Genomic DNA, 114972 nt, shown 5'->3' with positions numbered 1-114972 from the left:
GCGCATCGCGTTTCAGGGGCTGCCGGCGCGGATCTGCTGGGTCGGGGTCAAGGATCGGGTGCGGCTCGGTCTGGCCTTCAACGAGATGGTGAAAAACGGTGAGCTGAAAGCCCCCATCGTCATCGGCCGCGACCATCTGGATTCCGGCTCGGTGGCGAGCCCGAACCGCGAGACCGAGTCGATGATGGATGGCTCCGATGCCGTCTCCGACTGGCCGCTGCTCAACGCCCTGCTCAACACCGCCGGTGGCGCGACCTGGGTTTCGCTGCATCACGGCGGCGGGGTCGGCATGGGCTTCTCCCAGCACTCCGGCGTGGTGATCGTCTGTGACGGCTCCGATGACGCGGCCCGCCGCGTCGGTCGGGTGCTGCGCAACGATCCGGCCACCGGCGTGATGCGCCATGCCGATGCCGGCTACGAGATTGCCATCAACTGTGCCCATGAGGCGAAGCTGGATCTGCCGATGATTGACGGCGCCAACGGTGTCAAAGGAAAGGTGTAACACCATGTTTGAATTGACTATTACTCCGGGCGAGCTGGATCTTGCCACCCTGCGCCGCGTCAGCCGCGAGCCGGTACATGTTTCACTGGATCCGGCCGCGCTGCCGGGGATCCACGCCTCAGCTGCCTTAGTTACCAAGGTGATCGAGCAGAACCGGGTGGTGTATGGCATCAATACCGGCTTTGGCCTGCTGGCCAACACCCGCATTCCGGTGGAGCAGCTGGACGAGCTGCAGCGTTCCATCGTGCTCTCCCATGCCGCTGGCATCGGCGAATACATGGATGACGCCACTGTACGGTTGATGATGGTGCTCAAGCTCAACTCGCTGGCGCGGGGCTTCTCCGGCATCCGGCTGACGGTGCTTGAGGCCCTGATGACCCTTATCAACGCCGAAGTCTATCCGGTGGTACCGAAGAAGGGCTCCGTCGGTGCCTCCGGCGATCTGGCGCCGCTGGCCCATATGAGCTGCTTGCTGATCGGTGAAGGCAAGGCTCGCCACAAGGGCGAGCTGATCGACGCCGCCACTGCGCTGAAAATTGCCGGGCTGGAGCCCATCGCGCTGGCGCCGAAAGAGGGGCTGGCCCTGCTCAACGGCACCCAGGCGAGCACCGCCTTTGCGCTGGAAGGGCTGTTCCATGCCGAGGATCTGTTCGCTGGTGCCATCACCATCGGCGCCATGAGCGTGGAGGCTGCGCTCGGCAGTCGCCGGCCGTTCGATGCCCGCATCCACGAGGTGCGTGGTCAGCGTGGCCAGATCGATGCAGCTGCCTGCTATCGCCATCTGCTGGGGGATCTCAGCGAGATCGGCATGTCCCACCACAACTGCGAGAAGGTGCAGGATCCCTACTCATTGCGCTGCCAGCCGCAGGTGATGGGAGCCTGCCTGACCCAGATCCGTCAGGCGGCCGAGGTGTTGGTGTGCGAAGCCAACTCGGTCTCCGACAACCCGCTGGTGTTTGCCGATGACGATGAGATCATCTCCGGCGGTAACTTCCACGCCGAGCCGGTGGCCTTTGCGGCCGATAATCTGGCGCTGGCCATCGCTGAAATCGGCTCGCTCTCCGAGCGGCGCATGGCACTGCTGATCGACTCGCGGATGTCCGGTCTGCCGGCGTTTCTGGTCAACAACGGCGGAGTGAATTCGGGCTTTATGATCGCTCAGGTCACCTCGGCGGCGCTGGCCTCCGAGAACAAGACCCTGGCCCATCCCGCCTCGGTGGACAGCCTGCCTACGTCGGCCAATCAGGAGGATCACGTCTCCATGGCCACCTTCGCCGGTCGTCGGCTGGCGGACATGGCCGAGAACACCCGTGGCATTCTGGCGGTCGAACTGCTGGCGGCGGCACAGGGGCTCGATTTTCGCGCGCCGCTGCGCAGTACCGAGCTGATCGAGCAGGCCAAGGGACGACTGCGGGCAGAGGTGAGCTTCTACGACAAGGACAGGTACTTCGCGCCGGATATCGAGGCGGCCGCCGCCCTGTTGGGACGTGCCAGCTACAACGATCTGATTCCGGTCGGGGTGCTGCCCAGCCTGTAAGCCTTGATCCTCATTCTCTCCTGGCGGGAGAAGGGTGGGGGATGAGGGGGAAGCCGCTTCACAGACGCCGGTGACAGCCGGGAGCAGATGACAAAAGACCGCCCAATCGGGCGGTCTTGGCGTTTCTGACGTTGGTTGAACGCGGTTATTCGTGCTCGAACATCAGGAACAGATAGACCACAAACAACACCAGATGGGTCGCACCATGGAGCACATTGGTGCGGCCGCTGCTGAAGGTTACTTTACAGACCATCAAGGTCGTGACCAGCAGCACCATATCGGCGGGGGAGAGGCCGAGGCGCACCTCCTGATCCAGCATGGAGCCGATAAAGAGCACGGCAGGCACGGTGAGGGCGATGGTGGCCAGCACCGAGCCGAAGTAGAGGTTCATTGCTCGCTGCAACTGGTTGTTGAAGGCGGCCTTGATGGCGCCGACTGCTTCGGGGGCCAGCACGATGCAGGCCACGATAAAGCCGCCCAGTGCGGCGGGTGCTTCCATCACATGCACCCCGTAGTTGATGGGGATGGCTAGGGTCTTGGCCAGCAGGATCACTACCAGCAGGTAGGCGAGCAGCAGGATGGTGTGATAGACGTTGCTCTGCAGCGGGCCGTGGTGCTCCTCATAATCCTCGTGATCGCTGTCGACGAAGAAGTGGCTGTGGCTGCGGGTCTGGATCAGCAGAAAGACCCCGTAGAGCAGGATTGAGATGATGATCAGCATCCACGACATGGCGCGCGACATACTGCCGATTGCACCACCCTCGGTGAAGTTGGGCAGCACCAGACAGAGCAGGGCCAGAGGGATGATGGCCACCAGATAGGATTTCACTCCGTCCAGATTGAAGCTCTGGGTGTGGTAGCGCCAGCCGCCAAACAGCAGGGTGAAGCCCACCAGACCGGTACTCACCAGCATCACTACCGCAAACATGGTATCGCGGGCCATGGTGGGGTTGGGCTCGCCGGTCAGCATCACCGAGGAGATCATCACCACCTCCAGCGAGATGACCGAGAGGGTGAGGATCAGGGTGCCGAAGGGCTCGCCCAGCTTGATGGCGAGGGCATCGGAGTGGCGCACCACCGAGAAGATGGCCCAGGTGACGATGGCCAGTAGTGCCGCTGAAACCGGAAGATAGATCCCGAGCGGAGTTGTCTCTGTCAGCAGGTCACTGCCCAGGGTCTTGAAAAAGAGCAGGGTCAGCAGGCCAACGGGCAGGGCAATCTCTTGCCGGATAACTGTCTTCATAGGCAATGGTTCTCTATTGGGGGTCTTGACGACCGGATGACATAAACAGGCTGCTCGGTTATCGGTTGCGCAATAACCGGCTCCTTATGATAAAGGTTGTTATCCCCGTCAGGGCAGATCATTTTGTTGCTGAATGTAAATAAGGGGTGGCAGGAGACGGTTTGATTTCACCATGGAGCCGGGCCCGGGTCTGCTGGGGGATTTACCCGCCTGATGGCCGGGCTGGGTTACGGCGCTACCGCCAGCATCAACCTGATGATGTCGAGCCGCTGGCCAAACCGTTTCACGGCCAAATCCTGCCATCTCTGTGTTAGCTGGCCTTCTGGTGTTGCAACTGCCACTCCCGTTGCCAGTGGGTCAGTATCTTCAGCGGCATGGGCTTGCCGAAGAAGTAGCCCTGGATCAGATAGACGCCGTGCTGGCTCAGATAGTCGACCTGCAGCTGGCTCTCGACCCCTTCGGCGATCATCTCCATGCCCGATTCCCGACCGAAGACGATGATGGCATCCAGCACGCTGCGCTTGAGGTCGTTGGTGCCTATGGTATCGACGAACATCTTGTCGATCTTGATCTGGCGGATCCCCAGGCTCTGCAGGTAGGCAAAGCCGCCGTAGCCGGTACCGAAATCATCCAGCTTGAAGTGATACCCCATCTGTTGCAGCAGGGTGATCTCCTCGGTGGCCGCCTTGATGTCGAGGATCGGCTTGCGCTCCGTCAGCTCGAAGGTGAGCCGTGCGGGTGAGGGGTTTTGGCTGTGAGCGAGCAGGGTGCGCAGCAGGGGCTGCTCGATATGGGCCGCCACCAGATTGACGCTGACCCACTGCTCTGGCGCCAGCTGCGGCAGGTCGGTGATCACCTGCTCCAGCAACTGTTCGGTCATCGGCAGGATCAGCCCCTGCTCCTCTGCATATTCGATAAAGGTGCCCGGAGGGATCAGTTCGTTTCCACGCTGCCAGCGCAGCAGCGCCTCGAATCCCACCACTTGGTGGGTACGGGCATCCACTATCGGCTGGTAGAGGGGAATAAATTCCTTGCGGATCAACCCTGTTTGCAGCAGTCCCTTGAGGGAGCGCCGATAGCTGCGCAGCAGCCAGTATGTGACGCTTAACAGGGCGCCGAGCACGATACCGAACCAGAGACCGTAGTGATTGAGTTGGTCATGGGCATATTGCTCCAGCGCTTTTCCCGCCCAGACCGTCTGTTTGGTGAGTTCATTGGGATCGAAGAAACTCAGGCTGATATTGCTCTCTTCCTGTTTGATCTCCTTGTCACCACGGGGAAAGTGGACTGTGCTTGCATCGGTATCCTGTCGGCTGAATTCCAGATAGAAGCAGTGGCTGCAGGGGTGTTGCAGCAGGTCGTGGCTCCAGCTGTTATCCAGCACCCAGTAGGCGAGGTTGTCGCCGGATCGGTAAAAGGCCACCAGCTCCTGCTCGGTATTGTATTTGGCCACGGTGGCGGTGATCCCCAACTTGCCAAACTTCTGCCCGCTGTTCTGGAGCTCTTTGAGCAGCGGGATCTCCACCCCCAGGCTGGAGCAGCTGCTGCCGGAGGCGAGCTCCAACCCTTGCAGGCGGATATGAGCGCTGTAGAAGCGCGGATCGCGCAGCAGCTCCATGTCTTTGGCGCCGCAGTTGAACTCAAATTGTGCCAGTTGTTTGTTGATGGCTGCATCCAGCTCCCGGTGGCGTACGGCCATGGCTCCCTTGAGCTCGGCAACCTTCTCTTCCAGCAGATGAAAGGCCATCGGCTTGGCAAACCACAGGCCGAGAAACTGGCTGCCCACGACAGGCAGGACGAACAGCAACAGAGCGATCCAGACGGGTGATTTACGCAAAGGAAGTACCTGCCAGTTTCATGAGACACAAATGGACTTTGCCATCATAGAGCATTAGTGCAATCAATTTGAGTCCGACTTGTCACACTTGTTGATTGATTTTTTAACTGCATGATTTTAAATGTGTTTATTATTAACTTTGGCTAGATTCAATCGCTGACCTGTCATAAATGACAATTGCTCAGCTTATCCGAACTGCATTAGAGTAGCCCTGCGGTTTGACTCACCGTGTGTTCAATACTCCTGTATCTGTTTTTTGTCAGTAGCACAGAGTGTTAGTTTTGATATGAGTGTTCCTTTTGGTCCCCTTTGAGGGACCATTTTTCTGTCTGTCATCCCGCCCTTTCCCGCGTCTGTAGCCCGTCATCCTTGGTATTCTCCCTCTGCTTTGGGTTATGCTTGCCCGCTTAAATTGCAGAAGCGGGATCTTCATCCATAGCTGTGGCCCGATCGCCGCTGCTACCATGAGGCGACATGGATGATGCTGGGCATACGGAAAGGCGCATGAAACTCACTACACAGCTTGTCTCATTTATCACCCTTTGCGTGATCGCAGCCATGGCGACCGTGCTGATTGGCGGGGTGTTCAGCTTTCGCGAGCTGGGCATGGAGTTGCAGCAAAAGAAGGTCGATGCACTGGTCGAGGTGATCGACAAGCAGCTCGATGTTGCTCACGACATGGAAGATATGAGCCACTGGCTGCCTACCCTGCTGCGGGCTGCCCATGTGGTAGAGCTGGAGGTGCGCCAGAATAACCAGCGGGTCTACTGGTTCCGCGATGTGCGCAATCCGGTCGACGAGCAGCTGCTGGTGCCATACAGCCACCCGCTGCCCCATCAGGCCGGCATGCAGGCCAACTTCAAACTGGAGCGCCCCTTCAAGGAGGCGGAATACTCCATCAAGGCGATGTCCGGCATCTCGCTGGGCATTTTTATCGTGGTGTTCGGTCTCTGGTACTCCATCCGCTGGCTACGCCAGCAGCTGCGCGGGGCCGAGCTGCTGGGCATTCGCGCCCAGCTGATCCTCGATGACAAACTCTCCAAACTGAGTCATGACCCCGCCGAAGAGTGGCCGGTGGCCGCCAGTCAGGCCCTCGATCATCTGCTCGCCGAGCTGGCTGATGCCCGCAAGGAGCGCAGCCGCTTCGACAACTTCATTCGCAGCAACGCCTTCGTCGACAAGATGACCGGCATCGGCAACCGGCTGTTTTTCGACAACCGGCTGGAGAGCGCCATCATGGAGGCGAGCGTGATGAGCGGCGGTGTGCTGCTGATCGATCTCGCCTGTCTGGAGGAGCTGGAGGCCGATCAGTTCGAGTTGCTGGGGCACGATTTGATGATGGAGGCGAGCGCCACCATCGGTGCCTTCGTGCGCAAACACAACGGTGCCCTGCAGGCCCGTTATGCCGGTCAGGTTTTTGCGGTGTTGCTGCCCAACATGTCCGAGAGCGAGATGGTGGATAGCGCCAGCCAGCTGCTCAAGAGCCTGCAACGGCTGCACTGGCCGCAGGAGGTCAATCCGGAGACGGCGGTCTATCTCGGCGCAGTCTGTTATCAGGCACAAGACAGCCTGCTCAAGGTGCAGGAGGAGGCGGAGCTGGCCCTCAAGAGCGCTCGTCTGCAGGGGCACAACGGCTGGTTCCTCTACGAGAAGCAGCTGGATGAGGAACAAAGCAGCAAGGGCACGGTACGCTGGCGCACCCTGATCAGCCGCCGTCTCGAAGAGCACGGCATCGAATTTTACACCCAGCCGATCCAGCAGGATCGGGGGCAGGTGGTGTTGCAGCAGGAGTTGCTCACCTATCTGCACGACGAGCAGGGGCGGGCTTTGCAGGCGGGGATCTTCATGCCGATGGCGGAGAAGGTGGGCTTGTTGCTGCAACTGGATCGGCTGGTGGCGGAGCAGACCCTAGCCCTGCTGCGCCAGCGCTCCGAGCAGAGCTGCCCCATCAGCCTGACCCTCAGTGCCCAGAGCCTGCTCAACCGCGAGTTCCAACGCTGGCTCTTCTTCGCCCTGTTCCAGCTGCCGCGCAGCACCAACGAGCGGTTGATCCTGCAACTCTCGGAATCCCAGGTGACCCGCCACTTCGAGGCGCTCAAGCGGCCGCTGCGCTCTTTGCGGATGCTGGGTTGCCAGCTGGCCATTGATCATGCCGGTCAGGATGTGGTGAGCACCCAGTACATCAAGGAGTTCGAGATCAACTTCCTCAAGCTACACCCCAGCCTGGTACGGGAAATCCATGCCCGTCAGGTCAACCAGATGGCGGTACGCAGTCTGGTGGGGGGCTGCGCCAATACCCGCACCCGGGTGCTGGCAGTGGGGGTGGAGAGTGGCGACGAGTGGAAGATGCTGCGCCACCTCGGGGTGCATGCCGGGCAGGGGCCCTGGTTTGCCGAGCCCCAGCGTCTGGTGCTGGAATCGGCTGGTGATTGAGATAAACGAGAGAGGGTCGCCTTGGGGCGACCCTCTGTTGTTTGCGATGCTGTTTGCGGTTGCCGTAAGGCAGGGATCACAGTCGCCCCTGCTCCCGCAGCCCGGCGAGCCCTTGCATGCCGCCAGTGTGGATAAAGACGATTTTGCTGCCGGGGGCGATACGGCCTGCCGCCAGCTCGCGAAACAGTCCCCACATTGCCTTGCCGCTATAGATAGGCTCAAGGGGCAGATCGGTCGTGGCGCTGAAATCCTGTACCCACTGCCAGAGGGCCGGGCTGAATTTGGCATAGCCACCATCGTGGTGATCGAGCGCGATGCGCCAGCCGGGGATATTGGCAGCCGCAGGATGGAGGCGACACACCTCGTCAGCGATAAAGCTGCCTCCTTTCAGTACCGCAATGGCGAGGATCTGCTCCCGATCCCGTTTGCCAGCGATCAGGCCCGCCAGAGTGCCGCCGCTGGCGCAGGGCAGTACCCAGAGATCCGGCGAGAAGGGCACTTCGCCGACCAGTTCCGCCACGCCGGGGATGGCCAGCGGGCTGCTACCCCCTTCCGGCACGATCAGGGTATCGGGGGCATCGAATTGGGCCAGCCAGTCGGGATCCTGCCGTCGCCGGTAACTCTGGCGGTCGACAAAAACGAGATCCATGCCCCAGCGCTGGGCATCCCGCAGGGTAGAGTTACTGACGGCGTCATATTCGCCCCGTATGATACCGGTAGTACGAAGACCAGATTGGCACCCCGCTGCCGCTAGCGCGTGGATATGATTGGAGTAGGCGCCGCCAAACGAGAGCAGATGCCGTTTGCCATGCTCTTTGGCATGCAGCAGGTGGTACTTGAGCTTGCGCCACTTGTTGCCGGAGATGGCCGGATGGATCAGATCATCCCGCTTGCACCACAGCTCGACGCCATAGCGGGTCAGCAACGGATGGTGGAGGCGTTGCAGGGGGGAAGGGAGGATGGCTTGACCCTCTGATTCGGCGGAAAGGCTGGCTTGCAATGGTGAGTCCGTCTTTTAATCTGGAGGCTAATCTGCTGTTTATGTTAATATTTCATACATTTAATCACTATTGATGGGCGGGCTTACATGAAACAACTGTTCAGACGGTCGACGCCAAGCCGCCAGGTCGGGCTCTTGCTGGCCAATGACAGGATCATGCTGGCTGCGGTGGGCAATCCCCCCGTCTTCGCGACGCGCACCATCAACGGCCCACAGGAGTGGGCAGTGGCCATGAACGAGCTGTTCAGCCGTCATGGGCTGGCCAAGTCTACGGTGCGGGTGGCCCTCGCCGCCAGCCTTTATCAACAGATCCAGATCGACAAGCCTGCCGTGCCTGACGCCGAGATGGCGGGGGCGCTCCCCTGGGCCATCAAGGATTATGTCAGCGAACCCGTGCTGCAACTGGCGATGGATTATGTGGACTTGCCCACCCCGCCTGCCGGTCGCCCGCGCATCAATGTGATCTGCCTGCCCAAGAGCCGGGTGCAACAGCTGGCCGATGCCATCAATGGCATAGCCACCCTGCAATCCATCATCAGCGACGAATTGGCGCTCACCTCTCTCTATGACGCGGATGACACGGTGCGCATGCTGCTGTGGCAGCCCAAGGGGCAGGATCTGCAACTGCTGGTCTTCCATCAAGGCGGGCTCTGCTTCTCCCGCCAGCTGCGCGGTTTCACCAGCCTGACTGGCGAACATGAACCGGACAGCATGCTGCTCGATTCACTGGCGCTGGAGATCCAGCGCTCCCTCGACTATCTGGCGGGCCAGCTGAAATTGCCCGAGCTGGGGCAGATGCAGTTTGCCGTCGCCTCGCCCTTTATCGGTACCCTGGTGCGCCACATGGAGCAGACCTTCGGCTTTGCCGTCTCCGCCATGGCCAACAAGGCAGTCCTGGCCGGCGTCGAATACCTCTCGGCCTACGCCGCCGCCATCGGGGAGGATGCGTGATGAGACGTCAGATAAACCTCTATGGCGCCGAGTTTCGCCCCAAGCGACAGTGGGCCAGCCTCAATCAGATGGCGCTGGTATGGGGCTTTGCGCTGTTGCTGATCCTGTTGATGGGCGTCGGTTACAGCTGGCAGCAGCAGCAGGTCAGCTGGGCGCTGGCGCAGCGCTCTGCCGAGCTGGAACTCAAGCGCAGCGAGGCGCAGCGGCTCGATGCCGAGCTGGCGCGCCATCAGGCAGATCCCAGGCTGCAACAGCAACTGGTCAACAAGCAGGATGAGCTGACGGCCAAGCAGGGGCTGATGCGCCAATTGGGCAGCCTGACCCTGCAAAAATCCCAGGGCTATGCCAGCGTAATGGCGGATCTTTCCCGCATTCGCAACAGCAACCTCTCGTTGCAGCGCATCGAGATCAACGAAGGGCGGATCAACCTCTCCGGCTTTGCCGGACGCAGTCAGGATGTGCCGGCCTGGGTCAACCGCTTCAAGCAGACCCCGAGTCTGGTAGGCAAGGAGTTTGGTGAACTGACCCTCGGCCGTGACAAGGAGGGTCGCCTGACCTTCCAGTTGAGCGGCATTGCGCGGGAGAAACCCTGATGAACCTGAAAACACAATGGCAGGCATGGGGCCAGCGTATCGCCGTGTTGAGCCAGCGGGAGCGGGTGTTGATCCTGCTGACCGGTCTGGTGCTGCTGGGCGCGGCCGGACTCTACGGCTGGCTCGATGGCGCTGATACTCGCCTGCAGCAGGATCGCATGGCCCTGAGCGCCGCCGAGCGCGACCTCGAGATCATGGAGTTGGAAAACCTCGGCAAACAGGCACGGCTCAAGCGGGATCCCAATCAGGGAGTTCGCGACCAGCTGGCGCAAGTCGAGGCGGATCTGGCCCGGATCGACGATGAGCTGAAGGCCCAGACCGTCGATCTGATCCCGGCGCACGAGATGCCGCTGGTGCTGGAGGCGCTGCTCTCCCGCTCCGCCAACCTTCACATGCTGGCGCTCAGTTCGCTGGAGCCGACCCCGCTGATGGCGGGAGAGCAGAAGGTCAATCTCTACAAGCATGGTATCCGGCTTCAGCTTGAAGGCGGCTATTTTGATGTCTATCAATATCTTAAAGCGCTGGAAGCCTTGCCGCGTCACTTCTACTGGAAGCAGTTCGACTATCAGGTCAAAGCCTATCCCGGCGCGGTGGTGGAGATGGAGATTTACACCCTGAGTACCAGCAAGGAGTTTATCCGTGGCTAGAGTGTTTGCGTTGTGCTGTTGCCTGTTCAGCTTGCTGGTACAGGCGGAGCAGGTCGAGGTATTGCAGGATCCCACTGCGCCGCTGGCGGACGTGGCGGTTGGCGCCCGTGCGACCGGCGAGAGCAGTGCCGGTTTGCCGAAGCTGCAGAGTGTGGTGCTGGGCAATGGCCCGGCACTGGCGGTACTCAATGGCAAGAGTTATCGGGTCGGGCAACAGGTGGACGGCTATACGCTGGTGGCCATCAATGCCGATGCCGTGGTGCTGGAAAAGGCGGGAAAACGCCATGCGGTAACACTGTTTGCCAGCAAGATCCGGGTTTGAGTCGTGCTTGCCTCTCGAGAGGTGAATCGGCTTTATCGAGTTTAATTGCAAGTCAGGGTGCCCTAATTACATGAAAAAAAACCGTCTCTGTCTGATCACCGTGGCCATGATGGCTGCAGGCTGTACCACGTATCAGCACCCCGAGCCGACCCAGGCGAAGGATGCCCTCAAACAGGCCATGAACGAACAGCAGAAACAGGCTGCCCCTCTGACCGCGTTGCCCAAATCGGTGCAAAGTGAATTGCTGCAGCTGAACCGGCCGCAGATGCCGGTCGGCATGCCGGAGAAGCGGCTGCGTATCGCGGCTCACGATGTGGAGGCGGTGGAGTTTTTCGGTTCCCTGTTCAAGGGCTCCCGCTACAGCGTGGCGGTTCACCCCGGGGTGGCCGGGCTGGTCTCCGTCGAACTCAAGGATGTGACTCTGCCGGAGGTGCTGGCGGTGGTGGGCGACATGTACGGCTTCGACGTGCAGCGCAAGGGCAATGTCTTCCATATCTATCCGGCGGGTCTGCGTACCGAAACCATCCCGGTCAATTACCTGATGATGTCCCGTCGTGGCCTCTCCCGCACCTCGGTCAGCACCGGCGGGGTGACGGCCAATGACAGCAATAACAGCAGCGACAGCAGTTTTGACAGTGCATCGAACAACAACAGCACCAATAACTCCTCCGGCAACAACTCGAACGGCAACAGCAGCAATGGCACCCGTATCGAGACCGATACCAACAGCGACTACTGGACCGATCTGCGCGACTCTCTGCAGACCCTGATTGGCACGGGTGATGGTCGCGCGGTGATCACCAGCCCGCAGGCGGGTCTGGTCACCATTCGCGCCTACCCGAAAGAGCTCAAGGCAGTGCGTGAATTCCTGAATCAATCCGATAGTCACCTCAAGCGGCAGGTGGTGCTGGAGGCGCGGATCATCGAAGTTGCCCTCAACGAAGGGTATGAGCAGGGGGTGGACTGGAGCGGTCTCTCCGCCAGCTGGGATGGCAACAAGGGGATTACCGGTGGCGGTTCACTGGCCAATACCCAGTTACCCACCACCCCTAATCAGATCTTCACTGCACTGGGTGGCGGCGCCGGTTTCAAGGTCTCTGACGGCAACTTCAATGTGGCGGTCAACCTGCTCAAGACCCAGGGCGATGTGAATACCCTCTCCAGCCCCCGTGTCACCGCGACCAACAACCAGAAGGCGGTGATCAAGGTGGGGACGGACGAATATTTCGTCACCAATGCATCGACAACAACCGTGAGCACGACGAGCGGTGACCGAACAACTCCCAATGTAGAGTTGACCCCTTTCTTCTCAGGTATCTCTTTGGATGTAACACCACAGATCGATGAAGAGGGCAAGGTGCTGCTGCATATCCATCCCTCCGTTATCGATACTGAAGAGCAAACCAAGACCATAAAGGTGACAGACAGCGATACGCTGGTGTTGCCGTTGGCGAAAAGCTCCATTCGAGAGTCCGATACCGTAGTGCAGGCCAATAACGGTGACATCATCGTTATCGGCGGCCTGATGAAGACCGACAAGCAGGAGATCGTCAGCAAGGTGCCGCTGCTGGGGGATATTCCCTGGGTGGGTGAAGCCTTTACCAACCGCCGCGAGAGCACCAAGAAGGTGGAGCTGGTGATCATGCTCAAACCGACCGTGGTGGAGAAAGATACCTGGCAAAACGAGCTGCAACGCTCCTCCGAGCTGCTCGACAAATGGTATCCGGCCAAGGGCTGACCCATGACACCAGATACGGTCACCCTTATCCCGAACGGCCTGTGCTGCCTTGCCAGCACAGGCTGCTTGCTCGCTGTGGCAGGTGAGGTCTCATGTACCTGACCCACTTCGGCCTACAGGAGGCGCCGTTCAGCCTCACTCCCAATACCGGCTTCTACTACGGCCTGCCGCCTCACGAAGAGGCGCTGCAGGTGCTCAACTGGGCGCTGGCGCAGGGGGAGGGCTTTATCAAGGTGACCGGCGAGGTGGGCACCGGCAAAACACTGCTCTGCCGCAAGTTGCTCAGCGAGCTGGGTTCGGAAGCGCGTCCGGTGCGGCTTGCCTGGTTGCCCAATCCCCACCTCACTCCGGCCGAACTGCGCATCGCGCTGGCGCTGGAGCTGGGGTTGGCGGTACGGGATCAGAGCGAGCTGGATCTGACCGATCGTATCCATCGTCACCTGATCAGCCTGCACCAGCAGGGCAGTCGGGTGGTGGTGCTGATCGACGAGGCGCAAGCGCTGCCGGACGAGACGTTGGAGGCGATCCGCCTGTTCGGCAATCTCGAGACCGAATCGAGCAAGCTGCTGCAGATCGTGCTGTTCGGCCAGCCGGAGCTGGATGCCAGGCTGGCCAAGCCGCATCTGCGCCAATTGCGTCAGCGGATTGGCTTCTCCTACTGCCTGCGGCCGCTGCGTTTTGACGAGACCCGCGCCTATCTGGAGCACAGATTGCAGGTCTCCGGTTACCGCGGGGCACCGCTGTTTGCAGGTCGCGCCATGCGTCTGTTGTGGCGGGCATCGCGAGGGATCCCGAGACTGATCAATATCCTGGCGCAGAAGTGTCTGATGCTGGCCTATGGTCAGGGTGTGCGCCAGATCGACAGTCGTCTGGTCCGGCTTGCCATTCGCGATACCGACGATGCCCGCCGCTTTGCGCCACGGCGCTGGTGGCCCCTGTTACTGTTGTTGGGGTGCGCCCTGACTTATGGAGTCTGGCTATGAGTGTCATCAACCAGATGCTGAAAGATCTGGATCGGCGCCAGCAAGGATCCGAAGGGGCTGCCGTCTATATTGCCCCTGCGCGCCAGCAGGGATGGTGGATGTTGCTGTTGACCCTGATCTGCGGTCTGGCACTGGGGATCCTTGGTTGGCGAACCTGGATCTACTGGCAGCAGACCCATATCGTCTCGGCTGCCAGCGAAGTGCTAGCTCCCGATGCGGTGACTCTCGATGTGGTGGCAAGGGCCGCCGCGCCGGTCAGCCAGCCCGAGCCGGTCGAGGTGGCGGCCGCGCTGCCTCTGCCAAGTCAGGACGAGGTGAATGATGAGGTCGGGGAATATGACTCTGGCGACACGGCCGACGGTGCACCCTTTGATGCCTCCAGCGATGTTGACGAGTCCGAGCCGACCGATGAAGAGCTGCAGCCCGAGCTTTACGCCGAACTGGCGGCAGAGCAGCAGGCCGTCGCCAGCGCGCCGCGCAAGCCGAGCGTATTGAAGATAGAGACGGTCGAGCTGTCGGCCAAGGAGCTGGCGGCACTGGCGGAGCGCAAGGCGACTACCGCCATGGCCAAGGGAAGCCTGCGGGATGCGCAGGACAACTACTATCAGGTGCTGGCCCACGATCCCTACAACCAGGGGGCGCGCGAGCAGCTGGCGGGGCTGCTCTACGGCGAGGGCCGCCTGACTGAGGCGCGTCAGCTGCTGGAAGAGGGGATCCGGCTCGAGCCCCAGCAGGCCGATTTTCGTCTGCTGCTGGCCCGCCTTGCCATCAGCGAGGGGCAGCAGCAGCAAGCGCTTGGCTGGCTGTCCGGCTATCAGCCGGATCTTGCCAGCAACATGGACTACTACGCCACTTGGGCAGGACTGACTCAGGAGCTGGGCCAGAATGCCGATGCGGCGGCGCTCTATGTGAAGCTGCTGCGTCAGCAGCCGGATCAGGGCCGTTGGTGGCTTGGTCTCGGCGTGGCCGAGGATGGTCAGGGCCACAGCCAGCGGGCGCTCGATGCCTATCGCAACGCCCTGCTGCACGGCAACCTCGGCGAGGCGTCGACCAACTGGCTGGAACAACGAATTGGCCAACTAACCCCTTGATAAACCGCAAGTTCGATTAGCGAAGCCTAATCGAATGTGGCAACGGGTGTGAAGTAACAGACATCGGAGCAAACATGGCACAACCCAGACTGAAAATGCGCCTCGGCGACCTGCTGGTACAAGAGCAGATCATCTCTGATGATCAGCTGCAGCTTGCCCTGCAGCAGCAGCGTCAGACCGGCCGCAAGCTGGGCACCACTCTCATCGACCTCGGCTTTATCAGCGAGGTGCAGCTGTTGCAGTTCCTCGCCCGCCAGCTGGATGTGCCCTTCTTCGATCTCAACAACCTCACCATCGACGCCGCCGCGGTGCCGCTGCTGCCCGAAGTGCAGGCGCGCCGTTATCGGGCGCTGGCGGTCAACCTCACCGACGACAAGGTGACGGTGGCCATGTCGGATCCGGCTGATCTGAGCGCACTGGATGCCATCGCCGCCCTGCTCAGCCCGCGCATCATGGTGCTGGCGGTGGCGCGGGAAGGGCAGCTGCTGGAGTATTTCGACCGCCTCTATCGCCGGACCCGCGAGATTGAGAGTTTCGCCGAACAGCTGCAGGAGGAGTATCAGGACTCCGGCTTCGAGCTGGGTTCCAGTAACCTAGGGGCCAACGACGAGGGGGAGGCGACGGTGGCCAAGCTGCTGCGCTCCCTGTTCGAGGATGCGGTGCAGGTGGGGGCGTCGGATATCCACATCGAGCCGGACGAGAAGGTGCTGCGCATTCGCCAGCGGATCGACGGTATCCTCCACGAGAACATCCTCAACGAGGTGCGCATCGCCCAGGCGCTGGTGCTGCGCCTCAAGCTGGTGGCGGGGCTCGATATTTCCGAGAAGCGCTTGCCGCAGGATGGTCGCTTCAACATGAAGGTACGCGGCCGCGATGTGGATGTGCGGATGTCCACCATGCCGGTGCAGTATGGCGAGTCTGTGGTGATGCGTCTGCTGGATCAATCCTCCGGCATCCTGTCGTTGACCGAGACCGGCATGCCGCCGGAGATCCTGACCCGTTTCCGTCGCCAGCTCAAACGCCCGCACGGCATGATCCTGGTGACCGGCCCGACCGGTAGCGGCAAGACCACCACCCTCTATGGCGCCCTCTCCGAGCTCAACCAGTCCAGCAACAAGATCATCACGGTTGAAGACCCGGTGGAGTATCGTCTCTCCCGCGTCAATCAGGTGCAGGTCAACCCCAAGATCGGCCTCACCTTCTCCAACGTACTGCGCTCCACCCTGCGTCAGGATCCGGACATCCTGCTGGTGGGTGAGATGCGGGACAACGAGACGGTAGAGATCGGTTTGCGTGGCGCCATCACTGGTCACTTGGTGCTGACCACCTTGCACACCAACGATGCGGTGACCAGTGCCTTGCGCCTTATCGACATGGGGGCGCCCGGCTATCTGGTGGCGAGCGCCCTGCGGGCGGTGGTCGCCCAGCGGCTGGTGCGGCGGGTATGTGAGCACTGCGTCGAGGAGAAGGCGCCCGACGAAGGGCAGGCCACCTGGCTCACCGTGCTCTCCGGCGAGGTGCCCGGCCAGCACACCTATCACAAGGGGCGGGGTTGCCAGAGTTGCAACTTTACCGGTTATTCCGGCCGGATCGGGGTCTACGAGCTGCTGGAGCTGGATCAGCCGATGATGGATGCCCTGCGCCGCAACGATGCGGAAGGGTTCGCCAAGGCGGCCCGTCAACACGAACACTACCGGCCGCTGGCCCTCACTGCCCTCGATTATGCCCGTCAGGGGATCACCTCGGTGGATGAGGTGCTGCGACTGGCCGAGGATCTGGGGTAAGCGATGGCTAACTTTGCCTACAAGGGGCGTGACAGCCAGGGCAACGCCACCAGTGGCGTGGTCGAAGCGGCCAACGAGATGGCGGCCGCCGAGCAGCTGATGCGCCGCGGCGTGATGCCGACCGAGCTCAAACCGGGCAAGGCCAAATCCGCCGCCATCGACTGGTCGCTGTTGCTGGAAGGGGGAGTCAAGCTGGACGAGCTGGTGATCTTCAGCCGCCAGATGTATGCCCTGACTCGGGCCGGGATCCCGATCCTGCGCGCCATCGCCGGGTTGGAGGAGAGCACCCACAGCAAGCCGCTCAAGCGGGCGCTTCACTCGCTGGGGGAAGATCTTGGCAACGGTCGCCCGCTCTCCAGCTCGATGCAGGCGCACCCCAAGGTGTTCAGCAGCCTGTTTGTCGCCATCATCCATGTGGGTGAGAACACCGGTCAGCTGGAAGAGTCCTTTTTGCAGCTCGCCAACTATTTCGAGCTGGAGCTGGAGACCCGCAAGCGGATCAAGACCGCCATGCGCTACCCCAGCTTCGTGATGATCGCTATCGGTATCGCCATGGTGATCCTCAATATCATGGTGATCCCGGTGTTTGCTGGCATGTTCGCCAAATTCGGGGTGGAGTTGCCGCTGGCGACCCGCATTCTACTCGCCACCTCGCACTTTTTTGTCAACTACTGGTGGCTGCTGCTCGCCATTCTGGCTGGGATGGTGTTCGGTTGGCGCCGCTGGGTCGCCACCACCAAGGGCAAGCTGACCTGGCACCGCTGGCAGCTCAAGTTGCCGATCGTCGGCACCATCATAGAGCGCTCCCTGCTGGCCCGTTTTGCCCGCAGTTTTTCCATGATGCTCAAGGCAGGGGTGCCGCTGAACACCGCGCTGACCCTGGTGGCCGATGCGGTGGATAACGCCTATATGGCGGGGCGAGTGCGGGATATGCGCGCCGGTATCGAGCGGGGCGAGAGCCTGCTGCGCACCGCCAGCAGCAGCGGCCTGTTCACCCCGCTGGTGATGCAGATGATCGCCGTAGGTGAGGAGACAGGTCAGGTCGATGACCTGCTGCACGAAGCGGCCGAGTATTACGAGCGGGAGGTGGATTATGACCTCAAGAGTCTCACCGCCCGCATCGAGCCGATCCTGATCGGGATCGTGGCGGTGATGGTGCTGATCCTGGCGCTGGGTATCTTCACACCCATGTGGGACATGATGCGCGCAGTTCGCGGCAAGTAACTCAGCATATTCACGCTTGAATGGTGGGACATGATACAAGCCGTAAGAGGCAAGTGAGCGGTGGAGTCGAGGGCTGGATGAGCAGACAGACGCAGCAGGATGATCGCTGGCTGACCGGATATCGGCGGATCGCCGTGATCATCCTGCTGATGGTGATTGTGGCGACCCTGGTGCGCAGCTATCAGGGCCACCGGGAAGAGGCGCAGCAGCTCACCCTCACCCTGCTGGGGGAGCAATTTGCCGAGCGGGCACAGCGTTTGCACGGCATTTGGCTCGATGAGCGGCGCCCGCAGACACTGCATGTTGCCGGCAAGGGGTGGCAGTTTGATGCCCGAGGGTGGCCCCTGGGGCTGGTGCCGCTGCAATCCCCTTCGGAAAATTGCCGTCAGTTGTGGCTGGCACTGATGGGTGAGACGAAGGGGGGCATGCCTCCCCTGCAGGTTCTGGCCCGCCCCGATGGCAGTGGTTGCGAGATGGGGTGGGATGGTTATTGGCTGGTTTATCAGTTTTCTGACGGGCGGGTGATGAAAAAGCCTTGAATGAAGCTAATCATATGACCCAACTACATGATTTTTTTGGGCCTGCATGAAATAATGCGGGGCATTACGGAGGGAGCATGACAATGAAACCTATGGCACCATCAATGCCGAAAAACGGGATGCGAAGACGGTCTGCCGGCTTTTCCCTCATTGAGCTGGTGATCGTTATCGTGATCCTGGGGATCCTGGCGGTGACTGCACTGCCGCGCTTTCTCGATGTGACTGACGAAGCGAAGAAGGCCAGTGTCGAGGGGGTCTCCGGCGGTTTTGCTACCGGGGTATCTCTGGTGCGGGCCCAGTGGGAGGCTGAGGGGCGAGCCAAACAGGATAGCCTCAACACAGTGCTCTATGACGGCAGCCGCTTCTATCTGACCACTCCGACCGATACCCAGATCAGTAACGGCGAGCTGTCGCCCGGCTATCCCATGGATACCGTTGCCAGCAATAATCCCGATGTGGATCCGGCCAATCTGACAGCCGAACGTTGTCTCAATATTTGGGAGGGGTTACTGCAAAACCCGCCCAAGGCTACGGCCAGCTTCAATGAAGTGCGCGGTAGCGGCAATGACCTGAAATACTATGCCACAGTGAGCAGTAATGGACTGGATTCGGTCTGCCGTTACTATCTGGTCAATAGTTTGAGTAAGGGCAGTGATGGCAAGTATCAGGATCCGCAAGGCAAGACTGATGCATTTATGAGTTTCAGTTACCGCCCGGCATCCGGTCAGGTGACCACAAATATTAATTAACAGAGGAAAGTGAAATGAAAAAACAGGCGGGTTTTACCCTGATCGAACTGGTTATCGTGATCATCATTCTGGGTATTCTGGCGGTCACCGCTGCACCCAAGTTCCTGAATCTGCAGGATGATGCTCGTAAGTCTGCTGCGCAGGGTGTTCAATCTGCACTGCAGAGTGCAGCCAATTTGGTTTATAGCAAGGCTGCTTTGGAAGGCCAGGAAAAAGCATCTGCTGCGGGTGGAACCGCTCTGACCGGCATGACGGGTGTTAAAGTAATTTACGGCTATCCAACTGCTGATACCGTTTCTGCGGCTGTCACTTTGGATGGTTGGAAAGTATCTGGCGCTTCAGCTACTTCCTCGGATTTCTATCCAGATAATACCAAGGGTAACGAGTGCTATGTGACTTATACAGCAGCTACTTCGGAAACTGTACCGTTTAAGGTCGAGCTGAAGAACTGTAAGTAATAATATCTGGACAAGCGAGGCTTCGGCCTCGCTTTCTCTTTTCCCTGATGAGAAGTCCCATGCCTGCAACCAAGGGCTTTACCCTGATTGAACTGGTACTGGTGATCCTGTTACTCGGGATTCTGGCCGCCTTTGCCGTGCCCAAATGGCTGGGCAAAGGCGGCTTTGAAACTCAAACCGTGCGTGACGAGCTGCTTACCCGGCTGCGGTTGGTACAGACCGTCAATATGCATGAGCCTGCCAACCGCTGTACCCAGCTGGTGGTTGCCTCTCCCCGTTTTGCCCACCGTACTTATGCTGCGTGTCCCGCCAGCGATAATTTGGATACCAATAGTGGCTGGACTCCACAGTTGGAGACTCGTGGTCGACTGGTTACGCCCTCTGCCGGTATCTCCATCTCCCTAGATAACAACAACCGCTTCGTGCTGCGCTTCGATCAGATGGGGAGACCGCTAGGCAACTGTGCTACCGGTTGTACCTTGCTGGTGAGTGATGGCCGCGAAATCAGCCGTATCAAGATTGAATCCGAGGGGTTTATTCATGAGATCCCTTAAGCGTGGTTTTACCCTGATCGAGCTGATCGTCGGCATAGTGCTGCTGGCGGTGGCGCTGACCGGCATTCTCGGTTTACTCATCAATCAGGCGCCGCAGGCGGTGGATCCGGTGCAGCAGGTACGCGCCGCCCAGCTTGCCCAGCGCCTCTCCGGCGAGATCTTGCAAAAGTCGTTTGATGAACATTCGGATCATAATGGTGGCCGTTATCGTTGTGGCGAGCAGGTGGCGGGGGTGAACATAGCTCCCTGCTCCGGCAGTTATGGCCCCGATGGTGAGCCGGCTCCCTACGCCTATAACGATGTGGATGACTTCGATACTGCGGGAAACTGGCGGGATGCCAGCTGGTTTACCCAGACGGCGGCGGGGATCAGCGGCGAGGAGTATCGCAACTATCAGGTCAGGATTGCGGTCAGCGCCGTCGATTTTAGCGATGGCACCTTCAAGAGTTGTACCGCGCCCTGTTCTGTGGGCAAGCGGATTGATCTGCAGATCAAGCTGCCGGATGAGAGCGTACTCGACTTCTCCTTCTACCGGGGGAACTACTGATGAATCGTTCCGCTGTCGGGTGTTGCCTGCCTGTCCGAAAGTCCGCTCCTGTAACCACTTCCGGCCTCCGATTATGTCTGGCGGCTAGTCGAACTTACCGTAAACCTGGGGGTAACAGTGGCTTTACCTTGGTCGAGCTGGTGATGGTGATTCTGCTGCTGGGCATCATGGCGACATTTACCAGCCAGTTTATCGGCATCGGCAGCCAGATCTATGGTGATGCCAGCAGTCGTGAGCAGTTGATGAGCGATGCCCGCTTCGCCATGGAACGGCTTAATCGCGAACTGCGCGATGCGGTGCCGGGATCGGAGCGGATCGAGACGCTTGATGGTACCTGGGTTGACTCGGGGGCTTGCCTGCGGTTCTGGCCTATCAGCACCTCCAGCCGCTATCTGGCGCTTAACCGTGCCATGTCGGGGAGCACGGCCACCCTTGAGCTGGTGATGGCGACCCCGGCTTCTGCTGCCAGCCCGTCGAGTGCAGATCAGTTAGCCGTCGGCAAAGGTGACTGGATGATCGTTTTCCCGGTACCTGACCCAAGTGCAGGGTCGCTGCTGAGCAATTGTGAATATGGCCGCTGTGTGGCCAGGGTTGCTGATGTGCTGGCGCCCGTCTCCGGCGCACAAACGATCCGCTATACCAATAGCGAGAGTCTGGCTGGCCTCTCTCCCGGTAGCCGTGTCTACTTTGCCAATCAACAGGTACGTTATTGCGTTGATGGGGGCACCCTCACTCGTGCCAGTGCCGCAATCGGTGCTCCTTTACCTGCGCAAGGCGTGCTGATGGCAGAGTCGCTCCGCGCTGGCGGTTTCTATCGGGAAACATCGGCATTCAACGCGGAAGGGGAGTTTGGCATGCGGTTCTTGTTCGAACGCAAGGGGGAGTCGGTCACCTTCAGCCACAAGATCGAGGTGTTCAATGTCCCGTGATGCACTCCCGGCAGGACGGATGCGTGGTAGCACCCTGATGATCGCCCTGTTTGTGATCGTGGTGATGGCGCTGCTGGCGGCCGCCATGGGCCGTTTTCTGGTCGACAGTAGCGAGAAAAATACCGTGGAGGTACGCAGCGTGCGGGCCCTGCTGGCCGCCCAGAGCGGGCTGGAAGTGGCGCTTTATCGGTTGTTCCCCAAGCGCACGCTTGCCCAACCGACCCCCCCAGCGGTCTGCCTGGCAAGCAGCCCACTGAGCTTTGCCAGCAATCCAGGGCTGACCAACTGTCAGGCTGTGGTTCGTTGCGCCACGGTGCCGGTGACCTACAACGGATCTGTGACCAATGGCTATCGTCTCGAGAGTGTCGGAACCTGTGGCAGCTCGGACCTTAACAGTGCCAACCCTGATTTTGCCGTGAGCCGAACCCTGATGGTCGAAGCTTATGATGGAGGCCAGATATGAGCCAAAAAATGAAGTGTTTTTTGCTATGGCTGCTGCTTTTGGTCTCTCAGTTGGCTCGAGCAGATATTGTTTTACCTGGACAGTTTTTGATTGGTGATAATACAAGTAATGCCCTTCGTCCAACTACCTTGGTTTCGACTCGATTTTCGGCTTACATACCTGTCAACCCTATCCATTTTTATATTAGTCACCCTGTGACCTTATCCGAGCTCCGGCTTGAGAGCGCTACTGGTTTGGATGCAGGAGCTAATTTTGTTATTTGGGACAGCCTAGGAAATGTAGTGCTGAATGAGAGGGCTAATGACTATTCACGGGATAGGGTATCTCGTTATGGCGGATGGTTGCTAAACCCCGGTGAGTACAAGATGGCTGTTTGGGGTGGTTGTTTTTCAAATGGGTACTATTGGGGGGCGTATGACCCTTATTGTAGAGACTGGGATGACTTTTCATTCAAAGATATAAGGTTGGTAACCAATGGTGCTACGACAGCGTTCCATTTTATTGAACGTTCCCATATAGGTGAGAATACTGATGCTACTCGCTGGTATCCCCCCGCGCCAAACGGTACTTATATATTGTATCAATTCACGCTTAATAAGCGGTCACAATTGAATGCACTCACGTTATATAACTTGCGTGATTGGGGCGTGAATAACGGTTCACGCATGTTCATCCGTCCAGTTGGTAGTGCATATACACCATTGGTTTATTACTTCAATAGCAATGGGGATGTCAATTGGAATATAAACTATGAGCTTGCTGCTGGTAATTACGAATTATGGATCGAAACAGTAAATGCCAGAGATAGGGATGATATAAGCTGGGATGATATGATCCTGCGTTACACGCCTAAAAATGATATTCCTGTACTTGATGATTTATGTACACAGGTTTTTCCTTATCCAGCCCAAGGTCGAGAAAGTAGCGACAGAATTGACTTCTCAGGGAGTACGAATTATACGGCAGGGCAGTTATTTGGTTCTCAAGGGGGTCGCCTTGGATACGGTCCTAATGGTCAGATAAAAGGTACATCTGGTCTAAACTGTGATAATAGCGCTTGTGTTGCTGCAGGTATGGTAAATGGCTGGTCTGGCGCTCCCTCTTCCCGGTTTCCATTAAGTGCAGGTAGTAACATTTCCGTTGGTTTTGCCGAAACGCGTTTTCTCACTGCCGTAGAGGGCAATCAGTTTGGGACAATTAGCACAGCTCATCAGTCACAAATAAATATCGAGAACTCGGGTATTAGCATTAAAGTTCTTGACTTGGGAAGTGGGCGTGGTGGTAGAGATTATACGGTGAAGTTGGCCGCTGGCGATTACTGGATCGAAACATTGAAGATGAATAATGATACATCGATCATTGTTGATGGCCCGGTTCGTATATTTGTTAAAAATCTCGATATGGGATCGGCTAGCTACATTAACAGTCCTGGCTCAAATATTTCCGGTGACATCAGTAAGTTACTGATGGTTGTTTATGATAGTGCATATTTAGCCAATGGTTCAACCCTATCCGGGATGGTCTATCAAGCAGATAGCTCAGCTAAAACTATTAACTTATCTTCTGCTTCATATTTAATGGGGCGCGTGAATGGTAAATCCGTGGTGTTAGGCAATAACTCGCGCATCGATAGCCAATCTTTCCAATGTACAGCTACGGCGGTTGTTGACCATTATGAGGTTTATTATCCTTCTTCCTCATTGACGTGTGAACCCGCACAGGTTCGGCTTGCCGCGTGTCTTGATAACAGTTGTAGCCAACTTTATAAAGGTAACGCCAGTGTCAGTATGACGCCGAGCAACGGATGGAGTAGTAACCCGGTCAGCTTGGGTAGTTCAGGAACAGCTGATATCACATTATCTTCTCTGGCTGCCAAGAGTGTTGTCATTGGGTTATCAAGCGCAAATCCCTCGGCGTTATTACGTTGTTATCGCGATGGTGTGCTTGATAGCAGTTGTTCTATGAATTTTTCCGATGCTGCTCTGCAGTTTGATTTCTCCACCTTTTATGCCGGTAGTTCAACAAACTCGACGATTCGAGCCATTAAATCCAGCGATGTTGGAGCAACCAAGGTATGCGTTCCATTATTGACAGGAAATCAGACCCTGCAATTCGGCTCTACCAAGGTCGTGTCTGATACTGCCAGCAATGCAGTGCCGACGATCAATGGCAGCACAATATCGCCAAGTGGGAACGTTAACGTATCGTTCGATAGCAATGGAGTTGGCCAGTTGACGTTGCAATATCCGGATGCCGGTGTGTTGCGACTGGATACTACTTTCCTTAAGAATGATGTCACAGGCGCCCTCAAGTTGACCGGTAGTGATACCGTTGCCGTGATTCCCAAAGCGATCGCACTCCAGGCTCAAGGACAGAGTGTGTGCTCGGGAAATAACGACAGTACTTATGCCACTTGTCCTATCTATCGCAAAGCGGGCGAGCCTTTTACTTTACAAGCCAGTGCAGTCAATACTCAGGATCAGTTAACCCCAGGGTTTACTACCAGTAATAAAACGCTCTCTTGGGCCCTGTTAGCGCCGACAACGGGCGTCAGCGGAGCATTTTCGCCAACCACGATCACGTTGGCGAGCGGGGTAGCAAACGTGACGGCGAATTGGTCTGAGGTCGGGGTGATCCGGTTAGGCGTCAGCAACTTTGTGCCTTATCCCGCTTATCAGGATGAATTACCCCAACTTGAGACTGTGTTGCGATGGAGCGTACCCATCGGTCGTTTTGTCCCTTGGGATTACAGTTTGAGTAATGGCTTTATCACGCCTGCCTGCAATGCCTTTACATACATGAGCCAGCCCTTTGCCAGCGGTTTTGTCCTCACTGCACGCAATCTGCAGAAAGGGACGACACAGAACTATAAGGGGGCGTTCGCTAAAGGTGTGGCTGAGATGGTGGCGGCTAATGCTTTGGATGGCATTGCGCGTGACAAGCGTATCACGCTGTCGCCCTCGCTCAGTTGGGCAAGTGGCGTCGCCAGTATAAATCAGCAGTCACCTTTGGGGCTGAATACCCGCTTTGATCGTGCAGCGAGTCCAGAAGCACCTTTCGCCACGTTGAGCTTTGGTCTCAAAGTCGATGATAAGGATGGCGGCAATACACTGTTGGCTAATCCAAATATGAATACTGCTGTCGCTGGGACATGTTCCGGATCGGGGTGTAATGCGGTGCTGCTGGGTACTCAAAAGCTGTTGTACGGCCGCCTGCAGGTTGGTACGGCGGCGGGTCTTGCCTCGGCGCCGCTGGCCATTCCACTGCAGATGCAATATTACGAAGGGGGCAACTGGCTGCAAAACAAGGAAGATCAATGTACCCAGCTCTCTTTGGCCAATCAGGGGTTCACTTTCCTCAATCCGAGTCACACCTTTGATGCGGCGACTCGCGAGCTGAATCTGGGGGCGGGTCGCAAGATCAAGCTGGGGTTGGGTAGTTCTGCACCGGGTGGGGATGCTGCACTGGCGAAAGAAGGGGAGATCCTGTTCCACTTTGCCAAGCCGGACATCTCGGTGCGCATCCCCTACAAGGTCGAATTGGCAAAACAGCCATCATCGCCACTCTGGTTGTCTGACCCAACGAGTGCCAATGACGGCAACCTGCAAGGTGAGGCCATTTTCGGCTCCAGCCGGGGTAATGACAGAATTATTTATCGGCGCGAAGTATTGCATTGAATGATGTGAAAGGGGGGCTGGCTCAACAGCATCCCCCTAAATCCTTGTTTATTAGTGTTTGCAAGCGTGTGCGAGTGAGTGATGACTCGCATTTTTGTCGCGCCTGATTGATTGGCGACAGTTTGAGCGCTTGCCCATTGGGGTGGGCATTGGTAAAGTTAGCCGGTTTTCTGCACCTCCAAATTCTTAGGATTTCCCGTAGCCATGTTCAAAAAGCTCAGAGGCGTCTTTTCCAACGATCTGTCGATCGATTTGGGAACTGCCAACACCCTGATCTATGTAAAAGATCAAGGGATCGTCCTTAACGAACCCTCAGTTGTCGCCATTCGCCAAGAGCGCGGGAACGCCAAATCGGTCGCTGCTGTCGGTCATGCCGCCAAGCAGATGCTGGGCCGTACCCCGGGCAACATTTCCGCAATCCGCCCGATGAAAGATGGCGTGATCGCCGATTTCTATGTGACCGAGAAGATGCTGCAGCACTTCATCAAGCAGGTTCACGACAACAACTATTTCCGCCCCAGCCCGCGCGTGCTGGTGTGTGTACCGTGCGGTTCAACCCAGGTTGAGCGTCGCGCCATCAAGGAGTCCGCACTGGGCGCCGGTGCCCGTGAGGTCTACCTGATCGACGAGCCTATGGCTGCTGCCATCGGTGCCGGCCTGCCGGTATCCGAAGCGACCGGCTCCATGGTGGTTGATATCGGTGGTGGTACCACTGAAGTGGCCATCATCTCCCTGAACGGTGTGGTCTACTCCCAGTCAGTCCGTATCGGTGGCGACAAGTTTGACGAAGCCATCATCAGCTACGTCCGTCGCAACTACGGCAGCCTGATCGGTGAAGCGACTGCCGAGCGCATCAAGCACGAGATCGGCTCCGCCTATCCGGGCGAAGAGGTGCGCGAGATTGAAGTCCGTGGCCGCAACCTGGCTGAAGGTGTACCGCGCAGCTTCACTCTCAACTCCAACGAAATCCTGGAAGCGCTGCAAGAGCCGCTGTCCGGTATCGTGGCTGCCGTGATGGTGGCGCTGGAGCAGTCTCCGCCGGAACTGGCTTCCGACATCTCCGAGCGCGGCATGGTGCTGACCGGTGGTGGCGCACTGCTGAAAGATATCGACCGTCTGCTGATGGAAGAGACCGGTATTCCTGTCGTCGTGGCCGAAGATCCCCTCACCTGTGTGGCCCGTGGCGGCGGCAAGGCGCTGGAGCTGATCGATATGCACGGTGGCGATCTGTTCCACTACGAATAAGACCCAAAGCCGGCCAGCGTGCCGGCTCTTTTTTGACGACCCATGAAACCCATTTTTGGTAGAGGCCCTTCGCTTCAGTTACGGTTGTTTCTCGCCGTCATCATCTCCATCGCTGCCATCGTCGCGGATTCCCGCTTCGGTGTGTTTACCCATGTCCGCGTCTACCTCAGTTCGTTAGTCAGTCCCCTGCAATACATGGCCAATGCGCCCGGTACCCTGCTCGACACCATGTCTACCCAGGTGCAGACCCGCGCCGATCTCATCGAGCAGACCAAACAGCAGGAGCAACAGCTGTTTACCCTGCGTGCCCGTCTGCTCAAAATGGATCAGCTGGAACACGAGAACCAGCGGCTGCGTGAGCTGCTGGGTTCGCCGGTGCACAAGGAGTCCCGCAAGATGGTGGCCGAGCTGCTGTCGGTGGATTCCGACCCCTTCAGCCATCAGGTGCTGATCAACAAGGGGGCGCTGGATGGCGTCTACAACGGTCAGGCGGTGATCAACGATCAGGGGGTGATTGGTCAGGTGCTCCACGTGGGCTCCACCACCAGTCGCGTGCTGCTGATCACCGACTCCAGCCATGGCATTCCGGTACGGGTGCTGCGCAACGACTTGCGCGCCATTGCCTCCGGCAGTGGCGAGCTCGACAAGCTTGAGCTGCGCAACCTGCCGCGCAACACCGATATTCAGGTGGGTGACCTGCTGGTCACCTCGGGTCTGGGTGGCCGTTTCCCGGAAGGTTATCCGGTGGCGACCGTGACCCGCTCCGAGTATGTGGAGGGCAAGCCCTTCGCCCAGGTCGAGGCCAAGCCGCTGGTGGAGCTGGACAGACTGCGCTATCTGCTGCTGCTGTGGACCGACAAGAAGCCTGAAGTACATGATGAGGATGGCGAACGGGCGGCTCCCGCCGCGTCCGCCGCAGGAGCCACCCGCTAATGCTAGAACCCGCCAGCGGCAGGATCTGGATCTGGATCTCGATCCTGCTGGCCTTGAGCCTGTCGATCCTGCCGCTTCCTTTTGAATTTGACCCCTTCCGCCCGGACTGGCTGGCCATGGTGCTCATCTACTGGGCACTGGCCTTGCCGCACCGGACCAACGTTGGCACCGCCTGGGTGGCGGGCCTGCTGCTGGATGTGCTGCTTGGCAGCACCCTCGGCGTGCGGGCGATGGCGATGGCCATCACCACCTATCTGGCAGCCTTCCAGTTCCAGAAGATCCGCAACTTCTCCCTCTGGCAGCAGGCGCTGATCATCGGTGGCCTCTCGCTGGTGGGTAAAATGACGGTATTCTGGGCCGAGCATCTGTTCAGCCAGGCCAGTCTCAACTTCTCCTACTTTTGGTCGACGTTGACGACGATGCTAATATGGCCCTGGGTGTTTCTGGTGCTGCGCAAGGTGCGGCGCCGCTTCAATATCAGGTAAATATGAACAAAAACAACGAACCACAACTCTATCTCGCCTCGGCTTCTCCCCGTCGCCGTGAACTGCTGACCCAGATTGGCTACCGCTTCGAGGTGCTGAAACTGGATGTGCCCGAGCAGCGGGAAGAGGGTGAAAAGGCGCAGGATTATGTCTGCCGTCTCGCCCGTGACAAGGCGATGGCGGGCGTGGCGTGTGCGCCGACGGCGTTGCCGGTGCTGGGTGCCGACACCATAGTGGTGCTGGGCGACCGGGTACTGGAGAAACCGTCCGATCTGCTGGATGCCAAAGATATGCTGGAGTCCCTCTCCGGCAAGGTGCATCAGGTGATGACGGCGGTAGCGCTGGCCAGCAAGGATCGTTGTGACGTGCGTCTGGTCACCACCAACGTGGCGTTTCGCAAGCTGGACGAGGCCGAGATCGAGGCCTACTGGCAGACCGGTGAGCCCTGTGACAAGGCCGGGGCTTATGGCATTCAGGGTATTGCCGGCAAGTTTGTCAGCCGCATCGAAGGGAGCTATAGCGCCGTGGTCGGCCTGCCCCTGCTGGAGACAGACCTGCTGATCAAGCATCATCTGGAACAGCTCAAATAATTTCCCGTCAGCTGTGCTCTGCTGCGTTTCTCCCTTGCGCGCGTTGTACCGGATTGGCTCTATAGAATTCAAAACTGGAACAGGCAAGGTTACTTATGTCGGTAGAACTGCTGGTTAACGTTACCCCCTCCGAAACCCGGGTCGCTCTGGTCGAAAACGGCCTGCTGCAGGAAGTGCATGTAGAACGTCAGGCCAAACGCGGCATTGTCGGCAATATCTACAAAGGCAAGATCAGTCGGGTGTTGCCCGGCATGCAGGCGGCATTCGTCGATATCGGCATGGACAAGGCAGCCTTTTTGCACGCCTCTGATATCGTCCCTCACACCGAGTGTGTGGCGGTGAAGGAGAAGGAGCAGTTCCAGGTCGGTAACATCGCCGAGCTGGTGCGTCAGGGGCAGGACATCATGGTGCAGGTGGTGAAAGATCCGCTGGGTACCAAGGGTGCCCGTCTCACTACCGATATCACCCTGCCATCCCGCTATCTGGTCTTTATGCCGGGCAGCGCCCACGTCGGCGTCTCCCAGCGTATCGAGTCCGAAGCAGAGCGGGAGCGCCTCAAGCGTACCGTAGCTGGCTATGTGGACGAGCTGGGTGGCTACATCATCCGCACCGCTGCCGAAGGGGTGGGGGAGCAGGAGCTGGAGCAGGATGCCGCCTTCCTGAAGCGGCTGTGGCGCAAGATCCTCGAGCGCAAGCAGAAGTATCCACCCTGCAAGATCCTCTACGAGGATCCCAGTCTGGCATTTCGGGTGGTGCGCGACTTTGTCGGCGCCGAGCTCGACAAGATCCGCGTTGACTCGCGCCAGAGCTTCGATCAGCTCAAACGCTTCACCGAAGAGTACGTGCCTGAGCTGGCCAGCAAGCTGGAGTACTACCCCGGCGAGTCACCGATCTTCGATCTCTACGACGTGGAGAACGAGATCCAGCGGGCGCTGGAGCGCAAGGTAGAGCTGAAATCCGGCGGCTACCTCATCATCGACCAGACCGAAGCCATGACCACGGTGGATATCAACACCGGCGCCTTTGTCGGCCATCGCAATCTGGAAGAGACCATCTTCAACACCAACGTCGAGGCGACGGCGGCCATCGCCCGTCACCTGCGCCTGCGCAACCTTGGCGGCATCATCATCATCGACTTCATCGATATGCAGTCCGAGGATCACCGCCGTCGGGTGCTGCACAGTCTGGAGCAGGCGCTGTCAAAGGATCGTGCCAAGACCAACGTCAACGGCTTCTCCCAGCTCGGTCTGGTGGAGATGACCCGCAAGCGCACCCGCGAGAGTCTGGAGCATGTGCTCTGCTCCGAGTGCCCCGAGTGTAAGGGGCGCGGCCGGGTCAAGACGGTGGAGTCGGTCTGCTTCGAGATCCTGCGGGAGATCATCCGGGTCAATCGTGCCTACGATGCGGATCAGTTCACCGTCTACGCGGCCCCGGCCGTGGCCGACTACCTCCATGGTGAGGAGTCCCACAGTCTGGCGGAGCTGGAAGTGTTCATCGGCAAGCAGGTGCGGGTAGTGAGCGAACCCCTCTGTGGTCAGGAGCAGTTCGACGTGGTGATGATGTAATTGGTCTATCGCTGGCTGAGTCGGGGCTGGTTGGCCCTGGGGGTCCTGTTCGTACTGATGGCCATGCTGGTCACCTTGGTACGGGTCGGGGGCCCTTTGCTGAATCAATACCGGGAGAGTCTGATCCACACTCTGCTGGGCGATTCACAACTCAAGGTCAGCGTGGAGCAAGTGGGGCTGGACTGGACACAGTCCGGGCCCGCCCTCGAACTGCAGCAACTCGCCATCGCCCCGGATTCGGGGCGTTTTGCCGTACAGCTCGGCAAAGCCTGGGTGCATCTCGACTTCTGGCGCACCATTAACGAGCTCAAGCCGGTGTTTGGCGAGCTGATCCTCAGCGATGGCGATATCACCATCGACTTGCGCCAACCGGCTGACGACAGCCCCTCCGGCGATCCCCAGCAGGGCGCCCTGCTGCGCTTTCTGTTGACCCAGCTATCTACCTTCGATGTGCACAACACCCGCCTCAGCGTCACCACCTCCCTCGGTGATCTGCGGGCGCTCGACATTGCCCAGTTGCGCTGGCAGAACCGTGGCAAGCGCCATCAGGGGGTCGGCAAGGCTTACCTCATCAACGGGGTGGGCGAGAGCACCCTCGATCTGATTCTGGATGTGGACGCCCCGACTGCCCGGCTCGATCGCCTCAAGGGTCAGCTTTATCTGGGGGCTCGCCAGCTCGATATCACCCCGACCCTGGCCAAGATCCATGCGGGCGAACCCAAGGTTGCCGGTCAGCTCGACTTTCAGCTCTGGAGCGAGTTTGACAGCGGCAAGCTGGGCAATACCCTGCTGGCATTCGGCTCCAACTACCTGATCTGGAAGGATCCCAAAAGAAAGGGGAGATGCACCGTTTCGGCCTCGATGGTGGCAAGATCCAGCTGCGCCGGGATGGCACCGACTGGCAACTGGCCAGCCACAACGTCAACTTCAAGCTGGACGGCAAACCCTGGTTGCAGAGCCGCTTGCAGCTGGAGCGGATCGGGGATCGGGTGCAGGGCTATCTGCCCAGTATTGAGTTCGACAAGATCACCCAGATCAGTCAGCTGGTCTCGGCGCTCTACCCCACACTCTGCGAGACCCTGCGCCAGACTAATCCGCAGGGGTCGGTGCAGGATCTGACGCTGCTGGCCAATGCCGACTGGCAGGATCTCTCCCTCAGTGGCCGCTTCAGCAAGGTGCGTCTCAAGGCCTGGCAGGATATACCCGGGATGCAGGATCTCAACGGCGAGTTCTGGCTTACCCCGACCGGCGGTAGCGCCAGATTGGCGCTGGCGAACGACAAGGTGGATCCCGCCCGTCACTTCAAGATGCCGATCCCGGTCGACAACTTCTCGGCCCGCCTCGACTGGTGGCGCGAGGAACAGGGCTGGGTGCTCTACGGGCAGGATATCGCGCTGGATAACCCGGATCTGACCCTGGCCAGCCGTTTCCGCCTCGATCTGTTCGAGCACCCTTTCCTCGCCCTGACCGGCCGCATCGATGTGAAGAATGCGGGCCATGCGGATCGCTACTTCCCGCTGCAGGCGATGGACAAGGGGCTGGTGGATTACCTGAGCGGCGCCATCAAGGGGGGCAAGGCCAAAGGGGCCGACCTGCTCTGGTATGGCGAGTTCAGGGACTTTCCCTACGACAACGGCAAGGGCATCTTCCAGGTGGCGGTGCCGCTGGAGCAGGCCACCTACGAGTTCTTCCCCGGTTGGCAACCACTCACCGACCTGCAGATCGATCTCTTGTTCCAGAATGCCGGTCTCGATATGCGCAGCCGATCCACCAAACTCGGCAAGGCGAGCTCCGACTCGGTGCATGCCTGGATCCCGGATCTCTCCCCCGGCGCCCACCTCTATGTGGATGCCAAGGTGCAGGGGGAGGGCAAGGCCATCAGCGACTACCTGCAGGACTCCCCGCTGGGCAGTTCGGTAGGTCAGGCGCTGCGAGAGATCGAGATCCGCGGCCCGATGGCCGGTTCGGTCAAGCTCGATATTCCTCTCGATGGCGAGAGCGAGGTCAAGGCGAGCGGCGATGCCACCTTCAGCAACAACAAGGTGCGGGTCGCCAGTCTGGATCTGCCGCTGGAGAAGGTGCAGGGGCGTCTCGAATATGACAACGAACAGACCCGCTTCAGTAACCTCAAGGCGAGTTTGTGGAACCAGCCGCTGACCCTCGACTATCAGGGGCGCCAGCATCCGGATCACTATCAGGTCGACCTCGATTTCAAGGGGCAGTGGGATAGCCGCCGCCAGCCCGCTGCCATCTCCTCGTACGGTATCCTCAACGGCCGCAGCAACTGGGGCGGCAAGCTCGGGTTGACCCTGCCCGACAGCAAGCCGTTCAGCTTTCAGCTGGCGCTCGACTCCAACTTGCAGGGGATGGGGCTGGATCTGCCGCAGCCGCTGGTCAAGAGCAGTGCCAGTCGACTGCCGCTCAAGGTGATCGCCCGTGGCCGGGATGGCAGCGCCGACATTCGCGCCGTGCTGGGGGCCGATGTGGATATGCAGACCCGACTGGTCTACGGCGAAGGGGTGCCTTATCTCAGCCGGGTGCGGGTCGATGTGGGTCAGCCGGGCGCCCGGGTGCTGCGCGATGCCCCCATGCTGCTTGCCATCAACCAGCAGGAGGCCGATGTCGGTGGCTGGCTGGCCCGACTCAAGCAGTGGCTACCCTCCGGCAATGCGCCGACCGGTACTGCCGTGGTTGGCCCCTCTTTCCTGCCGCAGGAGTGGTGGGTGGATGGACAGCTGGCTCGCGCCTATATCGGCAGTGCCACCCTCAAGGCGGCGCGTTTCACCGTGGGGCCGACCAATCAGGCGACCGAGGTGATGATCGACAGCCCCGATGTGATGGGGGTGATCCGCATTCCTGTGGTGGCCAATCGCCCGGTGGATGCCAAGTTTGCCCGTATCTACTGGTCCGGCAAGAGTTCGGATCTCAGCCCGGACCCCGATGCCAAACAGGACAACGCCATCATGGCATCCATCCCCTGGTTGAAGGTGAGTTGTGTCGATTGCCGCTTTGGCGAGCTACCTCTTGGTGAAGTGAAAGGGGAGCTGGTGCCCGGCGCCAACAAGGTGACACTCAAGGGGCTGGATGTGCGGCTGGCGGGGAGTCAGCTCACCGGCAGCGTCGACTGGCTGGCCGATGGCAACCGGATGCAGACCCGCGCTCGTGGCAAGCTGACCAGCAACAACAGCGAACTGCTGCTCAAGCGGCTGGGCTACACCTCGCCCATCGGCGATGCCCCTGGATCTCTCGCTTTTGATCTGAACTGGCAGGATGTGCCCTATCGCCCAAGCCTGCCGACCTTGGGGGGGCGTGCCAACTATCAGCTGGAGGGCGGCACCCTGCGGGAGGTCAACGACAAGGGGGCGCGACTGCTCTCCCTGCTCAGTCTCGACTCCCTGCTGCGCAAGCTGCGGCTCGATTTTCGCGATGTGTTCGACAAGGGCTTCTACTTCGAATCCATGTCCGCCTCTGCCACCATCAAGCAGGGGCAGGTCAGCAACGATGATTTCTATATGAAGGGGGCGGCAGGCAACCTGTGCGGCGAGGGGATCGCCGATCTGGTGCGCTGGCGGCTCGACTACGAGCTGAGCTTCTCCCCCAATCTGGGGGGCACCCTGCCAGTGGTGGCGGCCTTCTCCATCACGCCGGTCACGGGTCTCTATGTGCTGGCCCTCTCCAAACTGTTGGAGCCGGTAGTGGATGTGGTGACCCGCATCGATTTTCGCATCTCGGGCCCGCTCGACGCACCCAAGCTGATCGAGGCGGGGCGCGATCGCGCGCGCATCAAGCTCAACCAGCAGCAGAAAGAGGCGGTAGATGCCGTGGCCCCCAGCCTGCCGACCCAAGAGGTGACCCCTTTCCTGCTGAGCCCCAAACACGCGGGGCCCGCTCAGCGCTGAACGAGCTGCCCGGCACCATCACAAGGAGTGAGCCATGATCCGACATATCCTGCTGATCGCCTTAAAGCCGGACACCCAGCCTGCCCGGATAGACGCGGTGCGTAACGCTTTTCTCGCCATTCCCCATCAGGTCAGCGGTGTGACCGCCGTGGAGTGGGGGAAGAATGATAGCCCGGAGGGGAGGGATGATGGCTTTACCCACAGCGTGCTGATGACCTTCGCCGACGAAGCAGCCCGCCAGCGCTATCTGCCCCATCCTGATCACGATGCCCTCAAGGCCATCTTCCGCCCGGTGCTGGAGCGCATCATAGTGCTGGATTACACCCTGCAGCCCGGGGATGCTGTCACCGTCTGATGGCCCAAGCGACAAGGAGAACGTCATGTGGTTAGTCGCAATACAGCTGGTATCTGGCCGTCACTGGCAGGATAACCGGGAGCAGATCGCCGCCGAACTGGCGGCCTTGCCCAAGGATCGGCCGCTGCTGGTGCTGCTGCCGGAGAACTTTGCCCTGTTTGGCGAGCGGCAGGGTTATCTGGATGGGGCTGAGGCCATAGGTGAGGGCCCGATCCAGCAGCAACTGGCTGAATGGGCTCGCGATTACGGCATCTGGCTGGTGGCCGGGGCTATGCCGACAAGAATGCCGACCACCATCGCAGGTTCCGACCATATCCACACCAGCTCGCTGGTGTTTGACCCAAGCGGTGAGCTCAGGGGCCACTACCACAAGATCCACCTGTTCGACGTGGATGTGGCGGATAATCACGGTCGCTACCGTGAGTCGGAGACCTTCAGCCCGGGGGAAGCGCCTGTGTTGGTGGACTCTCCCTTTGGTCCCCTCGGCCTCTCGATCTGTTATGATTTGCGCTTTCCCGAGCTCTACCGTCAGTTGGCCCGTGCCGGTGCCCGCGTGCTGCTGGTGCCTGCCGCCTTTACCGCCGTGACCGGCGAGGCGCACTGGGAGCCGCTGCTGCGGGCTCGCGCTATCGAAAACCAGTGCTACGTAGTCGCTGCCAATCAGGGCGGCACTCACGAGACAGGGCGCCAGACCTGGGGCCACAGCATGGTGATCGACCCCTGGGGTCGGGTGCTGGCGAGCAAAGAGTCCGGGCGCGGCACTGTGCTGGCGCAGATGGAGCCTGGGCTTATCGACGAATTGAAACGCACCATGCCAATGCTGCAACACGCCCGTTTGCTCTGATGGTGTGGTGAAAAATTGAAACGCAGCCGTTTGCCCGTGCTGGAGCATGCCCGTTTGTTGTGATGGTGCGGCTTGTTGCCAACCCGTCGGCAAGACGATTTAAAACAGCTCGTTACGAGAGTGGAGAAAAAGATTGAGTCTATTGAGCCAGGTTAGTGCCTCCCTGTTGGCCCCGAACGACCTCGACGAAGGGCGCCTGCAGCAGTTGCTCGGCAGCCTGATGAGCCATCAGGTCGAGTTCGGCGATCTCTATTTCCAGCGCAGCTGGCACGAGTCCTGGATGCTGGAAGATGGCATCGTCAAGGATGGCAGCTACAACATCGATCAGGGTGTCGGTGTGCGCGCCGTCAGCGGCGAGAAGACCGGCTTCGCCTACTCGGACGAGCTGAGCCTGCTGGCGCTGCAACAGTCGGTGACTGCCGCTCGCGGCATCGCGGCTGCCGGTGCGCACGGCAAGGTGAAGGCGTGGGCCAGAACCTCCGCAAACCTGCTCTATCCGGCCATGGATCCGCTGCAGACCCTCGACAAGCATCAGAAGATCGCCCTGCTGGAGCAGATGGACAAGTTTGCCCGCAGCCTGGATCCTGCCATCAATCAGGTGATGGCCTCCATCAGCGGCGTCTACGAAGAGGTGCTGGTGGCCGCCACCGACGGCACCCTGGCCGCCGATGTGCGTCCGCTGGTGCGTCTGTCGGTGACCGTGATCGCCGAGAAGGGCGATCGCCGCGAGCGTGGCAGTGCCGGTGGCGGTGGGCGCTTTGGTTACGACTGGTTCCTCGAACTGGACGGGCTGGAGAGCCGCGCCTTTGGCTATGTGCGTGAAGCGGTGCGTCAGGCGCTGGTCAATCTGGAAGCCATCGACGCGCCAGCCGGCACCATGCCGGTGGTGTTGGGCTCCGGCTGGCCTGGCGTGCTGCTGCACGAGGCGGTAGGTCATGGTCTGGAGGGGGATTTCAACCGCAAGGGATCTTCCGCGTTTGCCGGCCGCATCGGCGAGCAGGTGGCCTCCAAGCACTGCACCATCGTCGATGATGGCACCCTGCCGGGTCGGCGCGGCTCCGTCTCCATTGATGACGAGGGGACACCGGGTGGCTACAACGTGCTGATCGAGAACGGCATCCTCAAGGGTTACCTGCAGGACAAGCAGAACGCCCGTCTGATGGGGGTGCCGCTCACCGGCAACGGGCGCCGTGAATCCTACGCCGCCATGCCGATGCCGCGCATGACCAACACCTACATGCTGGCGGGCCAGTATGATCCGGCGGAGATCATCGCCTCGGTGAAGAAGGGCATTTATGCCCCCAACTTCGGTGGCGGCCAGGTGGACATTACCTCCGGCAAGTTTGTCTTCTCCGCCTCCGAGGCTTACCTCATCGAGGATGGCAAGATCACCGCTCCCATCAAGGGCGCGACCCTGATCGGCAACGGCCCCGAAGCGATGAGCCAGGTCTCCATGGTGGGCAGCGATCTTGCGCTGGATCGTGGGGTTGGCATCTGCGGCAAGGAGGGGCAGAGCGTGCCGGTCGGTGTCGGCCAACCCACCCTTAAACTGGATCAGCTCACCGTGGGTGGCACTTCGTAGGTTTGGGTTAGCCGCGCAGCGGCGTAACCCGACGCATTCAAACCCCGGCTCTTGCCGGGGTTCTGCTATTCAGGGAACCTCTGGCAACAAAAAGCCCCGGTCGTTGGACCGGGGCTGGCGGGTGATTCGGTATCAGTTGACGGATATGGCGCGGGCGTCGATGAAATAGCGAGCGTTACCCTGTTTGTCGATCTGGATTTTGGCAACCAGTTGCTCCTGATCTTTATATTCCCAGCGTTGCTCAATCTTGGCGAGGGATGGGCTCGCAATCCCAACCACGTTCAGGTACTCGTGAAACAGGCTATGGCTCCCTATTTCGGTCAGCATCTTGTCCATCTGCATACTCTCCTGAAGTTGAGTGGGTATTCATCAACAAACCTATCAGCGTCCATCTGAATAAAGTCTGTATGAAAAACAAACTAACTCATTTGTGTGTCAATAACATGATCAGGAACAAGATCAGTGCAGATCGTCAGGGACTTTTTGATACCGTTTTCAATCAGAGCCGGTGGGCTTCTGCGGCAACTGATCAAACGTGCCGGAAGCCTTTGGTAGCGCCGGTGCGGTTTGCACGGTCTGGCCGCCGTGGAATACCGGATCCTGTGCCACTTCCTTGATGCCGTTGATGCAAAACTGCATACCCATGCAGACCAGCAGAAAACCCATGATGCGGGTCATGGCGTCGATGCCGGTGGCGCCCAGGATCTTGCAGACCGGATCCGCCAGCTTCAATACTCCCCAGCTGATCAGGCTCATCAGGGCAAACGCCGTTACCACACCGGCGTAGATGGTGATGCGGTTGTACTCATCAGGCAGCTCGGCAATCTGGGCTGCCCCGCTTATTACCAGCGCCATGGTACCTGGCCCGCACATGCTGGGCATGGTGAGCGGTACGAAGGCAATGCTCTGGTTGATATCGACCCCGCTCTGCTGGCTGGGGGCGGGGAACAGCATGCGAAAGCCGATAAAGCCGATGATGAGGCCACCGGCCAGGCGCAAGCCCGGAATGGAGATCCCGAACAGATCCAGGATCGAGGATCCGATAAAGAAGGTGGTGCAGAGGGTGCAGAACAGATAGATGGCGGCCAGATTGACCTGACGGCGCACGTGTTCGCGCGACATCCCCTTGCTCAGTCCCAGAAGCAGGGTGGCCGTGGTAGGCGGGTTGACCATGGGCAGCAGCGCCAGCAAGGTGAGTAATACGACCTGAAAGAACATCTTGAGCCTCGGATAAAGAGTTGGAAGCCATGGGGCGATGCGGGTGGCAGGCCCCAGAGGGAGGCTATCTTATGCTGGCGAAACTGAACATAAGCAGTACAAAAAAGCCCCGGCAGATGCCGAGGCTTGTTGTTCGGGTCAGGCCGCTTGCGGCGCTTGTTGCTGCCGGATGGCCCGTTGCTGGAACCAGAGCCAGAGACCGATAGCGAAACCCAGCACCGACAGGCTCACCACATAGTGGGAGGGGGCAAGCATGTCGCTCTTCATCCAGAGGGTCACCGCCATCGGGGTGAGGCCGCCGAAGATGGCGTAGGCCACGTTGTAGGAGAATGACAGACCGGAGAAGCGCACCACCGGCGGGAAGGCGTTGACCATCACGTAAGGCACGGCGCCGACAATCCCGACCGCAAAGCCTGCCAGCATGTAGAGCGGCACCAACTGACTCGTACCGGCCGCCAGACCGTGATAGAAGGCGTAGCTGGAGCCCGCCAGCAGCAGGGAGCCGAACATGAAGGTGAGACCGCTGCCCAGCAGGTCGATCAGTCGGCCATAGACGATGCAGCCGAGGGTCAGGGCAACGATGGCCAGCGAGTTGGCGGTCAGGGCGTCAGCCGGGCTGATGCCATAGACCTTCTGCAGATAGGTCGGGGTCATCAGGATTACCACCACGATACCGGCGGAGAGCAGCCAGGTGAGCAGCATGGAGACCACCACGCTGCTCTTGTGGTTGCGCAGCACCGACTTGAGGGGGAGCTCATCGGCCAGGGTCTTGTTGGCTTTCATCTCGGCGAAGACCGGGGTCTCGTGCAACCAGCGACGCAGGTACATGGCGACGATGCCGAAGATACCGCCCAGCAGGAAGGGCACTCGCCAGCCCCACTCGCTCACTTCGGCCGGGGTCAGGCTCTTGTTGACCGCAGTGGCGATGAGGGAGCCGAGCAGGATGCCGGCCGTCAATCCCGCCGTGAGCGTGCCGCAGGCGACCCCGACCCGACGGGCAGGGACGTGCTCGGCGACAAACACCCAGGCGCCCGGCACTTCACCGCCGATGGCGGCGCCTTGCAGGATCCGCAGGCCCAGCAGGGCGATGGGGGCGCCGATGCCGAGCACCGCATAGGTGGGCAGCAGACCGATCAACAGGGTCGGCAGCGCCATCATGATGATGCTGAGGGTGAACATCCGCTTGCGACCGATGAGATCGCCAAAGTGGGCCATGATGATGCCGCCGAGCGGGCGGGCCAGATAACCGGCGGCGAAGATGCCGAAGGTCTGGAACTGGCGCAGCCACTCGGGAATATCGGCCGGGAAGAACAGCTCGCCGATGACCACGGCGAAGAAGACGAAGATGATGAAGTCGTAAAACTCCAGCGCACCGCCGAGGGAAGCCAGACTCAGGGTTTTGTAATCCTGTCGATTGAGGGGGCGGGCGTGATCGTGTTGTTGTGTGGTCGTGGTCATATCCGTATGTTTCCCATCGGTTTTTTTAGTTATTGTCACCCCGTGCAAGGGGCATATACAGGTGATCGAGAGTATGCTGCCTGCCTCTTGTGTGTAAATCGCGCAATTCGCAACACTGTCTTGCATCTTTTTGGGGCAATCCGAATGCCCTGCTGGCGGAGGAATGATGGAAAAGAAACGGGTACTGCTCTCCTGGAGCAGCGGCAAGGATTGCGCATGGGCACTGCATCAGTTGCGGCAAGATCCCGCCATCGAGGTGGTGGGGCTGTTTACCACCCTCAATCAGGCATTCGAGCGGGTGGCGATGCACGGGGTGCGCAAGCAGCTGTTGACCGAGCAGGCCGCCTGCGTCGGGCTGCCTCTCATCACCATCGATCTGCCCTGGCCCTGCAGCAACGAGGATTACGCCCGCATCATGACCGGCTTTATCGCCGATGTGGTGGCACAGGGGATCCGCCATATGGCCTTTGGCGACTTGTTCCTCGAGGATGTGCGCGCCTACCGTGAAAAGCAGCTGGCAGGTACCGGCATCGAACCACTGTTCCCGCTGTGGGGCAGCAATACCCGTGAACTGGCGCCGCAGATGGTGGCCGCTGGGTTGAAGGCGCGGATCAGTGCTCTCGACCCGAACAAGCTGGATGCCAGCCTGGGTGGCCATGACTTTGACGAGGTGCTGCTGGCGGCGCTGCCGGAGGGGGTCGATCCGTGCGGCGAGAACGGCGAGTTTCATACCCTGGCCTATGATGGCCCCATGTTCTCCCGCCCGCTTGGCATTCGGGTCGGCGAGACAGTGGTGCGCGACGGCTTTGTCTTTACCGATCTGCTGCCAATCGAGGATTAATTATCGGGCGTCAAATGCTCCCTTTTTGCAGGAGCATTCACAGATTTGAGAGGTAGGATGGGGGCACTATTGGCCCCCTCTTTTGATTCAAGATGACAACCTGCCTTATGAAACACATCTCTCGTCCGGTGCTGCTTGCCTCCTTGCTGGCTGCGGCCCTCTCTCTGCCTGCCGTCGCGGGTCAAGCCGCTACCGTTCAGCCAATCCCTGCCGGTGTCACCACCGTTACGTTGGCCCAGCAGGCGCCGATCCACTGGGTGTCAGTGGAGCAGATTGCCAAGAGCCTGGATGGCCTGCCCCCGATGGCGGTCGGGTTTGATATCGACGATACCCTGCTCTTCTCCAGCCCGGGTTTTTATCGCGGCAAGCAGGAGTTCTCGCCCAACGACGAGAGCTATCTGAAGAACCCCGCCTTCTGGGAGAAGATGAATAACGGCTGGGATGCGTTCAGCATGCCGAAAGAGGTGGGCAAGGAGCTCATCGCCATGCATCTCAAGCGCGGTGACCACATCTATTTCGTCACCGGTCGCTCGGCCACCAAGACCGAAACCGTGAGCCAGACCTTGCAGCAGACCATGAATATTCCGGCCGACCAGCTCAATCCGGTGATCTTCGCCGGTGATCAGCCGGGCCAGAACACCAAGGTGCAGTGGCTCAAGGATAAGCAGATGAAGCTCTTCTACGGCGACGCCGATGGAGATATCAAGGCGGCGCAGGAGGTTGGCATTCGCGGCATTCGTCTGCTGCGGGCCGCCAACTCCAGCTATCGGCCACTGCCGTTGGCAGGGGCGCTGGGGGAAGAGGTGATCATCAACTCCCAGTTCTGATCCGGAGCGGATCCATGCAAAAGGGCGGGGCCATTGGCACCCGCCCTTTTTGCATCCGTCATCCAGCTCGCGTCAGTCGTCTGCCCACGGCATCTCGGGCAGGCTGTCGAGGAACTCGCCGTAACGGGCCAGATTGAAGGGGCCCTGATCGGCCTCCATCGCCATCAGCTCGGCACCGAGGGCGCAGGCGATATATTGCAGTGCCTCTTCCCGCGGGGTGCCCTTCATCACCAGCCGCATCAGAGTCGCCTTCACATGGGGCGGGTGACCGTCGTTGAGCTGGTTCTCCACCATCTCCAGCAGCGCGTCTTCATCAAAAAATTCCTGAGTGTCGTTCATGGGATATCCGCAACAGTGAATGTGGCGGCCAGTATAGCCTGAATGTGACTAACACCTTGAATGACCAGCAAATAAACAATCCGATGGGGAGGCCATTTGTTACCCATAATTAGGAGGAGTTTGCCAAGGCAAACAGGTTGGAACACAGATAACATGGATGGACACGCCTATGCCCACGATAGATTCCCTGCTGGCCGAGCCCAAGCTACTGCCCCAGATCCCGGAAGTGATGCGCGATTTGATCCAGACCTTCAATGAAAAGGATCCGGATCTGCTCAAGATCAGCAAGTTGATCAACAAGGACCCTGTCATCTCCGCCAAGTTGCTGCGGCTGGCCAACTCGGCCAAGTTCGGCAGCAGTCGTCAGATCGGCACCGTCAATGAAGCCGCAGTGCGGCTGGGGTTGGCGATGGTGCGCAACATGGTGCTGGCCTGCGGGCTCACCGAATCGGTCACTGCGGTTCCCGGCATTGACCTCAAACATTTCTGGGGCTGCGTTTTCAACGTGGCGGAGCTGGCGCGTCGTCTGGCGGTGAAGAAGGGGATGAAGGGGGATGAGGTCTTTACCTGCGCCCTGCTCTACGATCTCGGCCGCTTGGTGATGCACGTAGGCTTGCCGGAAAACACCGTCCATCACATCCACGATCTGGAGTTGCACAAGGGACGGGCCAAGGCGGAAGAGCTGGTGGTCGGCTTCAACTATGCCCAGGTCGGGGCGGCTATGGCACGCTACTGGAAGTTCCCCGAGACCATCAGCAATGCGGTGGAGTATCACTACAACCCCATGCTGGCCAAGGAGTTCTCCGCCGAGGCCGGGTTGATCCATCTGGCGATCGTGCTGGCTGCGCAATCCGATGTGGGGGAAGAGGCGCCGCCCGAGTGGCCCCACAAGGTGGCAGATGCACTGGGGCTGAGTTGGGCCGATTGCGCCGCCCAGTTCACTGCTCTGCGCGAGCAGGGTAATGGCTACGCCGGGTTGCTGGCTGCCTGAGCCCGTTTATCCCATCTCATCAGGGGCCAACGCGGCTCCTTTTTCATGGCCGATGGTGCCACAGACTTGCCAGCCCGGGAGTGACGGGGCACTCTTTGCCCTTCACTTTCCGTTTGAGAGCCCTTGCCATGATTGCCTCCTCCCGCCTGATCCTGCGCGAAATGATCGCCACCGATGCCCCCTTCATCCTTGAGCTGCTCAATGACGGCGACTTTTATCGTTACATCGGTGATCGGGGCATTCGCACCCTGGAGCAGGCGCAGGAGTATATCCAGCAGGGGCCGGCGGTCAGCTATGCCCGTTATGGTCACGGGCTCTATCTGGTGGAGCGCAAGGAGGACGGTGCCAGCCTCGGTATCTGCGGCCTGATCAAGCGCGACACCCTGGAGCAGGTCGATATCGGTTACGCCTTCCTGCCGCAATATCGCGGTCAGGGCTACGCCATTGAAGCGGCGCAGGCCGCCCTTGCCGATGGCAAAAGCCGGTTGGGGATCGGGCAGGTAGTTGCCATCGTCACTCCGGGCAACGAGCGATCCATTGGCCTGTTGGCCAAGCTGGGGCTGGTGCGCAGTCGACTGGTCAAGTTGAGCGAAGATGCCGATGAGTGTCTGCTGCTGGAGCAGTGATCAAGGTCAGAGAGCGGGGAAGCGAATGGCGAGGTGGCTGTCAGGCTGAGTGACAAGCAAGAGCCCGGGTCTGGCTAAAGGCGTGAGAGAGAAGCAAAGAGGCCGCCGTGAGTTGCGGCCTGTCTGCATCGGGCGCTGCCGGAGGGCAGGCAGGATCAGTTGAGGTCTTCGATGGAGAACTCGCCAGCGATACCATCACAGGAGATGGCGAAACCGCCGCTGAAGCGGGTGCTGAACTGGATCAGGAACGCATCATTGTCGTGCTCTTGCACAGGCAGGTTGATGGGTTTGCTGCGACGCAGGGGCTTGTGTGTTTGTACTGCTTTCATCATGGTATTTCTCTATATAAATTAGGTGTTTGCTCCTTGTATTGGCAAATGTCAGGTCAATGGGCGCGGTCGATTGGGTGAACGACAAGCGCGCAGGAATACCCAGCCCGGTTAAGGGGCGTCTGCACTTTCAAGGAATATGCTGATGCATAAATCAAATTGGGTGGGCAGATCGGGTCTGCACCGTGAGAGCCGGGCAACGCAGGCAGACAGCCTGACGGTTCTCAAGGCGAGTAAATCAGAAGAAGGTTATGCGGGTACTGGCAGGATTCATCGTGAGGTGAAGCATTGCAGGATAAACATAAACAGGGCTGATTAACTAGCCGGCGCGCATTCTCTCCTCGAAATGAATAAAAAGCAAACAATAATTTGCCGATGTTGAAGTCAGTACGCTTTTCCTCTGTGTAATCAAGGGGCTATCAGCAGCAAATATTCGCATCTATCCGCCATAAAAAGAGGGCTCCCGACGGGAGCCCTCTCTCATTCTGCAATCAGCACAGTGGGCCGACTCAGTAGTCGCCACAGGCCTTCTTGGCAGCCGTGATCATCGGGGTGATGGTCATGCCTTGCACCACGATGGAGAACATCACCACCGAGTAGGTCATCACCAGGATGACCTGACGCAGGTCGACGCCATGTTCCGGGATCATCATGACGCCGGAGGGGAGTGCCAGTGCCATCGCCATTGCCAGACCACCGCGCAGGCCACCCCAGGTTAGGATCCGCACCGAGAAGGTGTTGTAATTGCGGAATCGGCGGAAAGCCACATAGGGCAGCGACACGCTGATAAAGCGGGCGCCCAGGCAGAGGGGCACAGCAATGACCAGCAGGATCCAGTCACGCCAGGCGAGATCCAGCAGTACCAGCGCCAGACCGATCAGCAGGAACAGCAGGGCGTTGAGGAACTGGTCCATCAACTCCCAGAAGTGATCCAGGTGATGGCTGCTCTGCTCGGAGAAGCCGGAGTGACGGGTCCAGTTGCCGATCATGATGCCGGTGACCACCATGGCCAGTGCGCCGGAGACGCCGATCATGTTGGCAAAGGCGAAGCCGGCGGTCGGGATGCAGAGGGTCAGCAGCAGCTCCAATGAACCGTCGTCGGTGGCGCTGATCATCACGTGGGCGATGAGGCCCAGCACGGCACCGAACAGGATGCCGCCGAGGGCTTCGTGCAGGAACAGACCGGCCACGCTACCGAAGGTGGGCTCGACACCGCCAAAGGCGACGGCAAACACGGTAGCGAAGATGACGAGGCCAACACCGTCGTTGAACAGGGATTCCCCTTCGATCTGGATGGCGATCTGGGGTGGCGCTTTCATCTTCTTGACGATGGCCAGTACGGCAATCGGGTCAGTGGGGGAGATCAGCGCGCCGAACAGCATGCAGTAGACCAGCGGCAACTCCCAGCCCAGCAGCTTGGCGATAAACCAGAAGCCGTAGCCGATGAGGAAGGTGGAGAGCAGGGTGGCAATGATGGCCAGAATGGTGATCTCCCACTTCTGGCTACGCAGCGCCTTGAGGTTGATGCCAAGGCCACCGGCGAACAGCAGGAAGCCCAGAATCCCCTTCAGCAGGAAGTTCTGGAAGTCGATGCTCTCCATGGTCTTGACGGCAAGAGGTTCCAGATTGAACCAACCCAGTTTGCCAAACAGCACCAGTAGTGCGGAGATCAGCATGGAGCCCGCAGTAATGGCGATGGTGGTCTGGATCTTCACAACATACTGGTTGGCAAAGGCGATAAAAATCGCCAACGCTGCCAGAAAACAGAGTGTGTAGTAGACGCTCATAGTTATTTTTTTCTCGTTGGTAGACAGCAAGCACGTATCCCTATGCAGGACGGGCATAGGTTACTCTCGGGCCCTATGTTACTCATTACCCATAAATGAGTATATGGTGGCGTATTTGGACTGATAGACGGCTAGATTTCCATTTTATTTGTTTGCTGTTAGGATGCTGTTTACGCAGTTGCATGGATGTAAGAGGAACACGCGGTGTCGAACGTAATGTCGAGCAGAGAGCCGAGCAAGCAGTCGGACGTAACAAAGAAGCTGGAAGCCTGCCTCAGTGAGCGGATCCTGATCATCGACGGGGCCATGGGCACCATGATCCAGGGCTACAAACTCGGGGAGGCGGATTATCGGGGTGAGCGGTTTGCCGACTGGCATACCGACATCAAGGGCAACAACGATCTGCTGGTGCTGACCCGTCCGGCGGTGATCCGCGAGATCCACGAGCAGTATTGCGCTGCCGGGGCCGACATTCTCGAGACCAACACCTTCAACGCCACTCGCATCGCCATGGCCGATTACGAGATGGAAGAGTTTTCCGCCGAGATCAACCGTGAAGCCGCCCGTCTGGCCCGCGCCGTGGCCGACGAGTGGACGGCAAAAGATCCCGCCAAGCCGCGTTTCGTGGCAGGGGTGTTGGGCCCCACCAACCGCACCGCCTCCATCTCGCCGGATGTGAACGATCCCGGCAAGCGCAACGTCACCTATGACCAGCTGGTGGCCGCCTATACCGAATCGACCCACGCGCTGATCGAGGGTGGCGCCGACATAATCCTGATTGAAACCATCTTCGATACTCTCAACGCCAAGGCCGCCGCCTTCGCGGTGGAAGGGGTGTTCGAGGCGCTGGGCTACAGCCTGCCGGTGATGATCTCCGGCACCATTACCGATGCCTCCGGCCGAACCCTCTCCGGCCAGACCACCGAAGCCTTCTACCACTCGCTGCGCCACGTAAAACCGGTGTCGTTCGGCCTCAACTGTGCGTTGGGGCCCGATGAGCTTCGCCAATATGTGGAGGAGTTGTCTCGCATCAGCGAGACCCATGTCAGTGCCCACCCCAACGCCGGTCTGCCCAATGCGTTCGGTGAGTACGACCTCGATGCGGGTGAGATGGCAGAGCATATCCGCGAGTGGGCCCAGAGCGGCTTCCTCAACATGGTCGGCGGCTGCTGCGGCACCACCCCGACCCATATCCGCGCCATGGCCGATGCCGTGGCGGGCATCAAGCCGCGCGTGCTGCCCGAGCTGCCGGTGGCCTGCCGCCTGTCGGGTCTCGAGCCGCTGATCATCACCCCCGAGTCCATGTTCGTGAACGTGGGGGAGCGCACCAACGTTACCGGTTCAGCCAAGTTCAAGCGGCTGATCAAAGAGGGGCTCTACGACGAGGCGCTCGACGTTGCCAAGCAGCAGGTAGAGAACGGTGCCCAGATCATCGACATCAACATGGACGAGGGGATGCTTGACGCCGAAGCGGCCATGGTGCGCTTCCTGAACCTCATCGCCGGTGAGCCGGATATCGCCCGGGTGCCGGTGATGATCGACTCCTCCAAATGGGAGGTGCTGGAAGCGGGCCTCAAGTGCGTGCAGGGCAAGCCGGTGGTCAACTCCATCTCCATGAAAGAGGGGGAGGAGAAGTTCATTCAGCAGGCGAAACTGCTGCGCCGCTACGGCGCCGCCGTCATCGTGATGGCGTTCGATGAAGCGGGGCAGGCCGATACCCGCGCCCGCAAGTTCGAGATCTGCCAGCGTGCCTACCGGATCCTGGTGGATCAGGTCGGTTTCCCGCCGGAAGACATCATCTTCGACCCCAATATCTTCGCGGTGGCGACCGGCATCGATGAGCACAACAACTACGCGGTGGACTTCATCGAGGCGGTGAAGGACATCAAAACGCACCTGCCCCACGCCATGATCTCCGGCGGCGTCTCCAACGTCTCGTTTTCGTTTCGCGGCAACGAGCCGGTGCGCGAAGCCATTCACGCCGTCTTCCTCTACCACGCCATCAAGAACGGCATGGACATGGGGATCGTCAATGCCGGTCAGCTCGCCATCTATGAAGACATTCCGGCGGAGCTGAAAGAGAAGGTCGAGGCGGTGGTGCTCAACCTCAATGACAACGCCACCGAGGAGTTGCTGGCCATCGCCGAGAAGTATCGCGGTGCCGGTGCCCAGGCTGAGGATCCGCGGGATCAGGAGTGGCGCAGCTGGCCGGTGGGCAAGCGGCTGGAGCACGCGCTGGTCAAGGGGATCACCGACTTTATCGAAGAGGATACCGAAGAGGCACGCGCTGGCGCCGAGAAGCCGCTGCACGTCATCGAAGGGCCGTTGATGGATGGCATGAACGTGGTCGGCGACCTGTTCGGCGCGGGCAAGATGTTCCTGCCGCAGGTGGTGAAATCGGCGCGGGTGATGAAGCGGGCGGTGGCCTATCTGCAGCCCTATATCGAGGCGGAAAAGTCGGGTGGCTCCAGCAATGGCAAAATCGTGCTGGCCACCGTGAAAGGGGATGTGCACGACATCGGCAAGAACATCGTCGGGGTGGTGCTGCAGTGCAACAACTTCGAGATTGTCGACCTCGGGGTCATGGTCTCCTGCGAGACGATTCTCAAGACGGCGCGGGAGGTCGGCGCCGATATCATTGGGCTGTCGGGTCTCATTACCCCGTCCCTGGACGAGATGGTGCACGTGGCCAAAGAGATGGAGCGTCAGGGCTTCAAGCTGCCGCTGCTGATCGGCGGCGCGACCACCTCCAAGGCCCACACTGCGGTGAAGATCGAGCAGAACTACTCGGAGCCTGTGGTCTATGTCTCCAACGCCTCCCGCGCGGTAGGGGTGGCCCAGAGCCTGCTCAGCCCGGATCTCAAGGAGGCGTTTGTCGCCCGCATCGACAAGGAGTACGAGATCGCCCGAGATCAGCATGCCCGCAAGCAGCCGCGGTCCCGTCCGGTCAGTCTGGCTCATGCCCGCGCCAACCGGCACCAGCTGGATTGGGTTGGCTATCAGCCACCCAAGCCTCGTGAGCCGGGTCTGCAGAAGTTCGAGAACGTGCCCATCTCGGTGCTGCGCCCCTACATCGACTGGACGCCTTTCTTTCTCAGCTGGGAGCTGGCAGGCAAGTATCCGCGCATCCTCGAGGACGAGATCATTGGCGAGGAGGCGACCAAGCTGTTTGCCGATGCCAACGCCATGCTGGACCTGCTGGAAAAGGATCAGAGCGTGCGCTGCGCCGGGGTGATCGGTCTGTTCCCCGCCAACGCGGTAGGGGACAGCATCGAGGTCTACAGCGACGAGTCCCGCACCGAGGTCATCAAGGTGCTGCACCACCTGCGCCAGCAGAGCGAGAAGCAGGGCTTCCCCAACTACTGTCTGGCGGACTATGTGGCGCCGAAAGAGAGTGGCAAGCCCGACTGGATCGGCGCCTTCGCGGTGACCGGCGGTATCGGTGAGGAGGCCATCGCCAAGGCCTACAAGGCGCAGCACGACGACTACAACGCCATCCTTATTCAGGCGGTGTGCGACCGTCTGGCCGAAGCCTTTGCCGAGTACCTGCACGAGCAGGTGCGCAAGGTGCACTGGGGTTATGCTCCCGACGAGGCCCTCAGCAACGAGGAGCTGATCCGCGAAAACTATCAGGGCATCCGCCCGGCCCCCGGTTATCCGGCCTGCCCGGAGCACACCGAGAAGGGGAGCATCTGGGAGCTGCTGCAGGTGGAGCAGGCTATCGGCATGCAGCTCACCGAATCCTACGCCATGTGGCCGGGGGCGGCGGTGTCGGGCTGGTACTTCTCCCATCCCGAGAGCAAATACTTCGCGGTGGCGCAGATCCAGCAAGATCAGGTGGAGGATTACGCCGCCCGCAAGGGGATGACGCTGGCAGAGGCCGAACGCTGGTTGGGGCCAAACCTGAACTGACTCCCGCGTGACACCGGTTGATCTTTAACGAGAAACGGCGGCATCCTTGCTTGGGTTGAACAACCTGCGCAGAGCCGCCGTTTAACCTGTTGGTCAAAGTGACAGGATCGCGTGCGGTTTGGCGTGGTTTGTCTTGTTGTCAGGATAAACAATTGGCGTTGTCTTGGCGCTGTGGCACCTTATACTCTCCCGCCCCATCCTGCCCAGGCACAGCCTTCTAGCGGAATTGTCATGAAGATCGCCATTTTATCCCGTGAGCCGAAAAACTACTCCACCCGCCGTCTGGTCGAGGTGGCACAGGCGCGCGGTCATCAGGTAGAGGTGCTCGACACCCTGCGCTGCTATATGAATATCGCTTCCCACAACCCCTCCATTCACTACGAGGGTGGGGAGCTGGGAAGCTATGACGCCGTGATCCCGCGGATCGGGGCCAGCATTACCGCCTACGGTACCGCTGTGCTGCGCCAGTTCGAGATGATGAACACCATGGCCCTAAACAGCTCGGTGGCCATCAGCCGTTCCCGCGACAAGCTGCGAGCGATGCAGCTGCTCTCCCGCCACGGTATCGGCCTGCCCATCACCGGCTATGCCCACAGCACCCACGACGTGCCCGACCTCATCACCATGGTGGGCGGGGCGCCGCTGGTGGTGAAACTGCTGGAGGGAACCCAGGGGATTGGCGTGGTGCTCTGCGAGACTCAGAAGGCCGCCGAAAGCGTGATCGAGGCCTTTATCCAGACTAACAACAACATTCTGGTGCAGGAGTATATCCGCGAGGCCAACGGCGCCGACATCCGCTGTCTGGTGGTCAATGGCAAGGTGGTTGCCGCCATGCGCCGCCAGGCCCAGCCGGGGGAGTTTCGCTCCAACCTGCACCGTGGCGGTACTGCCGAAGCGATCAAGATCACCCCGGAAGAGCGCGCCACCGCGGTGCAGGCCGCCAAGATCATGGGGCTGGATGTGGCGGGGGTGGATATCCTGCGTAGCGCCCGTGGCCCGCTGGTGCTGGAGGTCAACTCCTCCCCCGGATTGCAAGGTGTGGAAGCCGCCTCCGGCAAGGATGTGGCCGGCAAGATCATCGAGTTCCTCGAACTCAAGGCGAGCCGCAAGAACAAACCGGCGGAGTGAGCCTCAGGCTTGCATCTGTCAGATAGAAACAGGGCGCCCTCGGGCGCCTTGTTGCTATCTGGCTGGTGGGTTGGCGGTGCCACTGCGCCCTCACCCTAACCCTCTCCCAAAGGGAGAGGGAACTGTTCGGCAGTGATCATCGCCAGCCGGGCGCTGAAAATTCCGTCCTTCAGCCGGGTGTCGATCTGCCAGCCCAGCTTCTCGCAGATGCGTTGGATGATGGTGAGGCCACAGCCGTAGCCGAGGATCTGATCCGGCGCCGCCGCCGTCGGGTTGCTGATGGTGAGCACCGGGCCACACAGCTCGATGTCGATATGTCCCTCGGCATAGCTCAGGGCATTTTTCAGCAGGTTGCCGAGGGCAATGGCGAGCAGGGAGAGGGGGGCGTTTACTTCGCTGCTCTCGTCCAGATTAAGCCGGATATCGAGTGCCTCCCGCTGCAACAGCGGAGCGAGGCGGGCCAGCTCCTGACGGACCAGCGGGGTGACCTGCTGCAGCGGTCGCTCCACTGCCTCCTTGCGGCCCAGCAGCAGGAAGGTCTCGGTGAGCAGTGCCATCTCGTCGGCGGCGGCGCGGATGCGGGTGGTGGCGCGGGCGGCCGGTGCTGGCAGATCTGTCACCTTGCCAAGCAGCGCGGCCGAGCCCTGGATCACCATGTTGGGGGTGCGCAGCTCGTGGCTGGCGAAGCGACTGAACTCCTGCTCGCGAGCGAACACTGCGCTCACCTCCTGCTTGCCGGCCAGCAGCGCCAGCTCGATATCCCGCAGCTCCTGCCAGGGGGCGTCAGGCTCGAAATCCGCCTGATCCGGGGTGAGGTGGGCGACCCTCTGTTGCAGCCGTTGCAGCGGCCCCGTGATATGGCGCACCAGCCAGATGCCGAAGCCGAGGCAGCCCAGCAGCAGGGTCACCCCGATCAGTCGGGTCGCCAGATGCAGCTTGTCCTCGTAGGGGTCGAGGTAGTCATCGGCGTCGTCATTGAAGACCAGATAGAGCAGTCCCTCGCCGGAGGGGTGACGGGCCACCAGAAAGTGTTTGTCCTCCTTGCCCAGCTGATGTTCGAAAAAGCCGGGGGTCTGGTAGGGCTTCAGCCATTTCGGCAGGCGGCCCGCCTCGGTCCAGTAGCTGGAGAACTGTCTGGGGCTTGGAGCCGCCGCCGCCGGGCCGAGTCGCAGCCAGTCATCGCTGTAGCGGGTCACTTCGGCTTCCAGCCAGTGGCGCAGGCTCAACTCCTCCATCTTGTCCTCGGCCACCATCATCAGGCCGGAGAGCAGGATCAGCAGCACTACCCCGGCGCCGCCAAGCGCCATGATCAGGCGGCGGCGCAGGCTCGGCAGACTCATACGCTCACCAGTCGGTAGCCCTGGCCGTGCAGGGTCTCCAGCATGGGAGTGGGGAAGGGTTTGTCGAGCGCGTTGCGCAGGGCGTAGATATGGCTGCGCAGGGCATCGGAGTCGGGCTCCTCATCCCCCCAGACGGTGTCGAGCACCTCCTGACGGCTGACGATGGCCGGCGCGCGGCGGGCCAGCAGGGCGAGGATTTGGAACGGGATCTTGCCGAGCTTGAGGGGCTCACCGGCGCGGGTGGCGCGGCCGCTGGCGACATCGACCGTCAGATCGCCAAAGCTGATGGCCCCCACATCGCCGCGCGGGCCGCGCAGGCTCAGGGCTTGCAGTCGCACCTCCAGCTCCTCCATGGCGAACGGCTTGACCAGATAGTCATCCCCTCCCGCCTTGAAGCCCGCCAGCTTGTCCTCCAGGCTGTCGCGGGCGGTGAGAAACAGCACGGGAGTGGCAATCCCCTGCTCGCGCAGGCGCGCCACCGTGCTGAGGCCATCGAGGCGCGGCATCATCACATCCATGATGATGACGTCGAAACGCTGCTCCTCCAGCAGTTGCAGCGCCGCCTGACCGTGATAGGCACAATCGAGGCGGTGACCGGCCAGCTCCAGATAATCCATGATGGTTTCCGCCACCTGAGGATTGTCTTCCACTACCAAAATCTTCATGCTTTGCTCTCCTGGTTGGCGAGCGTTTCACGCTCTTTTCACACCGGATTCGGCATCCTGTTTGCCAGTGTAACCCCGAGGATCCCTGATGAAGAAGTCTCTCTGCGCCCTCCTGTTGCTGATCTTGTTTCCACTTGGCACCGCACAGGCGACCGAATTCAAACTGACCGGCCGCACCACCTGGCAGCTTGGCCAGTTGATGGTCAACGGCATGCCGTTCGTGATCGACGACCAGACCCGCTTCAAGGATTGGCTCAACGAGGATGATCTCGGCGGTACCTGGGTCGAGATGAAGGGGGTGGTGGAGAACGGCGTGCGCTATGTACGCAAGGTCGAAGCCCTCGACGAAGATGACAAGGACGAGATGGATCTGGAGGGGCCGGTCGAAGGGGGGCGGATCTGGGGCTACACCACCTCGGATAACAGTCTGGCGCCGTTTGAAGGGCGCTGGCTCGAGCTGGAGTGCAAGTTTGACGGCATGCGCCTGAGCCGCTGCCGCGAGGATGACTGATCCGATCTCTGCGTTCCGATTAGAAATGCTCCCGAATGAAGCCCATGCTTGTCCTGCATGGGCTTTTTGTTCAGGGACGAACGAAGATGGAACAATCGAGAAAGTGGTGTGCATGGATGCTGGGTGTGCCGCTCTGGGCGGCGCAGGCGGGAGCCGACGAATTGTGGCTGGTGGAGCTGGAGCACAGCGATGGCATCCGCCTGCAATTTCAGGGGGCCGAGGTGGAGCAGGGCAGTGCCGCCATCTGGCGGCAGGGGGAGATTTGGCCGCAGCCACTCAAACCCGGCGACCAGCTCGCCCTGCTGGTGGCAGATGGCGTTGCCACCCGGATTGAGCTGCTGGCCGCCAGAGCCCCGCTGGCCAATCAGCCCTGGCAGCGGGCGCAAGATCGCCTGCAATCTTTCGATGACCGGCAGCTCACGCTGGCAACCCTGGGCACTGTGCCACTCAATCCGCTGGTGCGCTGGGTTAACGGTTCGGCCGCCGATCTGCATGCCGGGAGCGAGCTGGTATTGATCCGTTCGGCGGATGGAATATTGCAGGGAATTGAAGTGATCAATCCGGAAGAGTAATTCAGCATCTTCTTATTTAATATGGTTTCACCATATTGTGGCAGCCATTAAATAATGGCTGCCACAATATTTATGATTTATTCCTCAATAAAGTCATCACTCTAATTATTTTCTTATACCACCATTATTTTGTTTGTCATGGATGTTTTTTGGTGGTTTATTTTATTTGTGTCAGGTTTTGTCGGAGTCCATACCTGTCAAATGAAAAAGGATATTTCTACACAATAACAATTATCGTATGTCTGAAAGAGGGATAAATGATGAATAGAATAATTACCGCCAATCTGGCGTTTTTGGCGTCTTCATTGATGCTCGCTCAGGTGCAGGCGGCTGAACCTGTCTACCCTGATCAGGTCAAGTGGGCGGGCCTTGGCACGGGCGTCTGTGCCAGTGGTTACCGTCCTCTGACCCGCGATGAAGCCATGAGTATCAAGGGTAATCTGGTCAGCCGCATGGGGCAGTGGCAGATAACCGGGCTGGCTGATCGCTGGGTGATTATGGGGCCGGGATATAATGGCGAAATCAAACAGGGCACTGCCGGAGAAACCTGGTGCTATCCCAATTCACCGGTTTCCGGAGAAATACCAACACTCTCTGACTGGAATATTCCGGCGGGTGATGAGGTCGATGTGCAATGGCGGCTTGTCCACGACAATGATTATTTTATCAAGCCAGTCAGTTATCTCGCTCATTATTTGGGATATGCCTGGGTGGGTGGAAATCATAGCCCCTATGTCGGGGAAGATATGGATGTTACCCGGGTTGGCGATGGCTGGTTGATAAAGGGAAATAATGACGGCGGCTGCTCCGGATATCGTTGCGGGGAGAAGAGCTCCATCAAGGTAAGCAACTTCTCATATACCCTAGAACCCGACTCCTTCAGCCATGGTCAGGTCACCGAGAGCGGCAAGCAGCTGGTCAAGACCATCACGGCCAATGCGACCAACTACACCGACCTGCCCCAGCAGGTGGTGGTGACCCTGAAGTACGACAAGGCCACCAACTGGTCGAAGACCGACACCTACAGCCTGAGCGAGAAGGTGACCACCAAGAACAAGTTTCAGTGGCCGTTGGTGGGGGAAACCGAACTGGCCATCGAGATCGCTGCGAGCCAGAGTTGGGCCTCCCAGAAAGGGGGCTCGACGACCGAGACCGTCTCGGTTGAAGCGCGCCCCACGGTGCCGCCTCACTCCAGCCTTCCGGTGCGGGTTGCCCTCTACAAGTCCAACATCTCCTACCCCTACGAGTTCAAGGCCGAGGTCAATTATGACCTGACCATGAAGGGCTTCCTGCGTTGGGGCGGCAATGCCTGGTATACCCATCCGGAGAATCGCCCCACCTGGGAGCACACCTTTGCCGTCGGCCGGTTCCGCGACAAGGCGAGCAGCATCCGCTACCAGTGGGACAAGCGTTATATCCCGGGTGAAGTGAAGTGGTGGGACTGGAACTGGACCATCAGCGAGTATGGTTTGTCGACCATGCAGAATAACCTGGGTCGTGTGCTGCGCCCGATCCGTTCGGCGGTGACCGGTGACTTCTATGCCGAGAGCCAGTTTGCCGGTGATATCGAAATCGGTCAGCCCCAGACCCGTTCCGCGAAGGCTGCCCAGCTGCGCAGTGCCTCTGCCGATGAGGTGGCGCTTACCGGTGTGGATCTGGACAGCGAGGCCCTTGCCAACGAAGGGTTTGGCAATGTATCCCTGACCATAGTGCCGGTTCAATAACCTCACTCGCAGGCCCCTTTCATAGGGGCCTGTTTCTGTTTGCCCTGCGCCCCTCGATTTTCCCTCTTTTTCTCCTCTTGTCCCTGAATGATCACAACAGGAAGCTATGGCGTGCCAAGGTGATGCCAACGCAGGTTTGACCTCTGTTTGGGGTGGCCCCGTGAGCGAGGCATTGTTCACTCATTTGTTGAAAGAGGCGTGTTGGCCAGATTGTTAACGGCTTGTGCTTTGGATTTTCCCCCTTATACTGGCGCCATCTTGTCGGAGTGCTGACCGTCGAACGACGCGAAGCTGAGACCGTTAATTCGGGATCCGTGGAACCTGATCAGGTTAAAACCTGCGAAGGGAACAAGGGTAACTTGCGGGTTACCGCGCCGGAGGAGGGACAAGCCTCTTCCGCTCATCGAAGGGATCATCCTTGATGGGTCAGGGCGCACAGGAGGGAGTCTGTCCCGTCCGGTTTTCCTGCACGTGGGGCGCCTTGCCCGCAGCGTGCAGAGAGCGGGAAGCGGCAGAACAGCAGCGCGGAGATCTATCCCGCGCGCACTCCCTCCCGAGATAAACACCCCGCCGCAAGTTCATCTTCTCCTCGAACTCCAGACAAGCAAACACCCATAACTTCAACCAGTTAATGTGAGTTTTGCTATGTCTACTTCTGTATCTGATACCGCCAAATCCAGCCGCCGCGAGCAGCGCTCCAGCGCCCAAGCTTTTATCGACAGCCTCAAGGGGATGGCTCATCCCAACTCCCGTCGCATTTTTATCGAAGGCTCCCGCCCCGATATTCGTGTTCCCCTGCGGGAGATCCAGCTGGCCGACACCTTCGTCGGCGGCACCAAAGAAGATCCCAAATTCGAACCCAACGAGCCGATTCCGGTCTATGACACCTCGGGCCGTTACGGAGAGGAGGGGGTCGCCATCGATGTGCGCCGTGGCCTGCCGCGCCCGCGGGAGAACTGGGTGCTGGAACGGGATGATACCGACGAACTGCCGGGGCTCAGCTCCACCTTCACTCAGGAGCGTCTGGCCGACGAGGGGCTGGATCACCTGCGCTTCGAGCATCTGCCAAAGCCGCGCCGTGCCAAGCCGGGCCGCCGGGTCACCCAGCTCCACTACGCCCGCGCCGGCATCGTCACTCCCGAGATGGAATTTATCGCCATTCGCGAGAACATGGGGCGCGAGCGGGTGCGCTCTGAACTGTTGCGCACCCAGCATCCGGGCCGCGATTTTGGTGCCCGTTTGCCCCAGAACATCACCCCCGAATTTGTGCGCGATGAGGTGGCCGCCGGTCGCGCCATCATCCCCAGCAACATCAACCACCCGGAAGCGGAGCCGATGATCATCGGCCGCAATTTCCTGGTGAAGATCAACGCCAACATCGGCAACTCGGCGGTCACCTCCAGCATCGAAGAGGAGGTGGAGAAGCTGGTCTGGTCCACCCGCTGGGGCGCCGACACAGTGATGGATCTCTCCACCGGCCGCTACATCCACGAGACCCGCGAGTGGATCCTGCGCAACAGCCCGGTGCCCATCGGCACCGTGCCCATCTATCAGGCGCTGGAGAAGACCAACGGCATCGCCGAAGACCTCACCTGGGAGCTGTTCCGTGACACTCTGCTGGAGCAGGCCGAGCAGGGGGTGGACTACTTCACCATCCACGCCGGCGTCCTGCTGCGCTTCGTGCCGATGACCGCCAAGCGCCTCACCGGCATCGTCTCGCGCGGTGGCAGCATCATGGCCAAGTGGTGCCTCTCCCACCACAAGGAGAACTTCCTCTACCAGCACTTCCGAGAAATTTGCGAGATCTGCGCCGCTTATGACGTGGCCCTGTCGCTGGGCGACGGTCTGCGTCCGGGCTCAGTCTATGACGCCAACGACGAGGCCCAGTTCGCCGAGCTGCGCACTCTTGGCGAGCTGACCAAAATTGCGTGGGAGTACGACGTGCAGGTGATGATCGAGGGGCCGGGTCACGTGCCGATGCACATGATCGAGCGCAACATGACCGAGCAGCTGGAGCACTGCCACGAGGCGCCGTTCTATACGCTGGGCCCGCTCACCACCGACATTGCACCGGGTTACGATCATTTCACCTCCGGCATCGGTGCCGCGCTCATCGGCTGGTACGGCTGCGCCATGCTCTGCTACGTCACCCCCAAGGAGCATCTGGGCCTGCCCAACAAGGAGGACGTGAAGCAGGGGCTGATTACCTACAAGATCGCCGCCCACGCCGCCGATCTGGCCAAGGGGCATCCGGGTGCCCAGATCCGCGACAACGCCATGTCCAAGGCGCGCTTCGAGTTCCGCTGGGAGGATCAGTTCAATCTGGCCCTGGATCCCGACACCGCTCGTGCCTACCACGACGAGACCCTGCCGCAGGAGTCCGGCAAGGTGGCCCATTTCTGCTCCATGTGCGGGCCCAAGTTCTGCTCCATGAAGATCACTCAGGATGTGCGCGATTACGCGGCCAAGCTTGAAGCGGTGGAGATCAAGCTGGTCGGCATGGATGGTCAGCAGGAGCAGGTGGTGGCTCAGGTGGAGAGCGGCATGGCCCGCATGGCGGAGACCTTCAAGGAGACCGGTGGCGAGATCTACCATCAGGCGGCGCTGAAACAGGCCGCAGGGGAGGAGGCGTGAGCAGCGCAAGCGGGGCTGTCAGCCCCGCCGATCTGCTGCCTGTGACGGACTCCCGCCCAGTTGTCTGGACCATCGCCGGTTCCGACTCCGGCGGTGGCGCCGGCATTCAGGCTGACTTGCACACATTGCACGACCTCGGCGTGCACGGCTGCTCGATCATCTCCGCCATTACCGCCCAGAACTCGGTGGCGGTGAAGATGGTCGACCCCGTGCTGATGCAGACCTTCACCGCCCAGATCGACGCCCTCGGTGTCGATCTGCCGCCTGCCGCCATCAAGATCGGTCTGCTGCCGACCCGGCTCCACGTCGAGGTGCTGGCCCGCCGACTGGCGGCCATCGAGGCTCCCTTCGTGGTCTACGACCCGGTGGCCATTGCCAGCACCGGCACCCCGATGGCGGAGCCCAATATGCTGGAAGCGGTGCGCGAGCAGCTGTTACCACGTCTGTCTCTCATCACCCCCAACGGCCCCGAACTGGAAGCCCTAACCGGCATTCCCGCGACCAGCCCTGTGTTGGTGCGCTTCGCCGCCCAGCGGCTGCGCGAACTCGGCGCCCGCGCCGTGCTGGTCAAGGGCGGCCATCTGGGCTGGAGCGGCGATCTCTGCCTCGACTACTACCAGGACGAGACCCGCGAATTCTGGTTGGCGGCGCCGCGCCTCGACACCCGCCACGGCCACGGCACAGGTTGCTGTTACGCCAGCGCCATCGCCGCCGTGGTGGCGCAGGATTATCCGGTGGAGGACGCCATCACCCTGGCGCGAGCCTACCTGCAACAGGGGTTGGCGGCTGCACAGGGGGTGGGCGCAGGCCCGGGACCCATCGCCCATCTTGGCTGGCCAGCCGATCTGGTCCACTTCCCCCGCGCCGTGCTGGCGGGTTCAACCCTCGATCGCCGCTTCGGATTGTATGAAACAAGCATCGCCCGCCTGCCGCAGGGCCCCTTCGCGCCGACCGAGCACAATCTCGGCCTCTATCCGGTGGTGGATTCGGTCAAGTGGCTGCGCCGCCTGCTGGGGCTGGGGGTCAAGACTATCCAGCTGCGGATCAAGAATCTGCCCGCCGCTCAGGTGGCACCGGCCATTCGTGATGCGGTAGCGCTCGGTCGCCGTCATGGGGCGCGGCTCTTTATCAACGACTACTGGCAGCAGGCCATCGAGGCGGGCGCCTGGGGCGTGCATCTGGGGCAGGAGGATATGGAGACCGCCGATCTCGCCGCCATTCAGGCGGCCGGACTGCGCCTTGGCATCTCCACCCACGGCTACTTCGAGCTGATGCGTGCGCGCGAGCTGGCCCCCTCCTATATCGCGTTGGGGCATATCTTCCCGACCAATACCAAGGCGATGCCTTCGCGCCCGCAGGGGCTGGAGCGGCTATACCGCTACCGCGCCCTGATGGCGGAGTGGCCGACGGTGGCCATCGGCGGCATCAGCGAGGAGCGGGTGGCGGCGGTCAAGGCAAGCGGGGTCGGCAGCATCGCGCTGGTCTCGGCCATCACGGCCAGCGATGACTGGCAGGGGGCGACCGAACGGCTGCTCGCGGCCGTGGGCGTGGGGGATGAGCCACGCTCGGCCTCTGCCATAAGGGAGGTGGAACATGCGCTCTGATGCCGCTTCTCTTAGTGACAAAGAATATTTGCGCTATGGCCGCCAGCTGATGCTGGCGGAAGTGGGTGAAGAAGGGCAGGCACGGCTGAAAGATAAGTCCGTGCTGATAGTCGGCCTCGGCGGGCTCGGCTCACCGCTCGCCCTCTATCTGGCCGGGGCCGGGGTGGGCACCTTGTGGCTGGCTGATGGCGACACGGTCGATTCCAGCAACTTGCCGCGCCAGATCCTGTTTGATAGCGAGGCAGTCAACCACTCCAAGGCGGAGCTGGCCCGCGAGCGCTTGGCCGCCCACAACCCGCTGGTGGAGCTGATTGCCATTAACCAGCGGCTCGATGCCGCCAGCCTGCCGGAGTTTGTGGCCGAGGTGGATCTGGTGATCGACTGCTGCGACAACCTCGCCACCCGCCAGGCCATCAACGCCGCCTGCGTGGGGCAGGGCAAGCCCTGGATCTCTGCTGCCGCTGTGGGTTGGCAGGGGCAGCTGATGGCGCGCACCAGCAGCGATCACGCCTGCTACGCCTGCCTCTACCCGCTGGATACCAAGGTGAGTCAGAGCTGCGAGACCAGCGGCGTCACTGGTCCGCTGGTCGGGGTGATGGGCTCTTTGCAGGCGCTGGAGGCGCTGAAGCTGCTGCTCGGGATGCCGAGTCCGGTCGCCGGCACATTGCGCCGCTTCGATGCCCTGAGCCATCAGTGGCAGACCCTTACTCTGGCCCCGGATCCCGATTGCCCGGTTTGCGGGCAGCGCCGATGCCCGACACACGATAAGGAGATCACCCCATGACCCTCACCATTCGACTCAACGATAAAGCCCAGCCGCTGGCGGCAGGGCAGAGCGTGGCCGACCTGCTGGCGGCGCAAGACGTTAATCCACAGGGCGTAGCCGTGGCCCTTAACGGCGCCGTGCTGCCCCGTGGCCGCTGGGCCGAGACCCGTCTCAATGACGGGGATGAACTTCACCTCTTCACTGCCATTGCGGGAGGCTGATCTATGATGCTCACAGTCCCATATTCGAGCGTTCTGCCTTGCGGCGGGGCCTCACCTCTTCTTACTGCAGTGGCCGGAGGCTGACATGCTGACAATTGCCGATCACACCTTCTCATCGCGCCTCTTTACCGGCACCGGCAAGTTTGCCCGCCCTGATCTGATGGCCGCCGCCATCGAGGCGAGCGGCTCCCAACTGGTCACCATGGCCATCAAGCGGCTGGAACCGGGCAAGGCCCACGACGATATCCTGAGCCCCTTGCTGCAACTCGGGGTCAAGCTGCTGCCCAACACCTCAGGCGCCAAGACCGCCGCCGAGGCGGTATTTGCTGCCCACCTCGCCCGCGAGGCGCTGGGGACGAACTGGCTGAAGCTGGAGATCCACCCCGACCCTCGTTACCTCTTGCCCGATCCCATCGAGACGCTGAAAGCCGCCGAGCAGCTGGTGAAAGAGGGCTTCGTGGTGCTGCCCTACTGCGGTGCCGACCCCGTGCTCTGCAAGCGGCTGGAAGAGGTGGGCTGCGCCGCCGTGATGCCGCTCGGCGCCCCCATCGGTTCCAATCAGGGGCTGGTGACCCGGGAGTTTCTCTCCATCATCGTCGAGCAGGCCAATGTGCCTGTGGTAGTTGATGCGGGCATCGGTGCGCCGAGCCACGCGGCCGCCGCCTTTGAGCTGGGCGCCGATGCCGTGCTGGTCAACACCGCCATCGCGGTGAGCGGCGACCCGGTCGCCATGGGCCGCGCCTTTGCACTGGCCTGCACTGCCGGTCGCAGCGCCTATGAGGCAGGTCTCGGCGCCCGCGCCCTGCAGGCCCAAGCCTCCAGCCCGCTCACCGATTTTCTGGGGGGGTTATGAGTCATGATGCTGGCGCGGGGCAAGAGCCAATCGCCATGTCCTCTTTCTCGGTTTCTCCCGAGGCGGATGTGTTTAGCCCCCCTCTCCCCTTGGGAGAGGGGCCGGGGGTGAGGGCTAAGGAGCCTTCCTTTCTCGACCGCTGGTACGAACTTGAGTGGGACGATATCGGCATGCAGATCCGCGCCAAGACTGCCGCCGATGTAGAGCGGGCGCTGGGTTCACCCCGCCGCACCCTGAGCGATTTTATGGCGCTGATCTCCCCAGCCGCCGAGGCGTATCTGCCACAGATGGCGGCCGAGGCCGAGCGCCTGACCCGCCAGCGCTTTGGCAATACCATCGGCTTCTATGTGCCGCTCTATCTGTCGAATCTCTGCGCCAACGACTGCACCTACTGCGGCTTCTCCATGAGCAACCGCCTCAAGCGCAAGACCCTGAATGCAGAGGAGATTGAGCGCGAGTGTCTGGCCATCAAGGCGCGCGGTTTTGACAGCGTGCTGCTGGTGACCGGCGAGCACGAGCACAAGGTGGGGCTTGCCTATTTTCGCGAGGTGATGCCCATCATCCGCCGCCACTTCAGCACGGTGGGGATGGAGGTGCAGCCCCTCTCGCAGGCCGACTATGCCGAGCTGAAGAGCCTCGGCCTCGACGCCGTCATGGTCTATCAGGAGACCTACCACGCCCCCACCTATGCCCGCCACCATCTGCGCGGCAACAAGCGGGACATCGCATGGCGCCTCGCCACGCCGGATCGGCTTGGCCGTGCCGGTATCGACAAGATAGGGCTGGGGGCGCTGATCGGTCTCTCCTCGGACTGGCGCGCCGACAGCTACTTTGTCGCCGAGCACCTGAGCTGGCTTGAGCGCCACCACTGGCAGAGCCGCTACTCGCTCTCCTTCCCGCGCCTGCGCCCCTGCACCGGTGGGCTGGAGCCTGCCGTGGTCATGTCGGATCGCCAGCTGGCCCAGCTTATCTGCGCCTGGCGCCTCTTCTCGCCGACCCTGGACTTGTCCCTCTCCACCCGCGAGTCGGCCACCTTTCGCAACGGCGCGGTGCGCCTTGGCATCACCCAGATGTCGGCCGAATCGCGCACCCAGCCGGGTGGCTATGCCGAGGGGGATGCGGAGGAGCTGGAGCAGTTCGCCATCCACGACGACCGCCCGGTGGGGGAAGTGGCCGCCGCCGTACGACAGGCGGGGTTGCAGCCGGTGTTCAAGGATTGGGAGCCGTTTTTGGGTCGTTAACCAACTGATGTGACAACGCAGGAAACATAAAAAGTAGGGTGCAATAAGCGAAGCGCATTGCACCGCTTTTGTTTTGTGGATGTGTGAGCGAGGTGTAATTCACTTCGTTCATTACACCCTACGTTTTGCTTCGTTTAGACCACATTTAACAACAGGGTTGATTGTGGATTGGGCAAAACATGGCGAATTACAGACGAATATGGCAACCGGGGGAAACCTGGTTTTTTACAGTGGTGCTGGCTGATCGTCAGAATAACCATCTACTGCTCGAACAGATTGAGCTGTTGAGGAAGGTTGTCAGGGAGGTGCAAGAGAGTCATCCATTCCGCATCCACGGCTGGGTTGTCTTGCCAGAGCATCTGCATGCTTTGCTGGAGTTGCCGGAAGGGGATACCAATTTTCCGCTGCGCTGGCGTCAAATCAAAAGCAAGTTTTCGCGAGCAATCCCCAATTCGGAGGCTCGCTCAGCATCTCGTTGGCTGCGTGGTGAGCGGGGTATTTGGCAGCGGCGTTATTGGGATCACCTGATCCGCAATCAGGAAGATTTCAATCACCATCTCGATTACATCCATATCAATCCTGTCAAACATGGATTGGTAACAGCCCCGAAAGATTGGCCATATTCCACTTTCCATCGTTGGGTACAACAAGGCCGGTATCCATTATCTTGGGGAGATACCTCTACACCTGAATATGAAATACCACACGACAATAAATAATCGGTATTAACATGGTTAACGTAGGGTGCAATAAGCGGAGCGCATTGCACCATTTTCATTATGATAGTTGTGAAGATAGAGGTGCAATTCACTTCGTTCATTGCACCCTACGTCTATGTTGTTGAGCATGAGTGGTAGGTTTCTTCAAAAATCAAGGCGAATTGATGCTTGCTTAAACTAGCTTGATAACAAGGTATTCTATTAAATAATGTATTTTCGCAAGCTACTTCACGTAGCGTTGACTTGTCTGATTCCGTTAATCTACAGCCTAAAAATATTCCAGTGATACATTCTATTGGTATATCAAAAAGAAAAATGGAGGTTGGTGCTGCTGCGATAAAAGAAAGTAGTTCGTTTAATATAGTGTTGCTTGGAGAAAATCGCATCTCTTCCATATCGTCAGTGGAGCTGCCATCTTTTTCTTGCTGATCCATTAAGTGGCATGCTTGATGATTGATGGAGATCTTTATCATCCCTTTGTATTTCTCGATATTAAGCAGTTCAAGGTAGCTTTCATCATAGAAATCAAGAATATATTCATAGGCTTCTTTATTAATGACAAAGTAATCTGCATTCGATACTTTAGTTATTACTCGATGTTCTTTTTCATAAATCCAATCATCACTCTTAGTTAATAAGTTTCTTTTGGGTGAAGTGGTACATGGTAGTACCTCATGTCTTTCTCTATTATATAATACACGTTCAATAGAGTTACTCACAGATAGTATTTTATTGAAGTGAGTCTTCAAAGCATGGTAGTCAAACTCAATAACAATACCCTTATGCTCGTCAGCGTAGTGAGACCACATCAATAAGTTATTATAACTTTCCGTGAAAGAGATGATCCCTGTATCATCAAACCCTTCATCACTTGCATATTCAGAAATTTGCTGGAAGAAATCCTCTCGATGAGCATCTTCTAATATTTTATCTAGCGTATCTTGGTCCGGGCTGAGCTCAAAAGGGTCATTCAATGCACAGCGTTGACTTAACCTAAGACTAGGTTTTTTAAAAAAATCAGGTCTGAATTTCATGTATTTGTAAATTTTATTCATTACAAATGCCTTGCTTCTTCAAAAAATAACTCACATGCCCCGGCGGCATATCGGGCAGCTGGCCAAAGACTTCGTAACCCTGCTTCTGGTAGAAGGGGAGGGCCTGAAAACTGGTGGTTTCCAGATGGTAGTTGCTGATGCCCTTGCTTTGGGCGTACTGCTCCATGGCGCCGAGCAGGCGGCCGCCCCAGCCATCGCGGCGGATGCTTTCGTCGATCCAGAGCCAGTCGACGTGCAGTCAGCCCCACTTGATGTCGGCGATGATACCGCCGTGTACCTTGCCCTCTTCATCCTTGATAAAGCTGGCGATCCGCTCGCGCAGATGGGTGCCGGCGTGACCCGTGTTGAAGCCCGAGAGACCAATACGCAGCGCTTCGATCTCATCGTCCTGAGGCGGTTGGGGTGGGGTTAGTTGCATAGTGCTTCCTGCTTGATGGTGATTGTCGCTATGGGGTTGCCGCTTCCAGCGCGGCTATCTCGCCGCCGCTGATAAGCGGCAAATGGCGGCTGATCTGCTCCACCGGCCAGTCCCACCAGGCGATGGTGTTGAGACGGGCGATGGTGTCGTCGTCGAAGCGGTAGCGGATCACTTTCGCCGGGTTGCCGCCGACCACGGCGTAGGCGGGCACGTCGCCGGTGACCACGGAGCGGGCTGCGATGATGGCGCCGTTGCCGACTTTTACCCCCGGCATGATCAGAGCGTCATAGCCAATCCAGACATCGTTGCCGATAACGGTATCGCCCTTGTAGGGGAGGCTGCCCGGGGCGGGTGCGGCATGCTCCCAGCCGTTGCCGAAGATAAAGAAGGGGTAGGTGGAGAAGCCGGAGGTCTGGTGGTTGGCGCCGTTCATGATGAACTTCACCCCGCGGGCGATGGCGCAGAACTTGCCGATGATCAGCTTGTCGCCGATGAAGGGGAAGTGGTAGAGGACGTTGCGCTCGAAGCCCGCCGAATCCTCCGGGTCGTCGTAATAGGTGTAGTCACCCACCTCGATATTGGGCCCCTTGATGGTGTTCTTGATAAAGCACACCTGGGGAAATCCGTTCATGGGGTGGGGATTGGCGGGATCGGGTCCGTGCATCAGGTCTCCTTGGATGGGCCGGGCTAGAGCGCCGGGAAGTAGCAGGCGCTCATGTCGATGGGGTGATCTGGGCAATTGGGCAGATAGAACTGCCAGCCAGCATCGGAGAAGGCGCGCAGTTCGGTTTCGACAAACTTGATGGCGAGGCTCAGGGCCTGCAGGCTGTCGATGCCGTAGATAAAGGTCTTTTCGCTCAGCCCCGCCAGCTTCACCTTGCAGCGCCAGTCACCGCTGGCGGACTTGGGATCCGGCTCGGGGGCCTTGATGGCGATCTTGAGGGTGAGCTGTTCCCCTTCGGTGCTGATGGCGTCGAAGCGGGCGGTAACGATGGCGTTTTTCATCTGGCGATTCCTTTTCCGTGGTACAGCCCCTGCGGTTGCGGGCGGCTGGCGTTCCTGATGGCTGATGAGGTGAAAACTGGACTCAGGACGGCCAGCGTAAATGAACTTGTGAGTTGAAACAATGGGATATGCGTGACCGGGGGAGGGGGCTTTCGCCGCCGTGAGCGAGCGCAGTGGCGGGAGTAGCAACGCGCTGGCCACCTGTGGTGGCCGAGAGGCTGGCAGGCTGCTAGATGTAAAGGATTGTTGGCTGTGGCCGCAGATTTTTCTGCGCTGCCGATGAGGGCGCGTGAGTCCTCTTGAGGCAGAATATCTCCCCCCTGTTTGACGTTGAAGTACAGGAGTCTTCGTGGCGCTTTCGGTAACCCAGCTTTATGAAGTGATGGCCCAGCTGCCAGATCCCGTCTTTATCCTCAGTGAAGATGGCTATTACGTGGAATATATCGGCGGCATGGAGCAGCAATCCTATCACGATGGCAATCCGCTGGCGGGCAAGCAGCTGGCCGATGTGCTGCCACCCGAGATGGCCATGTGGGTCAAGGCGCCGGTAGCCGAGTCGCTGGCGAGCGGTCAGGTGCGGGTGGTGGAGTATGAGCTCTCCGCCGCCGAGGTGGGGGGGATCAATGCTGCCGCCGGGCCGCAAGGGATACAGCGTTTTGAGGGCAAGATTGCGCCGCTGCCCTCCCTCTATGACGGCAAGCGGGCGGTGGCCTGGGTGACCCGCAATATCACCCGCCAGTACGAGTTGCAGCAGCGACTGCTGCGCCAGAGTGAAACCGACCAGCTGACCGGCCTCTACAACCGCCGTTTCTTCTTCGAGCACTGCCAGCCGTTGCGGGCAGGGGAGGCCCCCTGCGGTCTTATCATGCTCGACATCGATCACTTCAAGCAGCTCAACGATCGTTACGGCCACCAGCAGGGAGATCGGGCCTTGCAGCGCTTCAGTCGTTGTATCGATGCCCTGTTGCGGGCGGACGACCTCTTTGTACGCAGCGGTGGCGAGGAGTTTCTGATCCTGCTGCCGCGGATCGATGAAGCCGGTTTGCAGCAGATGGCGGAGCAGATCCGCGCCGCCGTCGAAGCGCTGCCTGCCGATCCGGTCGCCATCACGGTCAGTCTGGGCACAACCCTGGTGCAGCCGGATGAGGAGATCAATCAGGCGCTGGCACGGGCCGACGAGTGGCTCTATCGGGCCAAGCGGGCAGGCCGCAACCGGGTGGCGCACTGCCCGGCAGGTTGAAAGTGCCGCCCCGGTTGCTGCGGGAAATAGCCTGCGCTTTTACCCAGAATAAATTGGCTGACATCACTGTCAATTAGTAGAAAAGTTGGCCGTATTATTTAACTCATATTCTACAGCTTAAGGTGTTAATATTATCGGCCTGTTCGCTGGTCTTATTTATGTTGTTGGGCAACAGCATGAGGTTTTATCGGTATGTTATCAAACAGGCGTGAATCGGGTTTTGGGTGACGAATGTGATACATCCTGTTGTCTTTTGAAACATTCCGATTCAAACAGTCATGAATTATTAACCTTGACCCGGATAGCGATTTCAACGATGGTAGCGTGGCAGCTCCGTTTCTCTCCGGTGGCCCTGTTGGCCGCTGGCGGCGTTGTTTTTTCATGTGCAGGGCGATATGCAACGACATATCTCCAGCCTGTTATTCGGGCCAATAAAAATAATGATGACAGATTAATAAGGTATATATTGCGATGAGTGTTTCTATTGCTGAAAAGAGTAACCCTGTTTCAAAATTGAAATGGGAGAAAAGCGATTCGGTATGGACCATGGGCCTATATGCCACTGCTGTCGGTGCCGGTACGTTATTTCTCCCTATTACGGTTGGCAGTAATTCTCCGGTTATTTTGCTGTTTATTTTATTGCTGGCTTTTCCGCTCTCTTATTATTCCCACCGGGCATTGAGCCGCTTTGTGCTCTCCAGCTCCCATCGGGAAGGGGATATCACCCATGTGGTGGAGGAGCACTTCGGTGCCAAGGCGGGCAAGCTGCTGATGCTGGTCTATCTGATGGCCTTCTACCCCATCATTCTGGTCTACAGCATCTCCATCACCAACGCGATCCAGAGCTTCGTGGTTCACCAGCTGGGGGATGCCGAGCTGCCGCGCGGCTTGCTGGTGCTGGGGGTGATGCTAGGCCTGCATCTGGTGCTGCTGGCCGGCAAACAGATCGTGGTGTCGGCCATCAGCGTGCTGGCGCTGCCCATGGTCGCCTTTCTGATTGGCCTCTCCATCTATCTGCTGCCCCAGTGGAGCCTCTCCTATTTCGGCGAGAGTCAGTCTGTGGACTGGCGTGATCCGGCGTTCTGGAAATCCCTCTGGCTGATCGTGCCGGTGATGGTGTTCTCTTTCAGCCATGCGCCCATTATTTCTTCCTTCAGCGCAGCGCAGAAAAAGCGTTGTCAGGAGAATGCCGACCTGCGTGCCAAGCGGATCATCAAGTGCAGCAGCATGCTGATTTGCGGCAGCGTGCTCTTTTTCGTGGTGAGCTGCGTGATGAGTCTGAGTCAGGCCGAGATGGCGCTGGCCCGCACCGACAATATCTCCGTGCTGTCGGCGCTGGCGAACAAGTTCTCCAATCCGCTGATCGCCTATGTGGGGCCGCTCATCGCCATTCTGGCCATGTCCAAATCTTTCCTCGGCACATCCATGGGGGTGAGCGAGGGGACGGTGAGCATGGTGAGCGGTGCCTGTCAGGGGCTGGGGCTCTCCCTCAAGGAGTCGACCATCGCCCGGGTGTCATCAGTGATCCTGTTTATGGTGACCGCCGTCATCACCTATCTGAACCCCAACGTGCTCGACATCATCGAGCGCGTCAGTGGCCCGCTGATCGCGGTGATCCTGTTTCTGCTGCCGGCCTGCTCCATCTATCGCTTGCCCGCACTCAAGCGTTATCGCGGGCCGAGTACCCTTTTTGTGTTGGTGATGGGGCTGCTTGCCATCTCGGCCCTTATCTACGATCTGCTTTGACCGGGCGGTATCCCGCACAAATCAAAAAGGGCGACCATCTGGTCGCCCTTTTTCTGTGCGTTGTCCCGTCCTGAATATGGTTTACACCTTTCCCCCCAATAAATGGAGAACCCGGTGGGACAAGGTGTGAAACGGACGCAGCGCGATTACTCGCTGACTTTTAAACTGGCACTGGTCGAGCAGATTGAAAAAGGCGAGCTCACCTACAAACAGGCTCAGGTGCGTTATGGCATTCAGGGCCGCTCCACCGTTCTGGTATGGTTGCGTAAACATGGTCGGCAAGATTGGAGCCAGGGGGCTTCTGTACGTGCCGGCAGGAGCATCACCATGCCTGACCCCGACAACCAGACACCCGAACAGCGCATCAAGGAACTCGAGCAGCAGCTGGCGCTGATGAGTCAGAAAGCCCAGTTCTTTGAGGCCGTCGTCGATGTACTGAAGAATGACTACGGCGTCTCCATCGTAAAAAAGCGACCCGGCAAGTCCTCTCGCAGCGGCAAGTCGAGAGGCTGACCATTGTCAGGGCTTGCCTGTTTCTGGGGATAAGCCGGCAGGCTTACTACAAGCGCAATCGGGTCGCCGACGAGCGCCATGCACAGGGATTGCAGGTGGTGCGCTTTGTGCGTCAGGTTCGACTGCGACAACCTCGGGTGGGCACGCGCAAGCTGCATTATCTGCTGCAGGGTCAGGAGGATGGCGGGCTCAAGGTCGGGCGTGACAGGCTGTTTCAGATATTGGCCGAGCACCGCTTGCTGGTGCCACCCAGACGGGCGTATCACAAGACCACCCACAGTTTTCACCGTTTCTACCGTCATCCCAACTTGCTCAAGGCGGGGCCAGAGCAGGTCACACCGGTGGCCCCGGAGCAAGTCTGGGTCGCTGATATCACCTATCTGCCAGCCAGGAGCGGGCCGCTGTACCTGAGCCTGGTGACGGATGCCTACTCACGCAAGATAGTGGGCCATCACGTACACGAAGGAATGCGTGCCGAATCGGTGGCGATGGCGTTCAAGAAAGCACTGAAGCAACGGTGTGGCAGCGGGGAGCTAATCCATCACTCGGACCGCGGCGTGCAGTATTGCTCGGGGCTGTATCAGTCACTACATGAGCGGTACGGGGTAACATGCTCGATGACGGATGGGTATGACTGTTACCTGAATGCGTTGGCGGAGCGGGTGAACGGGATTTTGAAAGGGGAGTTATTGTTGCAAAGCCCGCAGGATTTGACGCAAGCGCGGGAAAGGGTGCGTGAAGCGGTGGATATTTACAACGAGGAGCGGCCGCATCATGCGTTGAAATACAGAACCCCCGATGCGGTACATAGGGGATTCTGAGTAGAGAAATGCTAGTTGAAAATGTGTAAACCTATTTCAGGACTAGACACGGCTGTACGTTACAGTGTCGTAAGCCGTTCCGGTCTATACCCGGTCTGTATGGAAATCAGAGGACTAAGATGCCTAGGCACGAAGCAGTGGAACGGTTTTATCAAGCGGCACAGGCGTTTAGTATGTTTGCAGGTGGCAATAAAAAATTGGCGCAGAACAAAGTATGGTAATACCTCAGTAAAAATAAACTGGCGTCCTCTGTTTTATATATCCCTCCTTATTTTCATGTTTTTATAGATAAATCTCACCGCACTAATATAAAATGAGCTCAATCCAATGGATGTGAAAATTAAACAAATAATTCTCATGTCTACAGTGGTTTCTGATGAATGAGAGAAAATGGGTGATAGATAGTAAAGAATGCTTAGGTTAAATACTATCATCATTACTTTCATGATCGTTGGCATAGTAAGTTCCTATATATGTTTATTGATGTGTTTTTATTGCGCATTACAATATATATGTCATTGAAATTATTTATAATAGTATCAGCTTGATACAGCTCGTCGTCAGTATGGCTGGTTCGCAAAGCCACGGTATAACACCCGACATCTTTTGCCGATCTAATTCCTGCAGGGGAGTCTTCAAATACAACACACTGTTCTGGCGCAAATCCAAGTGCTGTAGCTGCGGTAATAAATGGTTCTGGATTTGGTTTCCCTCTTTGAACGTTTTCCCCACAAACCATCACATTTGGTAAAGTAAATCCTGATGAGGAAAGGCTTTTCTTTGCTATATCATAAGGCCCACTAGTAGCAATCCCCCATAAATGACTCGGGATTTTATTTACAAAATCAACTGCACCAGATATCGGTTTGGCATAACTCATTTTTTCAATCGCAATAAGTTTTATTTTTGAAATCTCATCCTCATTGTTGAGTTTTTGATTAACGTAACTTAATGTTTCATTGACTTTTCTTCCATGTATATATGGGTATACAGTTTCAAAATCGATAGAATTAACAGTAGACCACGTTTGCCATATGTCATTTATTACAGATATTGTATCTACAAGTGTGGCGTCTACATCAAATATAACCCCTTGAAAGGATTTGTTGCCAATCAATAGTCACCTCCAACTAGATGTCAATCTAATTCTTTTATAATCTGCAAGATGGTTTTTATGAGTTCACTATATTTACCAATTGATACTTTAGCTTAGCTTTAGATAATTTAACATCAATGGATGAGGTTCGTTTGAGGATTTGTTAGCAAGATCTCGCATCATATATTATTTTGATAAAAAATATATCAATTGTTTTGATGTGGTAAATTTATAACTTTTCATAATGTTCAATCCATCCTACAGGGCGTTAGAGGTAATAGTTTGGTGTTCATGAAGCTACGAGCCTTGTCATCTCAAGCTTCCTAATAAGATGACCCGTTCTGTTATCCAGACTTAACAAGAAAGTCAGATATATGTTAAAGCTGTGATCTTCCTGAGCAATCCGAGCCATGCTCGACGCCCTCGGCTATCGCCACCTCACCTCCCGCGCCATTGTCGCCCATACCATCGGCGGCCTGTGCGCCGGGGTGGCGGCGCACCAGCTCTATCTGCTGCTGGGCTGAGTCAGGTTCAGGCACGGAAACAAAAAGAGGCTCTTCGGAGCCTCTTTGCGTTTCCCCCTGCTGCGCCCTGCTCACGGGCGCACCAATCACCCTTGCGGCGTGATGCCCTGCACCTTCAACCAGAATCGCTCCTGACAATGGTTGTGAAACAGCTTGCTGGCTGGAGTGATGGGGATGGGACTGGCGATGACCCGATAGCTGATCCAGCACTCGGCACAAAGCTGCTGCGATGGCGCTTCGTCCTGCTCGGTTTGCTGGCGGATGACGACCCCATTGGCAAACCAGCTGGTGGTTATCTGGTGCTGGATCACAGTGCCGCTCTCATCATGCTCGCTATAGTGTTCACTCTCTTGGCGTGTGAGGGTGACGAGGCTCGCCTGTCGATGAATGGCCCTGATATAGCTGATTAGTTGATTCATTGCCGATCTTGCCGTGATGGTTGACCTGTACTGGATGAGCTGTACAGGATGAAGAGGGCTAGCGTAACGTGCTGCCTTGGTTGCGGCAATCGCTTCGGCTGCGCCGCAAGCAAACCTGAAAAGGGGAGAGCAATGGGGATCCCGCAAAACAAGGCCGAGCTGCTACTCGCGATCGATACCAATTTCAGCAAGTTGTTCAAGGCGTTGCAGGCCGTCCCCGAGAGCCGGGTGCGGGAGCCGACCCTGGCAGGGCACAGCAAGGGAACCACCATGAGCGTCGCCAATCTGCTGGCCTACCTTATCGGCTGGAGTGAACTGCTGATCAAGTGGATCGAGCGGGATGCGGCAGGTCTGCCAGTGGATTTTCCCGAAACCGGTTTTAAGTGGAACGAGTTGGGCAGGCTGGCCCAAAAGTTCTATCGGGATTACGAGGGGCTCTGCTATCCGGCGTTGTTGCAGCGATTGGCTGCCGCCAGAGGATGCATCATCGAACTGGTGGAGGCGCGCAGCGACCAGCAGCTGTATGGCTGCCTCTGGTATGAGAAGTGGACGCTCGGGCGGATGATCCAGTTCAATAGCGCCTCCCCCTATCTCAACGCCAACGGGCGGCTGCGCAAGTGGCTCAAAGAGTTGGCGAGCAGGGTGTGAAAGGAAGGGGTCGCGGCTCGGGTGGGCGGCAAAACGCTTTGCCACCATATTGCCACTACCGCCCGTGGCGGCAGCCACTGGCCGCCTGACCCCCCTTTGCGCTCGGCCATCTCCTGCGTGCTGGCGTGGTGGGTGAACAAATAGTTATGTCATTCAAGGGATTAGCCGGTGCGGTGCGTTTTATCGCCGTGCTGGCCCCGCTTATGCACATCTCTTGGCAACACCATCAAGGGTCGTTGTCGCGGAGAGTTATCATGATCAGCAGCCTGCTTCCCCTTGCCTCGATCGCCCTCAAGCTGGGCAGTCAGCTGCTTGTCAGCAGTAGCAAACCTGAGCCTGTGCAGCCTGCCGTACAGGTGGATCGCCTTGCCCCGACTGTCCAGAGCTTGTTCCAGCGACTCGGTATCAAGGATGCCGATAGCGAACAGAACCGCTCGGCCATCAACCACTTTATGGGGGAGCTGATGCAGACTCTGGGGCAGGAGAATAGCGGTCAGTCACTCCCAGCTGCCATCGATAGCGCCCGCAATCAGCTGGCGAGCGGCACCCAGAGCACCCGCCTCGATGCGCTGCAAAGCGAGCTCGATACCCTCAAGGGCACCCTTGGTGCCAGCCATCTCAACCTCGACCAGCTGCTCGGTGCCTTTAAACAGACCCTGCCAAATGGCAAGGGGGAAGGGGTTGGCAAACTGCTCAATGCTAGCGCCTGAACCGCGGTGAGCAATAAAAAACGGCAACCTGAGGTTGCCGTTTTGCTTTCTAGTTCGAATGACAAGCAGGTTGGTTTAACCCACCCGCTTGGCCAGCCAAGCTTCGGCGGCAGTCAGGGCTGCTTCTACCTGCTCCCGGGCGACGCCGCCTTTGGCGACCCGTTTGGCGAGGGTCGCTTCCAGTTCCAGATTGGGGTAGACGTCGAACTCGATCACCGGGCTGAAGCGCTGGAACTCGCCGATGGAGAGCTCCTCCAGCGGTTTGCCCACGCTGATGGCGAATACCACAGTTTCGCCGACGATATGGTGGGCTTCACGGAATGGAATCCCCTTGGCAACCAGATAGTCCGCCAGCTCGGTGGCGTTGGCGTAGCCGCCTTGCGCCGCCGCCATGGTGCGCTCGCCGTTGACCTTCAAATCGATCAGCACCAGCGCGGCCATATCGAGGCAGTCGTGCCAGGTGTCGAGGGCATCGAACAGTCCCTCTTTGTCTTCCTGCATATCCTTGTTGTAGGCCAGCGGCAGCGCCTTGAGGCTCATCAGCATGCCCATCTGGGCGCCGACCACCCGGCCGGTCTTGCCACGGATCAGCTCCAGCGCATCCGGGTTCTTCTTCTGCGGCATCAGCGACGAGCCGGAAGTGACCGCATCGGAGAGCTCGACAAAGCCCGCCTCGCCGGTGTTGTAGAAGATGAGATCTTCGGCAAAGCGCGATAGGTGTGTCATGGAGAGGGACGCCACGTGCATCAGCTCCACCACGTGATCCCGATCGGAGACCGAATCCAGACTGTTGCGGGTGGCGCCGGCAAAGCCCATGTCGAGCGCCAGCGCTTCGCGGTCGATGGCGTAGGCAGTGCCCGCCAGCGCGCCGCAGCCGAGCGGGCTGGTGTCGAGCCGCTTCAGCGCATCCTGCAGGCGGGAGTAGTCCCGCTCCAGCATCTCCACATAGGCCAGCGCCCAGTGAGCGAAGGTGACCGGTTGGGCCCGCTGCAGGTGGGTGTAACCGGGCAGCACCGCGGCCTGATTGGCACGAGCGGAGGCGACCAGTCCCTGCTGCAGGGCGGTGATGGAGCCGAGCAGCAGCTCGCCCTGCGCCTTGCACCAGAGTTTCAAGTCGGTGGCGACCTGATCGTTGCGCGAGCGACCGGTGTGCAGTTTCTTGCCGAGATCGCCGACGGCGGCGATGAGCTGGCTCTCGACCCAGGAGTGGATATCTTCGGCATCCGAGCTCAGGATCTGCTGGGGATCCTGCTGCACCGAGGCGAGCAGCACCTCCATCGCCTGCTGCAGCTTGCCCTGCTCATCGGCGGTCAATACACCCACTTTCACCAGCGCGCGGGCCCAAGCCATGGAGCCCTGAATATCCTGCTCCGCCAGCCGGTAATCGAACCGCAGCGAATCGTTGAACTGCTTGAACCGGCTATCGGCTCCCTGACTGAAGCGTCCACCCCAAAGTGCCATACTGCTCTCCTTGAATGCGTTGTCGGCGGCGCCCTGGCCGCCGAGCTTGAAATCGTGCCCTGTTTTTCTGCGAGCCTGTTATCTCACAGAAGCGGCCGGGGCGCTGCCGCTCTTGTCACACCGCCGATGATGGGTCAGGGGGCTATGCTCTCTGCCTGTAGAAGAGGGGGCCATGCCCCCTCAACGGAATCAACGGGTTATCGCGCTTGCTTAACCGTGGGTGTGATCACCACCGATGGCTTGATGCTGCTCCTTCATGGCGCGGATCCGGCTGGCCAGGGTGTAGAGACGGATAAAGCCTTCGGCATGGCTCTGGTCATACACTTCGTCGGCGCCGAAGGTGGCGAAGTCTTCGGAGTAGAGGCTGTTCGGCGACTTCTTCTGCACCGCAGTGACCTGACCCTTGTACATCTTCAGCACCACTTCACCGTCCAGATCTTCGGCGATGGCGTTGGCAGAGGCGAGGATCGCCTTGCACAGCGGGGTGAACCAGCGACCGTCATAGACCAGATGGGAGAACTCGGCACCCAGCTTCTCCCGCCAGGCGCGGGTCGGGCGATCCAGTACCAGCTCTTCCACCGCGCGCAGCGCGGCGACCATCACGGTACCGCCTGGGGTCTCGTAGCAGCCGCGGGACTTCATCCCCACCATCCGGTTTTCGGTGATGTCGATGCGGCCCACGCCGTGCTTGCCGGCACGCTCGTTCAGGGTCATCAGGATCTGGTGCGGGCTGAGCGGCTGGTCATCCACGGCCACCACTTCACCCTGCGCCACGGTCAGCTTGACGTACTCCGGCTGATCCGGTGCCTGTTCGGCCGGTACGGTCCACTGCCAGACCGCTTCGGACGGCTCGTTCCAGGTGCTCTCCAGCTCGCCACCCTCGGTGGAGATGTGCCAGGCGTTGGCATCGCGGCTGTAAATCTTCTTCAGGGTCGCCTTGCAGGGGATGTTGCGGGTCTCCAGATAGGAGAGCAGATCTTCCCGGGAGCGCATGTCCCAGATCCGCCACGGGGCGATGACTTTCAGCTGGGGCGCCAGCGCGGCGACCGCGCCTTCGAAACGCACCTGATCGTTACCCTTGCCGGTGCAGCCGTGGGAGATGGCATCGGCCCCTTCCGCCAGCGCCGCTTCGACCATCGCCTTGGCGATCACCGGACGGGCCATGGAGGTGCCCAGCAGATAGGTGCCCTCATAGACGGCGCCGGTCTTCAGGGTCGGGTAGACGTACTCTTTGACGAACTCTTCCCGCAGATCCTTGATGATGCACTTGGTGGCGCCGGAGGCGATGGCCTTCTGCTCGATCCCTTCCAGATCGTCGCGCTCCTGACCGACGTCGGCCACAAAGGCGATGATTTCGGCGTCATAGTGCTCTTTCAGCCAGGGAATGATGGCCGAGGTATCCAGTCCACCCGAGTAAGCCAGTACGATCTTGTTGATTCCGCTCATGTTACTTCTCTCCGTGATGATTCGATGATGATTCAATAAAAGGGTCGTGATTCAGGTTGAGTGCCGCGTTACTTGTTGCCCTGACTATTTATGCCCAAACAGGGTCAGCAACACGGCGTTCTGGATATGCATCCGGTTTTCGGCCTCGTCCATGATGAGGGAGGCGGGGCCATCCATCACCTGCGAGGTGATCTCCAGCTCCCGGTGCGCCGGTTGGCAGTGCAGCACATGCTGGATGCCGGTGCGGTCGAGCAGGGCCTGGTTGATCTGGTAAGGCATAAAGAGGTCTTTGACCTGCTCCATCGGGGTGTTGTCACCCATGGAGACCCAGGTATCTGTGTAGGCCACGTCAAACCCTTCGATATCCGCCACGTCATCACTGATGTGGATGGTTGCCCCCGACTTGGCCGCCAGCGCCTGCGCTTGCAGGAAGATCTGGGTATCCGGGCCGTGGCCTTTCGGGCAGATCAGGGTCACGTCGGTGCCCAGTGTCGCCCCCAGCAGCAGCAGAGAGTGGCTGACGTTGTTGCCATCACCGAGGTAGGCAAGCTTCACCTTCGACAGGTCGTCGTAGTGCTCGGCAATGGTCATAAAGTCGGCCAGCCCCTGACAGGGGTGGTAGAGGTTGCACAGGCTGTTCACTACCGGCACTGTGCCGTGCTCTGCCAGCTCGACCAGGGTCTGGTGATCGAACACCCGGGCGACGATGGCATCACACCAGCGGGACAGGTTGGCGGCGAAATCCTTCACCGACTCCCGCTTGCCCAGCGCGCCGTTTTGCTGATCCAGATAGACGCTGTGGCCGCCCAGTTTGGCGATGCCGATGTCGAAAGTGACCCGGGTGCGCAGGGAGGGTTTCTCGAACAGGGTGACCACGCTCTTGCCGGCCAGCGCCTGACTGTACTTCTTCGGGTCGGCCTTGACCGCTTTACCCAGCGCAATCAGCGCTTCAATCTGGGCTTTGTTCAGATCACTGTCTTTCAGAAGATGTTGCATCGGATGTTCCTTGTTCCGGTGGAGATCAAATAGCGACTTGGGTGCCGACCGCGCCGCCAGCCAGCAGCTTGAGCAGCTGATCCGGGTAGCGCCAGCTGGCGACACAGACCGGTTTGCCGAGGGTCTCGGCGGCGTGCAGGGCCGCTTCTACCTTGACCGCCATGCCATCCGTGATCACCCCTTTCTCCATCAAATCCAGCGCGGTCAGCTTGTCGAGCTGGGGCACCAGCTTGCCCTTGCCATCGAGGATCCCGCTCACATCGGAAAGCATCACTAGGTCGGCACCGAGCGCCTCGGCAATGGCGGTGGCCGCCTGATCCGCGTTGACGTTCATCAGTTGCCCCTCGGCGGTGATGCCGATGGAGCTCACCACCGGCAGGAAGCCCTGACCGAGGATGCCCGCCACCAGTGCCGGATTGCCCGGCTTGCACTCGCCGACCGCGCCGAGATCCGGGTCGAGCTGGGTCACCTGACAGAGGCCGCCATCTGCCAGACAGAGTCCCACCGCCGGAATGCCGGTGGCGATCGCCTTGGCCATCATCTGCTTGTTGGCGGTCCCTGCCAGCGCACCGGCAATAAAGGGGATCTGCTCGAACGGGGTTACCCGCAGGCCGTTCTTCTTGGTAGAGGTGAGACCCAGCCCCTTGAGCAGGTCATCCACCAGACAGCCACCGCCGTGCACCAGCACCAGCGGACGGTGCTGATCGTCGAGAAAGGTTTTGAGGGTGGCGAACAGGGCGGTCAGCGCCTCGTCGTTCTCGATAAGGGCGCCGCCCAGCTTGATTACCAACGTCTGTTTGTCCATGTTCGAGATCCTTCCTAAGTCCTTAAATCAGGCCAGTGGCCGGTTCAAAACCAAATTTGATATTTATGCACTGCATGGCTTGCGAGGCGGCGCCCTTGAGCAGGTTGTCGATGGCCGAGACCACCACCAGCATGTTGCCCTGCTGTTGCCAGGCGATGTCGCAGTAAGGGGTGCCCGCTACGCCACGGATGGAGGGCATCTGGCCGGTGAGGCGCACCAGCGGCTTGCTTTCGTAAGCCTTGAGGAAGGCCTGATCCACCTGGGTGGGAGTCACGCCGTCCGCCAGCTGCACATAGATGGTGGCCAGGATGCCGCGCACATAGTTGCCGAGGTGGGGCTGGAACAGCACCTCCTTGCCGAGGTGGTGGCTGATCTCCGGCTGGTGTCTGTGATTGAAGGTGCCGTAGGGATTGAGGCTCACTTCGCAGAAGCTGGTGTTGATGGCTGCCTTGCGCCCGGCGCCGGAAACCCCGGAGACAGCGTTGATGATGGGCTGCCACCCCTTGGCAATCAGGCCATCTTGCTGCAGCGGCTTGAGGGCGCACAGCGATGCGGTCGGGTAGCAACCCGGCACCGCAATCAGCTGGGCGGTGGCGATGGCATCGGCGTTCCACTCGGCCAGGCCATAGACGGCCTGATCCAGCCACTGTTCGCTGTCGTGGGTGAAGCCGTAGAAGCTGTCGTAAAAGCCCTGATCCTTGACCCGGAAGGCGCCGGAGAGATCGAACACCGGCAACCCCTTGGCGAGAAACTTGGGGGCGAGCTCGGCGCTCACCTCGTGGGCGGTGGCTAGCAGCACCAGATCGGCCTGGGTCAGGATCCGGGTCATGCCGTCGTCGTCCAGCGGCAGCAGCGGCTGATCGAGGGCTCCGACCCACTGGGGATGCAGGGAAGAGAAGCGCTTGTGGGCATCCTGACTGCCGGCGGAGACATAGAGGCCGAACAGCTTGAGTTGTGGGTGGTTCTGTACCAGTGCGGCCAGTTCGGCTCCCGCGTAGCCACTAGCACCGACGATAACGGTGTTAAGCATGTTGAATATTCCAAGTCAGAGTTCGAGATTCACAGCATGACGCTGCAGTGCACAAGGGTGTTCGATCGCCCCTTTGCACAAGTGCGGAGGGGCAATTCAGGCGGGTGTGTGTCGTCGGTTATAGATCAGGTGACAGAACATTAACTTTCCCTTACAACTAGAAGCCTTTGTTGATGAGCCAGATATTCAGGTAAAATTACAGAATATTCATGCACTCACTTTGCATTTGTATTTTCTAACAGAAACATTCCGGGGACGCAAGGAGGAGCTGATGGCCAATCTGGATTTTTTTTCACTTTATAAGAATATTATTGCGATTCCCTCTATCAGCAGCACGGATCCCAAGTGGGATCAGAGCAACGAGGCGGTGATCCGGCTGCTGGCCGACTGGTTCGGTCAGCTCGGTTTTCAGTGCGAGGTAACAGCGCTCCCCGACCTGCCGGGCAAGTTCAATCTGGTGGCTACGATCGGTCAGGGGGAGGGCGGTCTGCTGCTGGCGGGTCACACAGATACGGTGCCGTTCGATGAGGGGGGGTGGAGCAAGGAGCCCTTCAAGGTGACCGAAGAGGGCAACCGCCTCTATGGTCTCGGCACCATCGATATGAAGGGCTTCTTCTCCTTTATCGTCGAGGCGCTCAAAGATATCGACCTCACCAAGCTGACCAAGCCGCTGCGCATTCTCGCTACCGCCGACGAAGAGACCACCATGGCTGGGGCCCGCGCCATCGCCGCGGCGGCGGAGCTTAAACCCGACTACGCCGTGATTGGCGAACCGACCGGGCTGGTGCCTGTAGTGGCCCACAAGGGGCATATGTCGGAGGCGATCCGCATTACCGGCAAGAGCGGTCACAGCTCGGATCCCGCCAACGGCGTCAACGCCATGGAGATCATGCACAAGGCGATGGGGCAGGTGCTGCGCTTGCAGCAGGATCTGAAAGATCGCTACGCCGACCACCGCTTTGCCGTGCCGCAGCCAACCCTGAACCTCGGTTACATTCAGGGGGGCGACAGCCCGAACCGCATCTGCGGCTGCTGCGAGCTGCATATCGACCTGCGACCCACCCCACAGGTGGGGCCGGATGAGCTGATGGGGATGCTCAAAGAGGCGCTATCGCCCATTGAGATCCACCAGCCGGGCTGCCTGCATCTGCAACATCTGCATGAACCCATTCCTGCCTACGCCTGCGCCGACGACTCTGTGCTGGTGCGCGAAGCTGAGAAGGCGAGCGGTCGCGCCGCCGAGTCGGTCAACTACTGCACCGAGGCGCCGTTTATCCAGCAGCTTGGCTGCGAGACCATAGTGATGGGCCCCGGCCATATCACCCAGGCGCACCAGCCGGATGAGTATCTCGACCTCTCCTTCGTCAAGCCGACCACCTCGGTGTTGCAACACCTGATCAGACGTTTTTGCCTGTAGCGGCGGCGGTGAAAGGGGCGTAAAAACTGTAAGTAAGTTACATAACAAGCCGGTTGTGGAGTGGTGATGGAAATACATGTTCTGAATCGGCCTGTTATTTGACCTTGCGCAGACAATCTGGGTAGATTGTCACCCTAAGATGACGGAGCATATGTTGTAATCGCACAACAATAAGTGAGGTCGTCTAGCACCCCGGATGGGTGTCAGGCACCAACAAGATAAGGATGTGGAATGAACGAAAAGTACGCCGCACTACGCGCCAACGTAGGTATGCTGGGTCAGCTGCTGGGTAAATCCATCAAGGATCATCAGGGTCAGGCCTTTCTCGACAAGATCGAAACCATTCGCCAATTGGCCAAGTCCTCCCGCAAGGGCAATGAATCAGACCGGGAACGTCTGCTCGATACCCTGCGCACCCTGAGCGATGATGAACTGCTGCCGGTGGCCCGCGCCTTCAGCCAGTTCCTTAATCTGGCCAACGTGGCGGAACAGTTCCACACCATCTCCCGTCGCTGTGAAGAGCAGGTCTGCACCCCGGATCCGCTGGAGCTGATGTTCGACAAACTCAAGGCATCCAACCTGTCACAAGAGGCCATCATTCAGGCCGTGCGCGAGCTGGATATCGATCTGGTGCTGACCGCTCACCCCACCGAGGTGACCCGTCGTACCCTGATCCACAAGCACGTACAGCTCAACGACTGCCTCGAGGCGCTGGAGCTCTCCGACCTGCTGCCTCGCGAGCGGGACAAGATCCTCAACCGCATCGAACAGCTCATCAATCAGGCATGGCACACCAACGAGATCCGCGAACAGCGCCCGACTCCGGTCGACGAGGCCAAGTGGGGCTTTGCCGTGGTGGAGAACAGCCTGTGGCCTGCCATCCCCGAATTCATGCGCAATCTGGACGAGCGTCTGCAACACCATCTGGGTGTGCGGTTGCCGCTGGATGCCGCGCCGGTCAAGTTCACCTCCTGGATGGGCGGTGACCGAGACGGCAACCCCTTCGTTACCGCCAAGGTGACTGCCGAAGTGCTGGAGCTTGGCCGCTGGATGGCGGTGAGCCTGTTCTACAAAGACATCAAGGAGCTCACCTCCGAGCTCTCCATGTCCGACTGTACCGACGCCGTGCGCGCTCGCGTTGGCGATCACCCCGAGCCCTACCGTGCGCTGGTGCGCGAGCTGCGTGAAGCGCTGCGCGAAACCAAGGAGCATCTCACCGCCAAGGTGCAGGGCCAGGCGAGCGAGAGCCAGGATCTGGTCAAGACCACCGCCCAGCTGCGCGAGCCGCTGGAACTCTGCTACCACTCATTGCACGCCTGCGGCATGGGCAACATCGCCGATGGCATGCTGCTGGACGTGCTGCGCAAGGTCGCCTGTTTCGGCATCCATCTGGTCAAGCTCGATATCCGTCAGGATGGTGAGCGTCATGGGCTGGTCTTCTCCGAGCTGACCCGCTATCTGGGTCTGGGTGACTACGCCGAGTGGAGTGAAGATGACAAGCAGGCCTTCCTGCTCAACGAACTGAACTCCCGTCGCCCGCTCATTCCCCACGACTGGGAGCCGAGCGCCGAGGTGCGCGAGACGCTGGAAACCTGTCAGGTCATCGCCAAGCACGACCCCGATGCGTTCGGTATCTACATCATCTCCATGGCCGGTGCGCCGTCCGACGTGCTGTCGGTGCAACTGCTGCTCAAAGAGGCGGGCTGCAAGTTCCGCATGCCGGTCGCCCCGCTGTTTGAAACCCAGGATGACCTGATGGCAGGCACCGCCGTAATGGAGCGTCTGCTCTCGGTGGACTGGTATCGCGGCTACATTCAGGGCCGTCAGTACGTGATGATCGGTTACTCCGACTCTGCCAAGGATGCGGGCATGATGGCCGCAGGCTGGGCCCAGTACGCTGCCATGGAATCCCTGGTGGGGCTGGCCGAAGCCAACAACATCCGCCTCACCCTGTTCCATGGCCGCGGCGGTACCGTCGGTCGTGGTGGTGCGCCTGCCCATCAGGCCATCCTCTCCCAGCCGCCGGGATCCCTGCGCGGCGGTCTGCGTACCACCGAACAGGGGGAGATGATCCGCTTCAAGTTCGGTCTGCCGAAAGTGGCGATCAAGAGTCTGGAGCTCTACACCAGCGCCGTGCTGGAAGGGAACCTGCTGCCACCGCCCAAGCCGAAAGAGTGTTGGCGCGAGGTGATGGAACAGCTGGCCGCCGACTCCTGCGAGCACTACCGCAGTATCGTGCGCGGTCATCCGGACTTCGTCCCTTACTTCCGTGCCGCCACCCCGGAGATGGAGCTCGGCAAGTTGCCGCTCGGCTCCCGTCCCTCCAAGCGCAAGCCCAACGGCGGCGTCGAGAGCCTGCGCGCCATTCCGTGGATCTTCGCCTGGACCCAGAACCGCCTGATGCTGCCGGCTTGGCTCGGTGCCCACAAGGCGCTGCAGCAGGCGATCGACGGCGGCAAGCTGGCGGTGCTGGAAGAGATGAGCGCCCAGTGGCCCTTCTTCCGCACTCGCCTCGAAATGCTGGAGATGGTATTCCTCAAGGCGGACGTCTGGCTCGCCGAGTACTACGACACCCGTCTGGTGCCGCAGGAGCTGTGGGGCCTTGGCAAACAGCTGCGTCAGGAGCTCGCCGAATCCATCGAGGTGGTGCTGAAACTGAGCCCGCGCGGGGATCTGCTGGAGGATCAGCCCTGGATCAAGGAGTCCATCAAGCTGCGCAACCCCTACACTGACCCGCTCAACGTGCTGCAAGCCGAGCTGCTCAACCGCTCCCGCAACCACCCGGAGACCCTGCACCCCGAGCTGGACAAGGCGCTGATGGTTACCATCGCCGGTATTGCTGCAGGTATGCGTAATACGGGTTGATAGCCAGCCCAAGCCAGCAGGCTTCAGTTATATCCATCAAGCCAAAGGGCGCCGACAAGGCGCCCTTTGTTTTTGGCTGTATTTCGTTGGGGGCACGCCTTGCTCCGCTCGGAAATGATCTTAGCCCTGACTCGTCCTGTGTTTCATACGGCAAGTGGCACATTTCACCTTGTTAATGGCACCCTACGTATTATCGGTGATGGGTACATATTTCCCCTCCGGCTTGCATCCCCTGCCATGCAGGCGCAGACTGTTTGGCCTTGTTTTTATGCGATTCGATTCAAGGCAACCATCATGACTCCTGCCATCAACCTGCTGAAGAAGCTCAAAATTCCCCACAAGCTCTACCCCTACGAGTGCGACGCACACGACGATTTCGGCAAGCATGCCGCGACCCAGCTCGGGCTGCCGGAGGCGCAGGTGTTCAAGACTCTGGTTGCCCATCACGACAAGCATGCGGTGGTGGCCATCGTTCCCTCATCCGGCATGTGCAGTCTGAAACAGCTGGCCAAGGCGACCGGTCTCAAGAAGGTGGAGATGATGAAACCGGCGGAAGCGGAGAAGCTGACCGGTTACAAGGTGGGTGGCATCAGCCCGCTGGCGCAGAAGAAACAGTTGCCTACCGTGCTCGATGAGTCGGCGCTGCAGTTTGACGAGATCCTGGTGAGCGGCGGCAAGCGCGGTCTCTCGGTAGGGGTGGCGCCGCAGGATATGCTGACGTTGATGAAGTGGATCGCTGCTCCCATCGGCGAAGAGTAGTGCCGGGCACGGTGTGAACCTGCCCTCCGGGCCTGTGGTGGCCCGGAGGCGATGTGACTCGTGAGGATATCTGCCCGCATCCTCCTGTTTGTCGTGTTGCTTATCCTCGTCATAGGCCGCGCCAAGGTGGGGCACCCACGCTCAGGGCTACACTGAAAGTACCCTTTCAGCCAAGGCGCGGTTTATGTCACCCCTGCATCTGCTGGCTGCCGCTCTGTTCTGCATGTTGTCGCTGACCGGACAGGCGGCCACCCGGTTTACCTTCATCAGCCCGGAGAGCGAGCGGGATCCGCGCACTACTTATGATCGGGAGCTGCTGCGGCTCGCCCTCGACAAGACCCGCGACCAGTTTGGCGACTATCTGTTGGAGCCTGCGCCGCCCATGACCAAGGCGCGCGAGCGGCTCAGCATGCAGCTCGACAGCTATCCCAACCTCTTTGTAATGGACAGCTACAGCAGCACCCGCGAGGAGCTGGGGCTCACCTATGTCCGTTTTCCCATCCATTTGGGCATCGTCAGCTACCGCATCTGTTTTGTAAGCCCGCAGCAAAAGGCGGCGGTGAGTAAAGTGACCGACCTCAAGGGGTTGCGCCAGTTCACCTTCGGTCAGGGCAAGGGGTGGCTGGATGTGGATATCCTGCGTTACGCCGGGATGGAGGTGGTGGAGGTGGAGGGGTACGAGAAGTTGTTCAAGATGGTGGCGCGGGGCCGCTTCGATCTCTTCTGCCGCGGGGTGAGCGAGCTGCGCAGCGAGCAGCTGACCCACAAGGATATGACGGATCTGCTGGTGGATGACGCCTTGTTGATCTACTACCCGCTGCCCCGGGTTTTCTACACCAATCCCAACAATCGCGAGGCGCTGCAGCGGGTCGAACGGGGGTTGCAGCTGGCGTGGCAGGATGGTTCGCTACAGGCGCTGTGGCGCAAGAGCTTTGGCCCGGCCATCGCCTTTGCCAAGCTCTCCCAGCGCCGACTGTTGCGGCTGGATAATCACTTCCTCGACGGGATCAGCTTCGATTACCGCCCCTACTTCTACAATCCGCAGACCGATCGCTTCGGCGATTACTGAGGTGCCTGCCGCTGGCGGCAGAGGGCCAGCCAAGCCTCGGCGGTGCGCGACAGATAGCGCTCGCTCGGCCAGATCACCCCGAGTCGCCAGCTCAGTTCGGGCTCCAGCGGCCGCAGCACCAGACCATCCGGGGTCAGCCGGTGGCAGACCGGCTCCGGCAAGAAGGCGACCCCCATGCCGCTGCGTACCATGGCGGTGAGAAAATCCCACTGGCTGCTGCGCGCTGCCACCTGCGGCACAAAGCCCGCTTCCTGACACGCCTGCTCCAGCCGCTCGCTCAGGGTAAACGCCTGGGTATAGAGCAGGAAGGGCTCCTCCTGCAGGGACTCGAGCCGCAGCGGTGCCTCGCCATGCCAGCGCGGTTGATCCGGCAGCACCACCCGGATCGGGTATTGATCCAGCTCCAGCGCGCTGAGGGCGCCCCCCTCTTTGGTCGGCAGCATGGTGATGGCGAGATCCAGCTCCCCCTCCAGCACCGCCTGTTCAATGCGGCGACCGCCGTACTCCACCAGGGTCAGTTCCACCTTGGGATAGCGGGTGCGGTAGGCGCGGATCAGATCCGCATAGACGTGACCCACCATGGGGGGAATGCCGAGGGTGAGGCGACCGTGTTGCAAGCTCTGCAGATCCGCCAGTTCGGCCTCCAGCTGCTGCATCTCCGCCAAGATGGTCTGGGCCCGGTTGAACAGCACCTGGCCGCTGTCGGTCAGGGTAAAGCGGCGCCCCTCCCGGTTGAGCAGGGGTTGGCCCAGCTCCTCTTCGATATTGCGGATCATCTTGCTGATGGTGGGCTGGGTGACGAACAGTTTTTCAGAGGCGCGGGTGAAGCTTTTTTCCCGCACCAGTTCGACAAAATAGCGCAGGGCGCGAATATCCATGGACTCTCTCGACTCGTGTTGGTGGGTACGGGATGAAGTATGCCTATGCGGCATGAATTTGATAATTTTAATTCATTTCTGGCAGGTTTTGCTCAACTCTATACTGTGAGCCGGTTCACAGAAAGACGATGATCATGAAAGCCCTCTGCTTGCGCTGGTTACAGACTCCCTTCCAGATTGTGTTGCTGGCAGCCATCTGGCTGCTGGCCGATACCGCGGTGCGTACCCTCCATCTGCCGCTGCCCGCCAACCTCACCGGCATGCTGTTGCTGCTGGCCTGCATCCTGCTCGGGGTGGTCAAGGCGCAGTGGTTTGAGGCGGGGGCTCGCCGGCTGCTGGCAGAGATGCTGCTCTTCTTCGTGCCTGCCGTAGTCGCGGTGGTCAACTATCAGGATCTGCTGTTGCAGGAGGGGTGGCGCATCATGGTGCTGCTGCTGGTGAGCACCACGCTGGTGCTCGGCACCACGGCGTTGGTGGTGGACCGGGTCTACCGCCTCGAACTGAAACTGGCCCGCCGGAGTCGCCGTCATGTCTGATACCCTGCTCGGGCTGATCTGCTTCGCCCTCACCCTGCTCTTCTACTACGCCAGCAAATGGCTCTATGGCAAAAAGCGCATTCTGCCGCTGATGCCCCTGCTGCTGGCGCCGACCCTGCTGGTGGCCGTGGTGCTGCTGTTCCACATCCCCTATCAGGATTACATGGCGGAATCCCACTGGCTGCTCTGGCTGCTGGGGCCGGCGACCGTTGCCTTCGCCGTGCCGGTCTACGAGAACCGCCAGCTCATTCGTCGCCACTGGTTGTCGCTGTCGGTTGGGGTGGTCGCCTCGGTCATCATGGCGGTGGGGAGTACCGTGCTGCTGGCCCGCTGGCTGGATCTCTCCGACATGTTGCAGCGCAGTCTGGCGATGCGTTCCATCACTACGCCGTTTGCGGTGGAGGCGACCCGCGCCATCGGCGGTCAGAGCGATCTCACCGCGCTGTTTGTTGTGCTGACCGGTGTCATCGGCATGGCGGTGGGGGAGAGCGTGCTGACCGTGCTGGCCATTCGCAGTCGCCTCGGCAAGGGGGCGGGGTTTGGCGCCTCGGCCCACGGCGCTGGTACTGCCAAGGCTTATCAGATGGGTAATGAGGAGGGAGTGGTCTCCAGTATGGTGATGATGATCGCCGGTATGGTGACCGTGCTGCTGGCGCCCCTGCTGGGCCGGATGTTCTGGTAGGCCTGGCTTCCCTTTAGAAGGCTGCTCGCCCCGGCGCTACACTCTAGTGAGCCTGTATTTCCGGGATGAGCAGTATGACCTTTCATCGCCTCGCTTCCTGCTTGCTGCTGTGCAGTCTTTCCCTCCTTGCCACTCCCCTAAGGGCGAGCGACGTCATCACTCATATCAGCCCCGAGAGCGATCGGGACTTGCGTACCCTCTATTTTCGCGATCTGTTGCAGCTGGCGCTGGAGAAGACCCGCGATAGCTTCGGTGACTACGAGCTGCGGACCGCGCCGCCGATGAACCGTATCCGGATGCGACAGATTGTGCAGACTCAGCAATACCCCAATCTGTTTGTGGCCGACAGTCTGCGCCCGGCCGCAGAGAGCGAAGCGCTGGATTACGTCCGTTTTCCGGTGGAGCTGGGCATCCTCGGTTATCGCATCTGCTTTGTCAGTCCGCAGCAGGCCGACGCAGTGGCAAGGGTCAATACCCTGAACGACCTGCAGCAATTTCTGCACGGGCAGGGGCGTGGCTGGCAGGATGCGGAGATCCTGCGTCATGGGAGTTTCAAGGTGCAGGAGATCGACGGTTACGAGCGGCTGTTCAAGCTGGTGGCCCGTGGCCGCATCGATCTCTTCTGCCGCGGTGCCAACGAGCTCTTTATCGAGCAGGAGCAGCACAGTGATCTGCCCGGTCTCACTGTGGATCGGCGAGTGGCGCTGCACTATCCCTTCCTCCACCTCTTCTACACCCACAAGGATAATCAGGCCGCCATCCGCCGCCTCTCGGTTGGCCTCAAGCTGGCGTGGCGGGATGGCTCGCTGCAACAGCTCTGGCTGCGCCACTTCAAACCTTCCCTCGAGCAGGCGCAGCTCCCCAGGCGCCTGCTGTTCGAGTTGGCCAATCCGCGCCTTGATAAGGTGGACTTTGATTATCGGGCCTACCACTACAACCCCGTCGACGGGACGTTCGGGCCCGGGCTGCCTTGATCCTGATGGTGCTGTTCCCGGATAAAGGGCCGGATCTGCCGATGCGCTTAAGCATGCCAAAAAGGCATGTTTTTTATTATTTAAATTCATTTTTTGAAGGTTGGTGCACTGCATATACTGGGGGTCGCTTCACGGTTCAGGTTTGCCCTTGCACTGCTTCTGGCTTGCGCGAGTGGCTTGAATCGTCCTGCTGCGGCGTCTTGATGTTCTGCATGAAGGCGTCCATCACTGGGCCGGGATCGATCCCGGCAGGTATTACAGCTGACAGAGCCTTGTTATGTTTAATCCCCACTCTTGTGCCCTGATTGTCGAAGGGGGCGCGATGCGCGGCATCTTTGCCAGCGGCGTGCTCGATGCCTTCGTGGAAAGCCATCACTATCCGTTCGATTTCGTCATGGGCGTCTCGGCCGGTGCCACCAATCTGGTCTCCTACCTGAGCGAGCAGCCGCGCCGCAGCCACCACATCATCACCGAGCTGGCTTGCAGCTCCCGGTTTCTCGATCCCTTGCGTTTCGTCAAAGGGGGCGATCTGGTGGACATCGGCTGGCTATGGCAGGCCAGTCGCCATCGCTTCCCGCTCGATCTCGAGACCTTCTGCGCCCGCGACATTCCCTTCTACGCGGTGGCGACCGATGTGGCGAGCGGCAAGGCCATCTATCTGCCGGTGCGGCCCGACAACATGGATGAGGTGCTGACTGCCACCTGCGCTCTGCCGGTGGTGCAGCACGATACCCCCTGCGTCGATGGTCGCCCGATGGCTGATGGCGGGATCAGCGACTCCATTCCGGTGAGCGAGGCTTATCGTCGCGGGGCGCGGCGGATGACGGTGGTGCTGTCGGAGCCCTGGGGATATCGCAAGAAGCCGGCCCGTTTCTGCTGGATGGTCAAAGCCTTGCTGAAAACCCAGCCTGCGCTGGCGCAAGCCATGCTGGAGCGGGATCGCGTCTACAACCAAGCTCTCGATTTCATTGCCAATCCCCCTGCCGATTGCGACATCGAGGTGATCGCGCCACCGGCCGATTTCATGGTCTCCCGTTTTACCCAGGATCCGGTCAAGCTGGAGTCCGGTTATCTGCAGGGCTACTGGCAGGGGCGCCAGAGCCTGCTGCGGGCCCGTGGAGAGGCGCGAGCGGTGGCCTGACTGGTTTGCCGGGTGATGAATATAAAAAGGGGAACCTCGCGGTTCCCCTTTTTTGCATGCTTGCGCTGTAGTCGCTGGTTACAGCATCTGTTTGAGGCGATAGAGCAGATCCAGCGCCTGACGGGGGGTGAGCTCGTCCGGGCGCACTGCTTCCAGCTCTTCAACCACCGGATGAGGCTGCGGGGCGAGGGCCACCGGGGCAGGGCGGCTTTCACCGGCGGCGACCGGAGTGGCGCTCTCCAGCTCGTGCAGTTTGTGGCGGGCCTGCTGGATCACCGATTTCGGCACCCCCGCCAGTGCGGCAACTTGCAGACCGTAGGAGCGGCTGGCCGCCCCCTCCTGCACCGCGTGCATAAAGGCGATGGTGTCGCCGTGCTCCACTGCATCGAGGTGGACGTTGGCCAGCCCGCTCATCAGCTCCGGCAAGCGGGTCAGCTCGAAGTAGTGGGTGGCAAACAGGGTGTAGGCACCGATCTTGCTCGCCAGCTGTTCGGCGCAGGCCCACGCCAGCGAGAGGCCGTCGTATGTGCTGGTGCCGCGGCCAATTTCGTCCATCAGCACCAGACTGCGGGCGGTGGCGTTGTTGAGGATGTTGGCGGTCTCGGTCATCTCCACCATAAAGGTGGAGCGGCCGGAGGCGAGATCATCCGAGGCTCCGATGCGGGTGAAAATGCGATCGATGGGGCCGATGCGGGCGCTGTCGGCCGGCACGAAGGCGCCGATGTGGGCCAGCAGCACGATCAGCGCGGTCTGGCGCATGTAGGTCGATTTACCGCCCATGTTGGGGCCGGTGATGATCAGCATCCGCCGCTCCCGCTCCAGCCGGATGGGGTTGGCGATGAAGGGGTCGGTCATCACCTGCTCCACCACCGGATGGCGGCCCGCCTCGATGAGGATCTGATCTTCGTCGATGAGGGTGGGGCAGCGATAGTCGAGGGTCTCGGCCCGCTCGGCCAGGTTGGCCAGCACGTCCAGCTCCGCCAGCGCGGCGGCGGAATCCTGCAGATCGCCGAGGTGGGGCAGCAGGGCGTCGAGCAGCTCTTCGTAGAGCCGTTTCTCCAGCGCCAGCGCCTGGGACTGGGCGGTGAGTACCTTGTCCTCGTACTTCTTCAGCTCATCGATGATGTAGCGTTCGTTGTTCTTGAGGGTCTGGCGGCGGATGTAGTGGGCCGGCACCAGATGGCTGTTGGCGCGGCTTACCTCGATATAGAAGCCGTGTACCTTGTTGTAACCCACCTTGAGGGTGTTGATGCCGGTCAGCAGCTTCTCCCGCTCCTCGATGCGGGCGAGGCTGGCGGTGGCGCCGTTGGCCAGATCCCGTAGCTCGTCCAGCTCCTGATTGAAGCCGTCACGGATGACGCCACCATCGCGGATCAGCACCGGCGGCACCTCCATCACCGCACGTTCCAGCAGGTCGAGCAGCTCGGGGAAGGTGCTGGACCGCTCGCGCAGCTGCTGCACCGCCTCGTGCTCGCTCTCCGCCAGCAGGCGCTGCAGTTCGGGCAGCTGGGCAAAAGCCTGCCGCAGCCGGGTGAGATCGCGCGGACGGGCCGAGCGCAGGGCCAGACGCGCCAGCACCCGCTCCACATCGCCGACCTGGCGCAGCAAACCGCCCAACTCGTCATAGAGGTTCTGCTCGATCAGCTCCTTGATGGTGCTCTGGCGACCTTTCAGGATCACCCGATCGCGGATCGGCTGGTGGATCCAGCGCTTGAGCAGCCGGCTGCCCATCGGCGTGGCGGTGCAATCGAGCACGGCGGAGAGGGTGTTGTCGTGACCGCCGGCCAGATTCTGGGTCAGCTCCAGATTGCGGCGGGTGGCGGCATCCATGATGACCGCGTGATCCGGCTGCTCGAGGCGCACGCTGCGAATGTGGGGCAGGGCGGTGCGCTGGGTGTCCTTGACGTACTGCATCAGGCAACCGGCAGCGCACAGGGCGGTCTCGCTCTGCTCGACGCCAAAGCCCACCAGATCCTGGGTACCGAATTGTTGGCAGAGCAGCTTGCGGGCGGTGCCGAGCTCGAACTCCCACTCCGGGCGCCGGCGCAGACCGCGGCGACCCTCGACGTGGTGCAGGAAGGCGAAGGATTCGGGGTAGAGCAGCTCCGCCGGATTGGTGCGCTGCAGCTCCGCCAGCAGGGTCTCTTCCTTCTCGAACTGGTTGATGAAGAAGCGGCCCGAGCCGATGTCCATGGTGCCATAGCCGAAGCGGCGGCCATCGTGATAGACGGCGGCGATCAGGTTGTCCTGCCGCTCGCTGAGCAGTGCCTCGTCGGAGACGGTGCCCGGGGTGATGATGCGAATGACCTTGCGCTCCACCGGCCCCTTGCTGGTGGCGGGATCCCCCACCTGTTCGCAGATGGCGGCAGACTCGCCGAGCTGCACCAGCTTGGCCAGATAACCCTCGATGGCGTGATAGGGCACGCCTGCCATAGGGATGGGGCTGCCGGCCGACTGGCCGCGCTTGGTCAGGGAGATGTCGAGCAGCTGGGAGGCCTTGCGGGCATCGTCATAGAACAACTCGTAGAAGTCGCCCATCCGGTAGAACAGCAGGATCTCCGGGTTCTCGGCCTTGAGGGTCAGATACTGCTGCATCATGGGCGTGTGGGCGCTGAGATTGGCGCTTGGTGCGGCGCCAGTAGCTTGGTGTTGTGCGGTCATGTTCTATTCCAGAAGGGGCCTCTGCGGGCCCGGGTCTGCGGTGATGAGCCTTGAGCTTGATGGCGCCATTCTACACATAAGCGCCGCGCCGGGGGAGGTTGGCTCACACCACCATTTGGCTGATGCGAGTCATCAGCCTTGTGACAATCAGCTCAGTTGCGAGGGGCTGCGGCGGGATCGCATAATGTGCCCTTTCCACGCATCAGAAGGAGCTGTAATGAAACTGGACGCAGAGATAGAGCACCTCGCCATCGAGCTGGGGCGGGCCCTTGGTCAACGGGGCTGGCTGGCGGCGACCGCCGAATCCTGTACCGGCGGTGGAGTGGCTACGGCCATCACCGACATCGCAGGCAGCTCCGGCTGGTTCGATCGCGGTTTTGTCACCTACACCAACGAAGCCAAGCAGCAGATGTTGGGGGTGAGCAGCGAGAGCCTTGAACAGCACGGTGCAGTGAGCGAAGCTGTGGTGCTGGAGATGGCCCGCGGCGCGCTGGTGCACTCGTCTGCCTCCATCAGCGTTGCTATCAGTGGCATCGCCGGCCCCGGCGGCGCCACCGAGGGCAAGCCGGTCGGCACCGTCTGGTTCGCCTGGGCCGACAGCAATGGCCGCCACCACTCCCTGCTCGCCCGCTTCGACGGGGATCGCCGGCAGGTACGTCAGCAGGCGGTGAGACAGGCCTTGTCGGGTCTGTTGGCTCTGCTCAGATAAATTGGGCTTGATACTGTATGAATAGACAGTATACTTAGCCCAACTTCACTTCTTACTCACGATTTCCAGCGGAGATTGGCATGGATCAGAACAAACAGAAGGCACTGGCGGCTGCGCTGGGTCAGATTGAAAAGCAGTTCGGCAAAGGTTCCATCATGCGTCTGGGCGACAGCAAGACCATGGATATCGAAGCCATCTCTACCGGTTCCCTCTCGCTGGACGTGGCGCTGGGCATTGGCGGTCTGCCGTGTGGCCGTATCGTCGAGATCTACGGCCCGGAATCTTCCGGTAAAACCACCCTCACCCTGCAGGTGATCGCGGAAGCCCAGAAGAAGGGCAAAACCTGTGCCTTCGTCGATGCGGAACACGCCCTCGACCCTATCTATGCTGCCAAGCTGGGCGTCAACGTCGACGACCTGCTCATCTCTCAGCCGGATACCGGTGAACAGGCGCTGGAGATCTGCGACATGCTGGTGCGCTCCAACGCGGTTGACGTCATCATCGTCGACTCCGTGGCGGCCCTGACGCCGAAAGCGGAAATCGAAGGGGAGATGGGTGACTCCCACGTTGGCCTGCAGGCTCGTCTGATGTCCCAGGCGCTGCGCAAACTGACCGCCAACATCAAGAACGCCAACTGCCTGTGTATCTTCATCAACCAGATCCGGATGAAGATCGGCGTTATGTTCGGTAGCCCGGAGACCACTACCGGTGGTAACGCGCTCAAGTTCTACGCCTCCGTGCGTCTGGATATCCGTCGTATCGGCGCTATCAAGGAAGGTGACGAAGTGGTCGGTAACGAGACTCGCGTCAAAGTGGTCAAGAACAAAGTTGCCCCGCCCTTCAAGCAGGCTGAATTCCAGATCTTCTACGGTGCCGGTATCTCCAAAGAGGGCGAGCTGGTGGATCTCGGCGTCAAGCACAAGCTGATCGACAAGGCGGGTGCCTGGTACAGCTACAACGGCGAGAAGATCGGTCAGGGCAAGGCCAACGTGATGAAGCTGTTCGCCGAGAACAAGGTGATGGCTGGTGAAGTGGAGGCTCGTCTGCGCGAGCTGCTGCTCTCCGGCGCAGTGCCTGTCGATGACAAGGCTGCACCGGTTGAGGCAGACGAGTTCGATGCCGAAAGCGAACAAGAGTTCGAATAAGGAACAAAGGAAGGCCGGGTAGATACCCGGCCTTGTTATTTATGATGGTTGATGAATCCGTTACCGAACCGGTCGAGCCTGCCGAACCGACCTTTGCCGAGCAGCTGGCCGCTGCCCGTGCTTATGCCATGCGCAGTCTGGCCCGTCGCGAGAGTGCCGAGTCAGAGCTGGCCAACCGGCTGCGCCAGCAGGGCTTCAATGAAGAGGTGATCGAGGCGGTGGTCGACTACTGCCGCGGTTACAACTGGGTCAATGACGAACGTTACGGCGGTATGGCTGTACGGGCCGGTGCCGCCAAGGGCCATGGCCCCATCAAGATCCGTTTCGATCTGCGCCGCAAGGGGCTCGACGATATGCAGATTGATGCCGCATTCGATCAGCCGGAGCTGGACTGGTTCGAACTGGCGTTTGCCCTGCTCGAACGGCGCGCCCGGGTGGCCGATCTGGCGGATTTCAAGCTGCGGATGAAGTGGCTCAAGTATCTGCTGGGGCGCGGCTTTACCCAGGATCAGGCCCGTTATGCCATCTCTGCCCTGCAGGAGCGGGAGGAGTAACGCCACTGCGTGGCAAACGTTGTTTCACCTCTCCTTATGGCAGGTTTTTCCTGCCCGTTCAGTAGCTTGCGCGCACAATCCCGAAAAAGCGGCCTTTTGTTCATCTCATCCCTCTTTATGCGCTGCTTTTTTGCCTCTCGACAGTGAAAAAAGCCACTGTAGGCAGTGGCGCTCTTTTCTGGCCCGTTTATGTGCGCTTTTTCGCCCGTGGCGGCCCTGTCCGTTTTACTTTACCCCGCAGAAAACTTACATTAATGCGGTTAAAAGTCCGTATTCGAATCAAGCAGGATTTTCCATGTATATGTCCACGTCAGAGATTCGCGCTGCGTTTCTCGAGTATTTCCGTTCCCAGGGGCACCAGGTTGTCTCCTCCAGCTCGCTGGTACCGCATAACGACCCGACCCTGTTGTTTACCAACGCGGGTATGAACCAGTTCAAGGACGTGTTCCTTGGCGCAGACAAGCGTGCCTACAATCGTGCGACGACTTCCCAGCGTTGCGTGCGTGCCGGTGGTAAGCACAACGATCTGGAAAACGTCGGCTATACCGCTCGTCACCACACCTTCTTCGAAATGCTGGGCAACTTCAGCTTCGGTGACTACTTCAAGCAGGATGCCATCAAGTTTGCATGGGGCTTCCTGACCGAGGTGCTGCAGCTGCCGAAAGAGCGCCTGCTGGTGACCGTCTACGCGACTGACGATGAAGCTTTCGATATCTGGGAAAAAGAGGTCGGTGTCCCGGCCGATCGCATCGTGCGCATCGGTGACAACAAGGGTGCCCCTTACGCTTCCGACAACTTCTGGGCGATGGGCGATACCGGCCCGTGCGGTCCCTGCACCGAGATCTTCTATGACCACGGCGATCACATCTGGGGTGGCCGTCCCGGCTCACCGGAAGAGGATGGCGACCGTTTCATCGAGATCTGGAACGTGGTCTTCATGCAGTTCAACCGTCAGGCTGACGGCACCATGGAGCCGCTGCCGCGTCCGTCCGTGGATACCGGCATGGGTCTGGAGCGTATCTCCGCCATCATGCAGGGTGTCCACTCCAACTACGAAATCGACATCTTCCAGGCGCTGATCAAGAAAGCGGCCGAGATTGTCGGCACCACCGATCTGAGCAACCAGTCCCTGCGCGTCATCGCTGACCACATCCGCTCCTGCGCCTTCCTGGTGGCAGATGGCGTGATGCCGTCCAACGAAGGTCGTGGCTATGTGCTGCGTCGCATCATCCGCCGCGCCGTGCGTCACGGTCGCAAGCTGGGCGCGACCGATGTCTTCTTCTACAAACTGGCTGCCGAGCTGGCAGTGCAGATGAAGGATGTCGCTGCCGAGCTGATCGCCCAGCTGCCGCTGGTCGAGCGCGTGCTGCGCATCGAAGAGGAGCAGTTTGTCCGCACCCTGGATCGCGGTCTGCTGCTGCTGGAAGATGCTCTGGCCAACCTGGGTGATGCCAAGGTTATTCCGGGTGAGGTGGTGTTCAAGCTGTATGACACTTACGGCTTCCCGGCCGACCTGACTGCCGACGTGGTGCGCGAGCGCGAGATCGGCATCGACGAAGAGGGCTTCAAGGCCGAGATGGAGAAGCAGCGTGCTCGTGCCAAAGAGGCTTCCAGCTTCGGCGTGAACTACAACGAGATGCTCAAGCTCGACTTCGAGACCCCCTTCACCGGTTACAAGACCCTGACCGAGCGTACCCGCGTGGTCGGTATCTACAAGGGTGTGGAAGAGGTGAGCGGTCTTATCGCCGGTGACGAAGCGGTCATCGTGCTGGAAGAGACCCCCTTCTACGCCGAATCCGGCGGCCAGATTGGCGACAGCGGTACCCTGAAAGTGGACGACGGCATCTTTGCCGTGACCGACACCCAGAAAGCGGGCAAGGCGATCATCCACAAGGGCTACATGGAGCTGGGCACCCTGGAGAAAGGGGCTGAGGTCGAGGCCGTGGTAGACGCTGACCGTCGTCAGGCCATTGCCCTGAACCACTCAGTGACTCACCTGCTGCACGCAGCTCTGCGTCAGGCACTGGGCGAGCATGTCACTCAGAAAGGTTCTCTGGTTGGGGCTGAGCGCATGCGCTTTGACTTCTCCCACTTCGAGGGGCTGACCATGGCGACCATTCGCCGGGTCGAGGAGCTGGTCAACAACCAGATCCGCGCCAACCACGAAATCACCACCCAGCTGATGGATCTGGAAGCGGCCAAGTCCGCCGGTGCCATGGCGCTGTTTGGTGAAAAATATGAAGACGACGTGCGCGTGGTGCGCATGGGCGACTACTCCACCGAGCTGTGCGGCGGTACTCACGCCAAGCGCACCGGTGATATCGGCTTCTTCAAGATCATCGCCGAGAGCGGTATCGCAGCTGGCGTGCGCCGTATCGAAGCGGTGACCGGCAAAGCGGCCATCGACTTCATGCATCAGGTTGGCGAGCAGATCGAAGAGGCTGCTGCCCTGGTGAAAGGCGACCAGTTCTGCATCGCCGACAAGGTTCGCCAGATGCTGGACAAGGCCAAGATGATGGAGCGCGAGCTGGAGCAGCTCAAGGCCAAGCTGGCCGCTCAGGCTGGTAACGATCTGCTGGGTCAGGTGATCGAGATCAACGGTCAGAAGGTGCTGGTTGCAGCGCTGGAAGGGGCCGATCCGAAATCCTTGCGCGGCATGCTGGACGAACTGAAGAACCAGATGAAGTCCGGTGTCGTGCTGCTGGCCACCTGTGCCGACGGCAAGGTCAACCTGATCGCCGGTGTCACCAACGACCTGACCGGCAAGGTCAAGGCCGGTGAACTGGTCAATCTGGTTGCCCAGCAGGTGGGTGGCAAGGGCGGTGGCCGTCCGGACATGGCACAGGCGGGTGGTACCCAGCCTGAGGCGGTGCCGGCAGCGCTGCAATCCGTTCACTCCTGGCTGGAAGAGCGCCTGTAATCGGGCGAGGTGATCTGTGGCACTCTATGTACAGAAGTACGGCGGCACCTCGGTCGGCACACTGGAGCGGATCGAGGCGGTAGCTGAGCGGGTCGAGCAGACCCGCGCCCAGGGACACGACGTGGTGGTGGTTGTCTCCGCCATGTCGGGCGAAACCAACCGGTTGCTGGGCATGGCCCAGCAACTGGATCCTGATGCCAACCGGCGGGAGATGGATGTACTGGTCTCCACCGGTGAGCAGGTCACCATAGCGCTGCTGGCGATCGCGTTGAACAAACGCGGTTGTCCTGCGGTCTCAATGACCGGTGATCAGGTACGGATTCACACCGATTCCGCCTATGGCAAGGCGCGCATCACCCGCATCGACACCGAGCTGGTTCATGCCGAACTGGCTGCGGGCAAGGTGGTGGTGATCGCCGGTTTCCAGGGCCGTGACGAGCATAACGCCATCACAACCCTGGGCCGCGGCGGTTCGGATACCACGGCGGTTGCCGTGGCTGCGGCCATCAAGGCCGATGAGTGCCAGATCTTTACCGATGTGGATGGGGTATACACCACGGATCCGCGCATCGAGCCCAAGGCGCGTCGTCTCGACACCATCACCTTCGAGGAGATGCTGGAGATGGCCAGTCTCGGCGCCAAGGTGTTGCAGATCCGCTCGGTGGAGTTTGCGGGCAAGTACCGCGTCCCGCTGCGGGTGCTGTCGAGCTTTATCGATGGAGAGGGAACCTTAATCACATATGGAGGTGATAGGATGGAAGCTCCCCTGGTATCCGGGATCGCTTTTAACCGCAACGAGGCCAGCCTGACCATTCTGGGCGTGCCGGACAGACCGACCGTTGCCGCGCAGATCCTGAATCCGATCAGCGACGCCAACATTGATGTCGACATGATTGTGCAGAACACCCTGGGAGATGGCACCGCCGACTTCACCTTCACGGTGAATCGTGACGACTATCGCCGCGCCCGGGCACTGCTGGAGGAGACCGCCACCGAACTTGGCGCCTCCTGCGTGCAGGGAAATGGCGAAATTGCCAAGGTTTCCATTGTCGGTGTCGGCATGTGGAACCATCCCGGTGTTGCGCGCACCATGTTCAAGGTATTGGGCGAGGAGGGGATCAACATGCAGTTGATCTCGACCTCTGAAATCAAAATCTCTGTGGTGATTGACGAGAAGTATCTGGAGTTGGCGGTGCGAGCCCTGCACGCGGCTTTCGGGTTGGATCAGGCACCGCAAGAGCAGCCCTTGGGCTAACAATCTCTGATTGATTTAGTTTCAACCATTTACCATATCGGTATCTTTGTTAGATAATGTCGCATATCGATATAAAAACAAAACAGGATACAGGAGCAAGCGAATGCTTATTTTGACTCGTCGTGTTGGGGAAACCCTGATGATTGGTGATGAAGTGACTGTCACCGTACTGGGCGTTAAAGGCAACCAGGTCCGTATCGGTGTTAACGCGCCGAAAGAGGTCTCCGTACACCGCGAAGAGATCTACCAGCGCATCCAGGCCGAGAAAGTTCCGGGCCAACCGGGCTTCTAAGCCACTTTCATGGCTGTGACAAGGCGACACCTCATGTGTCGCCTTTTGTTTTTCCGGCCCCCTGAAATTGCCCTGCAGGGCGCGAAACTGCGGGATAAGTGCCGATATTGTTTGAATATTCCACGCTTTGACCAAATGCTGAGCGAACGCACTTTTTTCTCCAAAAAAGTGTTTGACTAAAAATCCCTGTGAAGTATTATCAGCCCCGCAAACGGAGAGGTGGCCGAGAGGCTGAAGGCGCTCCCCTGCTAAGGGAGTATGCGGCTTATACCCGCATCGGGGGTTCGAATCCCCCCTTCTCCGCCATTTGCGCCCGTAGCTCAGCTGGATAGAGTACCTGGCTACGAACCAGGTGGTCAGAGGTTCGAATCCTCTCGGGCGCACCATATTACGACTCAAGCAAGAGTCATGTGTTGACCATCAGCAAGTCGACACTTTGGAAAAGGCTTACTGATAAGTAAGCTTTTTTTATCGTTTTAAAACAGGGCGCCCGTAGCTCAGCTGGATAGAGTACCTGGCTACGAACCAGGTGGTCAGAGGTTCGAATCCTCTCGGGCGCACCATTTAAAACGACACAACGATTTATGAGCGCCCGTAGCTCAGCTGGATAGAGTACCTGGCTACGAACCAGGTGGTCAGAGGTTCGAATCCTCTCGGGCGCACCATTTTTCAAGCAGTACACAAAAGTTTGTGAGCGCCCGTAGCTCAGCTGGATAGAGTACCTGGCTACGAACCAGGTGGTCAGAGGTTCGAATCCTCTCGGGCGCACCATATTTCAAGCAGTACCAAAAGTTTATGAGCGCCCGTAGCTCAGCTGGATAGAGTACCTGGCTACGAACCAGGTGGTCAGAGGTTCGAATCCTCTCGGGCGCACCATACAGACAGCCCCGACTTCGGTCGGGGCTGTTTTTTTATGGGCGACATTTACCCCTGTCGTGTGGATCCGCGTTCGCTGTGGCGGCCGGGTCACCCTCCTGCCTGTCTGTTCTTGTCCTCTTTTATACCTCTTCTGTTATTGAGCCGCGTTCTTCTGAACGGTACAAGCTTTTGCCTCATCTGCAAGCCTGCTGTTGCAACGGCAGATGCCACGCCGCTCATCCCCCTGGGTTTGCTAACCGACATCCTGCAAGGCCTGCTGAGGCGTTTTGCGGGTAATAAAAAAGGATGCCGCAGCATCCTCTTGTGTTGAGATATTTACTCAGCTTTTCAGCCATTTGCGAATTCGGTTGGCATCGCCGATGGGGGTGCGCTTGCCCACCGAGTTGAGCAGTACGATGGCGAGCTCGCGGCTGTCCGGTTTGGCGCGCATTACCAGACAGCGCCCCGCTTCGTCAGTGAAGCCGGTCTTGGAGAGGCGTACGTCCCAATCCGGGTTTTTCACCAGCGGGTTGGTGTTGTTGAACATCAGGCTGTAGGCGGGGGCGTTGAAGCGCATCTCCCGGTTCTCATCCTGAGTGAACTGACGGATCAGCGGCTGACGATAGGCGGCGGCAGCCAGCTTGCCCAGATCCTGGGCGGTAGAGACGTTGCGGGTGGAGAGGCCGGTGGAGTCGTAGAAGTGGGTATTACGCATACCCAGCTGTCTGGCCTTGTTGTTCATGGCTCGCACGAAGGCGCTGCGACCGCCCGGATAGTGACGCGCCAGTGCCGAGGCCATCCGGTTTTCGGAGGACATCAGCGCCAGATGCAGGGCGTCGCGGCGGGTCACCTTGGTGCCCATGCGGATGCGGGAGTGGGTGTGTTTGACCCGATCCAGATCGTTCTTGTCGACCGTGATGGTCTGGTTGAGATTCTGTTTGGCATCCAGCACCACCAGCGCTGTCATCAGCTTGGTGAGGGAGGCGATGGGACGCACCTTGGTGGCATTCTTCTGGTAGAGCGTCTTGCCCGTTTTTACATCCACGACCAGGGCGCTGCTCGAGCGTACTTCCAGTTTGGCAGGGTTGGGTGCCGCGCTGACCGCAGGCAATCCCAACATTCCCATCAACCCGACAACCAGCGCTGCTGCGCGAATCCGACACCACATACAACCGACTCCATTCCCATCCAAAAAAAGGCGCTAGATTCACTCATTTTTACCCCGGCTTTACAAGGGCCGAGCGGGACTATTTCTGCTATTTGCGCAAAATTGGCGATCAAAAAAGCCCTCTGGCGAGGGCTTTCGGGTCGGGCGTTGGGCGAGGGGTCAATCCCGCGGCTGCGCGGCCCTGCGTTTGCTGATCCAGCGCCAGACCAGCGCCACCATGCCACCCACCAGCAGGGCCACCGGCAGATAGATGATGATGTTGAAGAACTGGGTCTGGTATTCGGCTGCCAACTTGGTGTGGCTCAGGTAGTAGCCAAACCCGACCAGCGGGCAGATCCACATGATGGAGCTGATCAGATTGACGATGAGGAAGCGCCCCTGGGGCAGCTCGGTGGCACCGACAATGTAGGGGTAGGCGGTGCGTACGAAGGCGATATAGCGCGCGGTGATCAGGGTGATGATCCCGTACTTGTCCAGCAGGTGGTAGACCTTCTGTTGGTGTCGCTCTTCCACGTGGGACATCAGCCGATGGTAGAGCTGGGTGTGGCCAAGGAAGCGCCCCTGCATGTAACCGAGCCAGGTGCCGACAAAGGTAGCCATGATCAACAGCGGGATCACCCCGAGAGACAACACATCCTGATAGATGAGTACGCCGGTGAGGATCAGCAGGCTGTCACCGGGCAGAAAGGCGGTAGGGATGAATCCGTTTTCCAGTACCAGAAACGTCAGAATCACACCACAGATCATGAAGGCCATCTTGGGATCGGAAAGTGTGTTCAGATCGTGATTCATAAAGGCGTGAGCCAGTTGGTAAAACTGCTCCATACTTGCAAACTCCGCAGGTTAGCTGGGTTGATCGGTCAAGGGCATGGCGAGCACCTTGTCGATGCGCAGGCCATCCATGTCAACAATTTCCAGTTGCCACTGTTCCAGTGTCACCAGGTCTCCGGTTTGTGGAACACGACCAAGGAGCAGCATGATAAGCCCTCCGAGGGTGTGATAGTGATGTTTTTCTTCTTCTGGCAGACGAACCAGCTCCAGACAGTCCTTTAATTCCGGCAACGGGATCAGGCCATCGAGCAGCCAGCTGCCATCGGCGCGCCGGAAGGCCCAGTTGTCCTCGCCATCCTCCTGCTGGAAATCCCCCGCCAGCGCCTCCAGCAGATCCTGCTGGGTGACCAGCCCCTGCAACTCGCCATATTCGTCAACCACCAGCGCCATCTGTTCGCTGTGGGTGCGGAAGTGGTTGAGCAGCTCGACGCCGTTGAGGGTCTCGGGCAGCAGGCTGCCCTCCTGGGTCAGGGCAGCCAGATCGATGGGCTCCCCCTTGATATAGGCGTGCAGCACCTTGCTGACATTGATGATACCCACCAATTCTGACAGGTTGCCGTCGCAGACCGGAAAATAGCTGTGGCGATACTCCACCAGCCGCTGCAGGTTGGTCTCCAGCGGCAGCGCCAGATCCAGATAGCGGATATCGCTGCGCGGCACCATCAGGGAGGAGAGGCTGCGTTCGTCGAGACGGAAGACGTTGCGCAGCATGGTGTGCTCGTGATCCTCGATCACCCCGGCTTCAGAGCCCTCCACCAGCATGGCGTGGATCTCCTCCTCGGTGACGTTGGCGCTGCCGTTCTGGTTGACCCGCAGCAGCCGCAGGCTGGCATTGGTAGAGGCCGACAGCAGCCAGACGAAGGGGCGGGTCAGGGTGGCGAGCCAGTGCATGGGGCGGGCCACCAGACAGGCGATGCGCTCGGCATTGAGCTGGCCGAGCCGCTTGGGCACCAGCTCCCCCACCACGATGGAGAGATAAGTAACCACCACCACCACTATGATGGTGGCGATCAGGCCACTGCTCTTGGCCGGGAGCCCCCACTCCTGCAACCAGAGGGAGAAGGGCTGGGCCAGCAGGGATTCGCCGTAGATACCGTTGAGCAGACCTATGCTGGTAATGCCGATTTGGACGGCAGAGAGAAAATGGGTCGGGTCTTCGCCCAGTTTGAGGGCAATGGCGGCGGAGCGGTTGCCTTCAGAGGCAAGCTTGCCGAGGCGAGCCTTGCGTGCGGTGACGATGGCGATTTCTGACATGGCGAAGACGCCATTAAGCAAAATCAATCCCAGCAGGATCAATATTTCCATACAGCAACAGCACTCCTTGAGTGGATAAGATCGCTGGCAGTGTAATGAATTTGGCGGCGATGCGCTTGTGAAAGCGGGTGATCCGGCTCGCTAATTTGATGACAGCGCTCTGGGATGGCTGAAAAAGATGGCCGGAAAAGGGAGGGATGACCCCGCCAAATGGCGTAATGGGCGAGGCAGCATTGCAGGAGGGAAAAGGGCGGGAAGTCCCGCCCTTGCAAATCACTTGTCAGACAACCGTGATCAGAACTGCTGGAACCAGCGCTGGATCTGGGCCGGATCCTTGCTCTGGGTCAGGGAGAGCATCAGCAGCACCCGCGCTTTCTGCGGGTTGAGAGTGCCGGAGGCCACGAAGCCGTACTTGGCATCATCGATCTCGGCATCCAGGGTGGTGGCGCCGGTCGGCACGCGGGCGGAGCGCACGACGCGGATGCCATCCTTGCTCGCCTTGGCCAGGGTATCGAACAGGGTGTGGTAGAGGTTACCGTTGCCCACCCCGGCGCTGACGATGCCGTCGAACTTGGCATCCACCATCGCCTTGGCCGGCAAGTCGGTGGCGTTGGCGTAGCTGTAGACGATGCCCACTTGCGGCAGCTTGTCGAGCTTGCTCACGTCAAACGGCGTTTTGCTGGTGTGCAGACGGGCCGGGCTGCGCTGATAGTCGATCTTGCCGTTGTGGATGTAACCCAGCGGGCCAAAGTTGGGGGAAGCGAAGGTCTGCACCCCGGTGGTGTTGGTCTTGGTGACGTCGCGGGCATCCAGCACGGTGTCGTTCATCGCCACCATGACGCCACGGCCCTTGGAGGCGGGGTCGGAGGCGGTCACCACGGCGTTGTAGAGGTTGAGCGGGCCATCGGCACTCATGGCGGTGGAGGGGCGCATGGCGCCGACCAGTACCACCGGCTTGTCGCTCTTGACGGTCAGATTGAGGAAGTAGGCGGTCTCTTCCATGGTGTCGGTGCCGTGGGTGATGACGATGCCATCCACGTCATCCTTGGCCAGCAGCTCGTTGACCCGTTTGGCCAGCTTGAGCCACACCTCGTCGTTCATGTCCTGGGAGCCGATCTTCACCACCTGCTCACCCTGCACGTCGGCCACGTTTTTCATCTCGGGCACGGCAGCGATCAGCGTCTCGATGGCCACCTTGCCAGCCTCGTAGTTGGACTGGGTAGCCGACTGGCCTGCCCCGGCAATGGTGCCGCCGGTTGCCAGAATATGGACGTTGGGCAGCGCCATCGCCATGGGGGAGAGGGTCAGGCCAACGACGGCGGCGAGCAGGGTCTTGCGGATCGGTAGGGTCATGCTGCAAATCCTTATGGTTGGAATAATCGCAGCAAGTTTGCCCGTTTAATAACCCGGGTCTGTGATAAAACTCACCAAAAGACAGGTGAGTACAGATTTTTAACCTGTTTTATACCTATATGGAGATAATTTAACTCGCAGAGAAACCCTTGGCTTCGATCAGGGCGATCAGTTCTGCCTTGCTCAGCTCGCTCTCGATAACGGCCTTGCTGCTGGCGAAATCGACGGTTGCGGTGATGACCGCAGGCTGGGCCAGCAGCGCTTTTTGCAGACTGGCGGCGCAGCCACCACAGGACATGCCGGACACGGTGAGTTCGATGGTCATGGGATATCTCCTCTGTTGATGGGCGCCAGCCTAAAGCTGCCGCCTCCGGCAAGGTCAAGCCTCAGTACATAAGACCCAGATAGTTCATCATGGTTGCTCCCTGCCGGTGTATGGGTGACATGCGAGCAAAGGTTCGTGGTGGCGATGAGGGTGGCAGTTTCTTCGGGCAGGGTCAGTACATCAGACCTAGGTAATTCATCAGGGTTGCCCCGAGGCTGGTAGTGACCAGCGAGCCGAGGGTGGTGGTAGCGATGATGTTCGCTGCCAGCACGCTGTCGCCCCCCATGGCGCGGGTCATCACATAGCTGGCGGCGGCAGTCGGAGTGGCGCTGATGAGGAACAGAATACCCAGCTCCAGATGGCTGAAGCCGAGCAGGGCAGCCCCAAGAGTGAACGCAGCCGGAATGAGACAGAGCCGCATGATGCTGGCCCAGCCCGCAATGGCTGCACCACCACGCAGGGCGTCGAGGCTGAGAGAGGCGCCGGTGCAGAGTAGCGCCAGCGGCAACGTCATGTTGGCGAAGTAGCTGCCGGTGGTGAGCAGCAGTTGCGGCATCTTGATACCGAGCAGGGTAAAGGGCAGCGCCGCCACAATGGCGATGATGAGCGGATTCTTGATGATGCCGAGCAGTATGGGGCGGATACCGGTGGCGCCGCCGAGACTGCGGGTGAGGGTGATCACCGCGAGAATGTTGTAGAGCACGGTCACCGCGCCGACATAGAAGGCCGCCGCCCCCAACCCTTCGTGGCCGTAGGCGTTTTGTACATAGGCGAGCCCGATAATGGCGCTGTTGCCGCGAAAGCTCCCCTGTACGAAGATGCCGCGCAGCCGCGGCTCCCCGATAAAACGCCCGGCTAGCAGCTCCAGAACCAGATAGCTGATAACGGTGGCGAGCAGGCCATAGCCGATAAACCAGAGGCTCGGCATGGTGGCGAAGTTGGTACCCAGAATACTGAGAAAGAGCAGAGCGGGCAGGGTGACCTGAAACACCAGTCGCGAGGCGGATTCGGTAAAGGGATCCGGCAGCAGCCCCAACCGCTTGAGCAAGATGCCGAGCAGCAGTACCACGCAGATGGGGCCTGTGATGGAGAGGGAGAAGAGCAGACTGGCCAGCAGATCCATGATGGGCATCCTGTGCTGTGCCCACATACCCTGACGGCGGGGCAAAAAGGGCATTCTAACGCCATGGGCTTGTATTCACAGGGGTTAATCACAACAATGTGGGCAATTCCACCGCCTAGCCTCCTGTGAGCCAATTCATGGACAAGAAACTGACCATCCTCGATATCGCCAGACTGAGTGGCGTCGGCAAGTCGACCGTCTCCCGGGTGCTCAACCAGGATCCCAAGGTGAAGCAGGAGACCCGCGAGCGGGTAGAGCAGGTCATCGCCGAGCATGGCTTCGTGCCGAGCAAATCGGCGCGGGCCATGCGCAGCCAGAGCCAGCAGGTGGTGGGGATCATCGTCTCGCGGCTCGACTCCAGCTCGGAGAATCAGGCGGTGCGCGGCATGCTGGAGACCCTCTACCAGCGCGGCTATGATGCTGTGCTGATGGAGAGCAAGTTCTCCCCCGCCAAGGTACAGGAGCATCTGGCGGTGCTGGAGCGGCGCGGGGTGGATGGCATTATCCTGTTCGCCTTCAATAACTTGGACTATGCCGCCATGGCGCCGTTGAAAGAGAAGCTGGTGCTGGTCGCTCGTGAATATCCCGGTTTCTCCTCGGTCTGCTTTGACGACGCCGGTGCGGTGCGCACCATGCTGGCGCAGCTGGCAAGCCGTGGCGCCCGCGACATCGCCTATCTGGGGGTGGATACCTCGGATCTCACCACCGGCCAGCGCCGCCTCGACGCCTATCTCGCTTACTGCGCAGAGCAAGGGTTGCACCCGCGCAGCGCCCTCGGCGATCTCAGCCTGCAGAGCGGCTACCGGCTGGCGGCCGAGCTGCTGACGCCCTCCACCCAGGCGCTGGTCTGCGCCAGCGACACCCTCGCCATCGGTGCGGCAAAATACCTGCAAGAACAAGGGCGTAGCGAGGTGCTGGTGACCGGACTTGGCAACAATCCCATGCTCAGTTTCCTCTTCCCCAACGCCCTCAGTCTCGATCTTGGCTACAAGGGGGCAGGGGAGCAGGCGGCGCGTCAGCTGCTCGGCCAGATTGAGCAGGATCAGCCTCCGTTGGTGACAATCGCCCCCTGCCGAACCCTGTGAGCCCCATCACTCCGGACTGAACAAAAAGTGCGCTTTTTGTGATGCTGGCCACGAATTGGGAACGTTCCCATTTCGATCTGGCCAGATTGTCGGCATGCTAAATGGGAACGATACCAAAAACGCTCCGGCCGACAGACTGGCTCAAAAGGGCGATACAGACCACTATTCAATGGCGTCACAGAGGGAAGACCCATGTCCAAGATCAACGCACAGCAGCTTGCCACCCTGATCGACAAGATCGGCGGTAAGGAGAACATCGCCACCGTCAGCCACTGCCTGACCCGGTTGCGCTTCGTCCTGAACGATCCGGCCAAGGCTGACAGCAAGGCTATCGAAACCATCCCGGCGGTGAAGGGAAGCTTCACCCAGGGCGGTCAGTTCCAGGTGGTGATCGGTAACGAGGTAGAGCAGTGGTACAAGGCGCTGACCGAACAGCTTGGTGTCAGCGGTAGCAGCAAGGAGACCGCCAAGCAGGCGGCGCGCCAGAACATGAACCCGCTGGAGCGGGGCATCTCCCATCTGGCGGAGATCTTCGTACCGTTGCTGCCCGCCATCATCACCGGCGGTCTGATCCTGGGCTTTCGCAACGTCATCGGCGACATCAAGATGTTTGACGATGGCACTCACACCCTCACCGAGATCAGCCAATTCTGGGCTCAGGTACACGCCTTCCTCTGGCTGTTGGGCGAGGCGATTTTCCACTTCCTGCCGGTCGGTGTTTGCTGGTCTGCAGTTAAGAAGATGGGTGGCTCCGAGATCCTCGGTATTGTGCTGGGGGTGACGCTGGTGTCACCGCAGTTGATGAACGCCTACGGCATTGGTCAGCAGACTCCCGAGGTGTGGGACTTCGGCCTGTTCGTGATCCAGAAGGTGGGTTATCAGGCCCAGGTCATTCCGGCGCTGCTGGCGGGTGTCTTCCTAGCCTGGGTTGAGACCAACCTCAAGCGGATCATTCCGGCCTATCTCTATCTGGTGATTGTGCCGTTTGTCTCGCTGCTGCTGGCAGTGATCGTGGCTCACGCCTTTATCGGCCCGTTCGGTCGCTGGATTGGTGATGGCGTCGGTTTCGCTGCCAAGGCCGCCATGACCGGCTCTTTCGCTCCCATCGGCGCTGCCCTGTTCGGTTTCCTCTATGCACCGCTGGTTATTACCGGTATCCACCACACCACCAACGCAGTGGATCTTCAGCTGATGCAGAGCATGGGCGGCACTCCGATTTGGCCGCTGATCGCCCTCTCCAACATTGCGCAGGCTTCTGCGGTCGTCGGCATCATTCTGATTAGCCGCAAGGAGAACGAACGGGAGATCTCGGTACCTGCCGCCATCTCCGCCTACCTCGGGGTGACCGAGCCGGCGATGTACGGTATCAACCTCAAGTACAAGTTCCCCATGCTGTGCGCCATGGTGGGCTCCAGCCTTGCGGCCCTTATCTGCGGTTTCGCCGGAGTGATGGCCAACGGCATCGGGGTGGGCGGCCTGCCGGGCATCCTCTCCATCCAGCCGCAATACTGGGCGGTGTTCGCCATCGCCATGCTGGTCGCCATCGTGGTGCCGGTGGTGCTGACCCTGCTGGTCTACAAGCGCCAGCAAGCCGCTGGCAAGTTGGCCCAAGCCAGCGCCTGACACTGATTATCAGGGCGACCCGCGGGTCGCCCTCTCCATTTTCTATTCGAGACAAGAGAAAGACCCATGAGCCAAACACCCTGGTGGCAGAGTGCCGTGATTTACCAGATTTACCCCAAGAGCTTTCAGGATTCCGCTGCCCGTGGCACCGGCGACCTCAAGGGGATCATGGCCCGCCTCAACTATCTCAAGACCTTGGGCGTCGATGCCCTCTGGCTGACCCCTGTCTACGTCTCCCCGCAGGTGGACAACGGCTACGATATCGCCGACTACCTTGCCATCGACCCCGCCTACGGCACCATGGCCGACTTCGAGGCGCTGCTGGCCGCCGCCCACGCGCGCGACATCCGCATCCTGATGGATATAGTGGTCAACCACACCTCCACCGAGCACGCCTGGTTCAAGTCGGCGCTGGGGGATAAAAACAGCCCCTACCGCGACTACTACATCTGGCGCGACCCGGTGGATGGCGGCGTACCCAACAACTGGCAATCCAAGTTTGGTGGCAGCGCCTGGGAGCTTGATGAGATTACCGGTCAGTATTACCTGCACCTGTTTGCCCGCGAGCAGGCGGATCTCAACTGGGAAAATCCGGCAGTGCGCGCCGAGGTCAAAAACATCATTCACTTCTGGGCGAAGAAGGGGGTGGACGGGTTCCGCCTCGACGTCATCAACCTTATCTCCAAGGATCAGGCGTTCCCGAACGACGAGATTGGCGATGGTCGCCGCTTCTATACCGACGGGCCGCGCATCCACGAATTCCTGCAGGACGTGAGCCGCGACGTCTTCGCCCCGGTGGGGGCCATGACGGTGGGAGAGATGTCCTCTACTTCGCTGGAGCATTGCCAGCGCTATGGCGCCCTCGATGGCTCCGAGCTCTCCATGGTGTTCAACTTCCACCATCTGAAGGTGGATTACCCCAACGGCGACAAGTGGACGAAAGCACCGTTCGATTTCCTCGAACTCAAGCGCATCTTCAACCACTGGCAGAGCGGCATGCACGGCAAGGGGTGGTCGGCGCTGTTCTGGTGCAACCACGATCAACCGCGCATCGTCTCCCGTTTCGGCGATGAGGGCGAGCATAGAGTCGTGGCCGCCAAGATGCTGGCCAGCACGCTGCACGGCCTGCAAGGCACCCCCTACATCTATCAGGGGGAGGAGATCGGCATGACCAACCCCGGCTATCAGCGCATCGATGACTATCAGGATGTGGAGAGCCGCAATATCTTCGCCATCAAGCAGGCGGAAGGGATGAGCGAGGGCGAGATCCTCGCCATTCTCGGCGCCAAGTCCCGCGACAACTCGCGCACTCCCATGCAGTGGAGCGCCGCCCCCAACGCCGGCTTCACCAGCGGGACGCCCTGGCTCAAGCCAGCCGCCAACTATTCCGAGATCAATGCCGAGGCGGCGCTGGCCGACCAGAACTCGGTGTTCTGGCACTATCGGGATCTCATCGCCCTTCGCAAGGCGCACCCCATCTTCACTCTGGGGGATTATCAGGAGCTGCTGACCGGGCACCCGCAGATCTGGGCCTATGCCCGTCGCGCCAACGGCCAGACCCTGCTGGTGGTGAGCAACTTCTACAGCGAGCCGGTGGAGTTTACCTTGCCTGCCGAGCTGCAAAGCGGGCAAGGTCGGCTGCTGCTCGGCAACTACCCGGATAGCTTGGCCCAACCGCAATCGGGTATGCTGCGCCCTTATGAATCCCTGATCTGGCTGATGGAGTAGGTAATGGAGAAGGTGGTGCGTGGTGCCGAGTGGCAGAAGATGGTGGCGGGGGAGCCTTATGATGCGGGCGACCCTGAGCTCAAAGCTGCGCGCGAGCGCTGCCGCAGGCTCTATCACACCTTCAACACCAGCTGGCAGGAGAAACCGGCGCGGGATGCCCTGCTCCATGAGCTGCTTGGTGGCCGCGGCCAGGAGTGCGCCATCAACCCGCCGTTCTTCTGCGACTATGGCGCCAATATCTTCGTCGGCGAGAACTTCTACGCCAACGTGGGCTGCACCATCCTCGACGTCTGCGAGGTGCACATCGGCGACAACGTGCTGGTGGCGCCCGGGGTGCAGATCTACACCGCCGCTCACCCGGTGGCGGTGGTGCCACGTATCAAGGGTGTCGAGTTCGGCAAGCCGGTGCGGATCGGTCACAACGTCTGGATTGGCGGCAGCGTCGTCATCTGCCCCGGCGTCACCATCGGTGACAACAGCGTCATCGGTGCCGGCTCGGTGGTGACCAAAGATGTGCCCGCCAATGTGGTGGCGGCTGGCAACCCTTGCAAGGTGCTTCGGCCGATGACGGCACAGGAGCTTGAAGGCGTCATCCAGCGGTGAACAGGGGCCATGAATGCTATTGTTATCTGATTGATAGAAAAGCGACTTTCAGATTGTTTTGCATTCAGTGCTTATGTTCGTGGCCGCTTGGCCGATACTGTTGAGTGCAGGAGGAACCCTATGGATATATCAAGTTCTGCAAATGCGTCGTTTGGTTCTGCTCTGATGACGGCCAGTCTGGCCAAGAAACAGCAGACCCAAGAGGGCGAAGCTGCGCTGAAGCTGCTGCAAAACGCAGCGCAATCAGCGCCGGTTGCACCGACATCGGCCAGCGCTTCTCTGGGAAGCAAGATCGATATTCGCGTCTGACCCTAATGAAAAAGCCCCCATCTCGCGATGGGGGCTTTTTTATCTCTGCGATTTGCGGGATCAGACCGGGAAAGGAGCCGGCGCCTCGAAGGTCATCCGCTCGCCACTGCGGGGGTGGCTGATGGTCAGGCTGGCCGCATGCAGGTAGAGATGGGGCGCCGCCGCCAGCGCATCCGGATGGGCGTAGAGGTTGTCACCCAGGATCGGGTGCCCCAGCTCCAGCATATGGACGCGCAGCTGGTGCGAGCGACCTGTGATGGGAGTCAGCTTGATCAGGCTGTTGCCATTTTCCACCTTCAGCTTCTGCCACAGGGTCAGAGCGTGACGCCCCTCCTCGTGATCCACCTTCTGCTTCGGGCGGTTGGGCCAGTCGACGCAGAGCGGCAGGTCAACCTGACCTGACTCTGCTTCCGGCTCACCCCACACCCAGGCGAGGTAGTGCTTCTCGGTCTCCCGCTCACGGAATTGTCGGCTCAGCTCCCGATGAGAGTTGGGATTGAGGGGAATGACAATGACGCCAGTGGTGGACATGTCGAGGCGATGAGCTGCCGCCGCCTTGGGGTGCTGTTGTTTCACCCGATGCAGGACGCTGTCTTCATTCTCGGGGCCGCGCCCGGGGACGCTTAGCAGGCCAGTGGGCTTGTTGACCACCATGATGTCCTTGTCCTTGAACAGGATATCGAGCCAGGGTTCCAGAGGCGGTGAGTATTCAAACATAAATGTCTCGCATCAGAAGGTGGGGGCAAGCCCCCATCAGTTATGGGTAACCACGACAAAGTGGCCTTGGGTATCCAGTTTGAGCTGGTTCTGGCCGCTGTCGGTCGGTACCTTGTCAGTTATGGGTGACCACGATAAAGCGGATGGCATCCAGCTTGAGTTGGGTCTGATCGATCAGGTGGTGCAATTCTGCCTGCAGATTGCGCAGATAATCCAGTTCGCTGTCTCGCACGTTCGGGTTGACCGCCTTGAGCGCTTCCAGACGATCCAGATCCTGCTGCAGGGTCTGCGCCATCTGGGCACGGGCCTTGTCGACAATCCCGGCTTTCAGCTCTTCGGCAATGGCCTGGCCCTTGCCAATCAGACCGTGGATCACCGGTTGGGACGCGGTGACCAGCTTGCTGCCGAGGTGGCGATTGACCGGAGTCAGCTGGCGGTTGAAGGCATCGAACGCCACTTTCTCACCCAGATTCTGGCCGTTCTTGTCCATCAGCAGACGGATCGGCGTCGGCGGCATGAAGCGGTAGAGCTGGGGATGGGCCGCAGACTCGGCAACGAAGATCAGCTCAAGCAGGATGGAGCCGATGGGCAGCGCCTTGTTCTTGAGCAGTGCGACCGAGGTGGCACCGATCTCGGAGCCCAGGATCAGGTCGATACCGCCGCGCATCATGGGGTGATCCCAGGAGAGCAGCGCCATGTCATCCCGCGACAGGGCAGTGTTGCGATCGAAGGTGATGGTCATGCCGTCTTGCGGCAGGCCCGGGAAGCTGGAGACCAGCATGTGATCCCCGGGGGTCAGCACCAGCGCGTTCTCGCCACGGTCATCCTGATTGACGCCGATCTCGTCGAACATCTTGAGAGCGAAGGAGATCATACCAGTGTCGTCATCTTCGGCGGCCAGCTTGTCGACCAGCTGCTGGGCGGCGGCGCCACCGCTGGAGTGGATCTCCAGCAGGCGATCGCGGCCCTGTTCCAGCCGGGCCTTGAGCGGCTCGTGCAGTTCGCGGGTCTTGACCAGCAGTGCGTCGAGGGCTGCCTGATCGCCGGTGTTGGCGGCCAGCAGCTCGAACAGCTCTTCACGTACCGCTTCGAATACCGGGCGGGCAGTCGGGCAGGTCTGCTCGAACGCGTCCAGACCATCGTGATACCAGAGCTGCAGGGCGCGCTGGGCAGTCCCTTCCAGATAGGGAACGTGGATCTCGACGGTATTCTGCTGACCGATACGATCCAGTCGGCCGATACGTTGTTCCAGCAGATCCGGGTTGAGGGGCAGATCGAACAGCACCAGATGGCTGGCAAACTGGAAGTTGCGACCCTCTGAGCCGATCTCGGAGCAGAGCAGCACCTGGGCGCCACCCTCTTGCTGGGCGAAATAGGCGGAGGCCTTGTCCCGCTCGAGGATCGACATGCCTTCGTGGAACACGGCACCACGGATCCCTTCACGGGTACGCAGCGCCTCTTCCAGTGCGATGGCGGTCGCCGCTTCGGAGCAGATCACCAGCACCTTCTGCTGGCGAGCTGAGAGCAGTAGCTCCAGCAACCATTCGACACGGGGGTCGAACTGGGTCCAGGTGGCGTTGTCGCCTTCGAACTGCTGGAAGATCTTCTCGGGGTAGAGGTAGCGCAGGGCGCGGGTCTGCAGATCGCCACCATTGCCACCCATCATGCCCATCACCTTGATGGCGGTCTTGTACTGCTCCGGCAGCGGCATGGGGTAGACGTTGAGGTGACGCTCGGGGAAGCCCTGAATATTGGCGCGGCTGTTGCGGAACAGCACCCGGCCGGTGCCATGCTGATCCAGCAGCTTGGCGACTGCCTGCTGGCGGGCAGTCGCATCGCTCAAATCCAGCCCTTCCAGCTGGCTGGCGAGGATCTGTCTGGCTTCATCGCTCAGGGTCTCGCCATCCAGCAGCTCCTGCGCTGCGCTGGCGACCTGACCATAGGCCTGCTCCTCGGCGAGGAAAGCCTCATAGTCGTAGAAACGCTCCGGGTCGAGCAGGCGCAGACGGGCAAAGTGGCTCTGGTGGCCCAGCTGATCCGGGGTAGCGGTCAGCAGCAGTACGCCCGGCACCTGTTCGGCCAGCGCTTCCACCATTTCGTAGGCGCGGCTCGGCGCCTCTTCACTCCACTCCAGATGGTGGGCTTCGTCGACAACCAGCAGATCCCACTCGGCCTCCAGCACCTGCTCGAAGCGACGACGCTTCTTGCGCAGGAAGTCGAGGCTGCAGATCACCAGCTGTTCGGTCTCGAAGGGGTTCTCCGCATCGGCAAACGCCTCGATGCAGCGCTCCTCGTCAAACAGGGAGAAGTGCAGGTTGAAGCGGCGCAGCATCTCGACCAGCCACTGGTGCTGGAGCGTTTCGGGCAGCAGGATCAGCACCCGATGGGCGCGGCCGGAGAGCAGCTGCTGATGAATGACCATGCCCGCTTCGATGGTTTTGCCCAGACCTACCTCATCGGCCAGCAGTACGCGCGGAGCGTAGCGGTGACCCACTTCATGGGCGATATAGAGCTGGTGCGGGATCAGGCTGACACGGCCACCGGCCAGACCGCGAGTCGGGTTGCGACGACGCTGGTGCTGGTTGATCAACGCCTCGTAG

99 protein-coding genes, 6 tRNA genes, 2 pseudogenes and 1 riboswitch (2 of these 108 only partly in view) are annotated in these 114972 nt (G+C 59.8%); of the genes and pseudogenes, 75 read left to right on the top strand and 32 right to left on the bottom strand.

Going from position 1 to position 114972, the window contains the following annotated elements; translation table 11 throughout:
- Positions 1 to 502, top strand: the 3' end of a protein-coding gene (hutU, locus tag ACTG2W_RS11330) for a urocanate hydratase (protein ID WP_440016215.1). The gene continues 1208 nt to the left of window position 1, outside the view; the window shows 502 of its 1710 coding nt (coding positions 1209-1710); the start codon falls outside the window, past its left edge; the stop codon is at positions 500 to 502.
- Positions 503 to 506: 4 nt separating this feature from the next.
- Positions 507 to 2039 (top strand): histidine ammonia-lyase, encoded by a 1533-nt coding sequence (hutH, locus tag ACTG2W_RS11325; protein WP_440016214.1) that lies wholly within the window; start codon positions 507 to 509, stop codon positions 2037 to 2039.
- A gap of 145 nt (positions 2040 to 2184) precedes the next feature.
- On the opposite strand, the gene ACTG2W_RS11320 is transcribed toward hutH, so the two are convergent.
- Together ACTG2W_RS11320 and ACTG2W_RS11315 are read right to left on the bottom strand one after the other, a co-directional pair.
- Positions 2185 to 3282, bottom strand: coding sequence for a calcium:proton antiporter (locus ACTG2W_RS11320; RefSeq protein ID WP_005348596.1), 1098 nt, complete (start codon positions 3280 to 3282; stop codon positions 2185 to 2187).
- A 310-nt stretch (positions 3283 to 3592) separates the two neighbouring features.
- A complete protein-coding gene (locus tag ACTG2W_RS11315) occupies positions 3593 to 5119 on the bottom strand; it encodes an EAL domain-containing protein (RefSeq protein WP_157161560.1) in 1527 nt (508 codons plus the stop codon).
- A 504-nt stretch (positions 5120 to 5623) separates the two neighbouring features.
- On the opposite strand from ACTG2W_RS11315, the gene ACTG2W_RS11310 reads away from it, so the two are divergent.
- Entirely contained in the window at positions 5624 to 7552 is a 1929-nt protein-coding gene (locus tag ACTG2W_RS11310; protein WP_168769962.1) for an EAL domain-containing protein, read from the top strand.
- Positions 7553 to 7628: 76 nt separating this feature from the next.
- Here ACTG2W_RS11310 and ACTG2W_RS11305 read toward each other — a convergent pair whose 3' ends face one another.
- Positions 7629 to 8552 (bottom strand): 1-aminocyclopropane-1-carboxylate deaminase/D-cysteine desulfhydrase, encoded by a 924-nt coding sequence (locus tag ACTG2W_RS11305; RefSeq protein WP_110304178.1) that lies wholly within the window; start codon positions 8550 to 8552, stop codon positions 7629 to 7631.
- Between the two features lie 87 nt (positions 8553 to 8639).
- Between ACTG2W_RS11305 and ACTG2W_RS11300 the strand changes: the two genes are divergently transcribed.
- The 26 genes and pseudogenes from ACTG2W_RS11300 (at position 8640) to tldD (ending at position 37299) form a co-directional block, all read left to right on the top strand.
- Positions 8640 to 9503 carry a hypothetical protein gene (locus ACTG2W_RS11300; protein ID WP_026035092.1) on the top strand — a complete coding sequence of 288 codons (864 nt, stop codon included), beginning with the start codon at positions 8640 to 8642 and terminating at the stop codon, positions 9501 to 9503.
- A complete protein-coding gene (locus ACTG2W_RS11295) occupies positions 9503 to 10096 on the top strand; it encodes a PilN domain-containing protein (RefSeq protein WP_439979885.1) in 594 nt (197 codons plus the stop codon). The genes ACTG2W_RS11300 and ACTG2W_RS11295 overlap by 1 nt, the downstream gene beginning before the upstream one ends.
- A complete protein-coding gene (locus ACTG2W_RS11290; protein ID WP_113740377.1) occupies positions 10096 to 10743 on the top strand; it encodes an MSHA biogenesis protein MshJ in 648 nt (215 codons plus the stop codon). Before ACTG2W_RS11295 ends, ACTG2W_RS11290 begins: the two co-directional genes overlap by 1 nt.
- A complete protein-coding gene (locus ACTG2W_RS11285) occupies positions 10736 to 11065 on the top strand; it encodes a SctD/MshK family protein (protein WP_005342886.1) in 330 nt (109 codons plus the stop codon). The genes ACTG2W_RS11290 and ACTG2W_RS11285 overlap by 8 nt, the downstream gene beginning before the upstream one ends.
- A 70-nt stretch (positions 11066 to 11135) precedes the next feature.
- Positions 11136 to 12803 (top strand): pilus (MSHA type) biogenesis protein MshL, encoded by a 1668-nt coding sequence (gene mshL, locus ACTG2W_RS11280; RefSeq protein ID WP_440016213.1) that lies wholly within the window; start codon positions 11136 to 11138, stop codon positions 12801 to 12803.
- A gap of 92 nt (positions 12804 to 12895) precedes the next feature.
- Complete coding sequence (gene mshM / locus ACTG2W_RS11275; protein WP_440016211.1) at positions 12896 to 13786, top strand: MSHA fimbrial biogenesis protein MshM; 891 nt, start codon at positions 12896 to 12898, stop codon at positions 13784 to 13786.
- Positions 13783 to 14877, top strand: coding sequence for a tetratricopeptide repeat protein (locus tag ACTG2W_RS11270; protein ID WP_440016210.1), 1095 nt, complete (start codon positions 13783 to 13785; stop codon positions 14875 to 14877). Before mshM ends, ACTG2W_RS11270 begins: the two co-directional genes overlap by 4 nt.
- Positions 14878 to 14951: 74 nt before the next feature.
- Entirely contained in the window at positions 14952 to 16661 is a 1710-nt protein-coding gene (mshE, locus tag ACTG2W_RS11265) for an MSHA fimbrial ATPase MshE (protein ID WP_129504850.1), read from the top strand.
- A gap of 3 nt (positions 16662 to 16664) precedes the next feature.
- Positions 16665 to 17885, top strand: a complete 1221-nt coding sequence (locus ACTG2W_RS11260) for a type II secretion system F family protein (protein WP_005340027.1) — start codon at positions 16665 to 16667, stop codon at positions 17883 to 17885.
- Between the two features lie 77 nt (positions 17886 to 17962).
- Positions 17963 to 18424 carry a hypothetical protein gene (locus tag ACTG2W_RS11255; RefSeq protein ID WP_005340030.1) on the top strand — a complete coding sequence of 154 codons (462 nt, stop codon included), beginning with the start codon at positions 17963 to 17965 and terminating at the stop codon, positions 18422 to 18424.
- Between the two features lie 77 nt (positions 18425 to 18501).
- On the top strand, positions 18502 to 19173 hold the full coding sequence (locus tag ACTG2W_RS11250) for a type II secretion system protein (protein ID WP_440016209.1): 672 nt from the start codon (positions 18502 to 18504) through the stop codon (positions 19171 to 19173).
- 14 nt (positions 19174 to 19187) lie between these two features.
- Entirely contained in the window at positions 19188 to 19631 is a 444-nt protein-coding gene (locus ACTG2W_RS11245) for a prepilin-type N-terminal cleavage/methylation domain-containing protein (protein ID WP_120416282.1), read from the top strand.
- A 59-nt stretch (positions 19632 to 19690) separates the two neighbouring features.
- A complete protein-coding gene (locus ACTG2W_RS11240; protein WP_139405096.1) occupies positions 19691 to 20185 on the top strand; it encodes a prepilin-type N-terminal cleavage/methylation domain-containing protein in 495 nt (164 codons plus the stop codon).
- The gene (locus ACTG2W_RS11235; protein ID WP_106844145.1) at positions 20172 to 20732 is read left to right on the top strand and encodes a prepilin-type N-terminal cleavage/methylation domain-containing protein; all 561 of its coding nucleotides are present in this window, start codon (positions 20172 to 20174) and stop codon (positions 20730 to 20732) included. Before ACTG2W_RS11240 ends, ACTG2W_RS11235 begins: the two co-directional genes overlap by 14 nt.
- On the top strand, positions 20732 to 21661 hold the full coding sequence (locus ACTG2W_RS11230; protein ID WP_106844146.1) for a PilW family protein: 930 nt from the start codon (positions 20732 to 20734) through the stop codon (positions 21659 to 21661). Before ACTG2W_RS11235 ends, ACTG2W_RS11230 begins: the two co-directional genes overlap by 1 nt.
- Before the next feature lie 37 nt (positions 21662 to 21698).
- On the top strand, positions 21699 to 22124 hold the full coding sequence (locus ACTG2W_RS11225) for an MSHA biogenesis protein MshP (RefSeq protein WP_106844198.1): 426 nt from the start codon (positions 21699 to 21701) through the stop codon (positions 22122 to 22124).
- Positions 22121 to 25801: a DUF6701 domain-containing protein gene (locus ACTG2W_RS11220; RefSeq protein ID WP_440016207.1), complete on the top strand. Its 3681-nt coding sequence runs from the start codon at positions 22121 to 22123 to the stop codon at positions 25799 to 25801. Before ACTG2W_RS11225 ends, ACTG2W_RS11220 begins: the two co-directional genes overlap by 4 nt.
- Before the next feature lie 204 nt (positions 25802 to 26005).
- Entirely contained in the window at positions 26006 to 27046 is a 1041-nt protein-coding gene (locus ACTG2W_RS11215; RefSeq protein WP_005340051.1) for a rod shape-determining protein, read from the top strand.
- Between the two features lie 42 nt (positions 27047 to 27088).
- Entirely contained in the window at positions 27089 to 27979 is an 891-nt protein-coding gene (mreC, locus tag ACTG2W_RS11210) for a rod shape-determining protein MreC (RefSeq protein WP_005340053.1), read from the top strand.
- Entirely contained in the window at positions 27979 to 28464 is a 486-nt protein-coding gene (gene mreD / locus ACTG2W_RS11205) for a rod shape-determining protein MreD (RefSeq protein WP_005340054.1), read from the top strand. The genes mreC and mreD overlap by 1 nt, the downstream gene beginning before the upstream one ends.
- A 2-nt stretch (positions 28465 to 28466) precedes the next feature.
- On the top strand, positions 28467 to 29054 hold the full coding sequence (locus tag ACTG2W_RS11200) for a Maf family protein (protein WP_005340055.1): 588 nt from the start codon (positions 28467 to 28469) through the stop codon (positions 29052 to 29054).
- A gap of 95 nt (positions 29055 to 29149) precedes the next feature.
- Positions 29150 to 30619, top strand: a complete 1470-nt coding sequence (gene rng, locus ACTG2W_RS11195) for a ribonuclease G (RefSeq protein WP_005340056.1) — start codon at positions 29150 to 29152, stop codon at positions 30617 to 30619.
- Positions 30620 to 34518, top strand: a pseudogene (locus tag ACTG2W_RS11190) (YhdP family protein). It begins immediately after the preceding gene.
- A gap of 34 nt (positions 34519 to 34552) precedes the next feature.
- Positions 34553 to 34873, top strand: coding sequence for a Dabb family protein (locus tag ACTG2W_RS11185; RefSeq protein ID WP_106844148.1), 321 nt, complete (start codon positions 34553 to 34555; stop codon positions 34871 to 34873).
- Positions 34874 to 34898: 25 nt separating this feature from the next.
- A complete protein-coding gene (locus tag ACTG2W_RS11180) occupies positions 34899 to 35717 on the top strand; it encodes a carbon-nitrogen hydrolase family protein (protein WP_106844149.1) in 819 nt (272 codons plus the stop codon).
- 133 nt (positions 35718 to 35850) lie between these two features.
- Positions 35851 to 37299 (top strand): metalloprotease TldD, encoded by a 1449-nt coding sequence (gene tldD / locus ACTG2W_RS11175; protein WP_042052567.1) that lies wholly within the window; start codon positions 35851 to 35853, stop codon positions 37297 to 37299.
- A 132-nt stretch (positions 37300 to 37431) separates the two neighbouring features.
- Here the strand turns inward: tldD and ACTG2W_RS11170 are convergent, their stop codons facing one another.
- From ACTG2W_RS11170 to ACTG2W_RS11160, 3 genes are all read right to left on the bottom strand, one after another.
- The gene (locus ACTG2W_RS11170) at positions 37432 to 37635 is read right to left on the bottom strand and encodes a hypothetical protein (protein WP_005340062.1); all 204 of its coding nucleotides are present in this window, start codon (positions 37633 to 37635) and stop codon (positions 37432 to 37434) included.
- A 159-nt stretch (positions 37636 to 37794) separates the two neighbouring features.
- Positions 37795 to 38517, bottom strand: coding sequence for a MarC family NAAT transporter (locus ACTG2W_RS11165; RefSeq protein WP_106844151.1), 723 nt, complete (start codon positions 38515 to 38517; stop codon positions 37795 to 37797).
- Between the two features lie 138 nt (positions 38518 to 38655).
- Positions 38656 to 39975 carry an MFS transporter gene (locus tag ACTG2W_RS11160; protein ID WP_106844152.1) on the bottom strand — a complete coding sequence of 440 codons (1320 nt, stop codon included), beginning with the start codon at positions 39973 to 39975 and terminating at the stop codon, positions 38656 to 38658.
- A 166-nt stretch (positions 39976 to 40141) separates the two neighbouring features.
- Here ACTG2W_RS11160 and ACTG2W_RS11155 point away from each other — a divergent pair, with 166 nt between their 5' ends.
- Both ACTG2W_RS11155 and aphA read left to right on the top strand, forming a co-directional pair.
- Complete coding sequence (locus tag ACTG2W_RS11155; protein ID WP_106844153.1) at positions 40142 to 40816, top strand: ATP-binding protein; 675 nt, start codon at positions 40142 to 40144, stop codon at positions 40814 to 40816.
- 107 nt (positions 40817 to 40923) lie between these two features.
- Entirely contained in the window at positions 40924 to 41643 is a 720-nt protein-coding gene (gene aphA / locus ACTG2W_RS11150) for an acid phosphatase AphA (RefSeq protein WP_106844154.1), read from the top strand.
- 72 nt (positions 41644 to 41715) lie between these two features.
- On the opposite strand, the gene ACTG2W_RS11145 is transcribed toward aphA, so the two are convergent.
- Positions 41716 to 41982, bottom strand: coding sequence for a hypothetical protein (locus ACTG2W_RS11145; protein ID WP_106844155.1), 267 nt, complete (start codon positions 41980 to 41982; stop codon positions 41716 to 41718).
- A gap of 169 nt (positions 41983 to 42151) precedes the next feature.
- Between ACTG2W_RS11145 and ACTG2W_RS11140 the strand changes: the two genes are divergently transcribed.
- A complete protein-coding gene (locus ACTG2W_RS11140) occupies positions 42152 to 42973 on the top strand; it encodes an HDOD domain-containing protein (RefSeq protein ID WP_005357745.1) in 822 nt (273 codons plus the stop codon).
- A gap of 128 nt (positions 42974 to 43101) precedes the next feature.
- Positions 43102 to 43599, top strand: coding sequence for a GNAT family N-acetyltransferase (locus tag ACTG2W_RS11135; protein ID WP_069529746.1), 498 nt, complete (start codon positions 43102 to 43104; stop codon positions 43597 to 43599).
- Between the two features lie 155 nt (positions 43600 to 43754).
- Here the strand turns inward: ACTG2W_RS11135 and ACTG2W_RS11130 are convergent, their stop codons facing one another.
- Positions 43755 to 43931: a hypothetical protein gene (locus ACTG2W_RS11130; RefSeq protein ID WP_005340085.1), complete on the bottom strand. Its 177-nt coding sequence runs from the start codon at positions 43929 to 43931 to the stop codon at positions 43755 to 43757.
- 506 nt (positions 43932 to 44437) lie between these two features.
- Positions 44438 to 45715 carry a cation:proton antiporter gene (locus ACTG2W_RS11125; RefSeq protein ID WP_021231596.1) on the bottom strand — a complete coding sequence of 426 codons (1278 nt, stop codon included), beginning with the start codon at positions 45713 to 45715 and terminating at the stop codon, positions 44438 to 44440.
- Positions 45716 to 45931: 216 nt separating this feature from the next.
- Between ACTG2W_RS11125 and metH the strand changes: the two genes are divergently transcribed.
- Both metH and rimK read left to right on the top strand, forming a co-directional pair.
- Positions 45932 to 49627 (top strand): methionine synthase, encoded by a 3696-nt coding sequence (gene metH / locus ACTG2W_RS11120; protein WP_106844156.1) that lies wholly within the window; start codon positions 45932 to 45934, stop codon positions 49625 to 49627.
- Positions 49628 to 49858: 231 nt separating this feature from the next.
- Positions 49859 to 50755 (top strand): 30S ribosomal protein S6--L-glutamate ligase, encoded by an 897-nt coding sequence (gene rimK / locus ACTG2W_RS11115; RefSeq protein WP_005340088.1) that lies wholly within the window; start codon positions 49859 to 49861, stop codon positions 50753 to 50755.
- 95 nt (positions 50756 to 50850) lie between these two features.
- On the opposite strand, the gene ACTG2W_RS11110 is transcribed toward rimK, so the two are convergent.
- On the bottom strand, positions 50851 to 52095 hold the full coding sequence (locus tag ACTG2W_RS11110) for a sensor histidine kinase (RefSeq protein ID WP_440016204.1): 1245 nt from the start codon (positions 52093 to 52095) through the stop codon (positions 50851 to 50853).
- Entirely contained in the window at positions 52092 to 52760 is a 669-nt protein-coding gene (locus ACTG2W_RS11105; RefSeq protein WP_440016203.1) for a response regulator transcription factor, read from the bottom strand. Before ACTG2W_RS11105 ends, ACTG2W_RS11110 begins: the two co-directional genes overlap by 4 nt.
- Before the next feature lie 88 nt (positions 52761 to 52848).
- Here ACTG2W_RS11105 and ACTG2W_RS11100 point away from each other — a divergent pair, with 88 nt between their 5' ends.
- From ACTG2W_RS11100 to ACTG2W_RS11055, 10 genes are all read left to right on the top strand, one after another.
- The gene (locus tag ACTG2W_RS11100) at positions 52849 to 53271 is read left to right on the top strand and encodes a hypothetical protein (RefSeq protein WP_362786105.1); all 423 of its coding nucleotides are present in this window, start codon (positions 52849 to 52851) and stop codon (positions 53269 to 53271) included.
- Positions 53272 to 53357: 86 nt separating this feature from the next.
- Complete coding sequence (locus ACTG2W_RS11095) at positions 53358 to 53843, top strand: hypothetical protein (protein WP_088870290.1); 486 nt, start codon at positions 53358 to 53360, stop codon at positions 53841 to 53843.
- 260 nt (positions 53844 to 54103) lie between these two features.
- Positions 54104 to 55567 carry an aerolysin AerA gene (gene aerA, locus ACTG2W_RS11090; RefSeq protein WP_440016543.1) on the top strand — a complete coding sequence of 488 codons (1464 nt, stop codon included), beginning with the start codon at positions 54104 to 54106 and terminating at the stop codon, positions 55565 to 55567.
- Positions 55568 to 55819: 252 nt separating this feature from the next.
- A riboswitch (TPP riboswitch) is annotated at positions 55820 to 55932 on the top strand.
- Positions 55933 to 56212: 280 nt separating this feature from the next.
- On the top strand, positions 56213 to 58201 hold the full coding sequence (gene thiC, locus ACTG2W_RS11085; protein WP_106844160.1) for a phosphomethylpyrimidine synthase ThiC: 1989 nt from the start codon (positions 56213 to 56215) through the stop codon (positions 58199 to 58201).
- Positions 58198 to 59805 carry a thiamine phosphate synthase gene (gene thiE, locus ACTG2W_RS11080; RefSeq protein ID WP_421309341.1) on the top strand — a complete coding sequence of 536 codons (1608 nt, stop codon included), beginning with the start codon at positions 58198 to 58200 and terminating at the stop codon, positions 59803 to 59805. The genes thiC and thiE overlap by 4 nt, the downstream gene beginning before the upstream one ends.
- Positions 59795 to 60589 carry a HesA/MoeB/ThiF family protein gene (locus ACTG2W_RS11075; RefSeq protein ID WP_106844162.1) on the top strand — a complete coding sequence of 265 codons (795 nt, stop codon included), beginning with the start codon at positions 59795 to 59797 and terminating at the stop codon, positions 60587 to 60589. The genes thiE and ACTG2W_RS11075 overlap by 11 nt, the downstream gene beginning before the upstream one ends.
- Complete coding sequence (thiS, locus tag ACTG2W_RS11070) at positions 60586 to 60792, top strand: sulfur carrier protein ThiS (protein WP_005357774.1); 207 nt, start codon at positions 60586 to 60588, stop codon at positions 60790 to 60792. The genes ACTG2W_RS11075 and thiS overlap by 4 nt, the downstream gene beginning before the upstream one ends.
- An 85-nt stretch (positions 60793 to 60877) precedes the next feature.
- A complete protein-coding gene (locus ACTG2W_RS11065; RefSeq protein WP_106844163.1) occupies positions 60878 to 61645 on the top strand; it encodes a thiazole synthase in 768 nt (255 codons plus the stop codon).
- 35 nt (positions 61646 to 61680) lie between these two features.
- On the top strand, positions 61681 to 62886 hold the full coding sequence (gene thiH / locus ACTG2W_RS11060; protein WP_106844164.1) for a 2-iminoacetate synthase ThiH: 1206 nt from the start codon (positions 61681 to 61683) through the stop codon (positions 62884 to 62886).
- Positions 62887 to 63065: 179 nt separating this feature from the next.
- Entirely contained in the window at positions 63066 to 63605 is a 540-nt protein-coding gene (locus ACTG2W_RS11055) for an REP-associated tyrosine transposase (protein ID WP_128834827.1), read from the top strand.
- A gap of 113 nt (positions 63606 to 63718) precedes the next feature.
- Here the strand turns inward: ACTG2W_RS11055 and ACTG2W_RS11050 are convergent, their stop codons facing one another.
- From ACTG2W_RS11050 to ACTG2W_RS11035, 4 genes and pseudogenes are all read right to left on the bottom strand, one after another.
- Positions 63719 to 64660 (bottom strand): DUF2971 domain-containing protein, encoded by a 942-nt coding sequence (locus ACTG2W_RS11050; RefSeq protein ID WP_128834829.1) that lies wholly within the window; start codon positions 64658 to 64660, stop codon positions 63719 to 63721.
- A pseudogene (locus tag ACTG2W_RS11045) lies at positions 64653 to 65078 on the bottom strand (GNAT family N-acetyltransferase). The gene ACTG2W_RS11050 and the pseudogene ACTG2W_RS11045 overlap by 8 nt, the downstream one beginning before the upstream one ends.
- A 28-nt stretch (positions 65079 to 65106) precedes the next feature.
- On the bottom strand, positions 65107 to 65742 hold the full coding sequence (locus ACTG2W_RS11040; protein ID WP_128834831.1) for a Vat family streptogramin A O-acetyltransferase: 636 nt from the start codon (positions 65740 to 65742) through the stop codon (positions 65107 to 65109).
- Positions 65743 to 65765: 23 nt separating this feature from the next.
- Entirely contained in the window at positions 65766 to 66083 is a 318-nt protein-coding gene (locus ACTG2W_RS11035) for a DUF6968 family protein (protein ID WP_106844170.1), read from the bottom strand.
- Positions 66084 to 66432: 349 nt separating this feature from the next.
- Between ACTG2W_RS11035 and ACTG2W_RS11030 the strand changes: the two genes are divergently transcribed.
- From ACTG2W_RS11030 to ACTG2W_RS11020, 3 genes are all read left to right on the top strand, one after another.
- Positions 66433 to 67323 carry a sensor domain-containing diguanylate cyclase gene (locus ACTG2W_RS11030; RefSeq protein ID WP_106844171.1) on the top strand — a complete coding sequence of 297 codons (891 nt, stop codon included), beginning with the start codon at positions 66433 to 66435 and terminating at the stop codon, positions 67321 to 67323.
- Positions 67324 to 67794: 471 nt separating this feature from the next.
- On the top strand, positions 67795 to 69069 hold the full coding sequence (locus ACTG2W_RS11025; protein WP_106844172.1) for an amino acid permease: 1275 nt from the start codon (positions 67795 to 67797) through the stop codon (positions 69067 to 69069).
- Between the two features lie 114 nt (positions 69070 to 69183).
- A protein-coding gene (locus ACTG2W_RS11020) for an IS3 family transposase (protein WP_106844173.1) occupies positions 69184 to 70403 on the top strand; the annotation gives its coding sequence in 2 pieces (ribosomal slippage) (positions 69184 to 69532 and positions 69532 to 70403; 1221 coding nt in all).
- A 442-nt stretch (positions 70404 to 70845) separates the two neighbouring features.
- On the opposite strand, the gene ACTG2W_RS11015 is transcribed toward ACTG2W_RS11020, so the two are convergent.
- Together ACTG2W_RS11015 and ACTG2W_RS11010 are read right to left on the bottom strand one after the other, a co-directional pair.
- Positions 70846 to 71520 (bottom strand): HAD-IA family hydrolase, encoded by a 675-nt coding sequence (locus ACTG2W_RS11015; protein ID WP_106844174.1) that lies wholly within the window; start codon positions 71518 to 71520, stop codon positions 70846 to 70848.
- Positions 71521 to 72109: 589 nt separating this feature from the next.
- The gene (locus ACTG2W_RS11010) at positions 72110 to 72442 is read right to left on the bottom strand and encodes a hypothetical protein (protein WP_106844175.1); all 333 of its coding nucleotides are present in this window, start codon (positions 72440 to 72442) and stop codon (positions 72110 to 72112) included.
- 132 nt (positions 72443 to 72574) lie between these two features.
- On the opposite strand from ACTG2W_RS11010, the gene ACTG2W_RS11005 reads away from it, so the two are divergent.
- Entirely contained in the window at positions 72575 to 73090 is a 516-nt protein-coding gene (locus tag ACTG2W_RS11005; RefSeq protein WP_106844176.1) for a ClbS/DfsB family four-helix bundle protein, read from the top strand.
- 254 nt (positions 73091 to 73344) lie between these two features.
- Positions 73345 to 73800, top strand: a complete 456-nt coding sequence (locus ACTG2W_RS11000; protein WP_106844177.1) for a hypothetical protein — start codon at positions 73345 to 73347, stop codon at positions 73798 to 73800.
- A 75-nt stretch (positions 73801 to 73875) separates the two neighbouring features.
- On the opposite strand, the gene argH is transcribed toward ACTG2W_RS11000, so the two are convergent.
- From argH to argC, 5 genes are all read right to left on the bottom strand, one after another.
- The gene (gene argH, locus ACTG2W_RS10995; protein ID WP_106844178.1) at positions 73876 to 75261 is read right to left on the bottom strand and encodes an argininosuccinate lyase; all 1386 of its coding nucleotides are present in this window, start codon (positions 75259 to 75261) and stop codon (positions 73876 to 73878) included.
- Between the two features lie 210 nt (positions 75262 to 75471).
- Positions 75472 to 76707: an argininosuccinate synthase gene (locus ACTG2W_RS10990; protein WP_033115910.1), complete on the bottom strand. Its 1236-nt coding sequence runs from the start codon at positions 76705 to 76707 to the stop codon at positions 75472 to 75474.
- Between the two features lie 84 nt (positions 76708 to 76791).
- Positions 76792 to 77703 carry an ornithine carbamoyltransferase gene (locus ACTG2W_RS10985; protein ID WP_058058657.1) on the bottom strand — a complete coding sequence of 304 codons (912 nt, stop codon included), beginning with the start codon at positions 77701 to 77703 and terminating at the stop codon, positions 76792 to 76794.
- A 25-nt stretch (positions 77704 to 77728) separates the two neighbouring features.
- Positions 77729 to 78508 carry an acetylglutamate kinase gene (argB, locus tag ACTG2W_RS10980; protein ID WP_040099221.1) on the bottom strand — a complete coding sequence of 260 codons (780 nt, stop codon included), beginning with the start codon at positions 78506 to 78508 and terminating at the stop codon, positions 77729 to 77731.
- Positions 78509 to 78530: 22 nt separating this feature from the next.
- Entirely contained in the window at positions 78531 to 79538 is a 1008-nt protein-coding gene (gene argC, locus ACTG2W_RS10975) for an N-acetyl-gamma-glutamyl-phosphate reductase (protein WP_106844180.1), read from the bottom strand.
- Between the two features lie 271 nt (positions 79539 to 79809).
- Between argC and argE the strand changes: the two genes are divergently transcribed.
- From argE to ACTG2W_RS10955, 4 genes are all read left to right on the top strand, one after another.
- Complete coding sequence (argE, locus tag ACTG2W_RS10970; RefSeq protein WP_440016201.1) at positions 79810 to 80955, top strand: acetylornithine deacetylase; 1146 nt, start codon at positions 79810 to 79812, stop codon at positions 80953 to 80955.
- Positions 80956 to 81186: 231 nt separating this feature from the next.
- Positions 81187 to 83820, top strand: coding sequence for a phosphoenolpyruvate carboxylase (ppc, locus tag ACTG2W_RS10965; RefSeq protein WP_106844182.1), 2634 nt, complete (start codon positions 81187 to 81189; stop codon positions 83818 to 83820).
- A gap of 294 nt (positions 83821 to 84114) precedes the next feature.
- On the top strand, positions 84115 to 84579 hold the full coding sequence (ybaK, locus tag ACTG2W_RS10960) for a Cys-tRNA(Pro) deacylase (protein ID WP_106844183.1): 465 nt from the start codon (positions 84115 to 84117) through the stop codon (positions 84577 to 84579).
- Positions 84580 to 84763: 184 nt separating this feature from the next.
- A complete protein-coding gene (locus ACTG2W_RS10955; RefSeq protein ID WP_106844184.1) occupies positions 84764 to 85648 on the top strand; it encodes a transporter substrate-binding domain-containing protein in 885 nt (294 codons plus the stop codon).
- On the opposite strand, the gene ACTG2W_RS10950 is transcribed toward ACTG2W_RS10955, so the two are convergent.
- Positions 85642 to 86526: a LysR family transcriptional regulator gene (locus tag ACTG2W_RS10950; protein ID WP_103252113.1), complete on the bottom strand. Its 885-nt coding sequence runs from the start codon at positions 86524 to 86526 to the stop codon at positions 85642 to 85644. The two genes, ACTG2W_RS10955 and ACTG2W_RS10950, sit on opposite strands and share 7 nt — an antisense overlap.
- Positions 86527 to 86660: 134 nt before the next feature.
- Between ACTG2W_RS10950 and ACTG2W_RS10945 the strand changes: the two genes are divergently transcribed.
- The 4 genes from ACTG2W_RS10945 (at position 86661) to ACTG2W_RS10930 (ending at position 89859) form a co-directional block, all read left to right on the top strand.
- Positions 86661 to 87062, top strand: a complete 402-nt coding sequence (locus ACTG2W_RS10945) for a CidA/LrgA family protein (protein ID WP_106844200.1) — start codon at positions 86661 to 86663, stop codon at positions 87060 to 87062.
- Complete coding sequence (locus ACTG2W_RS10940; RefSeq protein ID WP_041210813.1) at positions 87055 to 87744, top strand: LrgB family protein; 690 nt, start codon at positions 87055 to 87057, stop codon at positions 87742 to 87744. The genes ACTG2W_RS10945 and ACTG2W_RS10940 overlap by 8 nt, the downstream gene beginning before the upstream one ends.
- Positions 87745 to 87818: 74 nt before the next feature.
- On the top strand, positions 87819 to 88718 hold the full coding sequence (locus tag ACTG2W_RS10935) for a hypothetical protein (protein ID WP_106844185.1): 900 nt from the start codon (positions 87819 to 87821) through the stop codon (positions 88716 to 88718).
- A 277-nt stretch (positions 88719 to 88995) separates the two neighbouring features.
- Complete coding sequence (locus ACTG2W_RS10930) at positions 88996 to 89859, top strand: patatin-like phospholipase family protein (RefSeq protein WP_106844186.1); 864 nt, start codon at positions 88996 to 88998, stop codon at positions 89857 to 89859.
- Between the two features lie 78 nt (positions 89860 to 89937).
- Here ACTG2W_RS10930 and mutS read toward each other — a convergent pair whose 3' ends face one another.
- Positions 89938 to 92520 carry a DNA mismatch repair protein MutS gene (mutS, locus tag ACTG2W_RS10925; protein WP_106844187.1) on the bottom strand — a complete coding sequence of 861 codons (2583 nt, stop codon included), beginning with the start codon at positions 92518 to 92520 and terminating at the stop codon, positions 89938 to 89940.
- 217 nt (positions 92521 to 92737) lie between these two features.
- Here mutS and pncC point away from each other — a divergent pair, with 217 nt between their 5' ends.
- The 12 genes from pncC (at position 92738) to ACTG2W_RS10865 (ending at position 100271) form a co-directional block, all read left to right on the top strand.
- Positions 92738 to 93229, top strand: coding sequence for a nicotinamide-nucleotide amidase (gene pncC, locus ACTG2W_RS10920; RefSeq protein WP_106844188.1), 492 nt, complete (start codon positions 92738 to 92740; stop codon positions 93227 to 93229).
- 80 nt (positions 93230 to 93309) lie between these two features.
- A complete protein-coding gene (gene recA / locus ACTG2W_RS10915) occupies positions 93310 to 94374 on the top strand; it encodes a recombinase RecA (RefSeq protein WP_005348744.1) in 1065 nt (354 codons plus the stop codon).
- 44 nt (positions 94375 to 94418) lie between these two features.
- Positions 94419 to 94928, top strand: coding sequence for a regulatory protein RecX (locus ACTG2W_RS10910; RefSeq protein ID WP_043822097.1), 510 nt, complete (start codon positions 94419 to 94421; stop codon positions 94926 to 94928).
- A gap of 295 nt (positions 94929 to 95223) precedes the next feature.
- The gene (gene alaS, locus ACTG2W_RS10905) at positions 95224 to 97848 is read left to right on the top strand and encodes an alanine--tRNA ligase (protein ID WP_058058665.1); all 2625 of its coding nucleotides are present in this window, start codon (positions 95224 to 95226) and stop codon (positions 97846 to 97848) included.
- 16 nt (positions 97849 to 97864) lie between these two features.
- Positions 97865 to 99103: an aspartate kinase gene (locus tag ACTG2W_RS10900; RefSeq protein ID WP_106844189.1), complete on the top strand. Its 1239-nt coding sequence runs from the start codon at positions 97865 to 97867 to the stop codon at positions 99101 to 99103.
- Between the two features lie 103 nt (positions 99104 to 99206).
- Positions 99207 to 99395 (top strand): carbon storage regulator CsrA, encoded by a 189-nt coding sequence (csrA, locus tag ACTG2W_RS10895; protein ID WP_005336053.1) that lies wholly within the window; start codon positions 99207 to 99209, stop codon positions 99393 to 99395.
- Between the two features lie 213 nt (positions 99396 to 99608).
- A tRNA-Ser gene (locus ACTG2W_RS10890) sits at positions 99609 to 99701 on the top strand.
- A gap of 3 nt (positions 99702 to 99704) precedes the next feature.
- Positions 99705 to 99781: transfer RNA gene (locus tag ACTG2W_RS10885), tRNA-Arg, on the top strand.
- 100 nt (positions 99782 to 99881) lie between these two features.
- A tRNA-Arg gene (locus ACTG2W_RS10880) sits at positions 99882 to 99958 on the top strand.
- A gap of 25 nt (positions 99959 to 99983) precedes the next feature.
- Positions 99984 to 100060: transfer RNA gene (locus ACTG2W_RS10875), tRNA-Arg, on the top strand.
- Between the two features lie 29 nt (positions 100061 to 100089).
- Positions 100090 to 100166 (top strand) — tRNA-Arg (locus ACTG2W_RS10870).
- A 28-nt stretch (positions 100167 to 100194) separates the two neighbouring features.
- Positions 100195 to 100271 (top strand) — tRNA-Arg (locus ACTG2W_RS10865).
- A gap of 322 nt (positions 100272 to 100593) precedes the next feature.
- Here the strand turns inward: ACTG2W_RS10865 and pbpG are convergent.
- The 6 genes from pbpG to ACTG2W_RS10835 all read right to left on the bottom strand — a co-directional run bounded on the left by pbpG (position 100594) and on the right by ACTG2W_RS10835 (position 106307).
- Entirely contained in the window at positions 100594 to 101421 is an 828-nt protein-coding gene (gene pbpG, locus ACTG2W_RS10860) for a D-alanyl-D-alanine endopeptidase (protein ID WP_106844190.1), read from the bottom strand.
- Positions 101422 to 101580: 159 nt separating this feature from the next.
- Positions 101581 to 102246: a DedA family protein gene (locus ACTG2W_RS10855; protein ID WP_005343012.1), complete on the bottom strand. Its 666-nt coding sequence runs from the start codon at positions 102244 to 102246 to the stop codon at positions 101581 to 101583.
- An 18-nt stretch (positions 102247 to 102264) separates the two neighbouring features.
- Positions 102265 to 103557: a hemolysin family protein gene (locus ACTG2W_RS10850; protein WP_005336050.1), complete on the bottom strand. Its 1293-nt coding sequence runs from the start codon at positions 103555 to 103557 to the stop codon at positions 102265 to 102267.
- 243 nt (positions 103558 to 103800) lie between these two features.
- Positions 103801 to 104859 (bottom strand): L-asparaginase 2, encoded by a 1059-nt coding sequence (ansB, locus tag ACTG2W_RS10845; protein ID WP_005348754.1) that lies wholly within the window; start codon positions 104857 to 104859, stop codon positions 103801 to 103803.
- Positions 104860 to 104989: 130 nt separating this feature from the next.
- Positions 104990 to 105184, bottom strand: a complete 195-nt coding sequence (locus ACTG2W_RS10840; RefSeq protein WP_005336048.1) for a heavy-metal-associated domain-containing protein — start codon at positions 105182 to 105184, stop codon at positions 104990 to 104992.
- A gap of 172 nt (positions 105185 to 105356) precedes the next feature.
- On the bottom strand, positions 105357 to 106307 hold the full coding sequence (locus ACTG2W_RS10835) for an AEC family transporter (RefSeq protein ID WP_106844191.1): 951 nt from the start codon (positions 106305 to 106307) through the stop codon (positions 105357 to 105359).
- A gap of 137 nt (positions 106308 to 106444) precedes the next feature.
- Between ACTG2W_RS10835 and treR the strand changes: the two genes are divergently transcribed.
- From treR to ACTG2W_RS10810, 5 genes are all read left to right on the top strand, one after another.
- A complete protein-coding gene (gene treR, locus ACTG2W_RS10830) occupies positions 106445 to 107392 on the top strand; it encodes a trehalose operon repressor TreR (RefSeq protein WP_106844192.1) in 948 nt (315 codons plus the stop codon).
- Positions 107393 to 107584: 192 nt separating this feature from the next.
- The gene (gene treB / locus ACTG2W_RS10825) at positions 107585 to 109015 is read left to right on the top strand and encodes a PTS trehalose transporter subunit IIBC (protein ID WP_106844193.1); all 1431 of its coding nucleotides are present in this window, start codon (positions 107585 to 107587) and stop codon (positions 109013 to 109015) included.
- A gap of 66 nt (positions 109016 to 109081) precedes the next feature.
- Positions 109082 to 110743 (top strand): alpha,alpha-phosphotrehalase, encoded by a 1662-nt coding sequence (gene treC, locus ACTG2W_RS10820; RefSeq protein ID WP_421309422.1) that lies wholly within the window; start codon positions 109082 to 109084, stop codon positions 110741 to 110743.
- 3 nt (positions 110744 to 110746) lie between these two features.
- On the top strand, positions 110747 to 111346 hold the full coding sequence (locus tag ACTG2W_RS10815; RefSeq protein ID WP_421309421.1) for a sugar O-acetyltransferase: 600 nt from the start codon (positions 110747 to 110749) through the stop codon (positions 111344 to 111346).
- A 120-nt stretch (positions 111347 to 111466) separates the two neighbouring features.
- The gene (locus tag ACTG2W_RS10810; RefSeq protein ID WP_005336040.1) at positions 111467 to 111655 is read left to right on the top strand and encodes a hypothetical protein; all 189 of its coding nucleotides are present in this window, start codon (positions 111467 to 111469) and stop codon (positions 111653 to 111655) included.
- 60 nt (positions 111656 to 111715) lie between these two features.
- Here the strand turns inward: ACTG2W_RS10810 and rluA are convergent, their stop codons facing one another.
- Together rluA and rapA are read right to left on the bottom strand one after the other, a co-directional pair.
- The gene (rluA, locus tag ACTG2W_RS10805) at positions 111716 to 112372 is read right to left on the bottom strand and encodes a bifunctional tRNA pseudouridine(32) synthase/23S rRNA pseudouridine(746) synthase RluA (RefSeq protein WP_069528708.1); all 657 of its coding nucleotides are present in this window, start codon (positions 112370 to 112372) and stop codon (positions 111716 to 111718) included.
- A gap of 115 nt (positions 112373 to 112487) precedes the next feature.
- On the bottom strand, positions 112488 to 114972 hold the 3' portion of the coding sequence (gene rapA, locus ACTG2W_RS10800) for an RNA polymerase-associated protein RapA (protein ID WP_106844196.1). 383 nt of this gene lie beyond the right edge of the window; 2485 of the gene's 2868 nt are visible here — the last part of the coding sequence; its start codon lies beyond the right edge, outside the window; it ends in the stop codon at positions 112488 to 112490.

The sequence above is a fragment of the Aeromonas sp. 96A genome (assembly GCF_051919165.1).
Classification (GTDB): Bacteria; Pseudomonadota; Gammaproteobacteria; order Enterobacterales; family Aeromonadaceae; genus Aeromonas; species Aeromonas veronii.
This window is presented reverse-complemented; position numbering and strand designations above follow the sequence as displayed.

Excerpts from the sequence above, each read along its gene's own strand:
- hutH (WP_440016214.1), top strand. The coding sequence starts at position 507 with ATGTTTGAATTGACTATTACTCCGGGCGAGCTGGATCTTGCCACCCTG.
- ACTG2W_RS11320 (WP_005348596.1), bottom strand. The coding sequence starts at position 3,282 with ATGAAGACAGTTATCCGGCAAGAGATTGCCCTGCCCGTTGGCCTGCTG.
- ACTG2W_RS11310 (WP_168769962.1), top strand. The coding sequence starts at position 5,624 with ATGAAACTCACTACACAGCTTGTCTCATTTATCACCCTTTGCGTGATC.
- ACTG2W_RS11300 (WP_026035092.1), top strand. The coding sequence starts at position 8,640 with ATGAAACAACTGTTCAGACGGTCGACGCCAAGCCGCCAGGTCGGGCTC.
- ACTG2W_RS11295 (WP_439979885.1), top strand. The coding sequence starts at position 9,503 with ATGAGACGTCAGATAAACCTCTATGGCGCCGAGTTTCGCCCCAAGCGA.
- ACTG2W_RS11290 (WP_113740377.1), top strand. The coding sequence starts at position 10,096 with ATGAACCTGAAAACACAATGGCAGGCATGGGGCCAGCGTATCGCCGTG.
- mshL (WP_440016213.1), top strand. The coding sequence starts at position 11,136 with ATGAAAAAAAACCGTCTCTGTCTGATCACCGTGGCCATGATGGCTGCA.
- mshM (WP_440016211.1), top strand. The coding sequence starts at position 12,896 with ATGTACCTGACCCACTTCGGCCTACAGGAGGCGCCGTTCAGCCTCACT.
- ACTG2W_RS11270 (WP_440016210.1), top strand. The coding sequence starts at position 13,783 with ATGAGTGTCATCAACCAGATGCTGAAAGATCTGGATCGGCGCCAGCAA.
- mshE (WP_129504850.1), top strand. The coding sequence starts at position 14,952 with ATGGCACAACCCAGACTGAAAATGCGCCTCGGCGACCTGCTGGTACAA.
- ACTG2W_RS11260 (WP_005340027.1), top strand. The coding sequence starts at position 16,665 with ATGGCTAACTTTGCCTACAAGGGGCGTGACAGCCAGGGCAACGCCACC.
- ACTG2W_RS11255 (WP_005340030.1), top strand. The coding sequence starts at position 17,963 with ATGAGCAGACAGACGCAGCAGGATGATCGCTGGCTGACCGGATATCGG.
- ACTG2W_RS11250 (WP_440016209.1), top strand. The coding sequence starts at position 18,502 with ATGACAATGAAACCTATGGCACCATCAATGCCGAAAAACGGGATGCGA.
- ACTG2W_RS11245 (WP_120416282.1), top strand. The coding sequence starts at position 19,188 with ATGAAAAAACAGGCGGGTTTTACCCTGATCGAACTGGTTATCGTGATC.
- ACTG2W_RS11240 (WP_139405096.1), top strand. The coding sequence starts at position 19,691 with ATGCCTGCAACCAAGGGCTTTACCCTGATTGAACTGGTACTGGTGATC.
- ACTG2W_RS11235 (WP_106844145.1), top strand. The coding sequence starts at position 20,172 with ATGAGATCCCTTAAGCGTGGTTTTACCCTGATCGAGCTGATCGTCGGC.
- ACTG2W_RS11230 (WP_106844146.1), top strand. The coding sequence starts at position 20,732 with ATGAATCGTTCCGCTGTCGGGTGTTGCCTGCCTGTCCGAAAGTCCGCT.
- ACTG2W_RS11225 (WP_106844198.1), top strand. The coding sequence starts at position 21,699 with ATGATCGCCCTGTTTGTGATCGTGGTGATGGCGCTGCTGGCGGCCGCC.
- ACTG2W_RS11220 (WP_440016207.1), top strand. The coding sequence starts at position 22,121 with ATGAGCCAAAAAATGAAGTGTTTTTTGCTATGGCTGCTGCTTTTGGTC.
- ACTG2W_RS11215 (WP_005340051.1), top strand. The coding sequence starts at position 26,006 with ATGTTCAAAAAGCTCAGAGGCGTCTTTTCCAACGATCTGTCGATCGAT.
- mreC (WP_005340053.1), top strand. The coding sequence starts at position 27,089 with ATGAAACCCATTTTTGGTAGAGGCCCTTCGCTTCAGTTACGGTTGTTT.
- mreD (WP_005340054.1), top strand. The coding sequence starts at position 27,979 with ATGCTAGAACCCGCCAGCGGCAGGATCTGGATCTGGATCTCGATCCTG.
- ACTG2W_RS11200 (WP_005340055.1), top strand. The coding sequence starts at position 28,467 with ATGAACAAAAACAACGAACCACAACTCTATCTCGCCTCGGCTTCTCCC.
- rng (WP_005340056.1), top strand. The coding sequence starts at position 29,150 with ATGTCGGTAGAACTGCTGGTTAACGTTACCCCCTCCGAAACCCGGGTC.
- ACTG2W_RS11185 (WP_106844148.1), top strand. The coding sequence starts at position 34,553 with ATGATCCGACATATCCTGCTGATCGCCTTAAAGCCGGACACCCAGCCT.
- ACTG2W_RS11180 (WP_106844149.1), top strand. The coding sequence starts at position 34,899 with ATGTGGTTAGTCGCAATACAGCTGGTATCTGGCCGTCACTGGCAGGAT.
- ACTG2W_RS11170 (WP_005340062.1), bottom strand. The coding sequence starts at position 37,635 with ATGGACAAGATGCTGACCGAAATAGGGAGCCATAGCCTGTTTCACGAG.
- ACTG2W_RS11165 (WP_106844151.1), bottom strand. The coding sequence starts at position 38,517 with ATGTTCTTTCAGGTCGTATTACTCACCTTGCTGGCGCTGCTGCCCATG.
- ACTG2W_RS11160 (WP_106844152.1), bottom strand. The coding sequence starts at position 39,975 with ATGACCACGACCACACAACAACACGATCACGCCCGCCCCCTCAATCGA.
- ACTG2W_RS11155 (WP_106844153.1), top strand. The coding sequence starts at position 40,142 with ATGGAAAAGAAACGGGTACTGCTCTCCTGGAGCAGCGGCAAGGATTGC.
- aphA (WP_106844154.1), top strand. The coding sequence starts at position 40,924 with ATGAAACACATCTCTCGTCCGGTGCTGCTTGCCTCCTTGCTGGCTGCG.
- ACTG2W_RS11145 (WP_106844155.1), bottom strand. The coding sequence starts at position 41,982 with ATGAACGACACTCAGGAATTTTTTGATGAAGACGCGCTGCTGGAGATG.
- ACTG2W_RS11140 (WP_005357745.1), top strand. The coding sequence starts at position 42,152 with ATGCCCACGATAGATTCCCTGCTGGCCGAGCCCAAGCTACTGCCCCAG.
- ACTG2W_RS11135 (WP_069529746.1), top strand. The coding sequence starts at position 43,102 with ATGATTGCCTCCTCCCGCCTGATCCTGCGCGAAATGATCGCCACCGAT.
- ACTG2W_RS11130 (WP_005340085.1), bottom strand. The coding sequence starts at position 43,931 with ATGATGAAAGCAGTACAAACACACAAGCCCCTGCGTCGCAGCAAACCC.
- ACTG2W_RS11125 (WP_021231596.1), bottom strand. The coding sequence starts at position 45,715 with ATGAGCGTCTACTACACACTCTGTTTTCTGGCAGCGTTGGCGATTTTT.
- metH (WP_106844156.1), top strand. The coding sequence starts at position 45,932 with ATGTCGAGCAGAGAGCCGAGCAAGCAGTCGGACGTAACAAAGAAGCTG.
- rimK (WP_005340088.1), top strand. The coding sequence starts at position 49,859 with ATGAAGATCGCCATTTTATCCCGTGAGCCGAAAAACTACTCCACCCGC.
- ACTG2W_RS11110 (WP_440016204.1), bottom strand. The coding sequence starts at position 52,095 with ATGAGTCTGCCGAGCCTGCGCCGCCGCCTGATCATGGCGCTTGGCGGC.
- ACTG2W_RS11105 (WP_440016203.1), bottom strand. The coding sequence starts at position 52,760 with ATGAAGATTTTGGTAGTGGAAGACAATCCTCAGGTGGCGGAAACCATC.
- ACTG2W_RS11100 (WP_362786105.1), top strand. The coding sequence starts at position 52,849 with ATGAAGAAGTCTCTCTGCGCCCTCCTGTTGCTGATCTTGTTTCCACTT.
- ACTG2W_RS11095 (WP_088870290.1), top strand. The coding sequence starts at position 53,358 with ATGGAACAATCGAGAAAGTGGTGTGCATGGATGCTGGGTGTGCCGCTC.
- aerA (WP_440016543.1), top strand. The coding sequence starts at position 54,104 with ATGAATAGAATAATTACCGCCAATCTGGCGTTTTTGGCGTCTTCATTG.
- thiC (WP_106844160.1), top strand. The coding sequence starts at position 56,213 with ATGTCTACTTCTGTATCTGATACCGCCAAATCCAGCCGCCGCGAGCAG.
- ACTG2W_RS11075 (WP_106844162.1), top strand. The coding sequence starts at position 59,795 with ATGCGCTCTGATGCCGCTTCTCTTAGTGACAAAGAATATTTGCGCTAT.
- thiS (WP_005357774.1), top strand. The coding sequence starts at position 60,586 with ATGACCCTCACCATTCGACTCAACGATAAAGCCCAGCCGCTGGCGGCA.
- ACTG2W_RS11065 (WP_106844163.1), top strand. The coding sequence starts at position 60,878 with ATGCTGACAATTGCCGATCACACCTTCTCATCGCGCCTCTTTACCGGC.
- thiH (WP_106844164.1), top strand. The coding sequence starts at position 61,681 with ATGTCCTCTTTCTCGGTTTCTCCCGAGGCGGATGTGTTTAGCCCCCCT.
- ACTG2W_RS11055 (WP_128834827.1), top strand. The coding sequence starts at position 63,066 with ATGGCGAATTACAGACGAATATGGCAACCGGGGGAAACCTGGTTTTTT.
- ACTG2W_RS11050 (WP_128834829.1), bottom strand. The coding sequence starts at position 64,660 with ATGAATAAAATTTACAAATACATGAAATTCAGACCTGATTTTTTTAAA.
- ACTG2W_RS11040 (WP_128834831.1), bottom strand. The coding sequence starts at position 65,742 with ATGCACGGACCCGATCCCGCCAATCCCCACCCCATGAACGGATTTCCC.
- ACTG2W_RS11035 (WP_106844170.1), bottom strand. The coding sequence starts at position 66,083 with ATGAAAAACGCCATCGTTACCGCCCGCTTCGACGCCATCAGCACCGAA.
- ACTG2W_RS11025 (WP_106844172.1), top strand. The coding sequence starts at position 67,795 with ATGAGTGTTTCTATTGCTGAAAAGAGTAACCCTGTTTCAAAATTGAAA.
- ACTG2W_RS11010 (WP_106844175.1), bottom strand. The coding sequence starts at position 72,442 with ATGAATCAACTAATCAGCTATATCAGGGCCATTCATCGACAGGCGAGC.
- ACTG2W_RS11005 (WP_106844176.1), top strand. The coding sequence starts at position 72,575 with ATGGGGATCCCGCAAAACAAGGCCGAGCTGCTACTCGCGATCGATACC.
- ACTG2W_RS11000 (WP_106844177.1), top strand. The coding sequence starts at position 73,345 with ATGATCAGCAGCCTGCTTCCCCTTGCCTCGATCGCCCTCAAGCTGGGC.
- argH (WP_106844178.1), bottom strand. The coding sequence starts at position 75,261 with ATGGCACTTTGGGGTGGACGCTTCAGTCAGGGAGCCGATAGCCGGTTC.
- ACTG2W_RS10990 (WP_033115910.1), bottom strand. The coding sequence starts at position 76,707 with ATGAGCGGAATCAACAAGATCGTACTGGCTTACTCGGGTGGACTGGAT.
- ACTG2W_RS10985 (WP_058058657.1), bottom strand. The coding sequence starts at position 77,703 with ATGCAACATCTTCTGAAAGACAGTGATCTGAACAAAGCCCAGATTGAA.
- argB (WP_040099221.1), bottom strand. The coding sequence starts at position 78,508 with ATGGACAAACAGACGTTGGTAATCAAGCTGGGCGGCGCCCTTATCGAG.
- argC (WP_106844180.1), bottom strand. The coding sequence starts at position 79,538 with ATGCTTAACACCGTTATCGTCGGTGCTAGTGGCTACGCGGGAGCCGAA.
- argE (WP_440016201.1), top strand. The coding sequence starts at position 79,810 with ATGGCCAATCTGGATTTTTTTTCACTTTATAAGAATATTATTGCGATT.
- ppc (WP_106844182.1), top strand. The coding sequence starts at position 81,187 with ATGAACGAAAAGTACGCCGCACTACGCGCCAACGTAGGTATGCTGGGT.
- ybaK (WP_106844183.1), top strand. The coding sequence starts at position 84,115 with ATGACTCCTGCCATCAACCTGCTGAAGAAGCTCAAAATTCCCCACAAG.
- ACTG2W_RS10955 (WP_106844184.1), top strand. The coding sequence starts at position 84,764 with ATGTCACCCCTGCATCTGCTGGCTGCCGCTCTGTTCTGCATGTTGTCG.
- ACTG2W_RS10950 (WP_103252113.1), bottom strand. The coding sequence starts at position 86,526 with ATGGATATTCGCGCCCTGCGCTATTTTGTCGAACTGGTGCGGGAAAAA.
- ACTG2W_RS10945 (WP_106844200.1), top strand. The coding sequence starts at position 86,661 with ATGAAAGCCCTCTGCTTGCGCTGGTTACAGACTCCCTTCCAGATTGTG.
- ACTG2W_RS10940 (WP_041210813.1), top strand. The coding sequence starts at position 87,055 with ATGTCTGATACCCTGCTCGGGCTGATCTGCTTCGCCCTCACCCTGCTC.
- ACTG2W_RS10935 (WP_106844185.1), top strand. The coding sequence starts at position 87,819 with ATGACCTTTCATCGCCTCGCTTCCTGCTTGCTGCTGTGCAGTCTTTCC.
- ACTG2W_RS10930 (WP_106844186.1), top strand. The coding sequence starts at position 88,996 with ATGTTTAATCCCCACTCTTGTGCCCTGATTGTCGAAGGGGGCGCGATG.
- mutS (WP_106844187.1), bottom strand. The coding sequence starts at position 92,520 with ATGACCGCACAACACCAAGCTACTGGCGCCGCACCAAGCGCCAATCTC.
- pncC (WP_106844188.1), top strand. The coding sequence starts at position 92,738 with ATGAAACTGGACGCAGAGATAGAGCACCTCGCCATCGAGCTGGGGCGG.
- recA (WP_005348744.1), top strand. The coding sequence starts at position 93,310 with ATGGATCAGAACAAACAGAAGGCACTGGCGGCTGCGCTGGGTCAGATT.
- ACTG2W_RS10910 (WP_043822097.1), top strand. The coding sequence starts at position 94,419 with ATGGTTGATGAATCCGTTACCGAACCGGTCGAGCCTGCCGAACCGACC.
- alaS (WP_058058665.1), top strand. The coding sequence starts at position 95,224 with ATGTATATGTCCACGTCAGAGATTCGCGCTGCGTTTCTCGAGTATTTC.
- csrA (WP_005336053.1), top strand. The coding sequence starts at position 99,207 with ATGCTTATTTTGACTCGTCGTGTTGGGGAAACCCTGATGATTGGTGAT.
- pbpG (WP_106844190.1), bottom strand. The coding sequence starts at position 101,421 with ATGTGGTGTCGGATTCGCGCAGCAGCGCTGGTTGTCGGGTTGATGGGA.
- ACTG2W_RS10855 (WP_005343012.1), bottom strand. The coding sequence starts at position 102,246 with ATGGAGCAGTTTTACCAACTGGCTCACGCCTTTATGAATCACGATCTG.
- ACTG2W_RS10850 (WP_005336050.1), bottom strand. The coding sequence starts at position 103,557 with ATGGAAATATTGATCCTGCTGGGATTGATTTTGCTTAATGGCGTCTTC.
- ansB (WP_005348754.1), bottom strand. The coding sequence starts at position 104,859 with ATGACCCTACCGATCCGCAAGACCCTGCTCGCCGCCGTCGTTGGCCTG.
- ACTG2W_RS10840 (WP_005336048.1), bottom strand. The coding sequence starts at position 105,184 with ATGACCATCGAACTCACCGTGTCCGGCATGTCCTGTGGTGGCTGCGCC.
- ACTG2W_RS10835 (WP_106844191.1), bottom strand. The coding sequence starts at position 106,307 with ATGGATCTGCTGGCCAGTCTGCTCTTCTCCCTCTCCATCACAGGCCCC.
- treR (WP_106844192.1), top strand. The coding sequence starts at position 106,445 with ATGGACAAGAAACTGACCATCCTCGATATCGCCAGACTGAGTGGCGTC.
- treB (WP_106844193.1), top strand. The coding sequence starts at position 107,585 with ATGTCCAAGATCAACGCACAGCAGCTTGCCACCCTGATCGACAAGATC.
- treC (WP_421309422.1), top strand. The coding sequence starts at position 109,082 with ATGAGCCAAACACCCTGGTGGCAGAGTGCCGTGATTTACCAGATTTAC.
- ACTG2W_RS10815 (WP_421309421.1), top strand. The coding sequence starts at position 110,747 with ATGGAGAAGGTGGTGCGTGGTGCCGAGTGGCAGAAGATGGTGGCGGGG.
- ACTG2W_RS10810 (WP_005336040.1), top strand. The coding sequence starts at position 111,467 with ATGGATATATCAAGTTCTGCAAATGCGTCGTTTGGTTCTGCTCTGATG.
- rluA (WP_069528708.1), bottom strand. The coding sequence starts at position 112,372 with ATGTTTGAATACTCACCGCCTCTGGAACCCTGGCTCGATATCCTGTTC.